Source organism: Stenotrophomonas bentonitica (assembly GCF_002887735.1).
In the GTDB taxonomy this organism is placed as follows: domain Bacteria; phylum Pseudomonadota; class Gammaproteobacteria; order Xanthomonadales; family Xanthomonadaceae; genus Stenotrophomonas; species Stenotrophomonas bentonitica_A.
Genome location: NZ_PKQP01000008.1, coordinates 57,672 through 171,417 on the forward strand (window position 1 = coordinate 57,672; position 113,746 = coordinate 171,417).

98 protein-coding genes and 2 pseudogenes (2 of these 100 only partly in view) are annotated in these 113,746 nt (G+C 67.5%); 42 read left to right on the forward strand and 58 right to left on the reverse strand.

Annotated elements, in window-relative coordinates; genetic code table 11:
- Positions 1-334 carry the end of a bifunctional diguanylate cyclase/phosphodiesterase gene (locus tag C0R07_RS14595; protein ID WP_070474055.1) on the forward strand. 1,454 nt of this gene lie to the left of the window's left edge, so the window shows 334 of its 1,788 coding nt (coding positions 1,455-1,788); its start codon lies beyond the left edge, outside the window; it ends in the stop codon at positions 332-334.
- On the opposite strand, the gene C0R07_RS14600 is transcribed toward C0R07_RS14595, so the two are convergent.
- A complete protein-coding gene (locus tag C0R07_RS14600; protein ID WP_070474053.1) occupies positions 324-998 on the reverse strand; it encodes a ChrR family anti-sigma-E factor in 675 nt (224 codons plus the stop codon). The two genes, C0R07_RS14595 and C0R07_RS14600, sit on opposite strands and share 11 nt — an antisense overlap.
- Positions 995-1,594, reverse strand: coding sequence for a sigma-70 family RNA polymerase sigma factor (locus C0R07_RS14605; RefSeq protein WP_019183684.1), 600 nt, complete (start codon positions 1,592-1,594; stop codon positions 995-997). Before C0R07_RS14605 ends, C0R07_RS14600 begins: the two co-directional genes overlap by 4 nt.
- A 176-nt stretch (positions 1,595-1,770) precedes the next feature.
- On the opposite strand from C0R07_RS14605, the gene C0R07_RS14610 reads away from it, so the two are divergent.
- From C0R07_RS14610 to C0R07_RS14630, 5 genes are all read left to right on the forward strand, one after another.
- Positions 1,771-2,910: an SPFH domain-containing protein gene (locus C0R07_RS14610; RefSeq protein WP_102789265.1), complete on the forward strand. Its 1,140-nt coding sequence runs from the start codon at positions 1,771-1,773 to the stop codon at positions 2,908-2,910.
- A gap of 21 nt (positions 2,911-2,931) precedes the next feature.
- Positions 2,932-4,278, forward strand: a complete 1,347-nt coding sequence (locus C0R07_RS14615) for a hypothetical protein (protein ID WP_102789266.1) — start codon at positions 2,932-2,934, stop codon at positions 4,276-4,278.
- The gene (locus C0R07_RS14620) at positions 4,275-4,541 is read left to right on the forward strand and encodes a hypothetical protein (RefSeq protein WP_070474049.1); all 267 of its coding nucleotides are present in this window, start codon (positions 4,275-4,277) and stop codon (positions 4,539-4,541) included. Before C0R07_RS14615 ends, C0R07_RS14620 begins: the two co-directional genes overlap by 4 nt.
- Before the next feature lie 69 nt (positions 4,542-4,610).
- A complete protein-coding gene (gene pip / locus C0R07_RS14625; protein ID WP_102789267.1) occupies positions 4,611-5,558 on the forward strand; it encodes a prolyl aminopeptidase in 948 nt (315 codons plus the stop codon).
- Between the two features lie 9 nt (positions 5,559-5,567).
- The gene (locus tag C0R07_RS14630) at positions 5,568-6,320 is read left to right on the forward strand and encodes a sulfite exporter TauE/SafE family protein (RefSeq protein ID WP_070474045.1); all 753 of its coding nucleotides are present in this window, start codon (positions 5,568-5,570) and stop codon (positions 6,318-6,320) included.
- Between the two features lie 10 nt (positions 6,321-6,330).
- Here the strand turns inward: C0R07_RS14630 and C0R07_RS14635 are convergent, their stop codons facing one another.
- Positions 6,331-7,725, reverse strand: coding sequence for a serine hydrolase domain-containing protein (locus C0R07_RS14635; RefSeq protein ID WP_254427864.1), 1,395 nt, complete (start codon positions 7,723-7,725; stop codon positions 6,331-6,333).
- Positions 7,726-7,962: 237 nt separating this feature from the next.
- On the opposite strand from C0R07_RS14635, the gene C0R07_RS14640 reads away from it, so the two are divergent.
- On the forward strand, positions 7,963-9,186 hold the full coding sequence (locus tag C0R07_RS14640) for an MFS transporter (protein ID WP_217350027.1): 1,224 nt from the start codon (positions 7,963-7,965) through the stop codon (positions 9,184-9,186).
- 10 nt (positions 9,187-9,196) lie between these two features.
- Here C0R07_RS14640 and C0R07_RS14645 read toward each other — a convergent pair whose 3' ends face one another.
- Positions 9,197-9,994: an AraC family transcriptional regulator gene (locus tag C0R07_RS14645; protein WP_102789269.1), complete on the reverse strand. Its 798-nt coding sequence runs from the start codon at positions 9,992-9,994 to the stop codon at positions 9,197-9,199.
- A 77-nt stretch (positions 9,995-10,071) separates the two neighbouring features.
- Positions 10,072-10,872: pseudogene (xth, locus tag C0R07_RS14650) on the reverse strand (exodeoxyribonuclease III); the annotation flags it as partial.
- Positions 10,873-11,053: 181 nt separating this feature from the next.
- Between xth and C0R07_RS14655 the strand changes: the two are divergent.
- From C0R07_RS14655 to C0R07_RS14670, 4 genes are all read left to right on the forward strand, one after another.
- Positions 11,054-11,674, forward strand: coding sequence for a DNA-3-methyladenine glycosylase (locus C0R07_RS14655; RefSeq protein ID WP_102789271.1), 621 nt, complete (start codon positions 11,054-11,056; stop codon positions 11,672-11,674).
- Positions 11,671-12,249: a M23 family metallopeptidase gene (locus C0R07_RS14660; RefSeq protein WP_102789272.1), complete on the forward strand. Its 579-nt coding sequence runs from the start codon at positions 11,671-11,673 to the stop codon at positions 12,247-12,249. Before C0R07_RS14655 ends, C0R07_RS14660 begins: the two co-directional genes overlap by 4 nt.
- Positions 12,250-12,340: 91 nt before the next feature.
- Positions 12,341-12,838, forward strand: coding sequence for a ferritin-like domain-containing protein (locus C0R07_RS14665; protein WP_070427396.1), 498 nt, complete (start codon positions 12,341-12,343; stop codon positions 12,836-12,838).
- A 110-nt stretch (positions 12,839-12,948) separates the two neighbouring features.
- A complete protein-coding gene (locus C0R07_RS14670) occupies positions 12,949-14,028 on the forward strand; it encodes a catalase family protein (protein WP_070474031.1) in 1,080 nt (359 codons plus the stop codon).
- 41 nt (positions 14,029-14,069) lie between these two features.
- Here the strand turns inward: C0R07_RS14670 and C0R07_RS14675 are convergent, their stop codons facing one another.
- From C0R07_RS14675 to C0R07_RS14705, 7 genes are all read right to left on the reverse strand, one after another.
- The gene (locus C0R07_RS14675; protein ID WP_046274099.1) at positions 14,070-14,693 is read right to left on the reverse strand and encodes a hypothetical protein; all 624 of its coding nucleotides are present in this window, start codon (positions 14,691-14,693) and stop codon (positions 14,070-14,072) included.
- Positions 14,694-14,696: 3 nt separating this feature from the next.
- Positions 14,697-15,038, reverse strand: a complete 342-nt coding sequence (locus C0R07_RS14680; protein WP_102789273.1) for a type II toxin-antitoxin system prevent-host-death family antitoxin — start codon at positions 15,036-15,038, stop codon at positions 14,697-14,699.
- A gap of 93 nt (positions 15,039-15,131) precedes the next feature.
- Positions 15,132-17,474, reverse strand: a complete 2,343-nt coding sequence (locus C0R07_RS14685) for a GH92 family glycosyl hydrolase (protein WP_102789274.1) — start codon at positions 17,472-17,474, stop codon at positions 15,132-15,134.
- Positions 17,475-17,616: 142 nt separating this feature from the next.
- A complete protein-coding gene (proP, locus tag C0R07_RS14690; protein ID WP_070474024.1) occupies positions 17,617-19,104 on the reverse strand; it encodes a glycine betaine/L-proline transporter ProP in 1,488 nt (495 codons plus the stop codon).
- Positions 19,105-19,496: 392 nt separating this feature from the next.
- Complete coding sequence (locus C0R07_RS14695; protein WP_019184574.1) at positions 19,497-19,826, reverse strand: thioredoxin family protein; 330 nt, start codon at positions 19,824-19,826, stop codon at positions 19,497-19,499.
- Positions 19,827-19,836: 10 nt separating this feature from the next.
- A complete protein-coding gene (locus C0R07_RS14700; RefSeq protein ID WP_019184575.1) occupies positions 19,837-20,250 on the reverse strand; it encodes a host attachment family protein in 414 nt (137 codons plus the stop codon).
- A gap of 116 nt (positions 20,251-20,366) precedes the next feature.
- Positions 20,367-21,476, reverse strand: a complete 1,110-nt coding sequence (locus tag C0R07_RS14705; protein ID WP_070474022.1) for an alpha/beta hydrolase fold domain-containing protein — start codon at positions 21,474-21,476, stop codon at positions 20,367-20,369.
- 174 nt (positions 21,477-21,650) lie between these two features.
- Here C0R07_RS14705 and C0R07_RS14710 point away from each other — a divergent pair, with 174 nt between their 5' ends.
- The 14 genes from C0R07_RS14710 (at position 21,651) to C0R07_RS14775 (ending at position 35,624) form a co-directional block, all read left to right on the forward strand.
- Positions 21,651-22,649, forward strand: coding sequence for an aldo/keto reductase (locus C0R07_RS14710; RefSeq protein ID WP_070474020.1), 999 nt, complete (start codon positions 21,651-21,653; stop codon positions 22,647-22,649).
- Positions 22,650-22,793: 144 nt separating this feature from the next.
- The gene (locus C0R07_RS14715) at positions 22,794-23,471 is read left to right on the forward strand and encodes a DUF3348 domain-containing protein (RefSeq protein ID WP_102789275.1); all 678 of its coding nucleotides are present in this window, start codon (positions 22,794-22,796) and stop codon (positions 23,469-23,471) included.
- Between the two features lie 10 nt (positions 23,472-23,481).
- On the forward strand, positions 23,482-25,887 hold the full coding sequence (locus tag C0R07_RS14720) for a DUF802 domain-containing protein (protein WP_102789276.1): 2,406 nt from the start codon (positions 23,482-23,484) through the stop codon (positions 25,885-25,887).
- Positions 25,884-26,531: an OmpA family protein gene (locus C0R07_RS14725; RefSeq protein ID WP_070474014.1), complete on the forward strand. Its 648-nt coding sequence runs from the start codon at positions 25,884-25,886 to the stop codon at positions 26,529-26,531. Before C0R07_RS14720 ends, C0R07_RS14725 begins: the two co-directional genes overlap by 4 nt.
- Positions 26,521-27,126: a DUF2894 domain-containing protein gene (locus tag C0R07_RS14730; protein WP_102789277.1), complete on the forward strand. Its 606-nt coding sequence runs from the start codon at positions 26,521-26,523 to the stop codon at positions 27,124-27,126. The genes C0R07_RS14725 and C0R07_RS14730 overlap by 11 nt, the downstream gene beginning before the upstream one ends.
- A 293-nt stretch (positions 27,127-27,419) precedes the next feature.
- Entirely contained in the window at positions 27,420-29,063 is a 1,644-nt protein-coding gene (gene mdcA / locus C0R07_RS14735; protein WP_070474010.1) for a malonate decarboxylase subunit alpha, read from the forward strand.
- A gap of 10 nt (positions 29,064-29,073) precedes the next feature.
- A complete protein-coding gene (gene mdcC, locus C0R07_RS14740; RefSeq protein WP_019184583.1) occupies positions 29,074-29,394 on the forward strand; it encodes a malonate decarboxylase acyl carrier protein in 321 nt (106 codons plus the stop codon).
- Positions 29,391-30,287 carry a biotin-independent malonate decarboxylase subunit beta gene (locus C0R07_RS14745; protein ID WP_102789278.1) on the forward strand — a complete coding sequence of 299 codons (897 nt, stop codon included), beginning with the start codon at positions 29,391-29,393 and terminating at the stop codon, positions 30,285-30,287. The genes mdcC and C0R07_RS14745 overlap by 4 nt, the downstream gene beginning before the upstream one ends.
- Positions 30,278-30,982: a biotin-independent malonate decarboxylase subunit gamma gene (gene mdcE, locus C0R07_RS14750; protein WP_102789279.1), complete on the forward strand. Its 705-nt coding sequence runs from the start codon at positions 30,278-30,280 to the stop codon at positions 30,980-30,982. Before C0R07_RS14745 ends, mdcE begins: the two co-directional genes overlap by 10 nt.
- 3 nt (positions 30,983-30,985) lie before the next feature.
- A complete protein-coding gene (gene mdcG / locus C0R07_RS14755) occupies positions 30,986-31,624 on the forward strand; it encodes a malonate decarboxylase holo-[acyl-carrier-protein] synthase (RefSeq protein ID WP_070474004.1) in 639 nt (212 codons plus the stop codon).
- The gene (gene mdcB, locus C0R07_RS14760) at positions 31,621-32,484 is read left to right on the forward strand and encodes a triphosphoribosyl-dephospho-CoA synthase MdcB (protein ID WP_070474002.1); all 864 of its coding nucleotides are present in this window, start codon (positions 31,621-31,623) and stop codon (positions 32,482-32,484) included. The genes mdcG and mdcB overlap by 4 nt, the downstream gene beginning before the upstream one ends.
- Positions 32,481-33,398 carry a malonate decarboxylase subunit epsilon gene (gene mdcH / locus C0R07_RS14765; RefSeq protein ID WP_102789281.1) on the forward strand — a complete coding sequence of 306 codons (918 nt, stop codon included), beginning with the start codon at positions 32,481-32,483 and terminating at the stop codon, positions 33,396-33,398. The genes mdcB and mdcH overlap by 4 nt, the downstream gene beginning before the upstream one ends.
- A gap of 87 nt (positions 33,399-33,485) precedes the next feature.
- A complete protein-coding gene (locus C0R07_RS14770) occupies positions 33,486-34,829 on the forward strand; it encodes an SLC13 family permease (protein WP_019184589.1) in 1,344 nt (447 codons plus the stop codon).
- Between the two features lie 75 nt (positions 34,830-34,904).
- A complete protein-coding gene (locus C0R07_RS14775) occupies positions 34,905-35,624 on the forward strand; it encodes a GntR family transcriptional regulator (RefSeq protein WP_070473998.1) in 720 nt (239 codons plus the stop codon).
- A gap of 4 nt (positions 35,625-35,628) precedes the next feature.
- Here C0R07_RS14775 and C0R07_RS14780 read toward each other — a convergent pair whose 3' ends face one another.
- Complete coding sequence (locus C0R07_RS14780; RefSeq protein ID WP_019184591.1) at positions 35,629-35,874, reverse strand: hypothetical protein; 246 nt, start codon at positions 35,872-35,874, stop codon at positions 35,629-35,631.
- Positions 35,875-36,263: 389 nt separating this feature from the next.
- On the opposite strand from C0R07_RS14780, the gene C0R07_RS14785 reads away from it, so the two are divergent.
- Entirely contained in the window at positions 36,264-38,603 is a 2,340-nt protein-coding gene (locus C0R07_RS14785; protein WP_167390379.1) for an ATP-binding protein, read from the forward strand.
- Positions 38,604-38,723: 120 nt separating this feature from the next.
- Here C0R07_RS14785 and C0R07_RS14790 read toward each other — a convergent pair whose 3' ends face one another.
- From C0R07_RS14790 to C0R07_RS14850, 13 genes are all read right to left on the reverse strand, one after another.
- Entirely contained in the window at positions 38,724-44,234 is a 5,511-nt protein-coding gene (locus C0R07_RS14790; protein WP_102789282.1) for an ESPR-type extended signal peptide-containing protein, read from the reverse strand.
- A gap of 63 nt (positions 44,235-44,297) precedes the next feature.
- Positions 44,298-45,005 (reverse strand): pilus assembly protein, encoded by a 708-nt coding sequence (locus C0R07_RS14795; protein ID WP_102789283.1) that lies wholly within the window; start codon positions 45,003-45,005, stop codon positions 44,298-44,300.
- 17 nt (positions 45,006-45,022) lie between these two features.
- Complete coding sequence (locus C0R07_RS14800) at positions 45,023-46,123, reverse strand: CfaE/CblD family pilus tip adhesin (RefSeq protein WP_102789284.1); 1,101 nt, start codon at positions 46,121-46,123, stop codon at positions 45,023-45,025.
- A gap of 20 nt (positions 46,124-46,143) precedes the next feature.
- Positions 46,144-48,867, reverse strand: coding sequence for a TcfC E-set like domain-containing protein (locus tag C0R07_RS14805; RefSeq protein WP_102789285.1), 2,724 nt, complete (start codon positions 48,865-48,867; stop codon positions 46,144-46,146).
- Positions 48,868-48,918: 51 nt separating this feature from the next.
- Positions 48,919-49,422: a CS1 type fimbrial major subunit gene (locus C0R07_RS14810; RefSeq protein ID WP_102789286.1), complete on the reverse strand. Its 504-nt coding sequence runs from the start codon at positions 49,420-49,422 to the stop codon at positions 48,919-48,921.
- A 156-nt stretch (positions 49,423-49,578) separates the two neighbouring features.
- Positions 49,579-50,286 carry a response regulator transcription factor gene (locus C0R07_RS14815; RefSeq protein ID WP_167390380.1) on the reverse strand — a complete coding sequence of 236 codons (708 nt, stop codon included), beginning with the start codon at positions 50,284-50,286 and terminating at the stop codon, positions 49,579-49,581.
- A 286-nt stretch (positions 50,287-50,572) separates the two neighbouring features.
- Positions 50,573-51,343 carry a 2,3-dihydro-2,3-dihydroxybenzoate dehydrogenase gene (locus C0R07_RS14820; protein ID WP_070473984.1) on the reverse strand — a complete coding sequence of 257 codons (771 nt, stop codon included), beginning with the start codon at positions 51,341-51,343 and terminating at the stop codon, positions 50,573-50,575.
- The gene (locus C0R07_RS14825; RefSeq protein ID WP_070473982.1) at positions 51,340-55,254 is read right to left on the reverse strand and encodes a non-ribosomal peptide synthetase; all 3,915 of its coding nucleotides are present in this window, start codon (positions 55,252-55,254) and stop codon (positions 51,340-51,342) included. Before C0R07_RS14825 ends, C0R07_RS14820 begins: the two co-directional genes overlap by 4 nt.
- Positions 55,251-55,502 carry a phosphopantetheine-binding protein gene (locus C0R07_RS14830; RefSeq protein ID WP_070473980.1) on the reverse strand — a complete coding sequence of 84 codons (252 nt, stop codon included), beginning with the start codon at positions 55,500-55,502 and terminating at the stop codon, positions 55,251-55,253. Before C0R07_RS14830 ends, C0R07_RS14825 begins: the two co-directional genes overlap by 4 nt.
- Positions 55,499-56,134: an isochorismatase family protein gene (locus C0R07_RS14835; RefSeq protein ID WP_070473978.1), complete on the reverse strand. Its 636-nt coding sequence runs from the start codon at positions 56,132-56,134 to the stop codon at positions 55,499-55,501. The genes C0R07_RS14830 and C0R07_RS14835 overlap by 4 nt, the downstream gene beginning before the upstream one ends.
- A complete protein-coding gene (locus C0R07_RS14840) occupies positions 56,134-57,786 on the reverse strand; it encodes a (2,3-dihydroxybenzoyl)adenylate synthase (protein WP_102789287.1) in 1,653 nt (550 codons plus the stop codon). The genes C0R07_RS14835 and C0R07_RS14840 overlap by 1 nt, the downstream gene beginning before the upstream one ends.
- A gap of 16 nt (positions 57,787-57,802) precedes the next feature.
- Positions 57,803-58,981: an isochorismate synthase gene (locus tag C0R07_RS14845; protein ID WP_102789288.1), complete on the reverse strand. Its 1,179-nt coding sequence runs from the start codon at positions 58,979-58,981 to the stop codon at positions 57,803-57,805.
- A complete protein-coding gene (locus C0R07_RS14850; protein ID WP_102789289.1) occupies positions 58,978-60,177 on the reverse strand; it encodes an MFS transporter in 1,200 nt (399 codons plus the stop codon). The genes C0R07_RS14845 and C0R07_RS14850 overlap by 4 nt, the downstream gene beginning before the upstream one ends.
- Positions 60,178-60,649: 472 nt before the next feature.
- Here C0R07_RS14850 and C0R07_RS14855 point away from each other — a divergent pair, with 472 nt between their 5' ends.
- The 4 genes from C0R07_RS14855 (at position 60,650) to C0R07_RS14870 (ending at position 64,996) form a co-directional block, all read left to right on the forward strand.
- Positions 60,650-63,028 carry a ribonucleoside-diphosphate reductase subunit alpha gene (locus C0R07_RS14855; RefSeq protein WP_102789290.1) on the forward strand — a complete coding sequence of 793 codons (2,379 nt, stop codon included), beginning with the start codon at positions 60,650-60,652 and terminating at the stop codon, positions 63,026-63,028.
- A 133-nt stretch (positions 63,029-63,161) separates the two neighbouring features.
- A complete protein-coding gene (locus C0R07_RS14860; protein WP_070425230.1) occupies positions 63,162-64,202 on the forward strand; it encodes a ribonucleotide-diphosphate reductase subunit beta in 1,041 nt (346 codons plus the stop codon).
- A 12-nt stretch (positions 64,203-64,214) separates the two neighbouring features.
- A complete protein-coding gene (locus C0R07_RS14865) occupies positions 64,215-64,679 on the forward strand; it encodes a flavodoxin (protein WP_102789291.1) in 465 nt (154 codons plus the stop codon).
- A complete protein-coding gene (locus C0R07_RS14870) occupies positions 64,673-64,996 on the forward strand; it encodes a thioredoxin family protein (protein ID WP_070473966.1) in 324 nt (107 codons plus the stop codon). Before C0R07_RS14865 ends, C0R07_RS14870 begins: the two co-directional genes overlap by 7 nt.
- 47 nt (positions 64,997-65,043) lie before the next feature.
- Here C0R07_RS14870 and C0R07_RS14875 read toward each other — a convergent pair whose 3' ends face one another.
- A complete protein-coding gene (locus C0R07_RS14875; protein ID WP_019184612.1) occupies positions 65,044-65,373 on the reverse strand; it encodes a DUF3817 domain-containing protein in 330 nt (109 codons plus the stop codon).
- A 178-nt stretch (positions 65,374-65,551) separates the two neighbouring features.
- The gene (locus C0R07_RS14880) at positions 65,552-66,313 is read right to left on the reverse strand and encodes an SDR family NAD(P)-dependent oxidoreductase (RefSeq protein WP_070425232.1); all 762 of its coding nucleotides are present in this window, start codon (positions 66,311-66,313) and stop codon (positions 65,552-65,554) included.
- A gap of 104 nt (positions 66,314-66,417) precedes the next feature.
- On the opposite strand from C0R07_RS14880, the gene C0R07_RS14885 reads away from it, so the two are divergent.
- Complete coding sequence (locus tag C0R07_RS14885) at positions 66,418-67,326, forward strand: LysR family transcriptional regulator (protein ID WP_102789292.1); 909 nt, start codon at positions 66,418-66,420, stop codon at positions 67,324-67,326.
- 127 nt (positions 67,327-67,453) lie between these two features.
- Here the strand turns inward: C0R07_RS14885 and glgX are convergent.
- The 8 genes and pseudogenes from glgX to C0R07_RS19925 form a co-directional block, all read right to left on the reverse strand.
- Positions 67,454-69,508, reverse strand: a pseudogene (glgX, locus tag C0R07_RS14890) (glycogen debranching protein GlgX); the annotation flags it as partial.
- A complete protein-coding gene (locus C0R07_RS14895) occupies positions 69,505-69,669 on the reverse strand; it encodes a DUF2934 domain-containing protein (protein WP_019184616.1) in 165 nt (54 codons plus the stop codon). The pseudogene glgX and the gene C0R07_RS14895, both read right to left, overlap by 4 nt.
- Positions 69,670-69,679: 10 nt before the next feature.
- Positions 69,680-72,226: a malto-oligosyltrehalose synthase gene (treY, locus tag C0R07_RS14900; RefSeq protein ID WP_102789294.1), complete on the reverse strand. Its 2,547-nt coding sequence runs from the start codon at positions 72,224-72,226 to the stop codon at positions 69,680-69,682.
- Position 72,227: 1 nt separating this feature from the next.
- Entirely contained in the window at positions 72,228-74,120 is a 1,893-nt protein-coding gene (locus C0R07_RS14905) for a 4-alpha-glucanotransferase (RefSeq protein ID WP_102789295.1), read from the reverse strand.
- On the reverse strand, positions 74,117-75,853 hold the full coding sequence (gene treZ / locus C0R07_RS14910) for a malto-oligosyltrehalose trehalohydrolase (RefSeq protein ID WP_102789296.1): 1,737 nt from the start codon (positions 75,851-75,853) through the stop codon (positions 74,117-74,119). Before treZ ends, C0R07_RS14905 begins: the two co-directional genes overlap by 4 nt.
- On the reverse strand, positions 75,850-78,090 hold the full coding sequence (glgB, locus tag C0R07_RS14915) for a 1,4-alpha-glucan branching protein GlgB (RefSeq protein ID WP_102789297.1): 2,241 nt from the start codon (positions 78,088-78,090) through the stop codon (positions 75,850-75,852). Before glgB ends, treZ begins: the two co-directional genes overlap by 4 nt.
- Positions 78,087-79,646, reverse strand: coding sequence for a glycogen synthase GlgA (gene glgA, locus C0R07_RS14920; protein WP_102789298.1), 1,560 nt, complete (start codon positions 79,644-79,646; stop codon positions 78,087-78,089). The genes glgB and glgA overlap by 4 nt, the downstream gene beginning before the upstream one ends.
- Positions 79,647-79,984: 338 nt before the next feature.
- Positions 79,985-80,149 (reverse strand): hypothetical protein, encoded by a 165-nt coding sequence (locus C0R07_RS19925; RefSeq protein ID WP_167390381.1) that lies wholly within the window; start codon positions 80,147-80,149, stop codon positions 79,985-79,987.
- 125 nt (positions 80,150-80,274) lie between these two features.
- Between C0R07_RS19925 and C0R07_RS14930 the strand changes: the two genes are divergently transcribed.
- On the forward strand, positions 80,275-81,057 hold the full coding sequence (locus tag C0R07_RS14930; protein ID WP_102789300.1) for a DeoR/GlpR family DNA-binding transcription regulator: 783 nt from the start codon (positions 80,275-80,277) through the stop codon (positions 81,055-81,057).
- 25 nt (positions 81,058-81,082) lie between these two features.
- The gene (locus C0R07_RS14935; RefSeq protein ID WP_102789301.1) at positions 81,083-82,222 is read left to right on the forward strand and encodes an MFS transporter; all 1,140 of its coding nucleotides are present in this window, start codon (positions 81,083-81,085) and stop codon (positions 82,220-82,222) included.
- Between the two features lie 21 nt (positions 82,223-82,243).
- Here the strand turns inward: C0R07_RS14935 and C0R07_RS14940 are convergent, their stop codons facing one another.
- Complete coding sequence (locus C0R07_RS14940; protein WP_019184625.1) at positions 82,244-82,444, reverse strand: hypothetical protein; 201 nt, start codon at positions 82,442-82,444, stop codon at positions 82,244-82,246.
- Between the two features lie 132 nt (positions 82,445-82,576).
- On the opposite strand from C0R07_RS14940, the gene C0R07_RS14945 reads away from it, so the two are divergent.
- The gene (locus C0R07_RS14945; protein WP_167390382.1) at positions 82,577-83,401 is read left to right on the forward strand and encodes an isocitrate lyase/PEP mutase family protein; all 825 of its coding nucleotides are present in this window, start codon (positions 82,577-82,579) and stop codon (positions 83,399-83,401) included.
- A gap of 6 nt (positions 83,402-83,407) precedes the next feature.
- On the opposite strand, the gene C0R07_RS14950 is transcribed toward C0R07_RS14945, so the two are convergent.
- Complete coding sequence (locus C0R07_RS14950; RefSeq protein WP_019184628.1) at positions 83,408-83,728, reverse strand: SMR family transporter; 321 nt, start codon at positions 83,726-83,728, stop codon at positions 83,408-83,410.
- Positions 83,725-84,096, reverse strand: a complete 372-nt coding sequence (locus tag C0R07_RS14955; RefSeq protein WP_102789303.1) for a DMT family transporter — start codon at positions 84,094-84,096, stop codon at positions 83,725-83,727. The genes C0R07_RS14950 and C0R07_RS14955 overlap by 4 nt, the downstream gene beginning before the upstream one ends.
- A 276-nt stretch (positions 84,097-84,372) precedes the next feature.
- On the opposite strand from C0R07_RS14955, the gene C0R07_RS14960 reads away from it, so the two are divergent.
- Positions 84,373-85,239 carry a LysR family transcriptional regulator gene (locus tag C0R07_RS14960; protein ID WP_102789344.1) on the forward strand — a complete coding sequence of 289 codons (867 nt, stop codon included), beginning with the start codon at positions 84,373-84,375 and terminating at the stop codon, positions 85,237-85,239.
- Here C0R07_RS14960 and C0R07_RS14965 read toward each other — a convergent pair.
- The 3 genes from C0R07_RS14965 to C0R07_RS14975 all read right to left on the reverse strand — a co-directional run bounded on the left by C0R07_RS14965 (position 85,212) and on the right by C0R07_RS14975 (position 87,403).
- Entirely contained in the window at positions 85,212-86,138 is a 927-nt protein-coding gene (locus tag C0R07_RS14965) for a M14 family metallopeptidase (RefSeq protein WP_102789304.1), read from the reverse strand. The two genes, C0R07_RS14960 and C0R07_RS14965, sit on opposite strands and share 28 nt — an antisense overlap.
- Before the next feature lie 65 nt (positions 86,139-86,203).
- The gene (locus C0R07_RS14970) at positions 86,204-86,860 is read right to left on the reverse strand and encodes an SDR family oxidoreductase (protein WP_102789305.1); all 657 of its coding nucleotides are present in this window, start codon (positions 86,858-86,860) and stop codon (positions 86,204-86,206) included.
- Positions 86,861-86,938: 78 nt separating this feature from the next.
- Positions 86,939-87,403 carry a (R)-mandelonitrile lyase gene (locus C0R07_RS14975; RefSeq protein ID WP_102789306.1) on the reverse strand — a complete coding sequence of 155 codons (465 nt, stop codon included), beginning with the start codon at positions 87,401-87,403 and terminating at the stop codon, positions 86,939-86,941.
- A gap of 203 nt (positions 87,404-87,606) precedes the next feature.
- On the opposite strand from C0R07_RS14975, the gene C0R07_RS14980 reads away from it, so the two are divergent.
- A complete protein-coding gene (locus C0R07_RS14980; RefSeq protein ID WP_070473938.1) occupies positions 87,607-88,500 on the forward strand; it encodes a LysR family transcriptional regulator in 894 nt (297 codons plus the stop codon).
- Positions 88,501-88,660: 160 nt separating this feature from the next.
- Here C0R07_RS14980 and C0R07_RS14985 read toward each other — a convergent pair whose 3' ends face one another.
- A complete protein-coding gene (locus C0R07_RS14985; RefSeq protein WP_070473936.1) occupies positions 88,661-89,638 on the reverse strand; it encodes a zinc-binding dehydrogenase in 978 nt (325 codons plus the stop codon).
- 51 nt (positions 89,639-89,689) lie between these two features.
- Positions 89,690-90,460 carry a hypothetical protein gene (locus C0R07_RS14990; RefSeq protein ID WP_070473934.1) on the reverse strand — a complete coding sequence of 257 codons (771 nt, stop codon included), beginning with the start codon at positions 90,458-90,460 and terminating at the stop codon, positions 89,690-89,692.
- Between the two features lie 116 nt (positions 90,461-90,576).
- On the opposite strand from C0R07_RS14990, the gene C0R07_RS14995 reads away from it, so the two are divergent.
- Positions 90,577-91,917, forward strand: coding sequence for an Nramp family divalent metal transporter (locus tag C0R07_RS14995; RefSeq protein ID WP_102789345.1), 1,341 nt, complete (start codon positions 90,577-90,579; stop codon positions 91,915-91,917).
- An 85-nt stretch (positions 91,918-92,002) separates the two neighbouring features.
- On the forward strand, positions 92,003-92,833 hold the full coding sequence (locus C0R07_RS15000) for a class I SAM-dependent methyltransferase (RefSeq protein ID WP_102789307.1): 831 nt from the start codon (positions 92,003-92,005) through the stop codon (positions 92,831-92,833).
- An 85-nt stretch (positions 92,834-92,918) separates the two neighbouring features.
- On the opposite strand, the gene C0R07_RS15005 is transcribed toward C0R07_RS15000, so the two are convergent.
- From C0R07_RS15005 to cyoA, 6 genes are read right to left on the reverse strand one after another with little or no spacing between them, the layout of a single operon-like run.
- Positions 92,919-93,488, reverse strand: coding sequence for an SCO family protein (locus C0R07_RS15005; protein WP_102789308.1), 570 nt, complete (start codon positions 93,486-93,488; stop codon positions 92,919-92,921).
- Complete coding sequence (locus C0R07_RS15010) at positions 93,485-93,967, reverse strand: copper chaperone PCu(A)C (RefSeq protein WP_070473930.1); 483 nt, start codon at positions 93,965-93,967, stop codon at positions 93,485-93,487. Before C0R07_RS15010 ends, C0R07_RS15005 begins: the two co-directional genes overlap by 4 nt.
- Positions 93,964-94,317, reverse strand: coding sequence for a cytochrome o ubiquinol oxidase subunit IV (cyoD, locus tag C0R07_RS15015; protein ID WP_070473928.1), 354 nt, complete (start codon positions 94,315-94,317; stop codon positions 93,964-93,966). The genes C0R07_RS15010 and cyoD overlap by 4 nt, the downstream gene beginning before the upstream one ends.
- Complete coding sequence (cyoC, locus tag C0R07_RS15020; RefSeq protein WP_102789309.1) at positions 94,314-94,952, reverse strand: cytochrome o ubiquinol oxidase subunit III; 639 nt, start codon at positions 94,950-94,952, stop codon at positions 94,314-94,316. The genes cyoD and cyoC overlap by 4 nt, the downstream gene beginning before the upstream one ends.
- Positions 94,949-96,928, reverse strand: coding sequence for a cytochrome o ubiquinol oxidase subunit I (gene cyoB, locus C0R07_RS15025; protein ID WP_102789310.1), 1,980 nt, complete (start codon positions 96,926-96,928; stop codon positions 94,949-94,951). Before cyoB ends, cyoC begins: the two co-directional genes overlap by 4 nt.
- Before the next feature lie 2 nt (positions 96,929-96,930).
- Positions 96,931-97,905, reverse strand: coding sequence for a ubiquinol oxidase subunit II (gene cyoA / locus C0R07_RS15030; protein WP_102789311.1), 975 nt, complete (start codon positions 97,903-97,905; stop codon positions 96,931-96,933).
- 190 nt (positions 97,906-98,095) lie between these two features.
- On the opposite strand from cyoA, the gene C0R07_RS15035 reads away from it, so the two are divergent.
- The gene (locus C0R07_RS15035; RefSeq protein WP_102789312.1) at positions 98,096-99,463 is read left to right on the forward strand and encodes a PLP-dependent aminotransferase family protein; all 1,368 of its coding nucleotides are present in this window, start codon (positions 98,096-98,098) and stop codon (positions 99,461-99,463) included.
- A 19-nt stretch (positions 99,464-99,482) separates the two neighbouring features.
- On the opposite strand, the gene C0R07_RS15040 is transcribed toward C0R07_RS15035, so the two are convergent.
- A complete protein-coding gene (locus C0R07_RS15040) occupies positions 99,483-99,752 on the reverse strand; it encodes a hypothetical protein (protein WP_083298829.1) in 270 nt (89 codons plus the stop codon).
- A 173-nt stretch (positions 99,753-99,925) separates the two neighbouring features.
- Here C0R07_RS15040 and C0R07_RS15045 point away from each other — a divergent pair, with 173 nt between their 5' ends.
- Both C0R07_RS15045 and C0R07_RS15050 read left to right on the forward strand, forming a co-directional pair.
- Complete coding sequence (locus tag C0R07_RS15045; RefSeq protein WP_070473920.1) at positions 99,926-100,525, forward strand: TetR/AcrR family transcriptional regulator; 600 nt, start codon at positions 99,926-99,928, stop codon at positions 100,523-100,525.
- Positions 100,526-100,620: 95 nt separating this feature from the next.
- Positions 100,621-101,313 (forward strand): type 1 glutamine amidotransferase domain-containing protein, encoded by a 693-nt coding sequence (locus C0R07_RS15050; protein ID WP_102789313.1) that lies wholly within the window; start codon positions 100,621-100,623, stop codon positions 101,311-101,313.
- A gap of 114 nt (positions 101,314-101,427) precedes the next feature.
- On the opposite strand, the gene C0R07_RS15055 is transcribed toward C0R07_RS15050, so the two are convergent.
- The 7 genes from C0R07_RS15055 to C0R07_RS15085 form a co-directional block, all read right to left on the reverse strand.
- On the reverse strand, positions 101,428-101,622 hold the full coding sequence (locus C0R07_RS15055) for a heavy-metal-associated domain-containing protein (RefSeq protein ID WP_102789314.1): 195 nt from the start codon (positions 101,620-101,622) through the stop codon (positions 101,428-101,430).
- Positions 101,623-101,736: 114 nt separating this feature from the next.
- Positions 101,737-102,237 carry a Cu(I)-responsive transcriptional regulator gene (gene cueR, locus C0R07_RS15060; RefSeq protein ID WP_102789315.1) on the reverse strand — a complete coding sequence of 167 codons (501 nt, stop codon included), beginning with the start codon at positions 102,235-102,237 and terminating at the stop codon, positions 101,737-101,739.
- Positions 102,234-104,774, reverse strand: a complete 2,541-nt coding sequence (locus tag C0R07_RS15065; RefSeq protein ID WP_102789316.1) for a heavy metal translocating P-type ATPase — start codon at positions 104,772-104,774, stop codon at positions 102,234-102,236. Before C0R07_RS15065 ends, cueR begins: the two co-directional genes overlap by 4 nt.
- Positions 104,775-104,894: 120 nt before the next feature.
- Positions 104,895-106,211: a PQQ-dependent sugar dehydrogenase gene (locus C0R07_RS15070; protein ID WP_102789317.1), complete on the reverse strand. Its 1,317-nt coding sequence runs from the start codon at positions 106,209-106,211 to the stop codon at positions 104,895-104,897.
- A complete protein-coding gene (locus C0R07_RS15075; RefSeq protein WP_070473908.1) occupies positions 106,208-106,624 on the reverse strand; it encodes a DUF2231 domain-containing protein in 417 nt (138 codons plus the stop codon). The genes C0R07_RS15070 and C0R07_RS15075 overlap by 4 nt, the downstream gene beginning before the upstream one ends.
- Before the next feature lie 144 nt (positions 106,625-106,768).
- Entirely contained in the window at positions 106,769-108,340 is a 1,572-nt protein-coding gene (locus C0R07_RS15080) for an arylsulfatase (protein ID WP_102789318.1), read from the reverse strand.
- 102 nt (positions 108,341-108,442) lie between these two features.
- On the reverse strand, positions 108,443-113,236 hold the full coding sequence (locus tag C0R07_RS15085; protein WP_102789319.1) for an ATP-dependent helicase: 4,794 nt from the start codon (positions 113,234-113,236) through the stop codon (positions 108,443-108,445).
- 249 nt (positions 113,237-113,485) lie between these two features.
- Between C0R07_RS15085 and C0R07_RS15090 the strand changes: the two genes are divergently transcribed.
- Positions 113,486-113,746 carry the 5' portion of an FAD-dependent oxidoreductase gene (locus C0R07_RS15090; protein ID WP_102789320.1) on the forward strand. 1,527 nt of this gene lie beyond the right edge of the window, so 261 of the gene's 1,788 nt are visible here — the first part of the coding sequence; its start codon is at positions 113,486-113,488; its stop codon lies beyond the right edge, outside the window.

Sequence of the window (113,746 nt, forward strand, 5' to 3'; positions counted from 1 at the left end):
AGTGGCGATCGACGACTTCGGCAGCGGCTACAGCAATTTCAGCTATCTGTCCGACCTTCCCATCCACACCGTGAAGCTGGACAAATCGTTGATCGATGGCATCGCCATCAATCCCCGGGCGCGCGCCAAGGTCTCGGCCATCCATCATCTGGCGCATGAGCTGGGCTACCTCACCGTGGCCGAGGGAGTCGAGCAACAGGCGCAGGTGGAGGTGCTGGCTGCGATGGGGGTCGACGAAGTCCAGGGCTACCTGCTTGCCCGGCCGATGTCCCCGGCCTTGGTGATGCAGGTGTTCGAAGCGGCCGCGATCACGGCCTGCCCGGTCAGAGTTTGAACACCTGCTGCAGCTTCCGCGCGAACCATCCGCTGAAGACCAGTGGCGCATCCAGCGCTGAAACGCAGATGCACGCCACCCCGGGGGTGGTCACCGGCTGATGCTCGACCTGGCTGTCGAGATCGGCCACATCGCCGGGGGCGAAATGCCCCAGTGAATCATCGTAGGCACCGCGAAGGATCTGGGTCAGCTCGCTGCTGCCATGGCTGTGCATGGGCAGGCATTTGCCCGGGGCTATTTTCAGCATGATCAACGACGGGTGCGCCGCTGCGCGGATGCAGTGGACACCCGGCGCCATCCACCGCCATTTCAGCGAGCGGTAGGAGGTTCCGAAATGCGGCGCCAGCGCCGCGGGCAGTTGATCCGGGTCGTGCCCAGGCGCGCCGCGTACCGCTGCCTGGGCACGCATGCCATCCTCCGCTGGCGCGGCATCCAGGCGCGCCAGCATGGTCTGCCGAAGCGCGGCCTGGCGATCCTCCGCGCAGGGCGGCGGCAACTGCTGCTCCAGCAGCAGTCCCCCGACCCGTTCGGCCGCGCGCAGTTGTTCCCGGCAGTAGGCGCAGGCTTCCAGGTGCGCCGCGGCGACCACCGACATTTCCGGCGCCAGGGTTCCGGTGGCAAAGCCCAGGACGGTGGTCGGGTCCAGGTGATGACGAGGATTCATCGCGACTCTCCCATCAGCGACTGCAACTGCAGAAACGCGCGTCGGATATGGGATTTCACGGTGCCCAGTGGCATATGCAGCTCGGTGGCGATCTCGGCGTGGGTCTTGGCTTCGAAGTAGGACATCCGGATCAAACGGGCCTGCGTTGCGGAGAGTTCGTCCAGCCGCTGCTTGAGCCTGACGTGCTCGGTATGGCGCTCGGCCAGCGAGCCGCCTCCGTCGGCCTCTTCGGCGGCCTGCTCGACCACCTCGTGGGCATGCACCCAGATATGTTCCCGGCGCACGCGGTCGATATGCATGTTGCGCGCCACCCGGTACAGCCACGTGCCCAGGCTGCTGCGCGCCGGATCGTACAGGTCGGCACGGTTCCACAGTTTGAGCAGCACTTCCTGGGCAAGATCCTCGGCCACGCCATCGGCCGCCCCCAACCCACCCAGGTAGCGGCACAGACGCGGCATGAAGTGGTCGTAGATGCGCAGGAAGCACTCGCGGTCGCGCGAGCCGGCCACCGCCGCCATCTCCGCCGCCCAGGTCTTGATCTCCGTCGTGGATTGAGCGGGGGCGGCAATCATCCGGGCGGCCTCGAAGGGCGTCATCCTGGCAACAGGCGGGTCAGCCTCCATGGTAGGCCACTTCCGGGGGATCGGCGACTTGGGGTTCATGGCGCTTGTACGAGCAGAGCGGCGTTCTGGATGCAGGTGCGTTGGCTGCTGATATAGTCGGCCGAGCATGGCGGGCACGGTGCCCGGCCACGAATCACAGGGAGTTGGTCATGGGTCTTCGTCAGGCGGTGGCAGGTGCAGTGGGTGGTGTTCTGGCCGACCAGTGGAAGGACTTCTACACCGTGCCGACGGGCCTGCCCTCCACGGCAGCGCTGTTCGCGGCGGTCCCGCGCGGCACCAATGCCGGGCGCGGCTCCAACACCAGCGCCTCCTCCAACATCATCACCAACGGCTCCAGGATCGTCGTGCCCGAAGGCTACGGCCTGCTGCTGTTCCAGGACGGCGCGATCACCGGCTTCGTCGCCGAGCCGGGTGGCTATGAATGGCGCTCGGACGATACCAACTCGCAGTCGATCTTCGCCGGCGACGGCTTCGTCAGTCCGCTGATCAAGCAGAGCTGGGAACGTTTCAAGTTCGGCGGCCAGCCCGGGTCGCAGCAGGCGGCCTTCTTCGTCTCGCTGAAAGAGCTGCCGGACAACCGCTTCGGCACGCAGTCCGAAATCTACTGGGACGATGGCTTCCTCGGCACGCAGGTCGGCGCGGTCACGCGCGGCTCGTACACGCTGAAAATCGTCGATCCGATCCTGTTCGTGAAGAACTTCGTGCCGGCCAGCTACCTGCAGCCGGGCCAGGTGTTCGATTTCACCGATCTGGACAACGCCGCCGCCAGCCAGCTGTTCAATGAAGTGGTGGGCTCGCTGGCCCCGGCCTTCAGCCTGTATACGAACGACCCGGGCAAGGGCAACCGGATCACCAAGCTGCAGCAGGACTCGCTGGGCTTCGCGCAGAGCTTGTCCGCTGCCGTCGAGCAGGGCTACCAGTGGAATTCCGATCGCGGCCTGGCCATCGTCAAGACCGCCATCGTCTCGATCGAGTACGACGCCAACACGCGTGAACTACTCAAGACCGTGCAGCGCGCCGATGCGCTGGCCGGCTCGCGCGGCAACTCCAACCTGCAGGCCAGCGTGGCCCAGGGCATCCAGTCGGCGGGCGAGAACGGCGGTGCCGCCGGCCTGGTCGGCGTCGGCATGGCCTCGGGCATGCTCGGGGTCGGCGGGATGCAGCAGCCGGTCGCCCCGGCCGCAGACGACCCGGTCGCCAAGCTGAAGAAGGCCAAGGAGATGCTGGACCTCGGCCTGATCACCCAGGACGACTACGACAAGCTCAAGGCCAAGGCGCTGGGGCTGTAAGACACCGAGCGCACCGACACCATGTCCGACCCCAAGATGCCACCGCCGATCCCGGCGGGTCCGCCGCCGTTGCCGCCTTCCCCGGCAGCGCCGGTCACCGGCCCGGGTTCGCCCCGGGACGTGCCCCCGCTGCCGGGCAGTTTCCCGATCGACCCGGCCACCCTGCCCCAGCCCATCCGCGACGAAGTGCTGGCGCCTGATCCGGCCGCGCTGGACACCTCTGCGGCCGAGCTCAAGGACGGCGTCAACCGCTGCCCGAACTGCGGCTCCAGCGATGCGCGGCTCAAACTCGGCACCGATGTACTGGTCTGCCAGTTCTGCCGTCACGAATGGCACGGCGACCGGGTCGAGGAAGCGTTCGGGTTCGGCGAAGGGATCGGCGAGCTTCGCGGTACGGTGATCGCGTCCGGTGCGCGCGACATCGACGCTGGCGCCGCCAGCCTGATGAGCTTCAAGTGCACTGGCTGCGGGGCGGAAGTCACCATCAACACCGAAAGCACCATGACCGCACGCTGCCACTGGTGCCGCCACGTGTTCGGGGTCAACGAACAGATCGCCAACGGCGCGGTGCCCGATGCGGTGCTTCCGTTCCGCATCAGCAAGGACGACGCGGTCGCGCGGATCCGGCAGTTCGTGGACAAGCGGCGCCTGTTCGCGCTGAAAGCCTTCAAGGACCAGTTCACACCGGAGAACGTCACTGGCGTCTACCTGCCCTATATGATCGTGGACAGCAACGTCAGTGCCAGCGTCTCGGGCAAGGGTGAAATCCAGACGCGCCAGTACACTCGCGGCACCGAAAAGAACAAGCAGACCTACTACGACGCCGACGTGTACCAGGTCGACCGCCAGGTCGATTTCACCGTGGACGACCTGACCCTGGAGTCCTCCGCCGAACGCGGCAATCTGGACATCCAGAGCAATACCAACAACATCATCAACGCGATCCTGCCGTTCGATACCAAGAATGCGCTGAAGTGGAACGCCTCCTACCTGGCCGGTTTCACTTCGGAGAAGCGCAACCTCGATGTCGAGACGCTGCGCCCACGGCTGGAGGACCAGCTGCTGTCGATCGCCCGCGCGCAGGTGGAAGGCTCGGTGCGCCGCTACGATCGGGGCGTACGCTGGGAACGTGAACGCGTGGACGTGCATGGCACCCGCTGGGTGTCGATGTACCTGCCGGTGTGGCTCTACTCCTACCACCAACCCGGCCGCAATGGCGGCATGCTGCACTACATCGCGGTGAACGGCCGCACCGGTGAAACCATGGGCAGCGTGCCGGTGCAGCAGTGGAAGCTGCTGCTGGCCGCGCTCACCACCGGCACCATCATCGAAGCCCTCGTGCTTTTCTTCCTGGTAGCTGCCTCATGAGCGATGACAGTGGTCTCTGGCTGCTTGCCGCCGGCCCCGCCGGTGCGACGGCGTTGTATTGGGCGTTGTACCGTTACTACCGCAACACCGATAAGTCGCATGCGTTCGAGCATGAAACGACCATCGACGCCAAGCCGGTGACCGGCGCGGATCGCAAGGTCGACACCATCACCGGCACGCAGGAACGGCGCATCCGTGGCGACAACGTGCGCGCGTACCGGACACGCGTTCAGCGCGACAGGGACAGTCCGCCGCCATTGTGACGCGTCACGGACGCGGCTCGACGAACCCGGGCGGTATCATGTGGGGTCAGTTTTCCGCAGGACCCCACCATGCGCACGCTCTATCCGGCGATCACACCCTTCCGCACCCATCAGGTGGCGGTCGATGACCTGCACACCCTGTTCGTTGAGGAATGCGGCAATCCAGATGGCATCCCGGTGGTGTTCCTGCATGGTGGTCCGGGCGCCGGGGTATCGCCGACGCACCGGCGCTTCTTTGATCCCTTGCGCTATCGCATCGTATTGATCGACCAGCGTGGCAGCGGCCGCTCCACGCCATTCGGCGAGCTGCGCGACAACACGACGCAGCACCTGGTCGCGGACGTGGAGATCATCCGCGAGCTGCTGGGTATCGACCGCTGGCTGGTGTTCGGGGGATCGTGGGGTTCCACGCTGGCACTCGCCTACGCCCAGGCACACCCGGAACGCGCAACCGGTGTCATCGTGCGCGGCGTGTACCTCGGCCGCGCCGAGGAGAACCGCTGGTTCGCCGAAGCCGACGGCGGTGCGCGCTGGATCTTCCCGGAGCGCTGGGCGCGCTACGAGGCATACATCCCTGAAGAAGAGCGCGGCGACATGATCGCCGCCTACTGGCGGCGCCTGGACAGCCCGGACGAAGCGACCCGCATCGCGGCGGCGCAGGCCTGGCTGGGGTGGGAGGATCACGCCGCCACGCTTGAGCACGATGTGGATGCGGTGTCCGCTGATGATCCGCTGCATACGCTGGCCAAGGCGCGCATCGAGGCGCACTACTTCCGCAACCACGCCTTCCTCGAACCTGGGCAGCTGCTGCGGGATATCGACCGCATCCGGCACCTGCCGGGCGTGATCGTGCAGGGCCGCTACGACATCATCTGTCCGGCGCGCAGCGCGTGGGATCTGGCCTGCGCCTGGCCTGAAGCATCGCTGCAGATGGTCGTGTCGGGCCACAGTGCAACGGAACCTGCGACGGCAGATGCGCTGGTGCGCGCCACCGATGCCTTCGCCGGCAGGCAGTAAGGAGCGGCAGTGGATTCGATCTACCTGGTTGTCGCGCTGGGCGCCATCGTCGCCGGCTTTGTGCAGGGACTTTCCGGCTTCGCCTTCGGGCTGGTGGCGCTGTCCTTCTGGGCCTGGGTGCTGGACCCCAGGCTCGCGGCGACGCTCTCGGTGTTCGGTGCCCTCACCGGCCAGCTGCTGGCGGCCTTCACCGTGCGCCGCGGCTTCAACCTGAAGACCCTGCTGCCTTTCGTTCTGGGTGGGTTGGCCGGCATCCCGCTGGGCGTCTACCTGCTGCCCCTGCTCGACATGAACTGGCTCAAGGCGATCCTGGGCACCCTGCTGGTGCTGTGGTGTCCGGCCATGCTGCTGTCACGCCAGCTGCCGCGGGTCACCGCCGGCGGGCGCGCGGCGGACGGCGTGGTGGGGTTCGCTGGCGGCATCATGGGTGGGCTGGGTGGCTTCACCGGCACGCTGCCGACGCTGTGGTGCACGCTGCGCGGCTATGAGCGAGATGTGCAGCGCTCCGTCGTGCAGAACTTCAATCTGTCGATGTTGCTGGTCACCATGGGCACCTACGTGGGGACGGGCATCGTCACCCGTGACATGCTGCCGATGTTCGCCATCGTCGCGCCGGCCATGTTGATCCCGACCCTGCTCGGCACCCGCGTGTACATCGGTATCAGTGATCTGCGCTTCCGCCAGATCGTGCTGAGCCTGCTCACCGTTTCCGGGATCGCGTTGCTGGCGTCCTCGCTGCCGGCACTGCTGGGCTGGCGCTGAGGCGAGCCGGTTACAGCGGCAGGCGATTGCCGACGAAGTTGACCACGTTCTCCATCGCATCGGGATCGACATTGCTCAGCCCGATCACCACATAGCCCTGGCTGGGCAGCACGATGAGCGCGGCATTCGCGCCGGGCGCCCCGCCCTCGTGGCCATACTGGCGCCGCTCTTCCTCGCCACTCACCATGAAGCCGTAGCCGTACCAGCCTTTGGTGTTCTGCGGCGAGGTGGCTGCCTGCACCGCCGCGGCCGGGATCAGCCTGCCAGCGCGCAGCGCTTCGGCGAAGCGGAGCAGATCCCGGGCGGTGCTGTAGCCGCCGCCCGCCGACGTGCCTCGCAGCGGCAGTGTCCGGGTCTCGCGCACCCAGCGGCCGTCGCTGAGCGTGTAGGGAATGGCGCGGCCGGGCACGCGCGCAGCCTCCGGCATGGCGCCCGTCGCCGTCATGCCCGCCACGCGAAAGATGTGCTGCTCGATGTAGTCCTCGTAGGGCTGCCCGGAGGCCGCCTCGATGATCGAGCCGAGCAGGATGTAGCCGTAGTTGGAGTACTGGTCCTGGGTGCCCGGCTTGAAAGCAGGCGCTGCATCCCCGTACACAGCCCAATAGTCGTGCAGTGTCTTGAGGGACGCTTTGCGGGTCTCGAACGCGTCGTCGAAGATCTCGCCCAGGCCGCTGGTGTGGTTGAGCAGCTGGCGGATCGTGACCGCCGTGGCTCCCGCCTGGTTGGGGTAGTCCTCCAGGTGGCTGGCAATCGTATCGTCCAGCGAAAGCCTGCCAGCCTCGGCCAGCTGCAGGATGCCCACTGCGGTGAACATCTTGTTCAACGAGGCGAGCCTGAACTTCGTGGCCGCATCGACCGCGACACCCTGCTCGCGGTCAGCCAGCCCACCCTGCCAGGTCATCAGTACCTCGCCGTCCTTCGCCAGCAGGAAGCTGCCGGAGAGTTTGCCGTCTGCCTGCAGCCCGTCCAATCGCGCGCGGCTCTGCGCGATGAGCGCGGGCATCTCAAGCCGCGCGGGTTTGAATGCGTCGGGTATCTCGGTGCCCTCCAGCTGCAGCGTCTTGAGCCGGGGTCTGTTGTCAGGATCGATGGCCACGGTGATCAGCACCCCGCGATCGCTCGATGTGCCCCGCACGATGGCGGCGATGGTATCGGGCGTATCGACGGTCCTGGTCAGCACGTCGAACGGGCCGAAGGTCTCGCGGATGTCCAGATACTGCTGCGCGGTGTGATCGATCCCGTAGGTCGACAGCACCGCCTGCAGTTCCTGGCGGTCGCCGGCGTTGTAGGCCGCCAGCCAGCGAGTGAAGATCTGCTCGGCCTGCGCAGGGTCGGTGGGCACCCTCGCCCAGCTCGAGGTGCTGAAGAGCAGCAGCACCACCATGAGTGTTCTGATCGGCAACATCCTGTCCTCCTTTCCGCTGGGCTGCCGTCCGGCAGTCGGAGGGAGTATGCCGCGTCGCGGGACCACCTGGGCTGTACCGCCTGCTTTTCAGAGGGCCTGCCCTGATTGCGACGACCACCGCCCATATCGCGAGAGACGGGGCCCGAGCCGCGGTCTACGCTTGTCGCCTGTCCGCTTCCGGGTGCCAACGCCGCTGATACTCAGGCATCGGCACCCTCCCGCTCCTGATCCCGGCCCATGACCACTGAAACCGCTGCCCCGCCCGTCATCCCCACCGAACCGATCACCCCGGCCCCCAACCAGGGTTTCGCGATCCGCATCGTCGGCGCTGCTGCCTTCGCGCACCTGCTCAACGACATGATCCAGGCCGTGCTGCCGGCGGTGTATCCGATGTTCAAGATCGAGTTTTCGCTCACCTTCGGCCAGATCGGCATCATCGCCCTGGTGTACCAGGTCACCGCCTCGCTGCTGCAGCCGTGGGTGGGCATGTACACCGACAAACGGCCGTTGCCGTACCTGCTGCCGTCGGGCATGATCGCCACCTTCGTCGGCATCGCCCTGATGGCGGTGGCGACCAGCTACGAAATGCTGCTGGTTGCTGCGGCGATCGTCGGCATCGGTTCGGCCACCTTCCATCCCGAAGCCTCGCGCGTGGCGCGCATGGCCTCGGGCGGCCGCTTCGGCACCGCGCAGTCCACCTTCCAGGTCGGTGGCAATACCGGCTCGGCGATCGGGCCGCTGCTGGCAGCCTTGATCGTGATCCCGCACGGGCAGCGTGCCATTGCCTGGTTCATGCTGGCGGCTGCGTTGGCCATCACCGTGCTGTTCCGTCTCACCGGCTGGACCGTGCAGCACGGCCAGGCAAAGATGAAGAGCCTGGCCAAGAGCCACGGCGTCGGGTTGAGCCGCGGCAAGGTGATCCAGGCCATCGCAGTGATCGCGGTGTTGATGTTCGCCAAGTTCGTCTACATCGCCTCGTTCACCAACTACTTCACCTTCTACCTGATCGAGCGCTTTGGCCTGAGCGTGCAGCAGAGCCAGATGTACCTCTTCATCTTCCTGGCCTCGGTCGCGCTGGGTACCTTCATCGGTGGTCCGGTCGGGGACCGGATCGGGCGCAAGGCGGTGATCTGGATCTCCTTCCTCGGTGTTGCGCCGTTCGCGCTCGCCCTGCCCTACGCCAACCTGATGGGCACCGCAGTGTTGGCGGTGGCGGTCGGGCTGGTGATGTCCTCGGCCTTCGCGGCGTTGGTGGTGTACGCGCAGGAAGCGGTACCGGGCCGTGTCGGCATGGTGTCGGGCCTGATGTTCGGTTTGATGTTCGGCATCGGTGGCATCGGCGCGGCCGGGCTCGGGAAGCTGGCCGACGTGCACGGCATCGTGTGGGTCTACCACTTCACCTCGTATCTGCCGCTGCTGGGGCTGGCGACAGCGTTCCTGCCGAAGACCACGATGCGCTGAGGCGCGCGCATCAATGGAAGAACTGGCTCGGCAGCTGGCCGAAGCGTTTCTTGAACATGGCAGTGAAGGCGCTCGGACTGGCGTAGCCCAGCGAGAGCGCCACGTCGATCACCTTCTCGCCGTGCGCCAGCTGCTCCAGCGCACGCAGCAGACGCGCCTGCTGGCGCCATTGCCCGAAGGTCATGCCCAGCTCGCGTGCGCACAGGCGCTGGATGGTCTTGACGTCCACGCCCAGCCGGCGCGCCCAGTCCTGCAGGGTGGAGGGATCGTCCGGCGTGGATTCCAGCTGCTGCCCAATAGCGCGCAGCCGCGGGTCGGTCGGCTGCGGCAGATGCAGCGGCAGCACCGGCAACAGCTGCAGCTCATCCAGGATCAACTGCATCAGCCGCCCGTCGCGGGAATCGGCTTGATACGGCGGCGCGACGTCCATCGCCGCATGAATCAGGGCGGCCAGCAAAGGCGTGACCGAGACCGTCGAGGCGCTGGCTGGTGGCTGGGCGATCGCCTGCGGCAGGATGTACAGGCTGCGCATGCCGACCGCGCCGATGCAGCTGACCTTGTGGCCCATGCCGGCAGGAATCCAGATCGCGCGTGTGCTGGGCACCACCCAGCGCCCTGCCCCGGCCTGCACCACCAGCACGCCGGATTCGGCGTAGACCAGTTGGTGCCGGTCCGGATGGTGATGCAACGCGATGATCGTGCCGGCGGGATACTCACGCGCCCGACAGAACACCGGGGTCTCCGGGCCGGCCGGCAGCCGCTTGCCCTCGCCGACGCCCGGGGCGATGTCCTTTCTCCGATATGGCATGGCAATATCCTCGCAAAGGGCCTGCCCGAGGACTCTACCGCGTCGGCGGTGTTTTCGACATCGCGCTGCGGCTATCGGGGCTTGGGCGGTGCCACGACCTCGACCCAGGTGGGCGCATGGTCGCTGGGTTTTTCCAGCGCCCGCACCCAGCGGTCCACCCCGGCATCTTTCAGGCGGGGCGCGAGCACCGGATTGAGCAGAAGATGGTCGATGCGCAGCCCGCGGTCGCGGGCGAAGTGCTCACGGAAGTAGTCCCAGAACGTGAAGATCTGTGCATCGCCATGCACCGCGCGCAGGCTGTCGGTCCAGCCCTGGTCGAGCAGCGCCTGATAGGCCTGGCGGACCTCGGGCTGCAGCAGCGCGTCCTTGCGCCACGATTTGGGATCGTAGATATCCGCATCCGTGGGCACGACGTTGAAGTCGCCGATCAGCGCGACCGGATGCGGCAATGCGACCAGCGTTTTGGCGTGCTTGTGGAGCCGCTGCATCCACTTGAGCTTGTAATCGAACTTCGGGCCCGGCTGCGGATTGCCATTGGGCAGATACAGACCCGCCACGATCACGCCATGCGCGGCCGCTTCCAGATAGCGGCTCTGGTGGTCTTTCGGGTCGCCGGGCAACCCGCGGCGGCTTTCGATCGGGTCCTGGCCGCGCGCAAGCAGCGCGACCCCGTTCCAGGATCGTTGTCCCTGCCAGATGCAGCCGTACCCCGCCTCGCGGATCGCCGCCTCCGGAAACGCCCCCTGGGTGGCCTTGAGTTCCTGCAGTGCCACGATATCGGGCTGTTCGCGCGCCAGCCACGTCAGCAGATGGGGCAGCCGTGTCAGCACACCGTTGACGTTGAAGGTGGCGATTTTCAGGCGCTTTCTGGCGGGCATGGCGCGTGGCTGGCGGTGGCGGTGTCTGCCATCGAGGATTGCCCTGTTTCGATCAACCTGCCGCGAATGCGGGGCGAGCGTGGCGTGACGATGGCGGGGCGTTGATCGCGCATTGACCCGCGGCGCGTCACAGTAAGCGCTGGTTCCACACTAGCAAGGTGCATCCATTGCGCGGAAGGTCATGAAGACGTGGAAGGTTCTGCCGCGGCGTTTCTATCAGCGGCACCCGGCCGAGGTAGCGCCGGAACTGTTGAACAAACTGCTGGTGCGCGATGACGGTCGCGCCGGGCGGATCGTGGAGGTGGAGGCGTACGCGGGTGACCAGGATCCGGCAGCGCACTCCTATCGCGGGATGACCGCGCGCACCGCCACGATGTTCGGCCAAGCCGGCCATCTCTACGTCTATTTCAGCTACGGCATGCACTGGGGCTCGAACGCGGTGTGTGGGGACGTCGGCCAAGGCTGGGGCGTGCTGCTGCGCGCACTGGAACCGGTTGCGGGGCTGCAGCTGATCCGCGAGGCGCGTCCGGCGATCAAGCGCGAGCGCGACCTGGCCAGTGGCCCGGGCCGCCTGTCGCAGGCGATGGGCATCACCAAGGCCTTGGATGGCGCGGATCTGGTCCGTAACGACCGCGGCATCCGCATCGTGTCCGATGGGATGGCGCCCCCCGTCGCACCGGTGGTCGGGCCGCGGATCGGGATCAGCAAGGCGATCGAGTTTCCATGGCGCTGGCATGTGCCCGAGCACCTGCATGTCTCCGGGCGCACGGGTACACGGAAGACCGGGAGAACGGTGTCATGAGCGCATCGCCGCCCGCCGCCTCCCCTGCACGCCGCCTGCGGCGCGGGTTGCTGCGGCTGTTCGTCCTTGTCGTCTGCATCGTGGTGGCCGGCGTGCTCTGGAACAGCCCGATCGCGGAATCACCGCGGGCACTTTGGCGCCTGTCACAGATGCCTGCACCGACCGCGCTGCCCGTCCCCGTGGCGGGCGTGGCCGCACGCCAGGTCGCCGACACGTTCGGCGCACCGCGTGGACGCGACCGCACGCATGCCGGCGTGGACATTTTCGCCAAGCGCGGCACCGAGGTGCGCAGCGCCACCCCGGGGATCGTCGCCGATATCCGTGAAAGCGGCCTGGGCGGGCGCCAGGTCTGGGTGATGGGCCCTGCGCGCGAGCGCTATTACTACGCGCATCTGGATGATTGGCGCGAGGGCCTGGCACGTGGCGATGTCATCGAACAGGGCACGGTCCTGGGCTACGTCGGCGATACCGGCAATGCCAAAGGCACCCCGCCGCATCTGCACTGGGGCATCTACGGAGCCGACGGTGCCTACGATCCGCTGCCGCTGCTCAAGGCCTGGCCGGACGCGCCCTGAAGGTGCGTGCAGAGCGCCTTCACAACAAAGCGCGCTGGACTAACACCCACGCGCCTAGCGTCGGATGCTCAAACCCAACGGCAGTACCTCCATGGCGATCAAGACCGCAGAAGACCTGTTCATCCACGAGCTCTCGGATATCTACAGTGCAGAGAAGCAGCTGACCAAGGCGCTGCCCCGACTGGCGCGCGCCGCCTCCAATCCCGACCTGGCGGCCGCATTCACGACGCACCTGGAAGAGACGCAGGGCCAGATCGAGCGCATCGACCAGGTGGTGGAACTGCTGGGGATCCGGCTCAAGCGCATCAAATGCGCCGCGATGGAGGGGCTGGTCGAGGAAGGCAAAGAGGCAATCGACAGTATCGAGGAGGGCCCGGTCCGCGATGCCGCACTGATTGGTGGCGCGCAGAAGGTGGAGCATTACGAAATCGCCTCCTACGGCACGATTGCCGCGCTGGCCAAACAGCTGGGCTACAAGGCAGCCGTGCCGCTGCTGCTGGAAACGCTCAAGGAAGAAAAAGACACGGACGAGAAGCTGACCCTGCTGGCCCTGGCCGGCGGCGGCAATGCCAAGGCCGCTGCGGCCTGACCGTTCCGTTTCTCCTCCGGCATTGCGTTGTGCGGGGAGATGACCTCCCCGCGCAGCGCGTTTCGCTTTCCGCGCTTGATCGCCGCCCTTGATCACAAACAGGAGCCTGCATGTCACTGCCCCCACCCGTTCTTTACCACGCCTCGCTCGAGCATGCCGACGAAGATGAGGCCACGCATATCCGCGAACTGACCGAGGTATTCGCGCGCATGGCGCTGACCGTCGCCGAGCAGGAAGGCCACGCCCACCGTGCGGTGCACGCCAAGGGCCAAGGGTTGTTGAAGGGCCGGCTACGTGTATTGGACGGGTTGCCGGCCGAGTTGCGACACGGCCTGTTTGCGCGGCCGGGCAGCTACGACGCACTGGTCCGGCTGTCTTCGCCACCGGCCGAGCAGCTGCCAGACTCGGTCTCCACCCCGCGCGCGATGGCGCTCAAGGTGATCGGCGTGGAAGGCCCGCGCGCCGAGGGTGCGGAGGAACAGCACACCCAGGATTTCCTGATGGTCAACGGTCCGGCGTTCAACACGCCCGGCGTCGCCGGCTTCCTGCGTTCGGCCAAGCTGCTGGCCGCCACTACCGAGCGGATGCCGCGTACCAAACGCATGATCTCAGCCACGCTGCGCGGCGCGGAGGCGGCGCTGGAAGCCGTCGGCGGGGAAAGTGCCACGCTGAAAGGCATGGGCGGCGAGCCGCAACACCATCCGCTGGGCGAAACCTTCTTCAGTCAGGTGCCCTTCCTCTATGGTCCCTACATGGCCAAGTTTTCACTGGCCCCGATCTCACCGGCGCTGCTTGCGCTGACCGGCGACAAGATCGGCTCGGACGAAGATGCGCAGCGAGAGGCAGTGGTGTCCTTCTTCACCGACCTGCCCAATCCGGTCGAATGGGAGCTGCGGGTGCAGCTGTGCCGCGACGTCGAACGCATGCCGATCGAGGATGCGTCGGTCGAGTGGCCGGAAGCGGACAGTCCGTTCCTGCCGGTTGCACGCCTGAGCGTTGCGCAGCAGGAAGCGTGGCAGCCTGCCAGCTCACCGGGCATCGAGGACGCACTGGCGTTCGCCCCGTGGCACGCGCTGGCCGAGCATCGCCCGCTGGGGGGCTTGAACCGTGCGCGCCGCGTGGTAATGGCCGCTTCGCGACAGTTCCGTTCGCGGTTCAATGGGTGTCCGATCCACGAACCGGTGGGATGACACTGAGCCTGTTGCTGCTGCTCAGGCCATTGCAGTAACCCTCACGCCGGGGTGTGCAGCTCCATGGCGCGCATCACGATCGGCTTGGCCCAGTCAGGCGTCTGCAGCAGCTCGATCGCCGAGGCCGGGTAGTGCAGCCCGTTGCGATCCAACTGCAGCACCGGCAGCGGTTCGGCGCCGTCGGCATCGGCCGGGGCGCTGTTGTCGTAGACATGCAGCTCGGCCAGGTGCGGCAGCAGGGCCAGCAGATTCTCGCGCGAGGAATCGTAACGGGCGCGGATCTTGTCGGCGGGGATGTCATGCCCGCCACGGCTGACCCGGGCCGCGACGCGTGCCATGTGCAGCTCCACGCTCTGCAGGCCACAAAACCAGATGGCCACGTGGTGACGGTCGCAGGCCTCGCGCAGCAGGCGCGGGATGGTGTTGCCGCCCAGGGTGGTTTCGAAGGCGAAGTCGCTGCCCTCGTCGATGGCCTGCCGCAAGCGGCGCGCGCCCTCGTTCCACGCGGCGGCATTGGCATCCCCCAGCGCCCAGCCGGCCTCCACCAGGCGGCGGGTGAACGTATCCGGGTTGAACCAGGTCAGGCCTTCTTCTTCCAGCCACATGCCCAGCAGCGAACTTTTGCCGGCGCCATTGACGCCGGCCAAGACCAGAATCCGCCCCATCGGTCAGAGCGGACTGCCGAGGGCGACCTTGCGGCCGCGGCGGATCGGCTGGCCCAGCACCTTGCCCAGCCCGCCATCGCGGCCGAGGCCGGCCAGGGTGGTATCGAACGCGGCGCGCAGGCGTTCCAGCTCGCCCATGCGCTCATCGAGGTCGCCGCCGACCGCCTTGGCCAGCAGTTCCTGGTAGGTCTTGATGTCCACGATCACCGCTTCGGGATGATTGTGGTTGGTGATCACCAGTGCCTGCTTCTCGCGGACGGTCCGCATCAGGCTGGGCCAGCCGCGGGTTTTGACCGAGGAGGCAGTGGCCTTCTCAAGGCCGGGCAGATCCAATGGCAGGGTCATGGCACGCTCCAGGACGGGATGTGCCCACTATACCCCTTCTGGCCAAATTGGACATAAATCCCATTTTGGCCAGAAGGGGGCCGCGGTCACCCGTCAGCGGGACATCGAGTACGGCTGCTCGGCGCCCTGCCCCGGCCAGGCCTTGTTCGGCTCGGCCTGCAGCGTGAAGCGCAGTTCGCCGCCGGCCAGGATCTCGCCGTGGCGCAGGAAGGTGCGCTGCAGCGGTTGGCCGTTGAGGGTGACCGAGCCGACGTAGTCGTGGCCCTTGCCCAGCCCTTCGGTGACGATGGTGAAGGTCTTGCCGTTGGGCAGGTGCAGCGCCGCCCTGGGCAGGAACGGACGGCCGATGATGTACTCGCCGCTGCCCGGGGCCACCGGGTAGAAGCCCAGTGCAGTGAACACATACCAGGCCGACATCTGGCCGAGATCGTCATTGCCCGCCAGGCCATCGGGGCGGTCGGCGTACTGGGTGTCCATGATCTGCTTCAGCCGCGCCTGGGTGCGCCATGGCTGGCCGGCATGGGCATACAGGTACGCCACGTGGTGGCTGGGCTCATTGCCGTGCGCATACCAGCCGATCAGGCCGGTGATGTCTTCCATGTGCTCGAAGATCGACGGGTCGACCTTGGCCTCGAACACCTCATCCAGCCTGGCCAGCAGTTTATCGCTGCCCCCGTGCGCGGCGGCCAGACCGGCCACGTCGTGTGGCACGTACCAGGAGTACTGCCAGGCATTGCCTTCGGTGTAATCGGTGCCGTAGCCGCTGGCGCTCGGGTCGAACGGCGTGCGGAAGCTGCCATCGCGCTTGCGCGCGCGCATGAAGCCGGTGTCCTTGTCGAACGCATTGCGCCAGTTCGTGGCGCGCTTCTCGAACTCGCCGGCGACCTTCGTGTTGCCCATGGCCTTGGCCATGCGCGCGATGGTCCAATCGTCGAAGGCGTACTCCAGCGTCTTGCTGGCGGCCTCGCCTTCTTCATCGATCGGCACCCAGCCCAGTTCGCGATACTGCGCGATGCCGTCGTACGGACCGTAGTTGGCGGTCGCCACCATGGCGGCCAGTGCCTTGTTCTCATCGAAACCACGGATGCCCTTGAGGTAGGCATCGGCGATCACCGGCACCGCGTGGTAGCCGATCATGCACCACGTTTCCTGACCGTGGAATGCCCACACCGGCAGCATCCCGTAGGCGCTGTTGTGCTGGTGTGCGAGCAGCGAATTGATGAAATCGCTGTTGCGCTTTTCCGGCTGCACCAGGGTCAGCAGCGGATGCAGGGCGCGGTAGGTATCCCACAGCGAGAAGGTCGAATAGTTGGTGTAGCCCTCGGCGCGATGCACGGCGTTGTCCGAGCCGCGGTACTGGCCATCGCTGTCCATGAACACGGTCGGCCCGAGCAGGCTGTGGTACAGCGCGGTATAGGCACTGCGGCGGTCATGCTCGGGGCCGTCGATATCCAGCACCGACAGCGCCTGCGACCACTGCGCTTTTGCCTCGGCGCGGACGCGGTCGAAATCGAAGCCGGGCACTTCGCTTTCCAGGTTGGCGATCGCACCGGCCTCGCTGACCGAGGAAATCGCCACCGTCACCACCAGCGGTGTATCCAGCTTGCCGAAATCGAAGGTGCCGACCAGCTGGCGCCCTTCAATCTGCGCACGCTGCGCGGGGCTCTGGTGCCCCGGCGGCGGGAAGCCCTTGTAGGCGATGTCGGTCTCGGTGTTGTGGAACTCGTGACCGGTCAGCGGCCGGGAGAAACGCATCGCGAAATACAGCTCCCGGCCCGGCGCCCAGCCGCGGGTCTCGCGGAAGCCGGTGATGGTGCCGTCCTCGCGGGCGCGCAGCCGCGACCACAGGATCTTGCCGGGGTAATCGTAGAGGCTGGTGCGCAGGTCCAGGAGCACGCGCGCCGGCTGGTTGGCCGGGTAGGTATAGCGGTGCACGCCGACGCGGGTGCTGGTGGTCAGCTCCGCGCGCACCTTCGGATCATCCAGCGTGACCGCGTAGTAGCCTGGCTCGGCGCGCTCGTCGTCGTGGCGGAAGCGCGAGGTGTAGCCGCTGCCGGGCTTGTCGGGGTCGCCCCGCTCCAGGCTGGCATCGGTGCGCACCGGCATCAGCAGCACATCGCCAAGATCGGAATGGCCGCTGCCGGAGAAGTGCGTATGCGAGAAGCCGACGATGCTGCTGTCGTCATGCCGATACCCTGCGGCCCAGCCATAGGCCTTCTCGCGCGGCTGGATGCGGGTATCCGGGCTCAGCTGGACCATGCCGAACGGCACCGTGGCGCCGGGATAGGTATGGCCCTCGCCCGCCGTGCCGATGAACGGATCCACCGCCGCGTACGCGCGCTCGCCGACCTTCGCCGGTGCCGCCGTGGCGGTGCCGGCCACCAACATCGCCCCTACCGCGAGCCCCAACCACCGTACCGTCCCCGTTTTTGTCATGGCGTTGAATTTAGATCGATTCAGGTGGGGTTGATCCTAGCACTGGCCGATCGGGCTGACATGTTGCGGTGCGGGTGTTACCGGCGCCGGCCCTCCTGGCCGGCGCCATGGCGGCGCAGTGGGTGACCGGACCGGACCGGCGTTACGCCGGGCGCGCATCTTCCGGCACCGCTGCCACCGGCAGCGTCGGCTGGGTCACATCCACCGTGACCGGCTCATCGCTGCGCATCAGGGCACGGGCTTCGGCTTCGCTGGCCACCGCCGGCGGCGACCCCCGCAGCGGCATGCCGGCGGTCTCGCGCACGAACAGCATGGTGATCACACCGATCACCGCCGCCCCCATCAGGTAATACGCCGGCACCAGCGGATCACCGGTACGCTCCACCAGCCACGCAGTGACCAGCGGCGTGGTGCCACCAAACAGCGAGACCGACACATTGAAGGCGATCGACAGCGCGCTGTAGCGCACCGGGGTATAGAACAGTGCCGGTAGCGTGGACGGCATCGAGCTGGTGAAGCACACCAGCGCCACGCCCAGCAGCATCAGGCCCAGGAAGATCAACCAGTCATTGCCGCTGCCGACCAGCTTCAGGCAGGGGATCGCCAGCAGGAACAAGGCGATGCAGGCACCGATGATCATCGGGCGGCGGCCCAGGCGATCACTGAACAACCCGCCCAGCACATTGAGCGGCATCATCACCAGCATCACGATGATGATCAGCAGCAGCCCCTTGCTCTCGGCATAGCCCATCGTCACGCTGAGGTAGCTGGGCATGTAGGTCAGCAGCATGTAATCGGTGACGTTGAACACCAGCACCAGGCCAACGCAGATCAGCAGCTGCGCCCAATGCACGCGGAAGAGCGCACCCAGGCCGGGGCGTTCGTGATCGCGCTTCTCGGCCTCTTCGGCGTACGCACGGAACGCCGGCGTCTCTTCCAGCTTCATGCGCATGTACAGGCCGAGCAGGCCCAGCGGACCGGCCACCAGGAACGGAATGCGCCAGCCCCAGTCCAGCATCTGCGTGCTGCTCAGCGCCATGTGCAGCGCGGTGACCGTGCCCGCGCCGGCGATGTAGCCGCCCAGCGTGCCGAACTCGAGCCAGCTGCCCATCAGGCCGCGGTTGCGGTCGGTCGAGTACTCGGCGATGAAGGTCGCCGCACCCCCGTACTCGCCACCGGTGGAGAAGCCCTGCACGATCCGGGCGAGCAGCAGCAGTGCCGGGGCCCAGATGCCGATGCGGTCATAGGAGGGAATCAAGCCGATGCTGAAGGTGCCCAGCGCCATCAGGATCATGGTGAAGGCCAGCACTTTCTGGCGGCCGTACTTGTCGCCGAGTGGCCCGAACACCAGCCCGCCCAGTGGACGCACCAGGAAGGCCACGGTGAAGGTGGCGAAGGTAGCGATCAGCTGCGCGGTCGGGCTGCTGTCGGGGAAGAACACGTGACCCAGCGTGACGGCGAGATAGCCATAGACACCGAAATCAAACCACTCCATCGCGTTGCCGAGTGCGGCCGCACCCACGGCCTTCTTGAGCATCGGGCGATCAACGACGGTGACTTCGTCGACGTGCATCTGGCGGCGGCGTTTGAACCAGCCGAAATGGGCATGTGCGGCATGCAGGTCCTGCATCTGCTTTCTCCTGGAAGCAGGCCATCGCGGCGCCCGAGGTCCCGCGCACGGCACAGGAAACACCGCCTCTGATGACACAGCGCGACGCGCGAAGAGGGGTTGCAACAGACGATCCCGGACGGCCGCGTGGACTCAGCGACGCTGCGGGATGGATGACCCGGAAGCGGGCAATGGCCCGGGGGTGATCAAGCGGGCCATGATACTACAAACGACGCCGGCGTTCCCCTCGCTGCTCGTCCGGAGCGCGTGGAACAGCCTGTTTCAGGCGTTTTCAGCGGTCTTTCATGTGATGAACGCACGCAGGCGCAGCAGGTCCAAACCGCGGCGTACTGCGCGCCAATGCACGTATCGGAGGACGCATCCTGCTGGCCTGCGCGACCCGCATCCTTCCGTTACGGACCGCGTTCCAGCGCATCAATCAGCGGCGCCAGATCCTCGCGCTCATGCGGCCGTACCGCGCGGGCGATCTCCTGGCCATCGCGCAGCAGGATCACGGTCGGCCAGAGTTTCACGGCAAAGGAGCGGCCCAGTGGCCGCCCCTTCCCGTCCTCGACCTTCAGGTGCGTCGCGTCATAGCCACCGAGAAACTTCTGCAGCAGTGGCTGGGCGGCGCTGCAATGGCCGCACCAACCGGTGCCGAATTCCAGCAGCATCCATCCGCTGCCCGCGTCGATGTCGGCACGAGTGATGTCGGACGGGCTGTATTCGCGGGCGAAGGCCATGGGCGGTGTCTCAGGACAGGGCGCGCTGGATATCCTCCAGCGGCGCATTGGTGAAGTCCTTGGCGAGATCCTTGAGCAGGCGCTCCTGCGTTTCCTTGTGCAGCAGCGGACGGATACGGCCCAGGGTCTGCGGATCGGCGATCAGGATCAGGTGCGCGTAGCGGTTCTTCAACGCGTCTTCATTCAACTGTGCCGCCACCTGCTTGGCAAACGTGGCCTCGTTGAGCTGGGAGATGGTCATCTCCTGCGGCACCGAGCCGGACGGGCCCTGCCCGGACGCGCCGGTATCGCTCACGGCCTGCAGCTGCAGTTCCCCTTCCTGCTTGAGCTGCAGCTTGTGCGCGGTGCCGACGTTGGTGAACACGCGGGCCGAGCCGCCATCGGCTACAACGACCAGGGTACCTTCGGGAATCTGCTGACTCATCATCTACTCCTTATGGGGAAAACCGAGCGCGGGTGCACTCGGGTTCCACCGTAGGCAACCGAATGTATGCGCAGTGCATACGGATGTATGCATCGTGTATGCAGCCCCGTCGCACCCTACTCCGCGGGCGGTCCGGGCAGGGCCATGTCCAGGTGCCGGGCGAAGAAGCGCGCCATCACCCGGTACGCCTGCTGGCTTTCCGGCAGCCGGGCGTCGAGGTGGAAGGCGTGGCCCAGCCCGTCCCAGACGTGCAGGTCCGACTGGCGCCCCAGGTCCACCAGCCGCGAATGGGTATAGGAAACGTTGCTCAGCTCGGCTGCCCGCGTTGCAGTGATGAACAGCGTCGGCGGAAACTGCGCAAGCACCGCATCGGAGAAGACCGGCGACACCAGCGGGTCACGGAAGTCCACCGGGCCGTAATAGAGGTCTTCCATGATCGGCAGGCTGCCATCGGCGTGCGGCAGCAGTGCATCGGTGACGGCAGCGGCCACGTAGCGCGAATCGCCGCCGTAACGCGCATCGCCACCGGCGCAGAACAGCCCGGCCGCTGCTGGCATCGGCAGCTTTTCCTTGGCGAACCACGCCAGCGATTCGCCGGTCAGCACGCCGCCAGCCGAGCAGCCGAACACGCCGATATGCGCTGCGGGCCGCGTTTCCAGTGCCGCGCGGTAGACCGCCGCCACGTCCTCACTGGCGGCGGGGAACCGATGCTCCGGTCCCTGCCGATACTCTACGGCGACAACCGTGGCACCGGTCATCGCGGCGACCGGGATCGCCTCAAGAAGACCGATGCTGTCGGCGCGGCCGAACACGAATGCACCACCGTGCAGCTCGATCAGCAGGCGACGCTGCGCCGGATCGGCCGGCGCGCTGCGCGGCTCGACCCGTACCACCGGCACCCCGTTCCAGGTTTCGTGGTGCAGTTCGACCGGATAGCGCTCGCGCAGCGCCTTGATCTCGCCGTAGGCCCAGTCATCGGCGCCCTTGCGGATCGTCGCCAGCTCTTTGAGCACGGTGGCGTTATCCATCTTCGCGACCGGATCACCGTTGACGACGGCGCTGCGCATGGCTGCCTGTGCTTCCGGGCTCAGATACGGCGAGAGCGGCAGCGCAAACCCAGGCACGTTCCGGACCCCTTCGGCGGTCGCCGGCACGGGCGCGGCGGCGGTCGTACCGCTGGCCGCCACCAACAGCGCCAGCGGCGCGAGCTTTACTGTCCAACCCATCTGCTGCACTCCGCTGAGAAATCGGGCGACAGAATAGCTGCTGCGTCGTTGCCACGCCGCGCAGATCCGGCTCGATCCTTGCCCGCCGCGCAACACTCTTTCGCTTATCGACGGCTGTTTGAGCCAGAGTGCCCCGCGCAGACTGGGCGGCCTTCCGCTTTGTACCCACCTCACATGAGCATTCACCTTCCCGGCCGTGTCGGCTTCGGCACCGCGCCCCTCGGCAACATGTACCGCGCCATTCCCGAACAGGAGGCACTGGCAACCGTCCACGCCGCGTGGGACCAGGGCATCCGCTACTTCGACGTCGCCCCGCTGTATGGCGCCGGCCTGGCCGAACGGCGGCTCGGCGAAGCGCTGCAGCACTACCCGCGCGATGCCTATGTGCTGAGTACCAAGGTCGGCCGCCGTCTGCTGGATGAAACCGAAGACGCCGCCAGCCGCGACCTGGGCGAGAAAGGCGGCCTGTTCGAGCATGGCCTGCCCAACAAGATCGTCTATGACTACAGCGCCGACGGTACGTTGCGCGCCATCGAAGAAAGCTTGAAACGCCTGAAGACGGACCGCCTGGACATCGTCTGGATCCACGACCCGGCCAAGGATTTCCATGGCGAGAACTGGCGCGCCGTGTTCCACCAGGCCATGTCCGGCGCCGCGACCGCGCTGACCCGGCTGCGCGAGGAGGGGGTCATCAAGGGTTGGGGCTTGGGCGTCAACCGGGTCGAGCCCTGCGTGATGGCGCTGCAGCAAGCCGACCCGGATGGCTTCGTGCTCGCCGGGCGCTACACCCTGCTGGATCATGATGAGGCACTGGCCAGCCTGATGGCGGCCGCCGAAGCGCGTGGCGCCCGCATCGTGGTCGGTGGTCCATACAACTCCGGCATTCTCGCTGGCGGCGCGCATTACGAGTATCAGAAGGCCGGTACCGACGTGCTGCATCGGGTCGGGCGCCTGCAGCAGGTAGGCGCGCAGTTCGGCGTGGACATCCGTGCGGCGGCGCTGCAGTTCCCGCTGGCGCACCCGGCCGTGGCGGGCGTGATTCCCGGTGCCAGCCAGCCCGGCCGCATTGCAGAGAATCTTGCGTTGGCCAAGGTCGCGATTCCGCCGGCGTTCTGGAGCGCGTTGCGCGAACACGGCCTGGTCTCGCCGCACGCGCCGTTGCCGACCGACTGAGTTGGCGCACAGGCGCCGCTGACAAAGATCATGCCAGCGCTGGCAGCGCTGGCAGCGCCGGGAGCGCTCGGCGCCGTGGCTGAACCCTGCGCGCCGGCGGCCCGCGGCCATTACGGTGTAAAATTCGCCGTTTTAACCGGAACAATGGCCAAAACCGCGCAACGGACGCCTGTCCCGGGCCCGGCCTTCATCCGGCTGCTGGCCCGTCTGGCTGAAAGCAACCTGTCCTCGACGGGCCCGGCCCTGTCGGACCGGCTAAGCGAATGGGTGGACTGGACGCGGGCGGTGACCTTGTCCAAGGCGCTCGATGGGCGGCTGCCGCCTGCGGTGGAGGGGCCGGATTTCGATGCCGACGAGGATGCGGGATGCCAACGGATCCGCGCGGTGTTGGAAGCCACCATTGTTCAGGAACCTGAGCCTTCCAGGCCGGTTCGGCGCGCGGTCGAGGCCGAAGCGACCGAAACGCCCATCGAATTCGCCGTGTACCGCGAGCGCTACGTTACCGTGCAGCGTTCCATGCTCGGCGCCACCAGCCGCCTGCGCGGGCGGCTGCGCGACATGCTGACCCGCCGCTCACCCGAGCTGGCGCGGCTGGCCGAGGTGGATGCGCTGATGGAGCAGACCCTCAGCGCCCGCGAACACAGCCTGTTGGCCAAGGTGCCGGTGCTGCTCGGGGTGCATTTCGAGCGCCTGCGCGATGCCGCCAGCGACGCGGCCTGGCTGGAGGTGTTCCGCCGCGACATGCAGAGCCTGCTGCTGGCCGAGCTGGATATTCGTTTTCAACCGATCGAAGGCCTGCTTGCAGCGCTTCGCACCCACTAACCGGGACGTCATGTTCAGAACCAGTCTTCACTACGTTGTTTTCCTGCTTGGCCTTGTCGCGGTGTGCTGGATCGGGGCCGGTTATGCCAGCACCAATCCGGTCGGTTTCGCTGTCGCCGCGCTGATCGCCGTGTGCTACCTCGCCGGTGGCCTCGAGCTGTACCGCTACCGGCAGGCGACCGCCTCGCTCGCCGCGGCCAGTGCCAGTGCCGGCGCGGCCGGCTCCGGCCTGACCACCTGGCTGAGCCAGCTGCACCCCAGCCTGCGCAATGCGGTACGCCTGCGCGTGGAAGGCGAACGCGTCGCCCTGCCCGGCCCGGTCCTGACCCCCTATCTGGTCGGGCTGCTGGTGCTGCTGGGCATGCTCGGCACCCTGCTCGGCATGATGGCCACCCTGCGTGGCACCGGCCTGGCCCTGGAAAGCGCGACCGACCTGCAGGCCATCCGCGGCTCGCTGGGCGCGCCGGTGGAAGGCCTGGCGGTCGCCTTCGGCACCTCGATCGCCGGTGTCGCCACCTCCGCGATGCTCGGCCTGCTCTCGGCGCTGTGCCGGCGTGAGCGCCTGGAAGCGGTACAGCAGCTGGACGTGGAGATCGCTACCACCCTGCACACGCACTCGCAGTCCTGGCAGCGCAATGAAGCCTTCCGGCTGCTGCAGCAGCAGGCCGAACTGATGCCGGCGCTGGTGGATCGGCTGCAGGCCATGACCACGGCGATCGAACAGCAGAGCAGCGCCTTGGGCGAGCAACTGCTGGCCAACCAGCAGCGTTTCCATGCCAAGGCCGACGAGGAATACGCCCGCCTGACCTCCGCGATCAAGGAGTCACTCAAGGACAGTGTCGCCGAGAGCGCACGTGCCGTCGGTGCCGCCCTGCAGCCGGTGATGGACACCACCCTGGCCGGCATCGCCCGCGCCAACGCCGCCATGCACGAAACGGTGACCGATGCGGTGCAGCGCCAGCTGACCGGCCTGACCGACGGCTTCGACGCCAGCCGTGTCGCCACCGCCGCGTCCTGGCAGGCCGCGCTGGACAGCCAGCAGCAGACCAATGCTGCATTGACCGCCGACCTGCGCGCCGCGCTGGACGGATTCGCCGCACAGCACGACCAACGCGCGCTCGGCCTGCTCGAGGCCGTCTCCACGAAGCTGGTCAGCACGGCTGACGGTTGGCAGGCTGCCCAGTCCGAGCAGCAGCAGATCAATACCGCCATGGCGACCGAGCTGCGCAGTGCGCTGGCCCGCTTCGCCGAGCAGCATGGCGAGCGCTCCAGCGCCCTGCTTGAGGCGGTCTCGGCCGAACTCAACGCGACGGCCACCCGTTGGCAGGATGCACAGGCCGCGCAGCAGCAGACCCATGCCGCCCTTGCGGATGACCTGCGCAGCGCGCTTGGCAGCTTCACCGAAACGCACCAGGCCCGGGCCACCGGCCTGATCGATTCGGTCGGCAGCCGCATGGAGGCCACCACCGCGCAGATCGCCGAGGCCTGGCAGCAGGCGCTGGCCCGCCAGGATGCCGCCGCGACCGCGCTGAGCGAGCGGCATCAACAGGCCCTGGATGCCGCTTCCGCCACACTGCAGGCGCAGGCGGTTTCGCTTGGCGAGGCGATGCAGCACTCGCATGCCCAGCTGCAGGACGCCCTGGAAGCACGCGATCAGCAGCGCCTGCGCGCCTGGACCGATGCCTTCACCGGCATGAGCGCCAACCTCGGCGAGCGCTGGGAACAGACCGGCGCCAGCGTGGCCAGCCGCCAGCAGGAGATCTGCGACACCCTGGCACGCACCGCCAATGACATCACCCAGCAGGCCCAGGCGCACGCCAGCGAGACGATCAGCGAAATCTCGCGGCTGGTGCAGGCCGCCTCGGAAGCGCCCAAGGCCGCGGCCGATGTCGTCGCCGAACTGCGCGGCAAACTCTCCGACAGCCTGGTCCGCGACACCGCCACGCTGGAAGAACGCAGCCGCCTGCTGGCCACCGTGGAGACCCTGCTGGATGCGGTCAACCACGCGGCCAACGAACAACGCGTCGCCGTTGATGCACTGGTCTCCACCTCGGCCGAACTGCTCGAGCGCGTTGGCACCCGTTTCACCGACCACATCGAAGCGGAGACCGGCAAGCTCGGCAACGTGGCTGCGCAGGTCACCGGCAGCGCCGTGGAAGTGGCGAGCCTGGCCGACGCGCTCGGCAGCGCCGTGCAGTCCTTCGGCACCGCCAGCGACGGCCTCAACGAGCGCCTGGCCCAGATCGGCGCTTCGCTGGATGGTTCGCTGGCCCGCAGTGACGAGCAGCTGGCCTACTACGTCGCCCAGGCGCGTGAGGTGATCGACCTCAGCGTGCTGTCCCAGAAGCAGATCATCGATGAGCTGCAGCAGCTGGCCGGCCGCCGCGGCAGCAAGGCCGGGGCTGCCTCGGCATGAGCGACGAGATCGAAGTCGAGGCCGACGGAGGCGCCCCGATCTGGGCCGCCTTCGGTGACCTGATGTCGGTGCTGCTCGGTGCGTTCGTGCTGATCCTGGTCGGCGTGGTCGCGCTGCAGCTGGAGCTGACCAACCGCTTGGATGAAGAGGTCAAGCAGCGCCAGGCCGAAGTGCAGCGCCGCCAGACGCTGGAGCAGGCGCTGGCCGGCCCGCTCGCCGCCGGGCGCGTCACGCTGGTGGACGGCCGCATCGGCATCCGCGGCAACGTACTGTTCGCGTTGAACTCCGACCAGCTGCAGCCGGAGGGCCTGGAAGTGCTCAAGAGCCTGGCCGGTCCGCTGAAAGGCTACCTGGCCGCGCGCGAGGAGATCCTGATGGTCAGCGGCTTCACCGACGACCAGCAGGTGCGCGATGGCAACTGGCGCTTCGCCGACAACTGGGAGCTCTCCGCCGAGCGTGCGTTGACCGTGACCCGCACCCTGATCGCCGAGGGCGTGCCGTCGGACGCGGTGTTTGCCGCGGCGTTCGGTTCCGAGCAGCCGGTGAGCTCCAACGCCAACGAAGACGGCCGTGCCAAGAACCGTCGCGTGGAAATTGCCCCGATCCCGAAACCCAGGGCGAGCAAGGCCGCGGATGCCCCGTAACGCCGTCGCAACCGCTGAGATTCTCCAGCGTTGGCGAGCGGACAAGCTCGACCAGCTCGACCGCACGCGCTTTGCCGTGATCGAGGCCCTGCATGCCCGCACGCAGGCGCACGACGGTGAGGTGCGGGCACTGCTGCAGGCGAAGCTGGATGCGATGGTGACCAGCTACGCCGAGCGGATTACCGAGGCGCCCGCCGCGGCGCAGCCTGGGCAGGGCCCGTCACCCGGGCGCATCGGTCTGCAGGCGCTGGTCACGGAATTGACCGGCCAGCACAACCCGGCCTACCCCGAGCTGCCGGTGCTGGCCGACGTTCGTGCGGGCTGGGCCACGCTTCGAAACGCCAGCCAGTTGAAAGAATCGCTGGCCCAGGTGCCGACCAACGGCGGCCCGCTGAATTCCGGCGTCCTCGTCCATCGGGCCCTGACGCTGATGAAAGAAACCTCGCCCGGGTACCTGACGCATTTCATGGCGTACCTGGATGCGCTGTCCGGGATGGAGCATCTGCATCAGTGGGGCGTGTTGGTGGCGACGCCGAAAGTGGCGCCGAGGGGGGCGAAGCCGCGGCGGCCGCGTGCGGGAAAGGCCGCGGGCTGATCAAGCGTTCCATCTGCGTGCCTTGAAGGCGGCACGACATTGCCCCGAGCAACGCTGAGCCGAGGTCGCTCCAGCAAGGTATTGCCCGCTTTGAACAAACCTGCCTGCGCGTTCGCCAGCCATCACGCTCGGCACCGACAACGCGATGCTCGGCGCATTGGATGCTGAAGATGCCAGGAGAGCCGGCTCTAACTGAATACGACAGGCCCGGAACTGGCCTCCTCAGGCCTCTTGCCCCGGCCAAAGTCGGGTGATAGCTTTGTAATTACAGCGTAATTATGAAGAGGCGGCAGATGGCTCGAGACTGGAACACGCTAGCGGATCGCCGCCAGGCAAGGCTGCAGCGGGCCGCCGATGCCGGGCTCGGGCGCTTGCTGCCCCATGCCGAGGTTCCCCGCCTGCTGCACACCGTGCTCGAACCGGGCGACCGGGTCTGCCTGGAAGGCAACAACCAGAAACAGGCCGATTTCCTGGCCGAGTGCCTGGCCCAGCTCGATCCGGCGCAGGTGCACGGCCTGCACTTGGTACAGTCCGTGCTGTCCCTGCCCTCGCATCTGGATGTGTTCGAGCGGGGCATCGCCCAGCGCCTGGACTTCTCCTTCTCCGGCCCGCAGAGCGGCCGGCTGGCCAATCTGGTTGCCGAGGGACGGATCGAGATCGGGGCGATCCACACCTATCTGGAACTGTTCGGCCGCTACTTCATCGATCTCACCCCACAGGTCGCCCTGGTCGCCGCGCAGGCCGCCGACCGCCACGGCAATCTCTATACCGGCCCCAACACGGAAGACACCCCCGTGATCGTGGAGGCCACCGCGTTCCGTGGCGGCATCGTCATCGCCCAGGTGAACGAAATCGTCGATACCCTCCCCCGCGTCGACATCCCGGCCGATTGGGTCAACTTCGTTACCGAGGCGCCGCGCCCGAACTACATCGAGCCGCTGTTCACCCGTGATCCGGCGCAGATCTCCGAGATCCAGGTGCTGATGGCGATGATGGCCATCAAGGGCATCTATGCCGAGTACGGCGTGCAGCGACTCAACCACGGCATCGGCTTTGACACCGCTGCGATCGAGCTGCTGCTGCCCACCTACGCCGAGTCACTGGGCCTGAAGGGCAGGATCGGCACGCACTGGGCGCTCAATCCGCATCCGGCACTGATCCCGGCGATCGAGTCCGGCTTCGTGCAGTCCGTGCATTCGTTCGGCTCCGAGCTGGGCATGGAACGCTATATCCAGGCGCGCTCGGATGTGTTCTTCACCGGCAGTGACGGCAGCATGCGCTCGAACCGCGCGTTCTCGCAGACCGCCGGCCTGTATGCCTGCGACATGTTCATCGGCTCAACGCTGCAGATCGACCTGCAGGGCAACAGTTCCACCGCCACCCGCGACCGCATCGCCGGTTTCGGCGGCGCGCCCAACATGGGCTCGGATGCACGCGGTCGCCGCCATGCCAGCCCGGCCTGGCTCAAGGCCGGCCAGGAAGCGGCGCTGCCGGGGCAGATGCCGCGCGGGCGCAAGCTAGTCGTGCAGATGGTGGAAACCTTCCGCGAGCACATGGCGCCGGCCTTCGTCGAACGCCTGGACGCCTGGGAGCTGGCCGAGCGCGCGAAGATGCCGCTGCCGCCGGTGATGATCTACGGCGACGACGTCACCCACGTACTGACCGAAGAAGGCATCGCGAATCTGCTGCTGTGCCGCAGCCCGGAGGAACGCGAGCAGGCGATCCGCGGCGTGGCCGGCTACACGGCAGTCGGCCTGGGCCGTGACCGCGTGATGGTCGAGAACCTGCGCGACCGCGGCATCATCCGCCGGCCTGAAGACCTGGGCATCCGCACCCGCGATGCCAGCCGCGACCTGCTCGCCGCGCGCTCGGTCAAGGATCTCGTGCGCTGGTCCGGCGGGTTGTACAACCCGCCCAAACGCTTCCGCAACTGGTAAGGGGCACGCCATGGAAACCCTGCGTTATCGCTTCCCCGGGCAGCACGATCTCACCGAGCGCGACCATCACGCGCTGGTCGGCGTGGTCGCCTCGGGCAACCTTGAAGTGCTGATCGAACCTACCCCGCTGGATGGCGCGATGGAGATCGAGGTGATCACCTCGGCCACCGGCTTCGACACGATCTGGCAGGCGGTGCTGGCCGATTTCGCCGCGCGGCATCCGCTGCGCAACGTGCGCCTGTCGATCAACGATGCCGGTGCCACGCCGGCGGTGGTCAGCCTGCGACTGCAGCAGGCACTGGAAACCCTGCAGGAAGGAGACGCTTCGTGAGCAGTCACAGTTTCTACGAAGCAGACGCCCGCGAGCGGGTCGCCGGCCTGCTCGATGCAGGCAGCTTCAGCGAATTCGTCGGCCCGGCCCGCCGCATCATCAGCCCGCACCTGGCGCAGCTGGATCAGCCGGGTGCATTCGATGACGGCATCGTGGTCGGCGCCGGCAGCCTGAGCGGTCGTCCTGTCCTGATCGCGGCGCAGCAAGGCCAGTTCATGGGCGGTGGCGTCGGCGAAGTACACGGCGCCAAGCTCACCGGGCTGCTGGAGCGTGCCGTCGCGGTACGTCCGGATGCGGTGCTGCTGTTGCTCGACAGTGGCGGCGTCCGCCTGCATGAGGCCAACGCCGGCCTGGTGGCCATCTCCGAGATCATGCGTGCGGTGCTGGCCACGCGTGCCGCCGGGATCCCCGTGTTTGCACTGATCGGCAGCGGCAACGGCGCCTTCGGTGGGATGGGCATCGTCGCCCGCTGCTGCACGGCGGTGGTGATGTCCGAAGAAGGCCGGCTCTCGCTGTCCGGCCCGGAAGTGATCGAGACCGTGCGTGGCGTGGAGGAGTTCGACTCGCGCGACCGCGCCCTGGTCTGGCGCGTCACCGGCGGCAAGCACCGCTACCTGATCGGTGATGCCGTGCAGCTGGTGCCGGACCGCATCGACGCCTTTGGTCAGGCGGCACTGTCACTGATCGACACCCACACCGAGGCCGACGACCCGTTGCAGGCCCTTGAGCAGGCGCAGACGCGGCTAGATGCACGTATCAACGCCTACGGGGGCTGCCGCGATGGCCTGGAGGTCTGGCGCCTGCAGGGCATCGCCGATGCCGACCAACTGCCGCTGCTGGAAACCGCTGACTTCCTGGAAGCGGCCAGGAACCGGAGCCTGTCATGGAACTGACCCCCCTGCTCGACGCACTGTTCCCGCGGGGTCACGCGGTCACCCGCAACGACGATGTGCTGGGCGGCACCGCCACCACTGCAGTGGGCGAGGTCACCGTGATCGGTACCGCGAACAAGCTGGAGGTCGGCGTCGACCACGCACTGGCGTTGGCTGCCACCGTGCTCGCCAGTACCCGCGCGCATCCGCAGCGGCCGATCGTGATGCTGGTTGATACCGCCGGCCAGCGCCTGGCACGCCGCGATGAAATGCTCGGCATCAACAGCTACTTCGCACACCTGGCCGGCACTCTGGATCTGGCCCGCCGCCGTGGCGCGCCGCTGGTGAGTCTGGTCTATGGCGAATCGGTCAGCGGCGGCTTCCTCTCGTTCGGGCTCATGGCCGACCGCATCTACGCCCTGCCCGAAGCGCAGGTGCGCGTGATGGATCTGCGCGCGATGGCGCGCGTCACCAAACAGCCGCTTGAGAAACTGCAGGCACTGAGCCAAAGCTCGCCGGTATTCGCGCCGGGCGTTGAAAATTACGTGCGCATGGGTGCGGTGGAGGCCGTCTGGGAGGGCGATCTTGCACAGGCGCTGGTCGAAGCGCTGCAGGCGCCGGTCACCGGCGATCAGCGCAGGGAACGCGGAACGGCGCGTGGCGGTCGCCTGCTCGCCCGCGACGTCGCTGCCGCCGTGGCCGCAGGCGAGGTCTGAGCCATGCGCCGTCACGACCTGGTCTGGCTCGATCCGCAGGCACCGTGGCAGGTTCTCAGTGCGGGCGCCGAGACGCGGCTGCGGGCATGGGCACAGGCGCGACTGCCCTTCGTGGTGGCGCGGCGCGACCCCACCAGCGACGAACACCAGCTGCGGTTGGGCGTTCCCCTGCCATTGGCCGAGCACCGCCAGCGGTTGTCGCTGCGGGTTGATCCGTCCGCCGTCCTGCGCAGCGCGCCACCGCCGCTGCTGACCGAGGTCGCGACGGATATCGGCGCGGGATGGCGCGACCGGCTGCACGGCCTTGCCACCGAAACGGCCACCTTACCGGTAGCACCGCGCGTGTTCGGCAGCGCGGCGTGGCAGCACCTGACCGGCCTGGGCTACCTGCATGACGGCTCGGATCTTGACCTGCTCTGGGACGTCACCGGCACCGGGCAGGCCGAGACGATCGTCGCCGTGCTGCAGCACTGCGAGCGGCGATCGCCCACGCGGCTGGACGGCGAACTGCGCTTCCCGGGTGACCGTGCGGTCAACTGGCGCGAGTACGCCAGCGGCGCCGCGCGACTGATGGTCAAAGGCAACGATGCATGCTCGCTGGTGCCGCGCGAGGCGCTCACCGCTTGGCAGGTCGCCGCATGAACGCCGTTCGGCTGCCCTTGCCGGCCACCGCTGCGCCCCGCTCTGCCGATGCGCGTCGTCTCGGCCGCCTGGCCATCGCCAGTCTGCACGCCGAGCTTGCCTGCGCGCCCAAACCCGGCCTGGTCACGCCGTTCAGTCGCGGCAGTCACACCGACATGGATGCGGGCACCTTCCTGCGCAGCCTGTTCGCGCTGCGCGGTTACTTCGTCGCAATCGCGCACGCGGGCCGCAGCGAAGTGCCGTTCGCCTCGTTGCGTACGCTCGGCATCGCCGCCGAAGCCGCGATGCTGCGCGCCACCGGCGGTATCAATACGCATCGCGGGGCGATCTTCAGCCTGGGCCTGCTGGTCGCACAGTCCGCCCGCCTTCGCGCCAGCGGCGAAGGCGCACCGTCGGGCGAGGCGGTATGTCGCGGTGTCGCCCAGTGGCGGTCGGCGCTGCTGGAGGCCCCGTTGAATCCGCACAGCCCCGGCCAACGCGCCCGCCGGCGGCACGCCGTGCCGGGTGTCCGCGAACAGGCGGCCGCAGGGTACCCGCTGCTGCACGCGCTGGCCCTGCCGACCCTGCAACGCGTGCTGGATGCCACCCAGGATGCCGAAGCGGCGCAGGTGGAAACCCTGATGACGCTGATCGCCCACACGGTCGATCTCAATCTCCTGCACCGCGGGGGTGAGGCCGGGCTGGCGTTCGCCCAGCACCAGGCGCGCGGCTTCCTCGCGGCAGGCGGTGTCCAGCAGGCCGATTGGCCCGAACGTGTCGCCGCCATCGGTGACGCATTCGAGCAGCGACGGCTCAGCCCCGGCGGCAGCGCCGATCTGCTGGCCTGCACGTGGTTCCTGCACCTGCAGGCGCACGCATGAGCCTGGTCCTGCTCTGCCCGGGCCAGGGTGGCCAACACCCGGGGATGTTCGCGCGCGTTGGCGAGGACGCCCGTGCCCAGCCCATCCTCGCGCAGGCCAGTGCGATGCTGGGCACGCCGGTGGAGGCACTTGCCGCAGACGAACACCGCTTCCACAACGCGCTCGCCCAGCCGCTCGTCTGCGCCGCGGCGCTGGCGCGCTGGGCCGCGTTACGCGACCGATTGCCCACCATAACGGCGGTGGCCGGTTACAGCGCCGGTGAGTTGGCCGCGCATGCCATCGCCGGTAGTTTCGACAGCACTGCATGCCTGCACCTGGCTGCCCGCCGCGCCGCGCTGATGGACGCCGCCTCGCCGGCCGACGCCGGCCTGATCGCGGTGATCGGCCTGGCGGCCGACGAGATCGCCCTGCTGTGCGCCGAGCACGCGGTCCATCTCGCCATCGTCAACGGCCCGGACCACGTGGTGCTGGGCGGCCTGCGCAGCGCGCTGGAGGCCGCCGCCGCCGCGGCCGTCCGGCACGGTGCACGCACGGTGTCATTGCCGGTGGATGTTCCCGCACATACCCCGCTGCTCGCGCCCGCAGCGCAGGCGTTCGAAGCGGTCCTGGGTAAGACCGCACTGCAGCCGCCCCGGCTGCGCCTGCTCGCCGGCATCGACGGGAGCAGCGTCGTCGATGTCGCACGTGTGGTGCACACGCTGGCCGCGCAGATCGCCCGGACGGTGCAGTGGCAGCAGGTGCTGGCGCAGGCGGTGGAGCGCGGCGGAAAAGTATTTCTGGAGCTGGGCCCCGGCTCGGCGCTGAGCCGGCGGGTACGCGAGCTGCATCCGCAGCTGCAGGCCCGCTCGGTAGAGGATTTCCGCACGCTGGAGGGCGTGCGCGAATGGGTGGACGCCGCATGCGCACGCGCATGAGGGGCCACGCAAAGGTGTAACACCAGCAGTCCCCGGGTGGCGGGTCGCCATCATGCTGCACGCGTATCAAGTGTCTCGGGAGGGCGCATGAGTCCGCAAATCGCAACGATCATCGGCTTGGTGATCATGTTCATCGTGGCCACGGCCCTGCCCATCAACATGGGTGCCGTGGCATTCGCGCTGGCCTTCATCATCGGCGGCCTGTTCGTCGGGATGGAGGGCAAGGAAGTGTTGGCCGGCTTCCCGGGCGACCTGTTCCTGACCCTGGTCGGCATCACCTACCTGTTCGCCATCGCGCAGAAGAACGGCACCATCGATCTGCTCGTGCACTGGGCGGTCAAGGCGGTGCGTGGGCACATCGTCGCCATACCGTGGGTGATGTTCGTGGTCACCGCCGTGCTGACCGCCTTCGGCGCGCTCGGCCCGGCCGCGGTGGCCATCATCGGCCCGGTCGCGCTGCGCTTTGCCAAGCAGTACAAGATAAACCCGCTGATGATGGGCCTGCTGGTGATCCACGGCGCGCAGGCCGGTGGCTTCTCGCCGATCAGCGTGTATGGCGGCATCACCAACCAAGTGGTGCAGAAGGCCGGCCTGGAAGTCACGGAAATGGCGGTGTTCCTGACCAGCTTGGGCTTCAACCTGCTGATGGGCATCATCTGCTTCTTCGCCTTTGGCGGGTTGGCCCTGATGCGTCGCGCACCAACGGCGACCGAACCGCTGGTCGCCGGCAGCCAGGCCTCTTCGCGCCAGTTTGCGATCGAAGGTCACGGCGCCCTGGTCTCGGCCGGCGGTGGCACGCTCTCCAATGATCCCGATGCGCTGGATGACGTGCGCATCAACCGCGAGCGCGTGTTCACCCTGATCGGCCTGCTCGGGCTCGGCATCGCGGCCCTGGTCTACAACCTCAACGTCGGCCTGGTCTCGATCACCGTCGCGGTGGTGCTTGCCCTGCTCTCGCCGAACTCGCAGAAGGGCGCGGTGGATGGCATCAGCTGGTCGACCGTGCTGCTGATCAGCGGCGTGGTGACCTACGTGGCCGTGCTGCAGCAGGCCGGCGCGGTGGACTACATCGGCCATGGCGTGGGTGCGATCGGCATTCCGCTGCTGGGCGCGCTGCTGGTCTGCTATGTCGGTGGCATCGTCTCGGCGTTCGCCTCTTCTGCGGCGGTGCTGGGTGCGACGATCCCGCTGGCGGTGCCGTTCCTGATGCAGGGGCATCTGAGCGCGGCCGGTGTGATCTGCGCGCTGGCGATCTCCTCCACCGTGGTGGACGTCAGCCCGTTCTCGACCAATGGCGCGCTGGTGGTTGCCTCGGCGGCGAAGGAAGAGCGCGAAGCCCTGTTCCGCCGCTTCCTGGTCTACAGCGGCCTGGTGGTGGCGTTCGGTCCGCTGCTGGCATGGCTGCTGTTCGTCGTGCCGGGCTGGATGTAAGCACACGGCGGGCCTGCACCGGCAGGCCCGCCGTGACCCGGTAGAATGCTGCACACCTGTCCATGAAGCCCTGCCATGCCCCTGGCCCCTGGTCCCCGCCTGTCGAAGAAACGCGTGCCGCTTTATGAAGAAGTGGCCGAGCGGCTGCGCCAGAAGATCTACGACTACGAACTGCCACCGGGCGAATGGATCGACGAGCCGCTGCTCGCCGAAGAACTGGGCATCAGCCGCACCCCGCTGCGCGAGAGCCTGAAACTGCTGGCCGCTGAGGGCCTGGTGCAGCTCGATGCGGGCCGCGGCAGCCGGGTCACCCGGCTGACCCTGGAAGACCTCAACCAGCTGTTCCCGGTGATGGCCATGCTGGAAGGCCGCTGCGTGCATGAAGCGGTCAAGCGCATCGATGAAGCGGGCGTGGTCCAGCTGCAGGCGCTGCACGATGCCATGGAAGTCGCTGCAGCCGCGGGCGATCTGGCCGAGTACTACCGCAACAATTATCTGATCCACGAAAGTCTGCAGACCCATGCCGGCAACCCGTGGCTGATCCGCGTCACCCACGACCTGCACCGCATCCTGAAGATGCATCGCGGCCGCCAGTTGCTCACGCCGGGCCGCATGGCCCAGTCACTGGCCGAGCATCGCGCCCTGATGGCCTGCATCCGCAACCGCGATGCCGAAGCCGCCGAGCAGATGATGAACCGCCATCTGCTCAGTCAAGGCGAAGCACTGGCGGCCTATGTGGCCGCCGGTGGCCAGCTGAACGTGCCTGCGCCGCTGCCTCGCCATGGCGGGATCTGAGCGCTCAGGCCAGCTCCACCGTCAGCCGCGTCAATGATTGCCCCAGCAGGTGAAGCCGGATCTGGTCCAGGCTGGTGAAGTAGCACGCCGTATCGGCGCCGGCCAAGCGGTAGATGCCGCGCTTGCCGCCCAACAGAACGAATTTTTCCTGGTCCACCAGGTACTGGGCGACCGGCGGCACACCCTGTGCCTTGAGCGCATCGATATCGATGGGTTCAAGGGCGTCCAGATCATGTAGTGCTGTGGTCATGGGAAAAGAAACTTCGCGACGGGAATGCCAGCTTAGGTGGCGCACACGCAGCAACGCGTGGAACGATCGTGAGGACGGTGCGAGTGTCCAAGGTGATGCAGGCAGCTGACCGATCGCATCGTCGCCAGCTGCGCGATGCACGTTGATGAGCTTCGACTGCCATGCCGATCGAGCCAATCGCCGTGAAGGGCGCGTGGAGGCCTGCGAGACGCACTGCGCAGACCCAGCGCCTCGTGCCGGATACGACACCCCATCGTCGGAAACGCACATTGAGCGCCTCCTGGTGTCGTGCAAGGCTGGATTCGTGGCTGCGCGCACCAGCTTCCACAGCACCGTCGGCGCCTTGCCGGTGCCGTTCTTGTGCGTGGATCGGGTGCGAGCGTACTTACATGAAAAACATCGCGGGTAAACGTCGGGTCGCGTTGCAGGCCAGCCTGCTGGCGACCATCCTCCTCGCTGCCGGGGCGCTGCTGCTCACGCTGTTCCCCGCTCATTCGGATCGGCAGCCGCCCTTCGTGCTGGCCGCCGGTCCGCAGTTGGGCGGCCCGTACGGGCTGGGCGGGCCTTCCTCGCTGGGCGGTGCACGTGCCTACGTGGAGGCGGTGGAGGCGCTCTCGGGCATCAAGATCCAGGTGGCCGGGGCCACCACCTTCAGCGACGCACTCGGCCTGCTTGCGCAGCAGGAGGTGGACGGGCTGGCGTTCGCGCTGCCGGGCACCGCGGCACTGTTGCCCACGGCCACGGTGATTTCACCGGTCTTCTATGCCGGCGACTCGGTCCTGCTCACCCGCAGCAGCTCCCCCGTGCGGGCCCTGTCCGCCCTGGAGGGCAAGCGTGTCACGGTGATCGGCAACGGGGAGTACCACGGCTATCTGGCCGCTCACCACCCCGCGATCGAGGTGTTTCCACTGCCTGCCGCGGCAGACATGGTGGCCGCGGTGGACAGCGGCACCGTGGACGCGGCGCTGGGCATGGACGCCATCCTGATTCCACTCGCACGCCGGGGCAACAGCACCACGCTGGCGGTGCATCCGGCCAGCGATGGCCCCTCCGTGCGAATCCGGGTCGCCTCCCATCCTGCGCGCGCCGCCGAGATGGACCGGGCCCATCAGGCGTTCCGCTCGTTGCCGCTGGACACCCAGCAGGATCTGGTCGGCCGGTGGATGGATGCCCTGTATCGCTCGCCTCCCACTCTCCGTGCCGTCCTCTCTTTCTATCGCACACCGATCATCGTGCTGGTGCTGTCCATCCTTGGTGCGGCCTTCGTGATCATCCAGGCCTACCGCAATGCGCGGGCGACCGCGGCGCTGCAGGCCAGCACGGCGCGCATGTTGACCCTGGTCAATCACGAAGTGCGCAATGGCGTGGCCTCGGTCATTTCCGCCATCGACCTGATTGAATCCACCGTCCCCACCCCGGCCGCCGCGCCCGTGATCGCATCCGCCCGCGCGGCCACCTCTTCGCTGCACCACACCCTGGCCAATGCGCTGGAATTCATGTTCCTGGATCGCCACAGCCATGCACCCGTGGAGTGGCAGCCCGGCGCGGCCACCGTACTGGCCGGCTGCCTGAGCGCATCCCGGCCGGTGGCCGCGGCCAAGGGCACCGCCCTGCTGTTCGATCTCGACCAGCCGGTGCTGGAGCACGCGAGCTGCGACACCCGCGCCCTGCGCCACATCGCCAGCAATCTGATTTCCAACGCCGTGAAGTTCTGCGATGCCGGAACCGTATCGGTGCGCCTGAGATTCGAGGCGGGCGTGGGCGAGCGCGGCCGGATGGTGCTGCGTGTGAGTGATACCGGCGAAGGCATCAGCGCCGAAGATCTGAACGACATCTTCGGCGCCTTCAGTACCACCCGCGACGGCCGGCAGCGCGGCGGGACCGGGCTGGGGCTGTCCCTGTGCCGCCGCATCGCCACGGCGCAGGGCGGGCAGATCACCGTGCGCAGCCAACCAGGCGTGGGGTCCACCTTCACTGCCACCCTGCCCGCGCAGCGGCGCACGGAGCCGGCGCCGGCCCTGCCCGGCCACCTGTCCGACCACAACGACCGGCCCGCGCGCGCCCTGGTCATCGAAGACCAGCCCCTGATCGCCGACGTCATCAGCCACCGGCTGCGCGAGCGCGGGTTCGAGGTGCGCGGCGCCACCAGTCGCCATGAGGCACTGCAGCAACTGGCGCAGGCCGGCCCCTTCGACCTGATCACCCTGGACGATGCACTGCCGGATGCCAGCGGCCTGGAAACAATCGAGGCGATCCGCGCCCTGGAGCGGACGCGCGCGTGGCTGGGCGCCCGAGTGGTCTCGATCTCGGCATCACCCGACGTCACCCGTCCACCCCGCTACCGGGCCGCCGGCATCGCGGCGACCCTGTGCAAGCCCATCGACTGGCCTGCGTTCGATGTGGCCACGCACTGCACGGCCATGAACCCGGCCAGGGCCCTGCGGCCGGCGGCGGCGACGCCGTTGGATGTGCTGGCGGTGTATCGCACGCAGATCCCCCGGGATATTGCCGCACTGCGCGAGGCCATCGTGGCCCACGAATGGCGGCGGGCGCTGGCGATGAGCCACCGCATCCGCGGGGCGGCCTCGATGGTCGGGGATGCGGCCACGCTGGTCACGCTGGACCAGATCGACGGCTGCCTGAAGCACCATGCCATCAACGGCGACCCGGGCGCCGCGGACCTGGACGAGATGGACCGCCTGCTGGCGCAGATGGACCCAGGCGCCTGAGCCCACGGCGGCGTGGCATCTGCCCGCCCGGGCCCGCACGCCACGACACAAAAAGAAACTCCCCGGTCCGCAATGACGGACCGGGGAGCGCCGGTGTTTCCCTGCAATGGGAGGGGACGATTACCAGCCGATGCCTACACCCAGGCCCACGCTCTGCTCACCGCTGTTGGTGAACGCACCATTGAGGCTGAAGGTGGCTGAGCCCTTGTCGTTGAGCACGCGCTGGTAGCCCACCGCCATGGCGGACTCACCCTCGGCATAGCCCACGCCCGCGCCGAGGCGGTTGTAGGTGGCCAAGCCAGCGGTGTTCATGGCCATGGCCGTCTGCGCACTGCTCATCGCGGCCATGCGGTTGAAGCGCTTGTCCATCTTGTCCAGGCGGCGTTCGAAGTTGCTGATGGCGCCATCGGTGTACTCGTTGGCGCGGGCCAGCATCTTCTCCAGTTCAGCGGTATCGACCTGTGGCGTGGGCGACGGCGTGTCGTCCTTCTTCGACTTCGGCTGCGGCGTGGGCGACGCGCCCTCGCCTGCCGAGGCCACCTGCGGCGAATCGCTGGCCTCCGGCGTTGGCGTGACCTGTTCGGTCGGTGCGGCCGAAGCGGTAGCCACCGCACGCGACTGCGGCTGGCCATCCACGCGCTGCTCCAGCCCATCCATGCGGCCATTGAGCTGCTGCTGCACGGCGTGCAGCTGGCCACCGTTGACCGCCTCGCGGCTGCCGGCGGCGATCAGGCCGTTGGCCACGTTGGAGATGACCATGCCGTTGGCGCCGGCCAGGGTGAGCTGGGCAGTGCCGTCGCTGCGGGTGGAGGGGGCTTCCTGGAAGACCGAGCGGAGCTGGGTTTCGACGCGATCCATGCGGGAGCCGGTGGTGACTACGGCGGAGTCCAGCGTGGTGAGAGCGTCGTTGACGGTGCTCTGGTGATGACCCTGGATGTTGAAGCCGGGGGTGGTGACGTTGCCGTTGGCGTCGATGTTGCCGCCGAGGGCGGACAGGGCGCCGCGGAGCTGGCCGATGGTGGCTGCGTCGTTGGTGTTGCGGCCGTTGGCTACGTTGACGAGGCGACGCTGGAGAGCCCCTTCTCCGAACGAAACAGTAAGAGCATCTCTGGCGATAGAACCACTACCAATGGCAACACTATAGGTGGCACCCGCCTGGACTGAGCTCGCAGCGCCTATTGCAATGCCCTTCTCCGCGTCAACCACCGACCTTACACCCACGGCGAAGCCATCCTCCGCAGATTCCATGACATGCGCGGCACGACCAAGAGCGACAGAGTTCTTGCCTCCTGCGCGGGAGAAACTGCCCAACGCAGTCGCGCCCTCGCCAACTCCCACTGCCGAATCACCTAGCGCAACACCCACCAAACCAGCTCGTGCGGAAACTGCCGGACCGGCTGAGCCTACCGACAGGAACCGTTGTGAATCCTCCAGATCAGTAAGTCTGCTGTTTGTCGTATACAACTGCCCGCCGTTGACGGCATCACTGCTCGATGCCGAACTGATATCACCATCGGCCAGACCGGTAATCCGAGCGCCAGCAAAGTCAATCGGACCTTGGCGAGTAAAGCCAGCCAGGCCCTTTCGCTGCTCCTTCATCTGATCGATCTCGCTTCTGTTGTCGGCGATATCTTGCTTGGCTGCATACAGCTGGCTACCAGTCACCGCATCGCGACTACCAGCGGCAATACGGCCATCGGCAAGATTCGACAGAACCATGCCTTGCGGACCGGCCAGATTCAGTTGACCAATCCCATCTGCCCGGGTTGAGGGCGACTGCTGGAACGTCGCGCGCAGCTGACCTTCGAGGCCATCTACGCGACTGCCTGACCTGACCACTGCACCATCGAGTGAGGCCAAAGCATCCCCAACGTTGGTCTGCGTCCCACCTTGGACGTTGTAGATGGGGTTGTTTACACCACCGTAGCTATCCAGCCCGGCGCCGCCGCCCAAGGCAGAGAGAGACTCAGCCAACTGCACGATAGCGGCAGCATCGTATTCGCCAGTGCCACGGGAAATCCCCGTCAATCTGCGTTGGACGTTGTCGTTCCCAAACGACACTGTGTCAGGCTGGGACGCAATCGAACCATAGCCAATTGCAACAGCGTTATCAGCCCCAGCTTGGACTCGGCTTTCTGCACCCAAAGCCATTCCTTGACTCGCGTTGACAGATGTACCGACTCCCAAAGCAAACCCACCTTCCGCGTCCTGAGCGACGAACGCTGCGCGGCCGATCGAGATGGAATTCTTCCCGATAGCACGTGCATATGCACCTAGGGCAACTCCGCCCTCACCATCAGGGGTTGCCTCCGCCGAGTCTCCAATGGCTACTGATCCCATCCCTGCCCTCGACGCCTTCTGATCTCCACCAGCACCGACTGATACGAACTTTCCTGCCACTTCCAGCGCCGCGACCTTCTCATTGGCCGCAAACAACTGCCCACCATTCACCGCATCCGTACTGGTCGCAGAACTGACATCACCCGCCGCCACACCCGATACGCGGGCGCCCTCCATGTCCACCAGCTGGCGGTCAGCACTGAACTTAACCACGCCATCCAGATCCGGATCAAAGTTGTCGAAGTCCGCACGCAGCGCATCCAGCTCGAGCCGGTTATCTGCGATACGCCCATCCTGGCCCGTCAGCTGCTGCGCATGCCCAGCCAAAGCCTGTCGCTGCGTCTCCACCAAGGCGTTGGTTGCAAACAGCTGCTGTCCGGTCACAGCATCCGTGCTGCCCGCACCCAGCGTGCCGTTGGCGATGTTGTAGATGCGTCGCTTGCCACCGCTCTTGCTTGCGACATCCACAATCGTGCCGGTGTTCTCTGCACCCAGGCGAACATTGCCGCTGGCAGACACTTGGCCCACTAGTCCAGACAGCGCATCAGCCTTCAGCACAGCGCCATCGGCTACGCCACGGGCAGCGTCGGCCGCCGTCTTCGCCGCGATTGCGGCCGTGCGCACACTGGTCACTTCGCTGTTGGTGGCATTGAGCTGCTGCCCAGTCACTGCATCCGTGCTGGACGTACTGAGCGCGCCATTGGCCAGATTCTGCAGCTTGCGCTTGACGCCAGTCTTGTTGGCCACGTCGATAACGGTGCCGGTATTGTCTGCGCCCAGACGCACGTTGCCGCTCGCCGACACCTGCCCCACCAGACCATCCAGTACCGCCACCCGCGCCTGCGCACCTTCTGCGGTCGCCTTCACCGCAGCCACGCTGGTGTTGGTGGCATGCAGCTGCTTGCCGGTCACCGCTTCACTGCTGGACGTACTCAAGGCGGCATCGGCCACGTTGACCACTTTGCGCTTCAACGAGCCATTGCCCACCGACACCTGATTGGTGGAAGTCGTGGCTGAGCCATTGCCGAGCGCAACCGCGCCCGCATGTGTCGCACTGGCGCGATCACCGAGGGCCAACGCGCTCTGCGCCGTAGCACTCGCCTGATTACCCAGTGCCGAGGCATACAGGCTGCTGGCAACCGCTCCGCGCCCGACCGCCGTCGCCTGGCTGGCAGAGGCGTTGCTCTGGAAGCCAAGTGCCGTTGCGTGCGTGCCTTTGCCGGACGCCTCATGACCGACAGCAACGCCCCTATCACCCGTTGCAACAGCATCCAGTCCGAGCGCTACCGCACCGTTGCCACTGCGGGTGCCAGCACCGATGGACACACCTCCGTTGCCACTGATCTTGTTACCCGCGTCATCCACCGTCGCGCGAGCGTCTGCGCCCATGGCGACGCTCTTGCCGTTGTAGGCTTTGGCGTTGTTACCCAGCGCAGTACTGATGCCATAGCTGGCCTGCTCCGCGACAGCTCCCGCGCCCAGTGCCACCGCACTGGCATTCAGCCGCGCAGCCGTTGCATCGGCTGCAGCCTGCGCCTTGCTGACATTGGTATTGGTGGCGTTGAGCTGCTTGCCCGTGACCGCCTCGGTGCTGGTCGTACTCAGCGCCCCATCCTTCAAACCAGAGATACTGCGAACTGCGTTGGACTTGTTGCGCACATCCAGCACGGTGCCGGTGTTCTCGCCGCCAATACGCACGTTGCCGCTGGCCGAGACCTGGCTGACCAGGCCACTGACCGCATTGGCCTTGGCCAACGCTGTGTTGGCATTGGTATTGGCCGTATTGGCCGTGGACTGTGCTGCCGCGGCTGTTGCCTTCGCTGCATCGGCAGCGGTCTGGGCCCTGGTCACGTTGGTGTTGGTGGAATTGAGCTGCTTGCCGGTAACCGCATCGGTACTGGTACTGGACAGCCTCGCATCGGCCAGATTGACGATCCGGCGCTTGGTGGCCCCGCTACCTACCGAAACCGTATTTGCCTCGGTCGCAACAGAACCCCGACCCAGTGCAATGGCGCCGGCAGCACTCGTGGATGCGCCGTAGCCAATGGCAATGCTGTCGTGGCTGGCAGTGCTGTTACCGCCGAGGGCAATGGCGCCGTTGTATCCATCCGCCCCCGCGCGCGAATCGGCGCCGATCGCTATCGCGCCTTCTGAACTGCCGTTGTCGACACGAGAGCCATTACCTACTGCCAGACCATTGCGCCCATTCACATAGGCTGAATTTCCATAAGCTGTAGCGCCAATTCCAGTTGCACTCGAACGAGTACCGACTGCGGTTGCGTGAGTGCTACCCGTCAGCGCTTCGTAGCCAACCGCAATACCATACTCATTTTTGGCCAAGGCAGATTTCCCGAAGGCAGTCGCCCCCTTCCCTGATGCCTGAGCCCCGCGCCCCATGCTCAGCGCCCCCTCGCCCAAGGCCCGCGCTCCATAGCCCAAGGCAATAGCATCGTTCTCGGCCCTCGACAGACCGCCCAGTGCGATTGCTCCCGTCCATCCATCCGAGCCCGCAAACGAGCCTCCGCCGATGGCGATACGAGACACGCCAGCGGAACTGTCCACGGTCCTTGCGCTTCGTCCAATTGCGATGGCGTCATCGCCAATGGCCGTCGCGTGGTTGCCCACCGCGATTGAGTATGCACCGAATGCCTTGGAGACGGCCCCCACCGCGGTCGCGTACTGTGAGGTTGCCTGGCTGAGGTAGCCAAGCGCGTGTGCGGTCTCGGCTGAGGCAACAGCAGAACTCCCAAGTGCGACCGATGACCGTCCACTGGCGGCAGCCTGACCACCAATAGCAACTGCACTCATGGCGGATGCCTTTGAATCCCTGCCCATCGCTATGGCGAAGGACTCGGTTGCCTGGGCGTTGGCACCCGCGGCAATACTCCAGGACGCACCGGCCAGCGCCCTCCAGCCGAACGCAGCAGAGTAGAAGTCCTCGGACCTTGCCTCCGGACCCACGGCCGAACTGCCATAGCCATTGGCCTTGGCCTGATGGCCAAGTTCCAACGCAAGTCCGCCTGCACGTGGCGTAGCTGCGAACAACGAGTATGCAGAAGAAGATCCCGCGCGCACCTCCGCGTTCAGGCACAGCGCCTGCCAGATGGATTCATCGCACTCATCAGCCGCGATGATGCCGCCAGCTTCTGCTGAGGGAACCGCAAGAACAAGCCCAAGCAACACTGCGCCCGCAACCGTTGACCGCGGTTTTCCTGCCGTCGATGCCAGTTCGCTGGCGACAACCCAGCATTGACGGGTTCGATTCCACACACGTCTGTAGATACGGTTCATTGCTTACTCCTTAACAGCCAGTTCAAGTGAAAGCCCGCCAGCCCTGCTGGCGGGGCTGGGGAATCAACCGGCGCTGGGCGCCAGGGTCTGTACGTGCTCGCGATAGCCATCGCGGGTCAGGCGGTAACGCATCTGCAGCGTGTGTCCCGGCTGCACGGGGAAAGGCAGCTCCAGATCACTGCCGGGATACAGGCTTCGCGATACGTCGTGCGCGGTGCAGCGCGCGCCATCGCAATCGGCAATGCTGGTGATGCCCACGCGCACCGTGCCGGTGTTGCGCAGGCGATTGCCTTCCACCTGCACCGCCATGGCGGGCTGCGCAGGCAGCACATTGACCAACGCCCCCCAGACCAGGCTGACGCCGATGTTGGCCTGCGCACGCTCGCCCTCGACTGCGTGCTCAATCCCTTCAGGGCCACGCACGCCCTCGAAGTACACCCGGTAGGCAGTTTCCTTCTCGACTGGCTGCAGCGGAATCACCCGGATCAGGCGATTGCCACCACCGGCCAGCGCGAACTTGCCTGGCGTTACCGCAATGGCGGCATCGCCCGGCTCCACCTCCACTTCCTGCTCGTTTTCCCCGGCGGGATCGACGATGCGCTTGATCGATACCTGCACGTACTGTGGCTGGGTGGATTGGGAGTAGATGCGGATCTGCGCACCCTTCTTCGCATCCACCGAGGTGCGCATGGGGTGCACGGTGAGATTGGCGTAGGCAGGCATCGCCATCAGCAGCGACAAGGGAAGCAGGCAGCGAATGAGAGGCTTCATCGGGGGCTCCATGGGAATCAGGGCGTGACAGTGGGAACGCGCAGTTCCACCTTGAGATCGCCGTCGTAATAGCCGGGGCGTTTGCTGCTGACCGGCACGCGGGGGGTGTCCAGCGTCAAAGGCGTGGGCACGCAGAACACCGGCTGCGTCATGCCGGGCAGCAGCACCAGGCGCAGCTTTGCGGTGTCGATGCCGTGCAGCAGCTGCTCCACGCCGTTGCGCAGCGGTATGGCGCTGCCGTTGTGATCGAGGGTGACGGTGTAGTCCACGCGCTGCGTGGCGTCGCTGCCGCCGTCGGTATGCCAGACCGAGTAGCCGGAAGGCCCCGGAGGACGCGGCCCGCTGTCGCGCACGGTGACGCCCAGGTACTGGCTCTGCGAGCCCAGTCCGTCGTACAGGCACATGTCGAGCTGGGTTCGGCCGCCGACGGTCTGTGCGATCGGGTCGTACTGCAGGTTCAGGCCGACGTGCGGGGTGACCTGGTCGAAGAGCGGGAAGTAGATGGAGACCGCGTTGTAGTCGGTGATGGTGAAGTCGAAAGTGAATGAGTAATCAGCGAGATGCTGGTGCGGTGGCTTTCTCAAAGCCAAATCAAGTTTTGCTGACCAGTGCCCAGCTACAAGCTGCTCCAACTGGCCGGAGCTCAACTTCATCTCTACCGCAGTTCCAACTCGATCTACACCTCCGCATGAGCCCGTAACTGACGACCAGATTGGCCTGAAAGGGCCAGACCAGTAGTCGAAGCTGCATGCACCTGTGGCATCAATGCGCCGAATTGCTGCAGTGACGTCGATATCAACTTCCATGCCACTCCGGCTTTCTGTAAACCGCAATGGAATGCTGCTATTGCTGCCGACGCCATTCTCGAGAGTGTCACTGGTGGGGCACTTTCCGCGCCTTGAGCTGGAGTTTGAGCTGCAAGTCATGAACATACGGCCGTACTCCAACGTTCCCTGCTGCTCGTAGCCGAATACAGTCCTCGGCGCCCACAGCTCGATATCCCCCGGCATCGCAGAGCGATCCCAGCTCATCACGATGTCGCGATGCTCACTCGTCGGATGCGTCTCCGGCGGCCGCTGCGCCATCGCCCGCGGCGCCAGCACACACAGCACCGCCATTACCCACCACACCCGCCGGTTCACTGCGCACCTCCCGCTGCTGCGGTCTGCGGCGTGGCGGCAATCAACGCCTGCTCCTGCAGCAGTCGCGTCACTCGTGCCTGATGGCGGATGTCGGCGGGCAGCTGGGCCACGGCCAGCGGTTCGCACTGCACGGCGCCCACCAGCATCACCACACTGCGGCGCTCGCGCACCTGCAGCGGGCAGTGCAGCAGTCGGTCGTCCTGCAGCAGGTACAGGGTCTTTTCGCGTCGTGGGAAGTCGGCCACGAAGCCTCCGTTGCTGCCGGTGCCGGGCACCGGCGCGTTGAGAATGCGGGCGCCGCGCAGCGGTGCACCGGCGATGTCGTGGGCGTTGCCGATGAAGGTGTAGGTCACTTCAATCGGCACCGGCATGCGCACCAGCCGCCCGGGCGAGAGGAACAGCGGGCGTGCGCCCCCCACGCCGCTCACACGCACGGCCGCGATGCTGTCCAGTGCGCTGGCGTCCTGCACTTCGGCGCGGTGCGATTGGTAGGCCGACACCGGCAGCAGGCGGCGTTCGCCCAGCTTCAGGCGCTGCCGGCGCAATCCACCCACCTGCAGTTCGGCGGCAACGCCGGTCAGGTCCAGGTCGTCGGTGCCATCCACCTGCACCGCCAGCCCGGCATCGGCGCCGATGCCCGTGCCCCAGTACAGGCCGCGTGTGCCGATGGCCAGCCCGGAACTGTGTGTGGCGCTGTACGCCACCTCGTTGCCGCCCTGGTGCTGGTAGCGCGATACCGTGGCACCGGTCTGGCCGATGCGGTTCTGCAGCTGCCCGCTCAGCGTGGCGCTGTACCGTTCGTTGTTGTTGCCGCGCAGTTCGCCGGACACTTCGCGGTACTGGTCTTCGTATTCCTGGCGCAGGGTCTGGCCGGCGCTGTAGTTGACGTCGGGCCGCGCGTGCTGCGGCTGGCGCACATCCAGGCCGTAGCGGCGCTGCGAGCTCCCGCGGTCACCGCGCTGCAGGCGATTGAGGCTGACGTTGAAATAGATGCCGCGGTCGCGGCCATCGCGCAGGCCACCGCCACTGGTCTGCTGCCACACGCCGATGCGACTGGAAACACTGAACTCGCCCCAGCGCTGGCTGCGGCTGTAGCTGGCCTGCCAGGTGCGGCTGAGCTGCGGCACGCGCGTGGGCTGTGGCACCCACGGCGGCAACAGTGGGTCGAGCCCGGCCAGCGGGTCATCCCCCAGCCCTGGTTGCACGGTGCCTGCGCGCCAGGTCTGGCGGCGGGTGTAGGCCACGTAGGCGTTGCCGCCCGCCACTGGCAGCGCCATCGAGGCGCTGAGCGAGTCGGCACAGCCGAGCCGGTCGCGCGCGTCGTCCTCGAACTGGCAGGCGCGGCCGCGCATGCGCTGGTGGTACACATTCCACGAGGCGCGGCGACGATACGAAAGCTGATGCTGCTGGCCGCGGCTGCCGTCGCTGCCGTGCATGCCGCTGAAGGTGCCGCGGATCTCCTGGGTGGCGAACACGTGGCGCAGGTCCAGCCGCAGTTCGCCATAGCTGAAGCCGCCGAGGTCGGCGATGCCGGCCGTCACTGCCACGTTGCGCGAAACCGGCACGCGTAGGCCGGCCATCGCTGCCAGCTCGTCGTTGAAACGGTCGCTGCGGCGCTCGTTGCGGCGGCCGCCCTGCATGAACCACTGCACGCTGCTGTCGGTCCAGTCGCCGCCCTTGTCGAACGGCGCGTCCTCGCTGCGCACCAGCACACCGTCTTCGTAGATGCGCAGGGTGACGGTGTAGTTGCCCAGCGGAAACCGGCGCGTATCGAGCTGGTTGATACCGGCCTGCAGGTAGAAGGTCTGCAGCAGGCGCTCGCCATCGAACGCATCCACCCGTGCATCGCGTGCCAGCAGCACGGTGAGCGGCGTGGCTTGTACGGCGGCCGCCGAATCCACGTAGGCCTGCGTGGTGCCCAGGCGCAGGCCCTGGAAGCGGTCCATCGGCAGCATGCTGAAGCTGAAGGTGCCGCCCTGCGGGCTGCTCAGGTTACGGCGGTCCATGCGCCCGGCCTGCAGGTAATGCTGCTGCCCCAGGTCATGGCGGTAGTAGGCGTTGTCCAGCTGGAAATCACGGTTGGCACGGCCACCGCGATAATGCTGCTGGCTGAAGGTCCAGTCGGCGGCCAGGTGCCCGCGCTGGAATACGCCCAGGGCACCGGTGCCCTGCGCGGCCAGCGACTGGTAACCACGGCCACCGCTGACATTGAGGGTGTGCTGGTGCAGGAAGGCATTTTCGGCATTGGCGCTGACCTGGTGGTAGCGCTCGGCGGCCGGTTCGCCGGGAATCCATTGGCGGGCAACGAACAGGCGCACGGCGCCCTCGCCTTCGTCATACAGCGCGCGCACGGCGGTGGGCTCCTCGGGGGGATCGATGTAACCGCAACCGGCGCTGGCGCCGCCGTAACGGCAGGCCAGATGGCTGTTGCGCGGCAGCGGCTGCGACAGCGCTGGCAACAACGCGGTCTGTGCCTCGGCCGGCAGCTGCAATGCCTGCAGCGCCTCCGCCGGGGCCTCCAGCTGCACGTGTTCCAATGTCACGCGCACCGGCACCAGCCCGGTCGAACGACCGAACAGGCGTACCTCGAGTTGTTCGGTCTGGCCTTCGACCAGATCCTCGAAACCGGCGGGAACGCCGCGCGCCGCGACCAGGGGCGTGGCCAACGACAGGGCGAGCGCGACCGCCAGCCGGGTGACGGCGGGTGCGGGAGATTTCATGGGGGTGTTACCGGAAGCGGCCGGCCCGGGGAGCGGGCCGGCGCGGGCGCCTTACGGGCTGGTGGTCTTCTGCTGCATGGCGATGGTGACGACGCCCTCGTAGGTGCCGCCCTTGGCGATCGGCGCCTGGTTGGTCTGCGCGATACGCAGCGGCATCGGGATCGATGCGCCCGGCAGCGCGCCGTCGAACAGCTCCGAGGCGGCGAAGTCCTGCGCGGCCACGGTCAGCGCCTTGCCGTTGAGGCTGACGGTCAGCGGCACCGGGGCGCCGCTGCCATCGGTGTTGAGCAGCTGCGGCGTGCTGCCGACGCGCACTTCGATGTCCTTGTCTTCATCGTTGGAGTAGACGCGCACCTGCTGCGACCACGGCACCAGACCAGTGACCGGGTTGTGGACCATGTTGACGACCGAATCCAGCGCGGTGCCATCGGCCTTGAGCAGGGCCAGGGTCGGGTCGACATTGGCCCAGACCTTGATGTCGGCGTCGAAAGCATTGGCGGACAGGGAGACAGCGGCCAGCGCAGTGGCCAATGAGAGCTTCTTTAGCAGAGTCATTGCGTTCTATCCTTGCGAAGTGATGGAGGAGACTGACCGCAGCGAGAGATGCCGAAGACCGGCAACCGCGGGCAGGACGCAACACTAAAGATGCAAGCTGCAGCGCACCATGCAACAACTTGATAAAAACAGGATGTGTGCATCGCGTGCTGGTCGTTAAGACTTGCGGGATGGCGTCCGCCGGCCAAGCGGCAGATTTCCGATCGACGCCAACGAACAACGCTCACCGCCGGGACCTCCCCCCGGCGACAACCCGACCGACTGTGCGTAATCAAGCAGCGCATAGTCCGAGTGCAGGCCCAGGCGACGCATAGCGGCGCCCTTCTGCCGGCTGATGGTACTTATCGTCCGCCGATGGATGTCGGCGACATCCTTGACACTCAGGCCGTGTGCGAGAAGCCGGACCACCTCTGACTCACGGGCGGTGAGCCCAGCACCACGCTGCACTTTGCACCTCAGGCGCTGCTCCAGCACCGGCGCGAAGTAGCGCTCACCTGCGAGCGCGGCGTCGACCGCCTCGATCAGCACCGGCAGCGCGCTGGTCTTGTCCAGGATGCCGCTAACGCCGAGCTTGGCTACTGCACGAAGAATCTGCTCGTTGCTGAAGGCGGTGATTACCAAGATGGGCAGCCCGGGATAGTCGCGGCAAATCGCAGCGAGCATGCGCACGCCATCCGGGCGACGGCTCCATGGCATTGACAGGTCGGTGATGAGCAGTTCGCAGGCGCGGGTGGCGAGCAACTCCTCCAGCTGCTCGGGATCGGCCGCTTCGCCGATGACCTCGAAGCGCGGGTCTCGCGAGAGGATCGATTGAAGCCCGGTTCGCACGACCGGGTGGTCGTCCGCAATCACTATGCGTTTCATGACGTTGCCTCGAGAAGGGAATCTGCACAGACGCGTCGATCTGCTCTTCCGCTTCCCCAAGCGACGAGCACGCATCCGTACTGCCTGCTAAAACGCAGGCACGAAGCTGCAGCACCGTATCAGCTTCAGTGTCTACGCGGCTGATCGGCACCTTAAGCGAGGCGACGGCCGATTCTCTATGAACCAACTTGCACAAATTGGTTTCTGCGCGCTCTATCGCAGTTGGCGCGGCGCAGGCTGTTGGCCCTGTTGATCGGTGTGATTGGATCGAATCACCCGGTCTGAATTACCCGCGGAGTGTGGCGCCGCCATCCACGTAAACGTCGCTCATAGCAATGTGCCCCGCCTGGTCGGAGAGAAGAAACATGACGGCGTACACAATGTCATCCGGGCGAGCGAGTTTCTGTAGGGGAATCCCGGCCTTGTATGTCTCCAGACTCCCTTGGATCACACGTTCTGCGCCCTGCTCGTCTGCCCACATGCCCGTCTGCATCGGCGTCAGGGTCGACCCCGGGGCGACGATATTGCAGCGGATGCCAAGCGGTGCGAGCTCCAGGCCAAGGCATCGGGTGAACATGGTCGAGGCAGCCTTGGAGGCCGCATAGGCGGCCATGCCGTGGCGCGGTACCCCAGCCGCGTTGGAGCTGACCGTGACCAGGGCGCCTTTTCGACGCGGCGACATCACCCGTGCCAGCGCACGGGAAACATGGAACACGCCGTCCGTATTCACCGCGAAGACCCTGCGCCATTGCGCATCGTCCGTCTCGGCGACGGTACCCGTCTGCAGTACCCCGGCGACGTTGATGCCGAAGCCGATCGCGCCGATCTCCGCTTCGATCCAGCCAACCAGTGCATCCACGGCAGCCGAGTCGGTCACATCCAGCGCGTTGGCGTAGGCCTTGGGCTGCCCTGCCTCATCCGCGATGACCGGTGCCACCACATCGGTGGCGATCACGGTGCAGCCGCTCTGGCGCAGCTGTTTGACCAGGGCCGCGCCAATGCCACCCCCGGCGCCGGTCACCAACGCGATGGTGTTGTTGAAGCCGGTGAGTTTCATACGGGCATCTTGAGGCGGCGGTCCCATTGCTGGAGCCGGTGATTGAGATGAGGGGCGAGCTGGGCGACCGCGTCGCGCCCGGTCAGTTCGGCATGCAGGAACGGAAGTTCGAGCGCCTCAAGGTGAACGGCGTAAGGCTGCCACAGCCGCGACTGCAGCTGCGGCCGGGCAAGATGGTCGCGCCCGGCGCGGACGTGCAGCAATGGACCGTCGAAGTGGCGGTGATGGTGGGCGCGGATCAACCGGTTGGTGCCAGTGACCGCCCGCACCACGCCATCAAGCACCGTATCCGGCAAATTGCCCAGCGCGCTGTCGCCACGACGCAGGAAGCTGAGGATGCGCTCGCGGGTGTCCAGCTCGGGATGGGCATCGGGATCGTGCCCGGCGATGGCGAGCAGCGCCCGCACTGCCGCGATGGGGTCCGGCTCCGGCTCAGCCCGCCAGCACTCGCTGGGGTAGGCATCCAGCAGCGCAAGCAGGCCGACGTCGCGGCCGCGCGCACGCAGGTGGACCGCCATCGCCTGCGCCAGAATGCCGCCCACCGACCAGCCCAGCAGATGCACCGGGCCCGGCGTGTTCAACGCCAGGATCCGGTCCACATAGCTGGCAGCCAGGGCATCGATGGTCGTGGGCATGGGCTGCTCCAGATCCAGGGCGGGCGATTGCAGCCCATGCACGTCGCGGGCGGGTGCCAGCGCACGCGCGAGGTCGCGATAGTTCCAGGCGATGCCTCCCGCGGGATGGATGACGAACAGCGGTGGTAGCGCGGCATCGCCGGTGGCCAGCTGGATCAGTGGCGCGAGGCCATGATCGGTCGCGGCCGGTGGCGCATCGATGCGCGCCGCCAGACCGGCGACCGTTGGTGCAGCGAACACCGTGCCCAGGCCCAGATCGCAGCGCCAGCGCTGCTGGATCGCCAGCAGGAGGTGAACCGCGCTCAGCGAGTCACCGCCAAGTGTGAAGAAGTCGGCCTCGATGCCGATGGGGCCCTGGATGCCGAGCGCCTGCGCGAACAAGGCAGCAACTTCGCGCTCGGTGCTGGTCCGGGGTGCGACACCTTCCGTGCATGCCTGTGCGGGGGCCGGCAAGGCATTTTGGTCCAGTTTGCCGTTGGCTGTCACCGGCCAGTGATCGATGGCGACGAAGGCGGACGGCACCATGTAGTCCGGCAGCGTTTTGACCAGGTGCTCGCGCAGCGCCGCTGCATCGGGCGCGCCGATGGGCACATAGGCCACCAGCCGGCGCTCGCCTGGGCGGTCCTCGCGCAGGAGCACCTCGGCCCGGGTGATGCCGGGCGCGGTACGCAGCGCGGCATCGATGTCCCCAAGTTCGATGCGCAGGCCACGCAGCTTGACCTGGTGGTCGCTTCGGCCCAGATACTCCACTGCGCCATCGTCGCGCCAGCGCGCCACATCGCCGGTGCGATAGAGGCGACCGCCGTTGACAAACGGATCGGGCAGGAATCGTTCGGCGGTGAGGTCGTCGCGCCCCAGGTATCCACGGGCCAACTGCACGCCGCCGAGGTAGAGGTCGCCCGCCACGCCCGGGGGCAATGGCTGCATGCCCGCATCGAGGATGTACAAGCGGGTGTTCCATACCGGATGGCCGATCGGCACCGGGCGCGACGCGTCGTCCGCGCTGGCCGGCCAGAAGCTGACATCCACCGCGGCCTCGGTCGGGCCGTAGAGATTGTGCAGCTCGGCGTGCACGCGTGCATGGAAGCGGTCGCGCAGATCGGCATCGAGTGCTTCGCCACTGGTGAACACGCGGCGCAGCTGCAGACCGTGGGATGCCGGTGCCGCGAGGAAGGCCTCCAGCATGGACGGCACGAAATGCAGGGTGGTGATGCCCTGCGCGCGGATCAGCGCGGCCAACAGGAGCGGATCGCGATGCGCCTCGGGTGGCGCGACCACCAGGGTGGCACCGGTGATCAGTGGCAGGAAAAACTCCCACACCGAGACATCGAAGGTGGCCGGTGTCTTCTGCAGGATGCGGTCGTCCGGCGCGATACCGTAGTGGACGCGCATCCATTCCAGGCGATTGACGATGGCGCGGTGCTCGATCAGCACGCCCTTGGGTTCGCCGGTGGAGCCCGAGGTGTAGATGACGTAAGCCGCGTCGCCCGGCGCCGGCTGGGTAGCCAGGCGGGTGTCGGTGGCCTGCGACCACGCCGCGGGGCTGAGGACAGGCGCAGCACCGAACCGGTGGCGATCCTCGGGCAGTGCCAGCACGCACACGGGCGCGGCAGACTGCAGGATGCGCGCGATGCGCGCGTCAGGATGAGCAAGGTCCACCGGCAGGTAGGCACCGCCAGCGCGCTGGATGGCGACCAAGGCGACGATCAGCTCCAGTGACCTGGGCAGCGCGACGACCACGCGCGATTCGCGGCCCACGCCCTGCGACTGCAGCTGCACCGCCAAAGCCCGGCTGCGCTGTTCGAGCTCGCCAAAGGACAGGTTCGCCTCGCCGAAGACGACGGCGATGGCGTCGGGCGTCTGCGCCATGCGCGCGGTGATCAGCTCCACCAGGCTGACATCCGGCGCCGGATGATCGGTGGCGTTGACGTCGTACAGATAGCGCTGCTGTTCCGCTGGCGTGGCCAGTGGCACCGTGCTGAGCGCCTCACCCGCGGCCTGAGCATCCAGCGCGGCCGCGATGAAGTGCAGCAGGCGCGCGGCGTGCCCCTCGATCTGGGCGGGCGTATACAGCGCGGGGTTCGCCTCGATTTCCAGATCCAGCACGGCCGTGCCATCGCCCCGGAAGCCCAGGGTCACATCGTCCACCGGACCGGTGCACAGCACCTCCAGCGACGCCTCCACACCAGACAACTGCAGCGGCCGGTAGAACGGCTGCACATTGACCAGCGGGCCGTGCAGACGCCGCTGGCCGCCGATCAGGCCGAGGTCACGGCGCAGCTGCTCGCCACGGTAGCGGCCATGTCGGCGGCCGCGCATCAGGCGCAGGGCCACCTCGCGGACCAGATCATCGACGCTGCCCTGCGTGGCCGCCAGCCGCAGCGGCAGCACATTCATCACCATCGCCGGCACGCGCGCGGAGACGCTGCCCAGCCGACCCATGAAGGGCACGCCGATGATGGCCTCGGCTTCGCCACTGATGCGGCGGGAGTATTCGGCGGACAGCGCGGTCAAGACATCCGGCCACGGTTGGCCGATCCGCGTGGCTGCCTCCAATACATGCTGGCGCAGTGCTGGTGCCATCGGCGTCACGAAGCGGATCGCATCCGGAGCGGCCGGGGCGATGCCTGCGCCAAGGCCTGCGGCCGCCGGTGCAGCGGCCATGGCGTCCTTCCAGTACGCGGCATCGCGGACGCGGCGCTCGCCGTCACGATACTGTGCATCTTCGTCCAGCACCGGCAGCAGTGGCGCCAGCGTGCCGTCGTCGTGGGCCTGCGCATATCGCGTGCAGACCCGCTCGGAGAACAACGCCATGCCATAGCCATCGGCGGCAAGGTGATGCACGCGCAGGTACCAGACGTACCGGCGGGGACCCAGCACGAACAGCCGCTGCTGGCTGAGTCGGTCGCGCGCGGGATCGACCGGCGTCAGGCGGTCACGCTGCATGGCAGCCTGCGCCGCCTGCTGCGGGTTGGCATGCGAGGACAGATCAACCACTTCCAGCCGCGGACGATGCTGCGCGTCGATCCACTGCACCGGTGTGCCCTGCCCGCCCTCGGCGATGCGCAGCGACAGTGCCTGCGCTTCGAGCGCAGCACCGTCCGCGGCGCGTGTGAAGGCGGGGACATCCAGCGCCCCCTCGATCCACACCGCGTGTGCGGTATTGAAGGCCGGGTTGTCCGGCGCAAGACGCTGTGCATACCACAGGCCTGCCTGGGCCTCGGTCAGGCCGCGCGCCTGTGGCCACGCCGCGTCGGGCACCGCGCTGGCATTCATGCGTCGGCCGTGCCCCGGTTCTGCAGGCGCTGCACCACGCTCCACCAGCCGCCAAGGGTGGCGTGCTCGGCCAGATGGCCAAACTCCAGCGCAATGCCGGTGTTGCCCCAGGCCAGCACCAGCCCGAGCACCCGCATCGAATCCAACCCGAGGTCCATCAGGTTCTCATCGTTGCCGATGTCCTCCGGCGCTTCGCCAAGCATCTCGGCGACATCGGCGCGCATGCGCTCCAGGGTGAGTGCGGTCATGCGAGCGTCTCCAGCAGGTGATCGGTGGTCATCGGGATGCCGCAGGTACGGGCGATCCAATGCAGGGCCAGGTCGTGGTCGGCGCGCGAGAAATCGGCGACGGCATCGGCAGCGATGAAGCTCTCGATGTCGCGCTGGAAGCCTTCGGCCACGGTGGCGGTGCAGCCGATGTGCGCATAGACACCGGTGACCAGCAACTGGTCGCGTCCACGGGCGCGCATCATCGTTTCCAGGTTGCTGCGCTGGAAGGCGCTGTAGCGGTGTTTGACCAGCACATGGTCGCCCGGCTGCGGTGCCACCGCCTCGATGATGGCTTCGTGCTCGTCGGTTGCGGACATGCCCGGGCCCCACAGATCCGCCTGCAGGCCGCGATCGCAGCGGTCCTGGTGGCCGCGCTGGGCGGTATAGAACACCGGCATGCCACGCGCACGGCAATGCGCGAGCAGGCGCGCGATGTTGGCCACGGCGGGGGCCAGCGGTGCGGTGTCCGGCGCGAACGCGGCCAGGAAGTACCGCTGCATGTCATGTACCAGCAGCGCCAGGCGCTCGCTCTGCGGCTGCCAGGCGCCGCGCGCGGTGGGAAGCTCGGCCTGGGTCGGCAGGGGGTACGGTTGGATCGTTGGCAGCGCCATCAGCGCGTTTCTCCTGTCTGTTGCATGAAACGTTCGCGCAGCTGGGCACGCAGCTCGCGGCGGCTGATCTTGCCGACCGCCGTGGTGCCGAAGGCATCGACGAACACGATCTGGTCCGGCACCTTGAACGCGGCCAGGCCGCGGCTGCGCACCCAGGCCTTGAGGCTGGCGGCCTTGGTCGGCTCGCCCTGGGCAATGATGAAGGCGCAGCTGCGCTCGCCAAGGTACGCGTCGGGAATCGAGACCACGGCCGCATCGAACACGCTGGGGTGCGCGAGCAGATGGTCTTCGATTTCTTCGGCGGAAATCTTCTCGCCGGCCCGGTTGATGTGATCGCTGGCCCTGCCCTGCACGACCAGATAACCGCCGGGCAGGCGCTGCACCATGTCGCCGGTACGGTAGAAACCGTCCTCGGTGAAGGCGCGCGCATTGGCCGCCGGGTCGTTGTGGTAGCAGCGGATGGTGTACGGGCCGCGGGTGAGCAGATGCCCGGTCTCACCTTCTGCGACGGGATGACCGTGGTCGTCGACCACCAGCACTTCATCGTCCTCGCTGATCGGGCGGCCCTGCGTGGAGACGATGATCTCTTCGCTGTCGTGCAGACGGGTGTAGTTGACCAGCCCCTCGGCCATGCCGAACACCTGCTGCAGCGTGCAGCCCAGCCCGGCGATCACGCGGCGTGCCGCTTCCGGCACCAGCTTGGCGCCACCGACCTGCACCACCTGCAGGCTGGACAGATCCTGCGTGGTCGTCGCGGCCGCCTGCGCCCACAGCAGGGCCAGTGGCGGCACCAGGCCGATGCAGGTGACCCGTTCGCGTGCGATCAGGGCGAACGCAGTCTCCGGGCCGGCACCCGGGCTGAGCACCACCCGGCCACCGGCATACAGCGTGCCAAAGAAGCCGGGTGAGCTCATCGGGAAATTGTGCGCGGCGGGCAGCGCGACCAGATAGACGCTGTCCTGGGTGATGCCGCAGATCGCATTGCTGGCGCGGAATGAATACAGGTAGTCGTCATGCGTGCGCGGGATCAACTTGGACAGGCCGGTGCTGCCGCCGGAGATCTGCAGGAAGGCCACGGACTGCGGGTCCGGATCGGGTGGCAGCTGCTCAAGATCGCCTGCCAGAGCCTCCAGCGCGGTGAACCCGGCGCCCTCACCCACGATGATCACGTGCTGCACTGCCGGCACCTGCGCCTGGAGATCGCGCGCCAGCGTGCGGTAGTCGAAACCGTCGTAGCTCGCTGCAGCGATATAGGCAGTGGCCTCGGCCTTGCGGGCGAAATGCGCGACCTCGGTGATGCGGTGCGCAGGCAATGCGTAGACCGGAATCAGCCCGGCGCGGAACAACCCGCACACCACGGTGACGAACTCGGGCACGTTGCCGAGCTGGACCACGACCCGGTCGCCCGGGGCCAGGCCCTGCGCGAGCAGGCCGGCGCCGATGCGGCCGGCTTCCTGCCACAGCTGGGCATATGTCAGGCGGGTATCCCCCCCGACCACCGCGATATCCCCGGCCAAGCGTTCGGCACGCTCGCGCAGGAAGCCCGGGAAGGTCTCGCCACGCCAATGGCCGGCGGCACGATAGCGCGCGACGAGGGCTGGCGGCCAGACCTGGCGCAGCGGCACCCGGGAGGAAGAGAAGGATGCGTTCATGGACAACTCCCGCACATCAGAAGGGACGAACGTCATGGACGCCGAGCGCGGTCAGCAGGGCCATGAACTTGGCAGCCGTTTCGGCCACTTCGAGATCGGGTTGCGAGCCCGCGACGATGCCGGCACCGGCATACAGGCGCACCTGCGTGCCCTGCACGCGCGCGCAGCGGATCGCCACGTACCAGTCGCCATCGCCCTGGGCATCGGTCCAGCCGACTGCGCCGGCATAGAAACCGCGCGCGACCGGTTCAGCCTGGCGGATCAGCGCCAGTGCGGGGTGGCGTGGTGTCCCGCACACCGCCGGCGTGGGATGCAGCAGTGCCACCAGCGCGGCCGAGGAGACCGATGCGTCCTTGAGGGTGCCGTGGATGCGCGTGCCCAGGTGCCACATGGTGGCGGTGGCATGCAGCGTAGGCTGGGGCTGCGCCTCGACGCGATGGCACAGCGGCGTCAGTGCTTCAACGATGGCCTCGACCACGTGGCGGTGCTCATCATGGTCCTTGGCCGAGGCCAGCAGCGCCTCGGCGGCGCGGGCATCCTCGGCAGGATCGGCCGAACGACGTGCCGAGCCCGCCAGCGGATGCGACAGCACGCGCTCGCCACGTTTGGAGACCAGCAGCTCGGGAGTGGCGCCGACCAGCCAGGCAGGACCGGGGCCGCCTTCTGAAGGCACCGGCACCACGTAAGTGGCTACGCTCGGATCCCTGCCCAGCCGCGCGGCCAGCACCCGCGGGTGCAGTGGCTGCGCGGTGGTGACCCGCAGGCTGCGGGCCAGCACGACCTTTTCCAGCGCACTATCGGCGCGCTGCAGTTCCGTGACGGCGGTGGCGACCGCGCCTGCATAGGCCTGCGCAGGCGGTTCAGCCAGCACGTCACCGACCAGTGTGGGGGTTTCAACGCGGACCACCGCGGGTTGGCCGGACACGTGATCCGGCTGGTACAGCGCATCGGCCTGCTCGGGATCGAACGGCACCGCGCCGACCAGCAGTCGCGGGCCGGAGCGCGGTGCGGCGAAGAAAGCGTCTACACGTTCGGCCAACGAGGCGGTGGGGCCCGACGGCAAACGCGCACGCACGCCCTGCGCTTCGAGTGCCTGCTGCGGGCTGCGCAACAGGAAGTACGGGGTGTCGGCCATGTCGATGGCGGGCGCCTGGGTCAGCTCGTCGGCTGCCTGGTTGATCAGCATCTCGTTCATGCGGCACCCCGCTGGCGGTGGATCGCGGCAGAGACCGCCAGGACCAGCAGCACCGCGCCGACCAGCAGATACGGCGCGCTGGGCGACCACCGGTACAGCAGTGTGCCGATCATCGGCCCGACCACCATGCCCATGCCCTGCACCGAGGCCACGGTGCCGGCGGCGGCGCCCTGCTCGTGCGCCTCCACCGAATCGGCGGCCAGCGCCTGGAAATTGGGGAACACGAAGCCCATCCCAAACGCTGCGACCGCGTAGCTGGCCAGCAGCTGCCACGGCACGCTGACCAGCGCGACCGACGCAAAGCCGAGACCGGAGATCAGCGCGCCGACCACGATCCAGCGCGTGGGGCGGATGTCCTTGAGCTTCATCACCAGGCCCTGGGCGAAGATCAGGCCGACGCCGACCGCAGTCAGCGCCAGCCCGGCCATGCGTGCGCCATCTGCCGGCTGCAGTTGAAGGCGGTCGATGGCGAAGAAGCCGACCGTGACCTGGGCGATGGTCACCGAGATCATCGCGGCGAACACGGCCAGCAACGGCAGCCGCAGGCGTGCATCGCCCAGCCCCAGCGTTGGCTTGGGGCCGTTGTGCGTCGGGGCGACCGGTGGGGTATTCGGCAGGCGCCACCAGATCATCAACAACGACAGCAGCGGCAACAGCGCGGCCACATACAGCGTGAGGGAGAGGTTCTTGTAGGCGATCCAGCCGGCGGCGGCAGGACCCAGCACCATGCCCAGCGCATTGGCGGTGCCGAGCTTGGCCATCACGCTGCCGCGCTGCCCCGGCGCAGCCTGGTCGGCAACGATGGCTGCGGCGCTCGGTGGCACGGCGGCGTAGAACAGACCGACCAGGGCGCGCGTGCCGACCAGCACCAGCACCGAAACCCAGATGGCCGGCGGTGAAGTCAGCGCCACATCCACGAAGACCGCCAGCCCCAGATAGATCACTGCGTAGGCGGCCAGTGCGATCAACAGCACGCGCTTGCGGCCGATGCGATCGCTGAGCGCCCCCCAACGGCGGGCGGCGAGCATCCACAACACGCCGGCCGCGGTGACCGACAGCCCGGCGTGCCATTCGGCCAGGCCCAACACCCGCACCACCGGGCCGATCACGGACACGAACGCCATCATTGCCATGGTGCCGAGCAGCGCGGCGGAAACGAGGGCGGGCAAACCGGATACGACAGGACGTGCAGACATTGAACACCACAGCCAATAAGAAGTTGAACCACGCGGTGCGCCGGGGCGCGCGCGGGTCTGCCATCCGGTTGCGAATGCATCACCGCCCTGTGATCCATCAAATGATAACGGCTCGCATTTGCGTTTGATAGTGCAGGCTGTACGGGGTGTTCATGTCGCCGGGCCCGCCGCCCCCTGCGACAAAAAAGCACTACATCTACGGTTGACGATCCACCACGACCCCACTATGTTGTGTCCATCGGCTCCCCGCTTCCGCCAGGCCCGGTGCACCGTGACGACGCCGCGTCGCAGTAGAACGCCCCGTCGTATCCCCTGACCGGCGCCTGGAAGCAAGGCCCGTTGCCACCGATGTGAGCCTCTGGCGACGTATTCCTGCACACGCAGGGCCTGCCCACCAATCACGCCTTCTGTCCGGCTGCCGCACGGCTCTGCCGCGCCGCCTGCTGGGCACTGCGCCATGCATGGAGAACGCATGAACACCGACGACACCGTCGCCTCGACCGCCACCCCACCCACCGACACCGCCCTGGATGCCGCCACCGGCGGTGAAACACTGTGGATCACCAAGGAGGGCGGCAACCGACGCATGCCCTTCGACCAGGCGCGACTGGAACGCACGGTGCACAGCGTGCATGCCGAGTTCCCGCAACTGGACGTGGCCGACTATCTGCGCAGCGTGCTCGGGCAGATCGCCCGGCGGCAGCAGCTCAGCGCCGATGAGATGGTGGACCTGCTGATCCGCGAGGCCGAATCACGCATCGACCTGACCGCGCCGGACTGGGAGCACTTCGCCGCCCGCCTCTACCTGCGGCGGCTGTACAAGCGCGCCAGCAAGAACCGCTTCTACGATGCCACGCTGAAGTACGGCTCGTACGTGGGGCTGCAGGAAAGCCTGGCCGACCGCAACGTCTACTCGATCGACATCCTCAAGGCGTATTCCAAGGATGAACTGGAGGAAGCCGGGCAGATGATCGAGCCCGAGCGCGACACGCTGTTCGCCTACAACGGGCTGTACCTGCTGGCGACCCGTTACCTGGCCACCGATCACTCGCGTGCCGTGTACGAGCTGCCGCAGGAACGCTGGCTGACCATCGCGCTGTACCTGATGCAGCACGAACACGAGCATGGCGACCGCTCGCGCCGCCGGCGCATGCTGCTGGTGCGCGAGGCCTACTGGGCGCTGTCCAACCTGTACATGACGGTGGCGACGCCGACCCTGGCCAATGCCGGCAAGGTCGGCGGCCAGCTGTCCTCGTGCTTCATCGACACGGTGGACGACAGCCTGCAGGGCATCTACGACTCCAACACCGACGTGGCGCGCGTCTCCAAGCACGGCGGTGGGGTGGGTGCGTACCTGGGCTATGTGCGCTCGGCGGGCTCGGCGATCCGCGGCGTGGCCAATTCCTCCGGCGGCGTGGTGCCGTGGATCAAGCAGCTCAACAACACTGCGGTGAGCGTGGACCAGCTCGGCCAGCGCAAGGGCGCGATCGCGGTGTACCTGGATGTCTGGCACCGCGATATCGAGGCCTTCCTCGATCTGCGCCTGAACAACGGCGACCAGCGCCTGCGCGCACACGACGTGTTCACCTCGGTGTGCCTGCCCGACCTGTTCATGGAAGCGGTGGAGCGCCGTGGCGACTGGTACCTGTTCGATCCGTACGAGGTGAAGCGGATCAAGGGCTGGTACCTGCAGGATTTCCACGATGAGCAGCGCGGCCAGGGCAGCTTCCGCGGGAAGTACGAGGAGGTCGTGGCCGACGAACGGATCAGCCGGCGCACGATCAAGGCCATCGACCTGTTCAAGCGGATCATGGTGAGCCAGCTGGAGACCGGCAATCCCTTCATGTTCTACCGGGACGAAGTGAACCGGAAGAACCCGAACAAGCATGCCGGCAGCATCTACTCCAGCAACCTGTGCACGGAGATCCTGCAGAACATGAGCCCCACCCGCATGATCCAGGAGATGATCAGCGGCGACCAGATCGTGACGACCAGACAGGCCGGCGATTTCGTGGTGTGCAACCTCTCCTCGATCAACCTGGGCCGTGCGGTCACGGCCGCACCGGACCTGCTGACCAGCGACGTGCTCGAGCGCCTCGTGCCGATCCAGGTGCGGATGCTGGACAACGTGATCGACCTCAACCAGCTGCCGGTGCCGCAGGCGACCATCACCAACCGCAAGTACCGCGCGATCGGGCTGGGTACCTTCGGCTGGCACCACCTGCTGGCCCTGCAGCAGATCGAGTGGAACTCGCCCCAGGCCGAAGACTACGCGGACAGCCTGTACGAGCGCATCAACTACCTCACCATCCAGGCCAGCATGACCCTGGCCAAGGAAAAGGGGCGCTACAGCGCGTTCGTCGGCAGCGAGTGGCAGAACGGCGAGTACTTCCGCGCCCGTGGCTATGACAACCCGGCCTGGCGCGAACTGGCCGCGCAGGTCGGCGTCAACGGCCTGCGCAATGGCTGGCTGATGGCGGTGGCCCCGAACATGAGCACCGCCCAGATCGCCGGCTCCACGGCCTCGATCGACCCGGTGTACGGCGCCTTCTACTACGAGGAGAAGAAGGACTTCCGCCGGCCGGTGGCTGCGCCGGACCTGTCGCTGGAGACCTATCCGTACTACGAGAAAGGCGCCTACCGGGTCGACCAGTTCGCCAGCATCCGCCAGAACGCCCGCCGCCAGCGCCACGTGGACCAGTCGATCAGCTTCAACCTGTACGTGCCCAGCACCATCCGCGCCAGCACCCTGCTCGCGCTGCACATGAGTGCCTGGCGCGAAGGCCTGAAGACGACCTACTACGTGCGCTCCAACGATATCGACATCGCCGAATGCGAATGGTGCGGGTAGGCGCATCGCATTCGCGCTGACGCTCCCATGGTTCGCTGTGCAAACCATGGGCCCCGCATTACAACCACCCAGACCCCCGCCGCTTCGCGCCCGCCCCCTGACTCAGGGGGCTCTGCTCCAGGACACACCCCTCATGGCCATCCCCCTCGAACGCATCAAGATCCTCGAACCGCGCCACCCCAACCGCTCGACCGGCATCATCAACGGCCGCACCAGTGGCATCCTCAACTGGAACGACATCCCCTACCCGTCGTTCTACCGGGCGTACAAGGAGCTATCGACCAACTTCTGGATTCCCGACGAAGTCGACATGAAGGGTGACGCGCGCCAGTACGGCGAGCTCAATGCCCGCGAGAAGAACGCCTACGACTCGATCATCGGCCTGCTGGCCACGCTGGACTCGCCGCAGACGCGGTTCATCTACAACGTCGCCGAGTACATCACCGACCCGGCCGCGCACGCCAACGCGGCGATCATCGGCCAGCAGGAAGTGATCCACAACGAAAGCTACAGCTACGTGCTGGCCTCGATCGCCGGCCTGGCCGACCAGAACCGGGTGTTCGAGATCGCGCGTACCCACCCGACCATCCTGGCCCGCAATGCGCCGATCATGCAGTCCTACGATGACTTCATGCGCGAGAAGACCGCCGAGACGCTGATCCGCGCGTTGATCCAGTCCTCGATCCTGGAAGGCATCAACTTTTACTCGGGCTTCGCGTTCTTCTACAACCTGGTCCGCCAGAACCGCATGACCGGCACGGGCAAGATCATCAGCTTCATCAACCGCGACGAGCTGGCCCACACCAAGTTCATCAGCGAACTGATCCGCGCCATCATCGGTGAGAACCCCGCGCTGCAGGGCGAGCAGCTGACCGCCTACGTACACGAGGCCTTCGAGCACGCCATCCAGCTGGAGACGCGTTGGACCGGGGAAGTGCTCGATGGCATCGACGGCATCGATGTGGACGAGATGATCCGCTACGTGAAGTACCGCGCCAACAAGATGGCCGGCATGCTCGGGATCGAGAAGCTGTACAGCGAGACCAACGTCAACGTGATGCCGTGGATCAAGGCCTACGCCGACAACTTCACCGAAACCAAGACCGACTTCTTCGAGATGCGCAACGCCAGCTACAAGAAGACCAATTCGGACAACGGTTTCGACGATCTGTAAGGACGCATGCCGATGCATATCCTGCTGGCCTTCGCCTCGCTGAGCGGCAACACCCGCGAGGTCGCCATGCTGGTCCGGGCCCACTGCGAAGCGCTGGGCCACCGCGTGGACTGGCTCGACGTCGATGCCGGCGACATCGCCCGGGCCTTGCCCGCCGATCCCCCCGCCCTGTGCCTGCTTGGCTCATGGACCGACAACGCCGGGCGCACCCCGGCGGAAATGAAGGAGGGCGTGGCCGCGCTGCGGGACCGTTTCGGGTTGCCCCTGCCCTTCCCGGCCGCGGTGTTCGGCACCGGCGAGACCCAATGGGGCGAAGAGTACTACTGCGGCGCCGCGCACCGCCTGGCGCGCTTCTTCCACTCCCCGTACCCCGTGCTGGAGATCGAGCAGATGCCGCACGGCGCCGCCGACACCCACACCATCCACCACTGGACCGACGCCGTGTTGGCCACTACCGAGACATTCACGACATGCTGACCCTGCACGCCCGGACCGCTGAGGATTACCACGCCGCCCTGCGCGAACACCCTGCGCTGCTGGTGGACTTCCACAAGGACGATTGCCCCGGGTGCCGGATGCTGGAGATGTCGTTGGCCAGTGTCTCCGGCGCCATCGCAGACGCAGGGATGACGGTGTTGAAGGTGAAGCTGGAAACTGTGGGTGAGGGCTTGTTCCGCGAGCTGGGGTTGCGCCAGACACCGACGCTGCTGGTGGTGCGCGACGGTCACGAAACCGCCCGACTGGCGGGGTTCCAGACGCCGAAGCAGATCCTGGCGGTGTTGGGCGATGGGTGACGCCCTGGAGGGCAGGCCCGCGGTTGCGCGGGCTTACCGTGGAAGCTTCAACGCAGCGGCGCGGACAACAGCCCCCGGCGCTTGAACCACCATTCCAGTGGCAGCGTGACCAATGGCGGCACCGCCGCGGCCAGTGCCAGCAGTGCGGCCCACCACGGCCAACGCAAGCGGATTGCAGCCAGGACCGACACCACGACGTAGACCATGAAGGCGACGCCGTGCACCGGTCCAAACACCTTGACGCCGACCGGCGTTGGATCCGCTGCGTGGTACTTGAAGTACATGCCGATCAACAGGCCGGCCCACGTCAGGGCTTCGACGAAGGCCACCGTGGCGAAGACGCGGCCCATCGGGCTGAGTGGCGAAGCAGTCTTCAAGGCAGGCTCGAGCGTGGCGGAAGGACCCGCATCATAGCCATTGACGGCGCTTGATGCGAACCATTCTCACTCGATCAACCGAGCGCGTCACGACCCACGGTCGTGACCGGCCCTCGATCCGCTGCCAGCAATGAGAACCGCGCGTGCCACACGATGGCCGCTTTGACCGCCCGCGATCTCAGACGAACATGCCGCCCGACGCCTCCACCCGCTGCGCGTTGATCCACGCCGTCTGCGGCGACAGCAGCGCCACCGCCACCGGACCGATGTCGTCCGGTTTGCCCGGGCGGCCCATCGCGGTGACCGAGGACACCATCGCATTGACCTGCGCGTCGTCGCGCACGCGGCCGCCACCGAAGTCGGTTTCGATCGCGCCGGGGGCGAGCGTGTTGGCACTGATGCCGCGGGCGCCCAGTTCCTTGGCCAGGTAACGGGTAAACACTTCGATGCCACCCTTCATCATCGCGTAGGCCGAGCTGCCCGGCAGCGAGAAGCGTGCCAGCCCGCTGGAGACGTTGAGGATGCGGCCGCCATCGGCAAGCAGCGGCAACACCGCCTGGGTCAGGAAGTACGGTCCCTTCAGATGGACCGCGACCAGGGCGTCGAACTGATCGACCGTGGTGTCGGCGATCATCGCGTGCAGGCCTTCGCCGGCATTGTTGAGCAGGCCCTGCAGATGGGTCTCGCCCCAGCCGTCGAGCACGCTGCGGACCTGGCTGGCGAAGGCAGCGAAACCGGCGCTGTCGGCCATGTCCAAGGGAAGCGCGGCCGCGCGACGGCCGAGTGCTTCGATCTGCGCGACCACTTCCTGGGCGGCGCCGGCCTGGCTGCGATAGGTGAGCACGATATCGGCGCCGTCGGCGGCCAGTGCGAGGGCGGCATTGCGGCCCAGGCCACGGCTGCCACCGGTGATCAGGACGACTCGGGTTGCGTTGCGCATGTCAGTACACCTGCGTTGTGGGAATGGTTGTCAGACTATTGGTGTTGCATGCGCGGATAAATCGGCGGATGCTGATTTGACTATCCAATAATCACGAACAATCCATGGATCGCCTCGATCATCTGCGCTGCTTCCTCCGGGTGGCCGAACTCGGCTCCTTCACCGGCGCCGCCGACAGCCTCGGTCTCCCCAAGGCCAGTGTGTCGCTGGCCGTGCAGCGGCTGGAAGCGGATGTGGGTGTGCAACTGCTGCATCGGACCACGCGCCGGGTGCAGCTGACCGCCGACGGTGCCCAGTTCCAGGCGCGGGCACACGATCTGCTGCATGACATGGACGATCTGCAGGGCATGTTCCGGGTCGATACGGCGCAGCTGAAGGGGCGGCTGCGGGTGGATATGTCCAGCGGGCTGGCCCGGCAACTGGTGATACCGCAGCTGCCTGCCTTCCTGGCCCAGCACCCTGGCGTGGAGATGGAAGTGAGCGGTACCGACCGCCGGGTCGATCTGATCCGCGAAGGGTTCGACTGCGTGCTCCGGGTCGGTCCACTGGACGACAACACCCTGGTGGCCCGCCCACTGGGCCAGCTGCCGATCATCAACTGCGCCAGCCCGTCCTATCTCGCCGCCCGGGGCACGCCGACCACGCTGGCCGACCTGGCCGGCCACGCGCTGGTGCATTACGTGAGCACCCTCGGTCAGCGTTCGCCCGGATTCGAGTATCACGACGGGCAGACCTATCAGAGCCTGCCCATGGGCGGTGCGGTGACGGTCAACAGTGGCGAGGGCTATACCGCGGCAGCCCTGGCCGGGCTGGGGATCATCCAGGTCCCGCTGCTCGGCGTGCGCCAGGCATTGGCCTCGGGCACCCTGGTGGAGATCCTGGCGGACGTGAAAGCAGAGCCGATGCCGGTGACCCTGCTCTACGCGCAACGCCGTCATCTGCCGCGACGGGTGGCGGCGTTCATGGATTGGGTGGCCGGCGTGGTCCGGCGCGAGCTGGACCAGGAGCGCTGACCTGGGACCTCCCGGCACGGCATCGTGCCGGGAGGGCAGCGTCAGCTCACCCTTCCGTGTCGGAATGGCGGTTGCGGCGACTGCTGAGCACCACGATCGCGCGGTCCGGCAGAGGCCAGTGGCCTTCCGCATCCGCCTGCAGCGGCGCACCGTCGATGGTGCTGATCAGCACGCGCCAGTGTTCATCGTCGATCAAGGGCGGCACGAACGCCTGCGGCGCGTGCGAGGCATTGAACATCAACAGCAGGTGCGCATGCTCGGGACCGCGCGGCGTGTCTTCCTGACGGGCGGCCCCCAGGTGCAGCGCCAGGCTGCGGGCCTCGCCATCGTGCCAGTCGCCATCTTCCATGGGCTGGCCATCCGGCCGCAGCCAGCGCACGTCATAGCCTTCGCCCTGCTCGTCGCGGGCGTCCAGGAAGCGGCCGCGGCGCAGCTGCGGGTAGCGGCGCCGCAACGACAGCAGCCGGCGTACGAACAGCGACTGCTGGCGGCCTGCCGGGCTGGCGGCCTGCTGCCAGTCGATCCACGTGAGCGGGTTGTCCTGGCAGTAGGCGTTGTTGTTGCCGCCCTGGCTGCGCGCGAACTCGTCGCCGGCCAGCAGCATCGGCGTGCCCTGGGCGAGCAGCAGGCTGGCCAGCATGTTGCGCATCTGCCGCGCCCGGATCGTGTTGATGCCCTCGTCGTCGGTGGGGCCTTCGGCCCCGTGGTTGAAGGAGATGTTGTTGTCGCTGCCGTCGCGCCCGTCTTCGCCGTTGGCCTCGTTGTGCTTGTCGTTGTAGCTGACCAGGTCATTGAGGGTGAAGCCATCGTGGGCGGTGACGAAATTCACCGACGCGGCCGGCCGCCGTCCTTTGTGGTTGAACAGATCGGCCGAGCCCATCAGGCGGGTGGCGAACTCGGCCAGCTGGCCGCCATCGCCGCGCCACAGTGCCCGCACGTTGTCACGGAAACGGTCGTTCCATTCGGCCCAGCCCGGTGCGAACTGCCCCAGCTGGTAGCCACCCGGCCCGATGTCCCACGGCTCGGCGATCAGCTTGACCTGGCTCAGCACCGGGTCCTGGCGCACGGCATCCATGAAGCTGCCCGATGGATCGAAGCCGGCGCGTTCGCGGCCCAGGATGGTGGCCAGGTCGAAGCGGAAGCCATCCACGTGCATGTCCTGCACCCAGTAGCGCAGCGAGTCCATCACCATCCGCAGCGCACCGGCATTGGTCAGGTCGAAGGTGTTGCCGGTGCCGGTATCGTTGATGTAGTAGCGCGGGTCATCGGCAAGCCGGTAGTAGCTGGCATTGTCGATGCCCTTGAACGACAGCGTCGGGCCGAGCTCGTTGCCTTCGGCGGTATGGTTGTAGACCACGTCCAGGATCACTTCCAGCCCGGCGTCATGCACGCAGGCCACCATCTGCTTGAACTCGGCGATGGTGGAGGTGGACATGAAGCGCGGTTCGGGCGCGAAGAAGGCCAGCGTGTTGTAGCCCCAGTAGTTGCGCAGGCCGCGCTCGAGCAGATGCTGGTCGTCCACGTGGGCGTGGATCGGCAGCAGTTCCAGCGCGGTCACGCCGAGCTGGCGGAGGTGATCCAGCAGCGCGTCCTGCTTCAGCGCGGAAAAGGAGCCACGTGCCTGCTCAGGCACCTGTGGGTGCAGCATCGACAGGCCGCGCAGGTGGGCTTCGTAGATGACCGTGTCCTCCCACGGCGTGGCCGGTGCGGTGTCGCGGCCCCAGGTGAAGGCCGGATCGACCACGGCGCAACGCGGCATGTACGGCGCGCTGTCGCGTTTGTCGAAGCTCAGGTCCTTGTCCTTGTGCCCGATCGTGTAGCCGAACAGCGCCGGCGCCCACTTGAGCTGGCCGACGATCTGCTTGGCATACGGATCCAGCAGCAGTTTGTTGGGGTTGAACCGGTGCCCGGCTTCCGGTGCGTAGGGACCATGCACCCGGTAGCCGTAGCGCTGGCCGGGCCGTGCGTCCGGCAGGTAGCCGTGCCAGATTTCATCGGTGTACTCGGGCAGCACGATGCGCTCGACCTCACGGCCACGCTCGTTGAACAGGCACAGCTCGACCTTGGTCGCATGCCGGCTGTACAGCGCGAAGTTGACGCCCAGGCCATCCCAGGTGGCCCCCAACGGGAAGGGGCGTCCGCCCCGCAGGCGCGAGGACTGGGCAAACTGGCGGGCACTCATCGGCGCGTCTCGACGGTGTGGCCCGCGGCCTGCAGCTCGGCATCGAACAGCCGTTCGGCCATCAACCAATGCCGTTGGTCCTGTCCGTCCGGACGGCCTTCGGCTTCCCAGATCTGGCGGGCCAGGGCCCCGATGCGTTCACGTCGTTCGTTTTCGTCCATTGCGCTTGCTTCACTCGTTGATCAGCAGGGTCACGGGGCTGCCATCGGACAGCGCCCGCAGGGAAATATCGGGGTCGGTGATTTCTACCGACGTGCCGGTGAGCAGATTGCGATAGCGCCCCTGCGGAATCGTCACGCGGCCCGTGCCCCAGAACCGGGCAGGCAACGCCGCCGTGACTTCCTGCGCGGGACGCACGGTGGTGGCGATCGCGGCGACCACGATCAGCCGCTGCGCGCCGTGTTCGCGCGCGAAGGCCAGCACGCGTTCGGGCAGCGTGGTCGGCAATGGCACATAGCCGCCCAGCGCGAACAGCTCCGGGGCGCTGCTCCGGGCCTGCAGCAGGGTCTGCACCAGGCGCGCCTTGGCCACGCCGTCGCGCCACCCCTGCAGCAGTACCGGCCACGCACGCCCATCCCGGCGCCAGTGGCCACGCAGCGCATAGTCCACCGGCCGCCGGTTGTCCGGGTCCACCAATGACAGATCCCAGCCTTCGGTGCCCTGGTACAGATCCGGCACGCCCGGCACGCTCAGCCGCAGCGCGGTCTGGCTCAGGCTGAAACGCGCCCCGGCCGGCGCGATGCGCGCCACGACGTCCTGCACGGCCGCGCGGAACGGCTGCCCGGCCTCGCTGTCGATCAATGCTTCCACCACGGCCGCCGCGCACGACTCGTAAGCCTCATCCGGATGGCCCCAACTGCTGCGCTGGCCACCCTCGCGCAGCGCCTTGGCCTGCCACTGCACCACGCGCGCAGCGAGATCAGCGCCTGATCCGCCCTCGGCCGGCCAGACCGAGACCAGTGTCTGCCACAGCATCTCGCGGTCCGCCGCGTGCAGTGCACCGGCACCGAGGGACGCTGCGAGCCGTTCGAAGCGACGCACCTGGCGCAGCCACCATTCGGGCCACGCTGACACCACCGCCAATCGCATCCGGGCGTCTTCGCCGCGTTTATGGTCATGCGTGGCCGTGGCAAGCAGGCTGCGCAGGTGCTGGTCGTGGCGGGCGCGCATGAACCCATGGAAACGCGGTGCCGACACACCCAGTACCGTTGGATGGCTGCCGACCTCGTTGCGGGACAACAGCGGCGCATGCCGATAGAAGCTGCTGTCTTCCACTGCCTTGGCGTTGAGCGGCGCGCTGAGCAGCTGGGCCCGCTGTCGCAGCGCCAGGCAGCGGCGATGCAGCACCGGGTCATCCTCCTGCGATGGCGGCGCCAGCACCCACGCGGCGACCTGCTCGATCGCAGCCACCTGATCCGGCGCGCTGCCGGCGATGGCCGCCTCGATGGCCTGCTGCCACAGCCGCCGATCCTCGCCGCCCGGGGCCGCGTGGGTGAGATAGCTGCGGTACACCGGGAAGTGACTCAACAGGGACAACGCCGCGCGCGCCAGCAGGGGCCTGCCGAAATCGGCGGCGATGCCGCCGGTGAGGCGCGAAAGGCGGACGAGGCGCGCGACGAAGGCATCGAATTCGGCCCGCAGGCCCTGCTCCAGCACGTCGCGCCTGGCCTCCAGTTCCACCTCGCGGAAGCTGCGGGGATCACCGGTGACCTGCTGCCAGTGCCGCGTCAGTGGGTTGCCGCCGGCACCGCTGTGCAGCAATGCACCGACCTGGTCCATGAAGTCGTAGCCGGTGGTGCCATCGCACGGCCAGTCCGCCCGCAAGGCTTCATCCGGCGCCAGGATCTTCTCCACCCACAGGCCCAGCGCGCCAGGCGACAGCCCACGGCGGGCGCCGGCAGCATCCAGCGCTGCGCGCAGCCGGTGCAGGTAACCGGCCGGATCGCGGAGTCCATCCACGTGGTCCACGCGCAGGCCATCCACCCGTCCCTCCGCCACCAGGCGCAGCGGAAGTGCGTGCACGGTCTCGAAGACATCGCGGCGGTGCATCTGCAGCGCGACCAGCGAGGCGATGGTGAAGAAGCGACGGTAGTTGATCCGGTCATCGCCACTGCGCCACCACGCCAGCCGGTACGGCTGCGCCGCCAGAACGCCGGCCAGGGCCGGTGCCGTCAGCTCCGACCCGCCTGCGGCCCAGGTAGAGGGCGCCAGCGGATACACGGTGCCGTGGTGCGCGACGCCCGCCGATCCGTCGGCGGCGCGCTGCACGGTGAGCACGCCGTCGGCGATCGCGCTGGACAGCGGTCGATCCAGCACCGGCAGCCACAGCTTGCCGTCACGCCCCGGTGCGCGCCAGGCGATGTCGAACCAGCCGGCATGCGCGCTGGCCTTGCCGTGGGCCAGCACATCGGCCCAGTACGGATTGAGCGGGTGCGCCGCCATGTGGTTCGGCACGATATCCAGGATCAGGCCCATCCCGCGTGCGCGCACGGCATCGGAAAGACGCTGCAATCCGGCCTCCCCGCCCAGCTCCGGATTGACCGTGGTGGGATCGATGACGTCGTAGCCATGCGTGGAACCGGGCACCGCGCTGGCGATCGGCGACAGGTACAGGTGACTGATGCCCAATGAAGCGTAGTAATCCACCTGCGCGCGGGCCGCATCGAAATCGAAGCCGGCGTGCAGCTGCAGGCGGGCGGTGGCGCGGAATGGAACCATCTCAATGCTCCTGGCGGCGGCGGGCCGCGGCGAACTGCTGCAGCGAACGGTCCAGCGTCCGCAACGGCAACGGGGATGGCAGGCGCTGGCGCCAGTTCGGGTGGACGGCGACCGTGCCCGGAAGATTGACCTGGCCACGCAGGCCCAGCGCGTCTTCCACCGGCAACAACGCCAACGGCGCCGGGCTGGCGGCGACCTGCCGCAGCGCGGCCAGCCGGAGGGCATCCGGCGCAGCGCCATCGGTGCCGACCGCGCGGGCCAGCCGCGCCACGTCCTCGCGCCGCGCGGCCATGGCCTGCGCGGTATCGGCGGCGGGCGCTGCGCTTAGGCGCGCCCGCCAGCGCAGGTCATCGCCGTGTTGCCAGCCTTCCAGCGTCGGCAGATCGTGGGTGCCGGTCAGTGCGACGGCGTCGCGCCGCCACTGCGCCGGCGGCAGGAAGTCGCCGTCCGGCGCGCGGGTGAAGGCGAGCACATCCATGCCGAGCACGCCGCGCGCGGCCAACGTGTCACGAATCCCGGGCGGCACGACCCCGAGATCTTCGCCGATGACAATGCAGCGGTTGCGCCAGGATTCCAGCGCCAGCAGATTGAGCAGATCGGCCAGCGGATAGCGCAGGTACACCCCCTGCCCGGAGCCCGCGCCGTGTGGCACCACCCATAGCCGCTGCAGGCCGAGAATGTGGTCGATACGCACCCCGCCCCGGTCACGCATCACGGCGCGCAGCAGGGTGATGAACGGCGCAAAGCCGCTGCGGCGCAATCCATCCGGCGAGTAGCTGCTGATGCCCCAGACCTGTCCGTCAGGGGCGAAGGCGTCCGGCGGTGCACCCAGTACCAGCCCACGCAGGGCGGTGTCGGCAGCCGCGGCCGCCTCGGCGCCGTCAGCGGTGAAGCCGACCGCCAGGTCGGCGATCAGGCCCAGTGCCATGCCGGCCTCCTGCGCGCGGCGTTGCGCCTGCTGCCAGCTGCGCGCAGCGCGCCATTGCGCATGCACCTGCAACGCTGGATCGCGCTGGCCCATCGCGGCGGCGTTGCATCGTGCGAACGCGGCCAGTGCGGCGCCGCCCTCCTGCTCGAAGCCACGCAGATCACGCTGCAGTGCCTCTGGTGCCTGGGTGAAACGCTGGTACGACTGCTGCAGGCGATGCCACTTGCGTGCCGCCGCGCCGGCCCAGTCGATCAGGCCATCCGCCGGCGTCGGGTCCGGCGCATCGTCCTCGGCAATGTCCCACTCCTCCAGCGTGCCGGCATACACCGGCTCGAGAAAGCGACGGTCACTCGGCGAATAGGGACTGAAGGACGCATCGATCCGGCCCGCGGCGTGCAGCGGGCTCAGCGCCACCGCATCGCCACCGGCGGCGGCAATGCGCTCACACCACTGCTGCGCAGCACTGCTGTCGCCGATGCCGTCATCTCCGGCACGGCGCGCGGCGTATACCTGGAGCACCGCGCCCCAGCTGCGCGGCTCGGCGAGACCGGTGGCATCGGCCACGCTGAAGCAGCGCGTCGGCGCGACTGCCACGGCATGCTCATCCTGCCCGACGCGCAGGCGCCAGTAGCCGGGCTGCTCCGGCACTACCCAGACACCGGGTCGTGCCCGCGTCGCCGGCATGGTGTGTCCGCGTTCATCGCACCACTCACCTGCGCCTTCCACGTCCAGCAGCAGGGGCTCACCGAGCTGCACGGTGCGCAGCGACGGGACGGCGCGCTCGTGCAGGCAATGCTGCAGGCTCTGCTGGCACTGCGCCGGTGTTCCCGCGCGCCAGCCCAATGCGTCCAGCACGCTCTGCAGTGTGTCCTGTTCGACGATGCGCGGCGTGCCGTGCACGTCCTCCCAGCGGATCAGCAGCCCGGCGGCCTCGGCCAGGCTGGCCAGCGCGGGCGTGGCATTCATGCCGCCACGCGCCGCACCAGCAGCGCGGCCGGTGCCAGCAGCTGGCCGTGCCCGACCTCGCCGAGTTGCAGCACGGTTTCGCCGTAAGGCAGATCGGCGAGCACGGCGGTCTGGCCAAGGTTGAAGGCCAGCCACCATTGGGCATCGCCCAGTTGCCAGCCTGCGCGTACCGCGCCGTTGCCGAGCACGCTCGCGCCTAGGCTGCGTGCGTGCCGCAATTGCGGCACCAGATACTGCCAGCGCAGGGTCAGCACGCTGCGGAAGGCCGCCAGCCACGGGTTCTGCTGACGTGCTTCGGCCGACGGCAGCGGCGCCTGCGACGCCTGGAAGGTCGCCAGGGCATTCGGGTCGGGGATCGAGGCCTGCGCCTGCGGATCGGCAAAGGCACTGAAGTGGCTGAACTCGGCACGGCGTCCATCGCGTACCGCCTGGTCAAGCGGCGCATCGAAATCGGTGAAGAACAGGAAAGGCTCGCGCGCGCCCCATGGCTCACCCATGAAGAACAAGGGAATCATCGGTGTCAGGGCGGTCAGCGCCAGCGCCACCTGCAGCCGCTCGGGCGACACCAGTGTCTGCAGGCGGTCGCCGAAGGCGCGATTGCCGATCTGGTCATGGTTCTGCGCGAAGATCACGAAGTGCGCCGGCGACAGCCCCGCACTGGGTTCGCCCCGCCGGTGCCCCAGGCGGTTGACTTCCCCCTGCCAGGCAAACCCCTCGGCCAGCACCCGCGCCAGCTGTGCGGTCGGGTTGGCCGCGAAATCGGCGTAGTAACCCTCGGTTTCGCCGGTCAGCAACACGTGCAGCGCGTTGTGGAAGTCGTCATTCCACTGCGCGGTGTAACCATCGGCCAGCAGCGAGGCGGTGTTGTGCTCGTTCTCCAGGATCAGGTGCACCTGGTGCGACGGCCCGTGCGTCTGGATCGCCTCGCGCAGCTGGGCGAGGAACGACGGCGGCTGGATCGCGTGCACGGCGTCCAGGCGCAGGCCATCGAACCGGTACTCGCGCAGCCACATCAGCGCGTTGTCGATGAAAAAGCGTTGCACGTGCGGTTCCCGGAAGTCGATCGCCGCACCCCACGGGGTGGTGACGTCGTCACGGAAAAATGCGGGCGCATACTGCGGCAGATGATTGCCCTCCGGGCCGAAGTGGTTGTAGACCACGTCCAGCAGCACCATCAGACCCAGCGCATGCGCGTGGTCGATCAGCGCCTTGAGCTCGTCCGGGCTGCCATAGGCGGCGGCCGGCGCGTAAGGCAATGCGCCGTCGTAGCCCCAGTTGCGCGTACCCGGAAAGGTGGCCAGGGGCATCAGTTCAAGAGCGGTGATGCCCATCGCTGCCAGTGCCGGGAGTTGCGCCTGCAGCGCGGCGTAGCCGCCCACAGCACCCACGTGCACTTCATAGAGGACGGCTTCCTCCCACGGCCTGCCCGCCCAATCGGCGTGTTGCCATGCATGGCCATCTTCGTCCAGCACGGCACTGGGGCCGTTGAGCCCTTCGGGTTGCCAGCGCGAGGCCGGATCGGGAACGCTGAGCGTCCCGTCGATGCGGTAGCGGTAGCGCGCCCCCGCTGCACACGCCAGCCGGATCCAGTAGCTGCCGTCATCGGCTGCCTGCATCGGCAGCGCCTCGCCGTCGAGCAGCAGCTCCACGGACTGCGCGGCCGGTGCCCAGAGACGGAAGACATGGTCACCTCCAGGCTGCCGCCAGGCGCCGAATCGCTCTCCCGCCGTCACCCCTCCACCTGCAGGAACACGGTGGACAGTGGCGGCAGGGTCAAGGCCAGTGACTGCGCGTGCCCGTGCATCGCGATCGGCAGGGTATCGACCTGCCCATGGTTACCGATGTCACTGCCACCGTAGAAACGGCTGTCGCTGTTGAACACTTCCTGCCAGCGCCCGGCGTGCGGCACCCCTACGCGATAGCCGTGGCGCGCCATCGGGGTAAAATTGCTGACCGCCAGCAGCGGGCCGGCGCTCCCACGCGGATCGTGGCGGATGAAGGCGAGCACGCTGTTGACGTGATCGTCGCCAACGCTCCACTCGAATCCCTGCTCGGTCCGGTTGCCGTGCTGCAGCGCCGGCAGCTCGCGCAGCAGCCGGTTGAGGTCGCCGACCATCCGCGCCACGCCCGCGTGTGCCGGCTCGGACGCCTGTGCCCAGTCCAGCTGGGCATCGTGGTTCCATTCCGTGCATTGCGCGAATTCGCCGCCCATGAACAGCAGTTTGCTGCCCGGGTGGGCCCACATGAAACCGAGGTAGGCCCTGAGGTTGGCCAGCTGCTGCCAGCGGTCGCCGGGCATCTTGCCCAGCAGCGATCCCTTTCCGTGCACCACTTCATCGTGGGAGAGCGGCAGGACGAACTGCTCGGAGAAGGCGTACATCGCGCTGAAGGTCATCTGGCTGTGATGATGCGAGCGATGGATCGGGTCGCGACCCAGGTAGCTCAGCGTGTCGTGCATCCACCCCATGTTCCACTTGTGGGTGAAGCCCAACCCGCCCTCGCCGCTGGGGGCGGTCACGCCCGGCCACGCAGTGGACTCCTCGGCGATCACCAGCACGCCGCGTGCCTGCCGGGCGATGGCATCGTTGAGGTCGCGCAGGAAGGCGATCGCTTCCAGGTTCTCGCGGCCACCGTGCGCGTTGGGGATCCACTGCCCGTCCTCGCGGCTGTAGTCCCGATACAGCATCGAGGCGACGGCATCCACGCGCAGGCCATCGATATGGAACCGCTCGATCCACTCCAGTGCGCTGCCGATCAGGAAGCCGGTCACTTCGCTGCGGCCGAAGTTGTAGATCAGCGTGTCCCAGTCCGGGTGCAGGCCCTGGCGCGGGTCATCGTGCTCATACAGCGCAGTGCCGTCGAAACGTTGCATGCCATGCGCATCGGATGGGAAATGCGCGCCGACCCAGTCCACGATCACCCCCAGTCCAGCCTGGTGGCAGCGATCGACGAAGCGTGCGAAACGGTCCGGCCCGCCGTGCCGCGCGGTGGGGGCGTACAGGCCGAGCGGCTGATAGCCCCACGAACCGCCGAACGGATGCTCGCTGACCGGCAGCAGTTCGATATGGGTGAAGCCCAGGCCCGTCACGTAGGGAATGAGCTGGTCGCCGAGCTGGTCCCAGTCGAGCACGTCGCCGTTCTCACCGCGCCGCCAGGAACCGGCGTGCACTTCATAGATGGAGATCGCGCGGTCATCCATCGATGCGCGCGCCTGCATCCAGGCGTCGTCCTGCCATGCACGCTGCGCCCCATCGGCCACTACCGAGGCCGTGCCCGGCAGCAGCTCGGACTGGCGGGCCATCGGGTCGGCCTTGTGGGTCAGCCGGGTCCCGTCGGCCGCGGTGATCTCGAACTTGTAGCGCGCGCCGGCCTCCACGCGCGGCAGGAAGATCTCCCACACGCCAGCGCCATGGCGCAGCCGCATCGGGTGACGCCGCCCGTCCCAGCCATTGAAGTCGCCCACCACCGAAACACGGCGCGCGTTCGGGGCCCAGACGGCGAAACGCACGCCATCGATGCCCTGCTGCTGTGCCTGGTGTGCACCCAGCGCCACGCGGATGCTGTTCGGGTCGCCGGCGGCGATGCCGGCCAGTGCGTCCTCGTCCAGCACGGGACCGAAGGCGTAAACGTCTTCGATCTCCTGTTGCACGCCACCCCAATCGACCCGCAACAGGCTCACCACGGGCCCCTCGATGGGCGCCTCGAAGATGCCCTCGCCCATGGCGGCCATCGGCCGCCAGTGGCCGGCCGCGTCGCGGCGCAGGACCGCGAGTGCGGCCGGGAACAGCACGTGCAGGCGCCAGGCACCGGTGGCATCACGGTGGGGGCCCAGCAGCGCGAAGGCATCGCCAGGCGCGCCGACGGCAATCGACGCCCGCGCCGGCAACAACGCCGCCTCGGCCAATGGCGCTGCGGACACGCTCTCACCGCCGGGCTCGATCCCGGCATCCAGTTCCCATTGCGTGCTCATGCGCGTGCTTCCGTGGTGCGTTGATAAAGATCCAGGTAATGCGTGCCGGCGATATCCCAGCCGCTCGGGCGCAGCATCGCCGCGCGGCGCATCGCCGCCATCAGCCCGGACTGACGGAAGGTGCGGAATGCACGCTGCACGCAGCGGCGCAGCGCATCGGCTTCGGCGCCGTTGAACAGGAAGCCGGTGACGCCATCGTCCACGGTATCGATCAGGCCGCCGGTGGCGTGCGCGATCGGCAGGCAGCCGAAGCGTTGGGCGTACATCTGGCTCAGGCCGCACGGCTCGAACCGCGATGGCATCAGCAGGAAGTCGGCGCCGGCGAACATGCGGCGCGCAAGCGTTTCATCGAAACCGATGTAGGCCGAGACGCTACCCGGATAGCGGCGCGCGAGTTCACGCACCTGCGCTTCGATCTGTGGCTCGCCACCGCCGATGATGACCAGCTGGCCACCGGCGGCCACGATCTGCGGGGCGACGTCGCAGGTGAGGTCCAGGCCCTTCTGGTGGACCAGCCGCGAGACCACCGCGAACAGCGGGCCCCGGCTTTCTGGCAGGCCGAACGCACGCCGGACATGGCGCGCGTTGTGGTCGCGCCCTTCGCAGGACTGCACGCTGAAGTGCACCGGCAGGTGATGGTCGGTGCGCGGGTCCCAGCTGCTGTCGATGCCGTTGACGATGCCGCTCAGGTGCCCCAGCGCTGCACGGCGCGAGAGCAGCCGGTCCAGACCACAGCCCTCCGCCGGCGCGGTGATCTGCGCGGCATAGCTGATGCTGACCGTATTGACCTGGTCGGCATGCACGATGCCGCCGCGCAGGAAGGACAGCTGCCCGTGGAAATCCAGCGCTTCACGCTGCGCCTCGGCGATGCCCAGGTCCGCGGCCAGGCTGGCCGGGAACAGGCCCTGGTAGGCCAGGTTGTGGATGGTGAGCAGGCACGAGGCCTTGCTGCCCGACCAGCGCACGTAGGCTGCGGCCAGCGCGCACGGCCAGTCATTCAGATGCAGCAGGCCCGGCGTCCAGTCCATGCCGGCCTCACCTGCGGCGATCACCGCCGCCGCGCGCGACAGCGTGGCAAAGCGCACCGCGTTGTCGGCCCACGGCTCCCCGGCCGCGTCGACGTACGGCGAGCCGTCGCGTTCATAGAGCTCCGGGCAGATCAGCACATAGACCGGCAGTCCGTCGTCCAGCACGGTGTGTGCGATCACGCAGGCTGGCAACGCCGCGTGCGCCGGGGTCTGCCCGATCACCTGGATCGGCCCGGTGCGGTCGAGCACCTCGCGATAGCCGGGAATCAATACACGCATGTCCGCGCGGTCGCGCAGCGCACGCGGCAGCGAGGCGGCGACATCACCCAGGCCGCCGGCCTTGATGTAGTCGGCCATCTCCGAGACGACAAACAGCACGCGATGGTCGCGGCCACTGGCACGTTCGATGTGGTCGCCAGGCACGACGGTCTGCGTGATGCGGCGCCGGCGCGCACGCAGGGCATCGGTTTTGACCAGGGCCTCGGCCTTGGCGGCGGAGACCTCACGGGTGCGATTGCGAGCGGACATTGGGGGAAGACTCAACGGGGGAGGCATGGCGCAGCCACTCGCCGCCCCGCGCGTGATACGCACAGGACGAAGCGTGATCTGCCTGGAAAAAGAATCGGTCGGAGACACAACCTCGACCTGTGGATCGAATCTACACTCCCGCTGAATCAATGGACTGTGAACCCTCGGCGACGATTTGTTGACTACGCGGGACGTCGCTGCCGAAAACGGTCCACAACGCCTTGCACGCCGCGCGCATTGCACTCGATGAATCTTTCAGATTCGATGAAAACCGTGTGCGCACCTACCGTTGGCGAGTGCGGTGCGCAATGCATATCGACATGCCTTCTGGTTCTGGGTCAAACCAATGTCGTGACCCAGAACATCCTCCAGACCTCCGTGCCGTTGATGGCAGTGATGGCAGTGATGGCGGCGATGGCTGCGATGGCGGCGATGGCGGCGACGCCGACGATGGCGGCGACACCAGAGTCGACATAGAGGCCAGCGACGCCAGCGAAGGTCATGTTCGACCGGCGGGCTTACCCGCGAGCAAGGCGGTTGAATGCGGCTGCTCCGGGCATTTGCACGTTCATGCGCACTTCAATAGAATGTGCATCACCACGCAGACTCAGTACAGGCCGCTTTCGCCATGACACCCGCCCCGGACACGCTCCCCAGCGAACGCCAGCAGACCATCCTCGGCCTGCTCCAGCAACACGGCCGGGTTCTTTCGGCCCAGCTGGCAGTGGACCTTCAGGTCTCCGAGGACTCGATCCGCCGCGATTTGCGCGATCTCGCGCAGCAGGGCCTGTGCCGGAAGGTGTATGGCGGCGCACTGCCCGCAACCCCGGACTTTCCCCCGCTGAGTGCCCGCCAAACCGTGCAGAAAACGCAGAAACAGGCACTGGCACGCGAGGCCGCCGCTCAGATCCGGGCCGGCGACACCGTTCTGCTCGATGCCGGTTCCACCAACAGCGCCATCGCCGCCTGCCTGCCAGCGCTGGAAGGCCTGCATATTCTGACCAATGCACCGGATATCGCGCTCACCCTGATGGCGCGCGGCGGCATCGAGGTCACGCTGATCGGCGGCCGCCTTGACCCTCGCATCGGCGCCACCGTGGGCGCGCAGGCACTGGAGGCCATGGGCGGACTACGCGTGGATCTGTTCTTCATCGGCACCTGCGCAGTGGATGCGCAGCAGGGGCTGTGGGCAGTCGATGGCGAAGAAGCCGCCCTCAAGCGGGCGATGCTGGCCGCCAGCAGCCGCTGCGTGGTGGTGGCCACCAACGACAAGCTCGGCGCCCAGGCGAGCCATCGCATCGGCACCGTCGATGACATCGATGTGCTGGTGCTCGAAGCCGATGCGCCTGCGCCGCAGATCGACGCATTCGTCCGTCGCGGCGTGGATATCCAGCTCGCCTCGCGCCGTTGACACTTTCCCAGGAATCTCCAGACCAATGACCCCGCTCTCTTCCGTTGCCGCCCGCGGGCAGCAGCACGCCACCCGCGCTGCCTTTTTCCTGCCCGGCTTCGCCACCGCTGCCTGGGCGCCGCTGGTCCCGTTCGCCAAGCACCGCACCGGGCTGGATGAAGGTTCACTGGGCCTGGTGCTGCTGTGCCTGGGCGCCGGCTCGCTGCTGGCGATGCCGATCGCCGGCATGCTCGCCGCACGCCACGGCTGCCGCGCGGTCATGATCGCCACGCTGGTGATGGTGATCGCCACCCTGCCCCTGCTTGCCGTCGCGCCCTCGCCGCTGACCCTGGGCCTGGTGCTGTTCGTGTTCGGTGCCGGCGTGGGCGCCTGCGATTGCGTGATGAACATGCAGGCGATCATGGTCGAGCGCGACAGCGGCCGGCCGATGATGTCCGGCTTCCACGCCTTCTACAGCATCGGCGGCGCCGTCGGTGCCGGCGCGATGACCGCCCTGCTCGCCTTCCACCTGCCGCCGTGGCTGGTCTGCCTGCTGGCGTCTGCGGTGATGGCCGCGCTGTTGGCCCTTTCGCTGCCGCACTGGCGGACCGACAAGGCCCCCAGTGATGCGCCGATGTTCGCGGTGCCGCAAGGCGTGGTGCTCACGATCGGGGTGCTGTGTTTCGTGGCGTTCCTGGCCGAAGGCTCGGTGCTGGACTGGAGCGCGGTGTTCCTGCATGAAGTGCAGCAGGTCGATCCCTCGCGCGCCGGCCTGGGCTACCTGGCCTTTGCCATCGCGATGACCGTGACCCGTCTCGTCGGCGATGGCGTGGTGGCCAGGCTCGGCCGCCATCGTTCGATCCTGATCGGCAGCCTGGTCGCGGCGTCGGGCTTCGCGCTGGCAACGTTCGCTGCCTGGATGCCGCTGGCCCTGTGCGGTTATGCCCTGGTCGGCCTGGGCTGCGCCAACATCGTGCCGGCCCTGTTCTCGATGGCCGGCAACCAGAAGGTCATGCCGGAAAGCCTGGCCATCCCGGCGATCACCACGCTCGGCTATGCCGGTGTGCTGGCCGGCCCGGCACTGATCGGTTTCGTGGCGCAGGCCAGCAGCCTGGTGTTCGCCTTCAGCGCGGTGGCGGTGACGCTGGTGCTGGTGGGGCTGTGCGCGCGGTGGGTGCGCGCCTGAGACTGCCCTGACTGTTCCTCGCTAACGCCCGTAGCGCGCGAGGATCACCAGCGCCAACAGTGCGATCGCGGCCAGTACGAGCAGCATCAGGAAGATCATGCGATAGCGCCCGGCCTTGCCTTGTTCGCGGTGGATGCGCTGGCGGTAGGCCGGATCGCGCAGATACCGCACCGGGCTGATCCTGAACAGCGGGGCCAACAGCAGATCGATCACCTCGAGCATGCGCGCCTCCTTGGCTGCGCCCGCGGCCCGGCGCAGCCCCAGACTTGCACGCAGAAGGCACCCGGGCAAGCGCAGCATGGGCGTGGCAGCGGCGGGCGTTACCATCAGGCCACTGTTTACCGGATGCGCACGATGACGGACCTGTCCTTCGACCCCCGCCCGCGCCGCGCGGCCTTCCGCGCGTTGCACGATGACGGCTGCTTCGTGCTGCCCAACCCGTGGGACGCCGGTAGCGCACGCTATCTGCACAGCCTCGGTTTCCAGGCACTGGCCTCCACCAGTTCCGGCTATGCGTGGAGCCAGGCCCAGGCTGATGGCACGTTGACGCTGGAGGAAACGCTCGCCCATCTCCACTCCCTCGCCGCCGCGACCCCGCTGCCGTTGAACGCCGATTTCGGCGATGGCTTCGGCACGCTGCAGGAGGTCGGCCGCAACGTCGCCCTTGCCATCGCCACGGGCGTGGCTGGCATCTCCATCGAAGACGCCAGCCCGGACCCGGACCATCCGCTGCGCACGCTGGACGATGCCGTGGCCCGGGTGCGCGCGGCGCGCCGTGCGATCGACGAGGCCGGAGAGGACGTGGTGCTGATCGGCCGTGCCGAAAACTTCTTCGTCGGCCGCCCGGACCTGGAGGATGCGATCACGCGGTTGCGCGCCTATGCCGAGGCGGGTGCGGACTGCCTCTACGCACCGGGCATCAGCACCCGCGAGCAGATCGAGGCGGTGGTGGCCGCAGTGGCACCGCGACCGGTCAACCTGCTGGTGGGCAGCGCGTTGCCGTTCACCCTGCAGGACATTGCCGCCATGGGCGTGCGCCGGGTGAGCGTTGGCGGTGCGATGGCGCGTACTGCCTGGGGCGGGATGATGCGCGCCTCGCAGTTGCTCAAGGACGAAGGCCGCTTCGACGGCTTCGCGGACGCGGCCTCCGGCACGGTGCTGAACCAGTTGTTCCGCTGAGCGGGATCAGTGGCTGGACAGCACCACCACCGCCGCGGTGACCAGCGCAATGCCCACCCAGCCGATCGGGCGCAGACGATTGCCGAACAGCACGCGCCCGCACAGCGCGGTGCCGATCACACCGATCGCACCCCACATCGCGTAAGCGGTGGCCAGGTCCAGGGTCTTGACCGCCTGGCCGAGCATCGCGAACGCGATCCAGACCAGCACGATCGCGGCGACGCCCCACGCTGGCTTACGGAAGCCATCGGACTTGGCGACCATCATGTTGGCGGCGATGTCGATCAGGGCCGAGCAGACCACGAACAGAAAGGCGGTGAGATTCATGGCGTGTGCTCCTCGCCGAGCGTGACGCAGACGATGCCGACCGCCGCCATCACCAGGCCGATCATCTGCTGCACCGACAGGCTGTCCTTGAACACGAAAATACCGACCAGGGTCAGCAGGGTCAGGCCGAGGCCTTCCCATACCGCGTAGGCGACACCGACCGCGATGCCGCGCACCGACAGCGCAAGGAAGTAATACGAAATGGCCAGGGCCACGGCCATCACGGCATAGCCCACATAGCCGCCATGACGGGCGGCATCGGCCATGAACGAGGTACCGACCACTTCGGCGACGATCGCCACGGTCAGGCAGGCCCAGGCGATCAGTCCACCGCGGGCACGGGGTTGCGAATGCACCTGTGTGTGCATGGAAAGCTCCTTGATTGCGGCCGGTACGCGCCGGCGGAATGCCGGGCACCGGGGCATCGGCCGGGATGGCGGATGCGCATGCGTCGCTGCTGGCCGGGTGACATGGCTGCCGACACCGGGTCGGCACGTGGTCCGGTAAATCCGGGCATGCCGTCCGGTAGGTACCGAGCGTTGGTCGGTACGGCAGCCGGTCAATGGCACCCAAGCGACGCGCCCATTATCATCGCCTTTTCCATCAGTCCCAAGATGGAATCCATCGACAAAGGCGATACATCCATGCGTTATGGCCCTGAATCCCTGCACGCGTTCGTCGAGGCCGCGGCCCTCGGCTCGTTCTCCGCCGCCGCACGCCGTTTGAAGAAGACCCAATCCACCATCAGCACCGCGATCGCCACGCTGGAAGCGGATCTGGGCCTCACCCTGTTCGATCGCAGTGGTCGTTACCCGGTGCTGACCGAAGACGGCCGCAAAGTGCTCGGCCATGCGCAGGAAATCCTGGCCGCCGCCGACCGCCTCGAGCAGCTCAGCATCCGCCTGGCCGACGAGGTCGAACCGCGCCTGACCCTGGTGTTCTCGGACATCTACCAGCTCAATCCGGATCAGCATCTGCTGCGTCGGTTCGAGCATCGTTTTCCGGATATCGAACTGGAATGGCTGGATGCCGAAGGCAGTGACGTGCTGGACGTGGTGCAGCGCGGCCGTGCCCATCTCGGGCTGATGCCGCATCAGCCGGCCTACCCGTCCGAACTGGCGGTGCGCGCCCTGCCCCTGCGTGCGGAGATGGCGGTATTCGTGGCCGCCGCTCACCCGCTGGCCGCCGTGGCCGCGCCGGAGGAATTGCACCTGGCCGGTCATCGCCAGATCTGCCTGAGCGGCGACGCCTGCCGTGAGGGCCACGCACGCGGGCGGACGTGGTCCGCCTCGGACTACCTGATGGTGCTGGAGATGGCCGAGGACGGCTTCGGCTGGGCCGAACTGCCGCGCGCGCTGGTCACGCGCTACGGCCGGGGCATGCTGGTGGAGCTGCCCCTGCCGGGCTGGCCACGGCTGGTTTCCACCGATGCGGTGTGGCGCAAGGGCGCGCCGCTGGGGCCGGCCGCGCTGTGGTTGCTGGATCAGTTCCTGGGGGCGGCCAACGCGTAATCGATCGCCGCGCAGATCGCCGCCACCTGGGCATCGTTGCACTGCTGCGGGGTGGCGCGCGGGCTGTCCGGGTACACCTCGGTGGTGGTGGTGAAGGTCGCACCGCTGACACTGGCGCACAGACCCAGCTTTTCCAGCGGATATTCGATCACGCCGGGGGCGACCACCGGCGAGCCGATGATTTCGCCCTTGTCGTCAGCCGGGGCGATGTGGGTCACCCGTTCGACGGCCGCGTTGACGGCGGTCTGGAACGCAGGCTGCGGGTTCTCGCTGTCATCGACCAGATAGAAACCATCCGGGATCAGACCCGGCTCGAACGGCTTGCCGTCGCGCGCGGCCAGGGCCGGGCGGAACTCGGTTTCATCGCTGTCCGTGGTTTCGTGCAGGTCGATATGCATCACGATACTGCCCTTCAGCGGCGCGACGAGAGCAATCAGCGCGGCCGCTTCGGCCGCCGGGCTGTTGACCATGAAGGAGCGGTTCGGATCGATCGCCTCGGCGTTCCAGCGCTGGATGCGCTCATAGCCCCACGGGCTGACGCAGGGCACCACCAGCAGATTGGCGCGCCCGGCGTACTCGGCCGCGCGGGTCTGCAGGTACTGAAGGGCACCCTGCACGCCACTGGTTTCGTAGCCGTGGATGCCGCCGGTGACCAGCATCGTCGGCAGCGCGGGGTTCCAGTCGCGGCTGCGCACGGCGAACAGCGGGTACTGGTCCGGGGCGTAATCCAACGTGCCGTACTGGCTGACATCGAAGCGCCCGCGCAATGCCTCCAGCACCGGCAGCACGTCATCGGCATAGCGCCGCTGCGGCACCTGGCGGGCACGCCACTGCGCCTTCTCTTCAGCGCCCCAGGGCTGGCCAGGGGTACCGATGGGATAGAAGGAGGCGTTGGTCATGGCGTGCTCGTCTGTGTTGCGGTGTGGAAGCGCGATTTTACCATTGCCGCACCAGGCAACCCCGCTTACGCGTGGGCGAGCGCCGCGATCGCTGCATCGACAGGCTGGTCGCCTTCGGTCAGCTCGATGATCGTCCGCCGCAGCTGCGGCTGTTCCACCAGCGCGACCAGGGTGGCGGCCACATCGGCGCGCGGGATATCGCCGTAGGCGATCGCCGGTCCCGCGGTGACGCGGCCGGTGCCTGCTGTATCTTTCAAGGTGCCCGGGCGAAGGATGACCCAGTCCAGATCGGTCGCGGCAAGATACACGTCGGCGCGTTTCTTGACCGTCATGTAATTCTCGAAGCCCTCGCCCATGGCCTTGTTGCGGCCGGCTTCGGGGAATGCCGAGACCAACAGGAAACGACGCACGCCCGCCTGCCGGGCGGCATCCACGGCAAGTTCCAGGCCGCGGCCGTCGATGGCGTTGGTCACGTCCACGCCTGCGCCGCCCGCACCGGCGGTGAAGACCACCACATCGCTGCCCGCCATGCTGCGGGCGAGCGTGTCCACGTCGATGGCGGTGAGGTCGCCGGGGACCGGCGTGGCACCCAGCGCGCTGAGTTCATCGCCCTGCCCGGCACGGCGATGCAGCGCGAGCACGCGATGCTCTCTTTCAGCCAGCTGCTTGACGAGATGACGACCCACCTTGCCGGCCGCGCCGACGATGAAGACAGTGCTCAAGACGGTTCTCCTGTTTCGATCCAGCGGCAAGCCTACGCAGGCGGATGTGACACGACCGTCCCCATCGCGCGCCGACGTTCAGCCGCCGCTGTACTGCGCGTCGCTGACCTGCTCCATCCACGTCACCGGCGAGCCGTCCACCGCTTCGGCGATCGCGATATGCGTCATGGCCGTGGTGGCCTGCGCGCCGTGCCAATGCTTGACGCCCGGTGGAATCCAGACGATGTCCCCGGGGCGGATCTCGCGCGCAGCCTTGCCCCACTCCTGCACGCTGCCCACGCCTGCGGTCACGATCAGGGTCTGGCCCAGCGGATGGGTATGCCATGCGGTGCGGGCACCGGGCTCGAAGGTGACCGTCGCTCCGCCGACCCGTGCCGGCGCATCGGCCTGGAAGGGCGCATCGATGCGCACGCGGCCGGTGAAGTAATCGGCCGGGCCGGCCGCCGAGGCGGTGCTGCCGGCGCGGGTGATGGCGATGGGCGCCGCTTCGGCGGGCGCGGTGGCGGCCATCGAAAGCGACAGCGCGGCGGTGAACAGGTCCATGAAGCGATCTCCTGTGGGGAGCGACGAAGCACGCCGCCGGGACCCTCACTCTAGGCCTGGCCCCGCGCGGGAACTACCCATCGCAACCGGGATGCAGCCATGACTGATCCTCATTAATGGGTAAACAACGCTACTTGAGTTCATCAGTCGGGCCCGCGCATCATGGGCGCGCATGACTGCCATGCGCCCTCGGCCCCCGCTCCATGGCCCGCGAGAATTTCAACGATCTGCAGGTGTTCGTCACTGTCGCGCGCGAGCGCAGCTTCACCCGCGCGGCCGCCCAGCTCGGCGTCTCGCAGTCTGCGCTGAGCCACACCGTCCGCGGCCTGGAAGAGCGCCTGGGCGTGCGCCTGCTGACCCGGACCACGCGCAGCGTCTCGATGACCGAGGCTGGCGAGCGGCTGTACGACACCGTCGCGCCGCGCATGCAGGAGATCGAGGCCGAAGTGGCCGCGATCAGCGAGTACCGCGACCGCCCGGCCGGCACGATCCGCATCACCACCGCCGAACATGCGGCCAACACGATCGTGTGGCCGCGGCTGTCGGCCGTGCTGCCCGCCTACCCCGACCTGCGTGTGGAGCTCACCATCGACTACGGCCTGGCCGACATCGTCGCCCAGCGCTACGACATCGGCATCCGTCTGGGCGGGCGCGTGGCCAAGGACATGATCGCCGTGCCGATCAGCCCGCCGCAGCGCATGGCGATCGTGGCCAGCCCGGCCTACTTCGCCACGCATACCGCGCCGCAGGTGCCGGCCGATCTGGCCGCACACAACTGCATCGGCATGCGCCTGCCCACCCACGGCGGGCTGATGGTGTGGGACCTGGAAAAGGACGGCGAGGAGGTGAACGTGCGCGTGGACGGCCAATGGACCTTCAACGGCAGCAGCGCGATCCGTCGCGCCGCCCTGGCCGGTGCCGGACTGGCCTATCTGCCCGAGGACATGGTGCTTGAGGACATCGCCGCCGGTGCCTTGCGGCGTGTCATGCCGGACTGGTGCGATCCCTTCGACGGCTATTACGCCTACTACCCCAGCCGCCGGCAATCCTCCAGCGCGATGCGCGTGGTGATCGAAGCATTGCGCGCAGAAAGGTAGAGCCGACCGTTGGTCGGCTGACGCAGCGCCACATCCCACGTAGAGCCGACCGTTGGTCGGCTGAGGCGGCGCCACATCCCACGTAGAGCCGACCGTTGGTCGGCTGACGCAGCGCCCGGGTCAAGGGCAGCCGACCAACGGTCGGCTCTACCGGTCCTTCTCAGGGGCGCAGCAGCACCTTGCCGTTACGGCCTGGCTCCAGGCTGGCCTTGGCGGCAGCGGCCACCTCATCCAGCCCGAACACGCCGTCCACCGGCAGGCTCAATCCACCGCGTGCGGCCAGCTGCAGGAGTTCGCCAACGAGGCGCCGCTTGTCTTCCGGCGCCATCGCCTGGCTGACCTTGCTGCCCCAGAAGCCCTTCACCGTGGCCTGTTTGAAGATCACATCGCCCGAGCTGAGCTGCATCGGCTCACCGGTCATCGAGCCGAACGACACCAACGTGCCGCCATCGCCCAGCAGGGTCATCAACTCACTGCTGGCGCGCCCGCCAACCGAGTCCACGGCGGCGGCGATCGATGCCTTGCCGACCGTGGCCTGCACCTGGGCCATCCAGTCGGACTGCGCGGTGGAAATGGTGTGGTCGATGCCGAGTCCGGCCATCTCGGTCACGCCCGCGTCGCGCCGCACCAGGTTGATGCAGTGCACGCCACGTGCCTTGGCCAGCATCGCCAGCGCCTTGCCGACCGCGCCGTTGGCCGCATTCTGGAGAATCCACTGGCCTTGCTTCACCTGCAGGAACTCCAGCAGCATCAAGGCACTGAGCGGCATGGCGATCAGCTGTGCCGCCGCGTTGTCATCAATGCTGTCGGGCATGGGAATGACCATGCGCGCCGGCGCGATGAAGTACTCGGCCCAGGTGCCGTGCACCGACGCGGCGCTGACGCGCTGGCCGACCTTCAGGCCGTCGACGCCTTCGCCCAGCGCGTCGATCACGCCGGTGCCTTCGCTGCCACCGACGGCGGGCAGTTCGGGCTTGTAGCCGTACTGACCGCGAACGGTCCACAGGTCATGATTGTGGATGGGCGCCAGCACGGTGCGGATGCGCACCTCGCCGGCCGCCGGGGCCGGCTGCGGCACGTCGCCGCCGTGCAGGACCTGGGTCGGGTCACCGAAGGTGGTGTGGATGGCAGCGCGCATCAGCCGCGCGCCTTCATTGCGATGTTCATGGGGTATCTCCTGCAGAAGGAATCAACGGCGATGACGATGGGCGGCGACGATGGCGCGCGGCTGGTGCCAGGCGCGCACGCGCAGCCAGATGGTCTGGATCACCACGATGATGATCAGCACCAGCGCCAGGATGGCGATGTTGTGGGCCCCCGGCAGATCCCAGCCGGACTGCTTGACGTACATCCCGGCCAGCGCCCAGATGACGGCGGCCGGATAGGCGAAGTGCCCGCGCAGCAGCTGGTTGACCACCAGCACCAGCAGCGTGGCCAGCACCAGCAGCACCAGGCTCCAGCCGAGCATGTTGTCGGTCGGCAGCCAGCCATGGGCGACGATCACCTGGGCGGTATTGAGGAAGGCCGCCAGCGACAACCAACCGGCATGCAGCGCCAACGGATAGGCAGCCCACGCACGCTGGCCACCCGGCGCGGTGACCGGCGAGGCGCGGTAGGCGGCCACGATCACGCAGAGCAAGGCGGCCCAGATGATCGCCAGCGCCGGGAGGAACCACTGGTTGGAAAACACGGGCATCCAGGCGGCGGTCAACGCGAAACCGGCCGCCGCCCACGGGCGCACCCCGGTGATGTCCGGCTTGCGCAGGCGCAGCTGCCAGAATCCGAACAGCACGTCCCACAGGAAGATCAGACCCCAGATCGCGAAGGCATAACCGGCCGCGACCAGCAGGGTCGGGTACTGGTCGGACACTGCACCGTTGGTCGGGCCGAACGCGCCGGTCTGTGAGAACCACGCCACCACGGGCATGGCCAATGCGGCCAACAACACGATCCAACGCATGCATCCACTCCAGCTGAAAAGAGCGGTGACGATACGCGGTTCAGGGTTAAGGCGTTGGGAGGCCACACATTGCAAAGCCTTACTAACATAGCCTCTGCTATATTGCGGCCGTGGACATCCAACGCCGCCCAGAAAACGCCCCCGCCTGGCCGTCCTCGGCCGGTCATACGCCCAGCCTGGGCGAGATGAACGCCAGCGTCGCGGTCCCGAGTGGCGGTCACTGGTGGTTCCGGCTGCTGGCCTTCCTCGGCCCGGGCTACATGATCTCGGTCGGCTACATGGACCCGGGCAACTGGGCCACCGACATCGCCGGCGGTGCGCAGTTCGGTTACCTGCTGCTCTCGGTGATCCTGCTCTCCAACCTGATGGCGATCGTGCTGCAGGGGCTCTCGGCGCGCCTGGGCATCGCCACCGGGCGCGATCTGGCGCAGGCCTGCCGCGACCACTATTCAAAGCCGGTCAACCTGGGCCTGTGGCTGCTGTGCGAGATCGCGATCATCGCCTGCGATCTGGCGGAAGTCATCGGCACGGCAATCGCGCTGAAGCTGTTGTTCGGGATCCCGCTGCTGGCCGGCGCGATCATCACCGCGGTGGACGTGGTGCTGGTGCTGCTGCTGATGAACCGTGGGTTCCGTGCCCTTGAGGCGTTCGTGATCGCGCTGCTGCTGGTGATCTTCGGTTGCTTTGCGATCCAGATCTTCATCGCCGCCCCGCCGCTGCAGGCGGTGCTGGCCGGGTTCATTCCGCACGCGCAGGTGGTGACCGATCCCAAGGCCCTGTACCTGGCGATCGGCATCATCGGTGCCACCGTGATGCCGCACAATCTCTACCTGCACTCCTCCATCGTGCAGACCCGCGCCTACCCGCGCACGGATGCCGGTCGCCGCAGCGCGCTGCACTGGGCGGTGACCGACAGCACCATCGCGCTGATGCTGGCGTTGTTCATCAACGCCTCGATCCTGATCCTGGCGGCCGCGGTGTTCCATGCGCATGGCCGGACCGATGTGCAGGAGATCGAGCAGGCCTACGAACTGCTCGCGCCTATGCTGGGCGTCGGCCTGGCCTCGACGTTGTTCGCGGTCGCCCTGCTCGCTTCGGGCATCAACTCCACCGTGACCGCGACGCTGGCCGGCCAGATCGTGATGGAAGGTTTCCTGCGGCTGCGGATCGCCCCGTGGGCGCGGCGGCTGATCACCCGCGGCATCGCGATCGTGCCGGTGGTGGTGGTCACGGCCATCTATGGCGAGCAAGGCACCGCACGGTTGCTGGTGTTGAGCCAGGTGCTGCTCTCGATGCAGCTGCCGTTCGCGGTGGTGCCGCTGGTGCGGTTCGTCTCGGACAAGGCCAAGATGGGGGCGCTGGTGGCGCCGAGGTGGCTGATCGCGCTGTCGTGGCTGATCGGCGGCCTGATCATCGTGTTGAATGTGAAGCTGCTGGTGGACGTGTGGCGGGGCTGAGCCCTTGGCGCTTGACCTCAACATTGGTTGAGATGGCACAGTGCATTTCCCTCATCCCACTGGCACGCCCAGATCGAGCCGCTCAATGACCGATACCTCGCAGCACGCGTTATGGAATGGCCCGGCCGGTGAGGCCTGGGTGGACGCGCAGCGCCTTCTCGACCAGATGTTCGCGCCGCTGGCCGACCATCTGCTGGCCGCGATCCCGCCGGGCGACGATCTGCGGGTGCTGGATGTCGGCTGCGGCACCGGCGCAGTGGCGCTGGGCATGGCCGGGCGCCTGGGGCCGGAGGCACACGTCACCGGGGTCGACATCTCCGCCCCGATGATCGCCCTGGCGCGCGTGCGCGCGCAGCGCGCCGGCCTGGCCGTGGAGTTCATCGTCGCCGACGCGCAGCAGCACGCATTCGCGCGCGGTAGCCTGGACCGGATCGTGTCGCGCTTCGGCGTGATGTTCTTCGATGACCCAGCGCAGGCGTTCGGCCAACTGCAGCGCGCCGCCAGACGCGGCGGGGTGCTGCAGGCGCTGGCCTGGCGTGGGGCGGACGAAAATGCCTTCATGAGCACCGCCGAGCGCGCCGCGGCGCCCTGGCTGACGCTGCCACCGCGCCAGCCCGGCGCACCGGGTCAGTTTGCGTTTGCCGATCAGGCCCGGGTCGAGCAGATCCTGGGCGACGGCGGCTGGGAGGATATCGAGCTGCTGCCGCTGGATGTCGTGTGCCGGATCGACCGAGCGGATCTGGCGACGTACGTCTCGCTGCTGGGACCGGTCGGGAGCGCACTGCGCAACAACGACCTGGCTGCGGACGTACGAACGAAGGTGCTCGAGGAGGTGCTGCATGCCTTCGAGCCGTTCGTCGACGGCGATTCGGTGACGTTCACTGCCGCCTGCTGGGACGTGCGCGCCCGGGCGTGATGACCACCGGACGGATCCATCCGCGCGGTGCGCGCCTGCACGCTTCATGGCCGTGCGATGGCTCGGGGAGTGGCCTGCAACGACCTCACGTGCCGGCCTCGGCCAGCCGCACGCGAAGCTTCTCCACGATAGCCTGCTCGCTCATCGCATAGCCGTACACATCCTGCAGCTGCCCGTCAGCGCCGAGCAGGAACCAGGAGGCGGTGTGCTCGAACGTGGCCGCGTCACCCTCGCCGACGCGCCGATAGCTCACGCCCAGGCTCTCGGCGATGGCGCGGGTACCGGCCTCGTCGCCGGCCAGGCCGAGGAAGGTCGTATCGAAGGCCGCCAGGTACTCGCGCAGGTGCCCGGGCGTATCGCGCTGCGGGTCGACGGTGATGAAGGCCACCTGCAGCTGCTCTGCCGCGGGGCCCAGCAGCCGCTTGATCTGCACCGCCTTGACCAGGCTCAGCGGACATACTTCGGGGCAGTGGGTGAAACCGAAGAACAGCAGCGTCGGCGTGCCCTGCAGGTCGCGGATCGCAAGCGTTCGGCCGTCGCTGCTCTCCAGCTTGACCGCGCCGAGTGCCGCCTGGCCCATTACCGGTGCCTGATCATCGGCGCAACCGCCCAGCAGCGCCACCGTCATGATGCCCGCCGCGACCCAGCGCCTCACTTCGCCGCTCCGTGCAGCACCAGGCCATCGCGCACGCTGAACTCCACCACCTGCGGTGCACTGCGGGCGAACTGCAGCCTCACCCGCACCGTCTGCCCGGCCGACAACGGCCGCTTCGGCTTGAGCAGCATCAGATGGTAGCCGCCGGGCTCCAGCGCGACGGTCTGCCCCCCCGGCAAAGCCAGGCCATCGGGCAGCGCCTGCATGCGCATCACTTCACCGTCCATGCGCATGGCATGGATCTGCACCTCGGCGAACATCGAGGACGCGGCCGACAGCAGCCGGTCATCAGCGCCGCCGTTATGCAGCAGCACATAACCGGCGGCGACATTCGCCGCCGGCGGTGGCAGGCGGACCCAGGGACCGCTGACCGACACCGTTGCCGCGGTGTGGGCCTGCGGGGCCGCAGCCACCACCGGCATCACGGGAGAGGAGAGCAGCAGCCCGGCCAGCAGGGTTGCGCAGGATGAGCGGCTCATGGCGTGCCCGACATCTGCATCGGCATCATGTTGAGGTTGGCGTTGTGCATCACCCACAGCGAACCGGCCACCACGATGGCGATCAGGAAGGCGGTGCACAGGAAGATGCCGGTGTTCTCGCGCTGGCTGCGCCCTGCCCCGATATGCAGGAACAGCACCAGCTGGGCGACCAGCTGCACCACGCACAGCACCACGATGGCGGTCAGGCGCAGCGGCTGCGGCACCAGATCGGTCATGACCACGCCGAACGAGGCACCGGTGAGCACCAGGCACAGCAGCAGGCCGAGGAGGTAGCCCGTCAGGGTGGCGTGGCCGCCACCGTGATCGGCATCAGGCGCGTTCGCGCTCATACAAACTCCCTCAGGTAGACGAAGGTGAACACACAGATCCAGATCAGATCCAGGAAGTGCCAGAACAGGCTCAGGCAGGCCAGGCGGCGACGCACGATGCCGTCCAGGCCGAACTTCAGCACCTGGTGGATCATGATCGCCAGCCACAGCAGGCCGAAGGTGACGTGCAGGCCGTGGGTGGCCACCAACGTGAAGTACGCCGACAGATATGCACTCACGTCCGGGGTGGCGCCTTCATGGATCAGCTCGGCGAACTCATACAGCTCCATGCCGATGAAGACCGCACCGAGCACGCCGGTCACGGCCAGCCAGCCCACCACCTGGTTGCGCTTGCCGGCCTGCATGCCGAGCATCGCCAGGCCGAAGGTGAAGCTGCTGAGCAGCAGCACCACCGTTTCGGAGAGCACGAAGCCCAACTTGAACAGTTCCTTGCCACTGGGGCCATCGGCCGTCCCGTTGAGCAGCACGCCAAAGGTGGCGAACAGCACCGCGAAGATCAGGCAGTCGCCCATCAGGTACATCCAGAACCCGACGACGGTCTTGTTGCCGTCGTCGTGGTGCTCATGGGCGTGGTCGTGGTGACCGGCCGCGAGCTGCCCGTGCTGCGTGGCAGCGGTCAGGGTATCCCCGCTCATGCCTTGGCTCCTTCCATCTGCGCGAAGTGCGCGTCTTCGATGCGCTTCACCTCGGCGGCGGGCACGTAGTAATCCACGTCACGGTCATACGAACGCAGCACGAAAGTCGCGATCACCCCGATCAGGCCGATGCCGGCCAGCACCCACATGTGCCAGACCAGGGCGAAGCACAACACCAGGCTGAACACCGAGATCACCACACCCGACGCGGTATTGCGCGGCATGTGAATGTCCTCGTAGGTGTCCTGGCGCTGCCAGGCACGGCCGTGCTGCTTGTCGTCCCAATGCTGCTCCAGCGAGGTGATCGCGGGGAGCTTGGCGAAGTTGTAGAACGGCGGTGGCGAAGACGTCGCCCACTCCAGGCTGCGCGCATTCCACGGGTCGCCGGTGAGGTCCATGTTGGCCTTGCGGTCACGCACGCTGACATAGAACTGGATGAACATCGCGGCGATACCGGCGGCGATCACCAGCGCACCGATGGCGGCCACGATCAGCCACGGCTGGTAGCCCTCCACGCCATAGTGGTTCATGCGGCGGGTCATGCCCTTGAAGCCCAGCACGTACAGCGGCATGAAGGCCAGGTAGAAGCCGACCAGCCAGCACCAGAACGAAATCTTGCCCCAGCGCTCGTTGAGGGTGAAGCCAAAGGCCTTGGGGAACCAGAAACTGATGCCGGCCAGGCAGCCGAACACCACGCCACCGATGATCACGTTATGGAAGTGCGCGATCAGGAACAGGCTGTTGTGCAGCACGAAGTCCGCGCCCGGGATCGCCAGCATCACGCCGGTCATGCCGCCCAGGGCGAAGGTGACCATGAAGCCGATCGTCCACAACGTCGAGGAGTGGTAGCGGATCCGCCCGCGGTACATGGTGAACAGCCAGTTGAACAGCTTCACCCCGGTGGGGATCGAGATGATGGAGGTCATGATGCCGAAGAAGGCATTCACGTTGGCGCCCGAGCCCATGGTGAAGAAGTGGTGCAGCCACACGAAGAACGACAGGATGCCGATCGACGAGGTGGCGTAGACCATCGAGCGGTAGCCGAACAGCGGCTTGCCCGAAAACGTGGCGATGATCTCCGAGAACGCGCCGAAGCACGGCAGGATCAGCACGTAGACTTCCGGGTGGCCCCAGATCCAGATCAGGTTGACGTACATCATGGCGTTGCCGCCGGCGTCATTGGTGAAGAAATGCATCCCGAAATAGCGATCCATGGTCAGCAGCGCCAGGGTCGCGGTCAGCACCGGGAAGATCGCCACGATCAGGATGTTGGTGATCAACGCGGTCCAGGTGAACACCGGCATCTTCATCAGGTCCATGCCCGGCGCACGCATCTTGAGGATGGTGACGATGAAGTTCAGGCCGGTCAGCGTGGTGCCGATGCCCGAGACCTGCAATGACCAGATGTAGTAGTCAACGCCCACCGTGGGGCTGTACTCGATGCCGGACAGCGGCGGATACGCCACCCAGCCGGTCGCGGCGAAATCGCCGACGAACATCGACAGCATCACCAGCACCGCACCCACGGCCGACAGCCAGAAGCTGAGCGAGTTGACGAACGGGAAGGCCACGTCGCGCGCGCCGATCTGCAGCGGCACCACGATGTTCATCAGACCCACGATCAGCGGGGTGGCCACGAAGAAGATCATGATCACGCCATGCGCGGTGAAGATCTGGTCGTAGTGCTCCGGCGGCAGGTAGCCGGCACTGTCATTGGCGGCGATGGCCTGCTGGGCACGCATCATCAGCGCATCGGCGAAGCCGCGCACCAGCATGACCAGGGCCAGGATGATGTACATCACGCCAATCTTCTTGTGGTCCACCGAGGTGATCCACTCGGTCCAGATATAGCCCCACTTTTTGTAATACGTGATGGCCGCGACGATCGCCACGCCCAGCAGCAGCGAGCCCACCAGCGCCGACATGATGATCGGGTCGTGGTAGGGAATCGCTTCGAGGTTCAGCTTTCCAAGCACAATCAGTTCTCCGCGGTACGGCTGGCAGACGCGGCCAGGCTTACGAGTTGGGATTTCGCGCCGGGTTCTTCGCCGGGCAGGCAGATCTCGTCATCGGGCATGCCGCCGTAACGGCGCAGGATGCTGTCGAACAGTCCGGTATCCACGCTGGCGAAGCGCTGCATCGGCGCACCGTGGGTCGGCTTCTCCAGTTCGGCCAGGCGGGCCTGGTCCAGGTGCTGGGCGGTGCCACGCGACTGCGCCAGCCACTGGTCGAAGTCCGCTTCGGTCATCACCCGCGCATCGAACGTCATGTCCGAGAAGCCCGAGCCGCTGTAGGCCGATGACATCCCGGCATAGGTGCCCGGCGTGTGCCCGATCAGGTGCAGGCGGGTCTGCATCGCGGGCATGGTGTAGACCATGCTGCCCAGTTGCGGCACGAAGAAGGCATTCATCATCGACTCGGAGGTCAGCTTGAAGGCGACCGGCGTATCGACCGGCATCACCAGTTCATTGACCGTGGCCACGTTGTGGTCCGGATAGATGAACAACCACTTCCAATTGAGCGAGACCACTTCCACGCGCAGTGCGGGCGTGTCCGACGCGATCGGGCGGTAGGGATCCAGCGCGTGGGTGCTCTTCCAGATCAACACGCCGAGCACCACCACGATCAGGCACGGAATCGTCCACACCACCACTTCGATCGCGGTGGAGTGGGACCACGTGGGGGCGTAGGTCGCCTTCTTGTTCGACTCGCGGTAGTGCCAGGCGAAGTACAGCGTCAGAATGATCACCGGGATCACCACCAGCAGCATCAGGCCGGTGCAGACCAGGATCAGCTGCATTTCCTGCTCGGCGATGCTGCCCATGGGATTGAACAGCTCCAGGTTCTTGCAGCCTGTGAGCAGCGGCAGCAGCGCTGCCAGGCCGAACCAGCGTCCGGCGCGGGCTCGACCGGCCAGCGTGGCGCGGCGAGCGGAGTGTGTAGCGGGGTTCATGCGTGACGGCCCTTCCAACGCAGTGCCGGGCCGGGCGGCCCGGATCATGAAAAGTGGCGAACACCCCCCTGCATGACCGATATGCATGGGGGGTGCCCGCCGCAGCCGCGTACGTTAGGCAACGACATGATCCATACATGATGCGACACACTGTCGCAGCCGCACTCCCGGCCGCGCGTACCATGCGCGCATGGAATGGAGCCCCCTCATCGCCGATGGCCACGGGCCGGTGTACCTGCGCATCGTGCAGGCCCTGGAACGTGCGGTGTGGTCCGGTGCGTTACGTCCCGGCCAGCGCCTGCCCGCGCAGCGCGCGCTGGCCACCGAGCTGAAGGTGGACCTCACCACCATCACCCGTGCCTTCACCGAGGCACGCAAGCGCGGGTTGATCGATGCCCGTGGCCCGCTGGGGTCGTTCGTCGCGCCGCCGCAGGTGGAACTCACCCAGCTGGTGGACCTGAGCATGAACCTGCCGCCCAGCCCCGGCGGCGGCCAGGTCGCCGACGTGTTGCGGCGTGGCCTGTCGTCCGTGCTCACCCGCAGTGATGCGGACAATCTGATGACGTATCACGTGGGCGGTGGCAGCCGCGCCGATCACCGGGCGGCCCAGCACTGGCTCAAACCGATCCTCGGCAAGGTCGATGCCGATACGCTGGTCGTCACGGAAGGCGCGCAGGCGGCGCTGTCTGCCCTGCTGCTGGCGTTGACCGACGCCGGCGACACGATCCTGTGCGAGCCCCTGGTCTACCCGGGACTGCTGCACGCCGCGCGGGTGCTGGAGCGGCGGCTGCACGTGGTCGAGTGCGACGCGCACGGCATGCGTCCAGACGCGCTGGCCCGTATCGCGAAAGAACGCGACGCGCGCGTGGTCTATCTCAACCCGACCGCACAGAACCCCACCGCCCACACGATGCCGCAGGCACGCCGCGAGGCACTGGCCGAGGTGATCCGCGCCCAGCACCTGCTGCTGATCGAAGACGACCCCTACTGGCTGCTGCTGGAGGACGCCCCTGCCCCGCTCGCGCTGCTGGCACCGCAGCAGGCCTGCTACATCTCCACGCTCTCCAAGTGCCTCAGTCCGGGATTGCACACCGGTTTCGTGCGCCTGCCCGACGGCATGGACCGGCAACCGGTGCTCGACGCCCTGCGCGCGGTCAACCTGATGGCGCCACCGCTGATGAACGCCCTGGTGACGCAGCTGATCCTGGATGGCTCCGCGCAGGCCATGCTGAAACTGGTGCAGGACGAAGCGGCCGAACGACGCTATCTGGCGCGGTCGGCGTTGTCGCCGCGGTTCCTGCAGCATTGCGCGGGCGTGCACGCCTGGTGCCGTCTTCCCGCGCACTGGACCGATGCCAGCCTCACCCACGCCGCGCGCCTGCAGGGGCTGGGCATCGCACCGTCATCGGCGTTCACGCCCGACGGGGTGGCGATCAACGATGCGGTGCGGATTTCATTGGGCGCGGCCGCCAACCGGCAGGAACTGCACCGGGCGCTGCGCCAGCTGGATCAGCTGATGCATGTGGCGGCGGCGGAAAGCCCCGGCTGGACGGTGTGACGCCCGCCTTTCGGCACGCTCAGCCGGAAACGGCTTTGGCCTGCTTCCAGACGGCTTCAAACTGACTGGCGGTGATGGCGTCATCCGAATCCAGATCCAGCCAGGACAGCGGCTGATCGGACAGCGGGAAGCGCTCATCGGCCTGCCCGGATTTGTCCGCCCAGACCAGCACGCTGCGGTAGCTTTCCACCTGCCGCACGATCACATCGCCCTGCGCCTCGAGGTAGATCGTGCCGTTGCCGATCTCGGATTCTGCGGGGTGTTTGTAGTGCTTGCGGGGCGTGCTCATGGCGGGGCGATATCTGGCAATGGAAATGGGGCCGGGGAATATACCTTGATCCGCCCCCTTCCCGTCGGCAAGCGCCGCCCGGGGACCGGGTAGTGCCGGCCGCTGACCGGCTTCCCGCGGACCACGCAAGCAGGAACTAGACGACCGGTCTAATCAGGCGTACAGTGGCGTCCATGAACTCGCCCACCACCCCCTCCACCGTCCGCGACACGATCCTTGCCAGCGGCCAGCGGATCATGGGCGCCAAGGGCTTCTCCGCCGTCGGCCTCAATGAAGTGCTCGCGGCGGCGGGAGTCCCCAAAGGCTCGTTCTACCACTACTTCGCCTCGAAGGAAGCCTTCGGCGAGGCATTGCTGGAGGACTACTTCAGCGCCTATCTCGCCGATATGGACCGCATCTTCCGCCAGCCGGGCCAGACCAAGGCCGAGCAACTGGCCGCGTACTTCCGCGCCTGGCAGGACAGCCAGTCCTTCGAGGACTGCCAGGGCAAGTGCCTGGCCGTAAAGCTTGGTGCCGAAGTGGCGGACCTTTCCGAACCCATGCGGGCCGCACTCCAGCGTGGCACCACGGGGATCACCGATCGGCTGGCGCGTGCCATTGCGGCGGGCCTGGCCGACGGATCGGTGGCGACCCGGGAGCCACCCGAGGCGGTCGCCCGAAGCGTGTATCAGCTGTGGCTGGGGACCAGCATCATGGTCAAGATCGGCCGCACCACCGGGCCGTTCGACGACGCCGTGGCGTTGACCGCCCGCCTTCTGCATACCGCCCCCTGACAAAAGCGTGTCTCACGCACGCCGGCATCGGCGTGTTTTTCTCGGCCCCATCACTAGACGACCAGTCTAATCAAGCACCCACAGGAGCATCATCCATGAAAGTCCTCATCGTTCTGACCTCGCACGACGAACTCGGCACCACCGGCAAGAAGACCGGCTTCTGGCTGGAAGAGCTGGCTGCGCCCTACTACACCTTCAAGGATGCGGGCGCCGAGATCGTGCTGGCCTCGCCCAAAGGTGGGCGGCCGCCGCTGGATCCCAAAAGCAACGAGCCGGACTTCAAGACCGACGCCACCCGCCGCTTCGAGGCAGACGTGGATGCCAACGCGCAGCTGGCCAACACCGTGCGCCTGGACAGCATTTCGCAGGACGCGTTCGATACCGTGTTCTATCCCGGCGGCCACGGCCCACTGTGGGACCTCGCCGAAGACACCCACTCCATCGCGCTGATCGAAGCCTTCATCGCCGCCGGCAAGCCGGTCGCGCTGGTCTGCCATGCGCCGGGCGTGCTGCGTCACGTCAAGACGGCCGAGGGCGCCCCACTGGTGCAGGGCAAGAAGGTCACAGGCTTCACCAACACCGAAGAAGAGGGCGTCGGCCTGACCGAGGTGGTGCCCTTCCTGGTCGAGGACATGCTCAAGGCCGCGGGCGGTTCCTACTCCAAGGGGCCGGACTGGGGCTCGTATGTCGTCAGCGATGGCTTGCTGATCACCGGCCAGAATCCGGCCTCGTCGGCCGAAGCGGCTGAGGTGCTGGTGGAGCGACTCGCGTCCGCCACCAAGGCCTGAGCCACCGCGACGGCATCGGATGTCACGGTGCCCCACGCCGCCAGGGACGGCAGCAGCGGCAGAAGATGTTTCATGCACATGCGTTGTCCTCCGGGATGGCGTGGGACCGCCCGCTCATGGCGTGGCAGGGAATCCAGCATCGGCCAGCGCGGCCAGGAAGGCGGCCCGCTCGCGGTCGCTCTCCACACGTACTTCGCGCGCGGGCGGATCGGTCTCGATGCGTGCGTGCGGATCGATGCCCTGCAGTGCCTTGGTGACGGAGCGGGCGCAGCCGCCGCAGGTCATGGTGGGAAGGGTGAAACGATGCATCGGGCGACCTCGCCGTGGTGGGTATGAGCCCACTGTCGGGGCTGACAACGTGGCAAGGTCAAGGCCTTAGCGCGTCCGTGTCCTTTTTGCAGGGCATGGACGCGGCCGGGTCGATCAGGAACGTGGCTTGCGGGCCGCGCGCCCGCGCGAGGACACCGGCGTATCCGCACCGAACAGCGGCGTTTTGCGGGACTTCCCGGCGGATGCAGTCTCCGCCGGCGCGGAAACGGGCTGGGCCAGGTCGGCGATGATCGGGCAATCCGGGCGGTCATTGCCGTGGCAGTGTTCGGCCAGATGCTCCAATGTCTGCACCATCGCCTGCAGCTCGGCAATCTTCGCCTTCAACCCGGCCACATGGGACAGCGCCACCGCCTTGACGTCGGCGCTGGCGCGTTCGCGATCGCGCCACAGCACCAGCAGCTCGCCGATCTGCTCGACCGAAAACCCCAGGTCACGCGCACGGCGGATGAAGCGCAGGCTGTGCGCGTCCTGCGGGCTGTAATGCCGGTAGCCCGCCTCCGAGCGCGCCGCCGGCGGGATCAGGCCGATCTGCTCGTAATAGCGGATCATCTTTGCCGACACGCCCGAAAACGTCGCGGCTTCCCCGATATTCATCGTCCGGTCTCCCTCTCACTTTCCGCCATGCCGGTGCCCAGCGTATCGGCCTGCATCGGTGCATGGAAGCGCTTGAGCCGCAGCGCATTGCCGAGCACGAACACACTGGACAATGCCATCGCCGCCGCGGCGAAGATCGGCGAGAGCAGCGTGCCGTTGAACGGGTACAGCAGGCCAGCGGCCACCGGGATCAGCACCGCGTTGTAGGCGAACGCCCAGAACAGGTTCTGCTTGATGTTGCGGATCGTTGCCTGGCTCAGGGCGATCGCGTTGGGCACGCCGCGCAGGTCGCCGGACATCAGCACCACGTCGGCCGCCTCGATCGCCACATCGGTGCCGGTGCCGATCGCCAAGCCGACATCGGCCTCGGCAAGCGCCGGTGCGTCATTGATCCCGTCCCCGACGAAGGCCACCTTGGCGCCACCAGCACGGAAACGCTTGAGCGCGGCGACCTTGCCATCGGGCAGCACTTCGGCCGCCACCTCATCGATGCCAAGCTGGCGTGCGATCGCCGCGGCGGTGGCCGCGTTGTCGCCGGTGATCATCGCGACCTTCAGGCCCAGGGCGTGCAGCGCCTGGATCGCCGCCGGCGTGCTTTCCTTGATCGGATCGGCCACCGCGATCACGGCCGCCAGGCGGCCATCGATTGCGGCGTACAGCGGGCTCCTGCCCTGCTCACCCAACCGCTGGGCGGTGGGCCGGAACGCCGCCACCTCCAGGCCGAGCCGGGTCATGTAGCGGTCCGCGCCGACGGCCACGGTGCGGCCGGCGACACGCGCGGAAACGCCGAAGCCCGGCACCGCCTCGAAGCGTTCGATGGTGGCCAGTGCGAGACCGCGCGCTCTGGCGGCCGCAACGATCGCCTCGGCGATGGGATGCTCGGAGCGGGTTTCCACCGCGGCAACCAGGGCCAGCACCTCATCCGCCTGGAAACCATCGGCCGGCTCCAGGTCGGTCAGTTCGGGGCGGCCCTTGGTCAACGTACCGGTCTTGTCCAGCGCGATCACACTCACATCGCGCAGTGCCTGCAGCGCCTCGCCCTTGCGGAACAGCACGCCCAGCTCCGCCGCGCGGCCGGTCCCGACCATGATCGAGGTCGGCGTGGCCAGGCCCATCGCGCAGGGACAGGCAATGATCAGCACCGCCACCGCATTGACCAGCGCAAAGGTCAGCGCCGGTGCCGGGCCGAGCACCAGCCACACCAGGAAGGTCAGCGCGGCAGCAGCCATCACCGCCGGCACGAACCACATGGTGACCCTGTCGACCAGCGCCTGGATCGGCAGCTTGGAGCCCTGTGCCTGCTCGACCAGACGGATGATCTGGGCCAGCACGGTGTCCCCGCCCACCTTGGTGACACGGAAACTGAAGGCACCGGTGGTGTTGAGGGTGCCGCCGACCACCTCGGCGCCCACGGCTTTGGCCACCGGTACCGGCTCGCCGGTGATCATGCTCTCATCCACATAGGACGCCCCCTCCACCACCGCGCCGTCCACGGGCACTTTCTCGCCCGGGCGGACCAGCACGACATCGCCGAGCGTGACCTCGTCGAGCGGCACCTCGACCGTCTCATCGCCACGCTGCACGCGTGCAGTCCGCGCCTGCAGCCCGACCAGGCGCTTGATCGCCTGCGACGTGCGGCCCTTGGCCCGCGCCTCCAGCGTGCGCCCCAGCAGGATCAGGGTGACGATCACCACGGCCGCTTCGAAGTAGACGTTGGCGGTGCCCGGCGGCAGCACGCCCGGGGCGAAGGTGGCGACCACCGAGTAGCCATAGGCCGCCGCGGTGCCGAGCGAAACCAGCGAGTTCATGTCCGGGGCGCCGCGCAGCAGTCCCGGCACGCCTTTGCGGAAGAAGCGCAGGCCCGGCCCGAACAGCACCAGCGTGGCCAGCGCGAACTGCAGGTACCAGCTGGTCTGCAGGCCGACGGCATGCATCACCCAGTGGTGCATGGCTGGGACAAGGTGCGAGCCCATTTCCAGAATGAAGACCGGCAGCGTCAGCACCACCGCCAGCAACAGGGAGCGGCGCAGCGCACGGGCTTCAGCCTCGCGGCGTTCCTCCTCCTGGTCACCGGCCGCAGCCGTGCTCACGCCTGCAGCGCGCGCGGTGTAGCCGGCGTTTTCCACGGCAGCGACCAGATCAGCGACGGAGACCGTACCGGCCAGATGGCGCACCTGCGCCCGTTCCGTCGCCAGGTTGACGCTGGCCGCGATCACGCCCGGCAGCTGCGCAAGGCCGCGCTCCACGCGACCAACGCAGGACGCGCAGGTCATTCCCTCGATGCTCAGCTCGGTGGTGGCTTCGTGCACGGTGTAGCCCGCGCGTTCGATGGCACGCACCGCCGCCTGGGGATCGGGCGCCCCGATGAAGCTGAGATCGGCCCGCTCCGTGGCCAGGTTGACCGACGCCGTCTGCACGCCGGGGACGGCCGTCAGCGCGCGCTCCACCCGGCCCACACAGGAGGCGCAGGTCATGCCCTCGATGGGCAGGCTCAGGCGGCTGAGCGGCGCGCCGGACCGGGAAGCAACAGAAGACATGGGGCAGTCCTTGGGGTGAGGTTACCCGCCACCCTAAAGATTCCCATCGTGGGAAGGTCAAGCCCCCGCTTGATGGGGACGGAGGTAATTATTCATCCCCTCCATCCCCGTCAAGGCGCTTTACGGCTGGGCGGGCGTGCCGTCGTGGGTGACCCGCCAGATCGTGTTGGAGAGGTCATCGGCAACGATCAGTGCCCCACGCGGGTCGACCGTGACACCCACCGGGCGGCCGCGGGTCTTGCCGTCTTCGCCGAAGAAGCCGCTCACGAAATCGATCGGCTCGCCGGCCGGACGGCCATTGCTGAAGGGCACGAACACCACCTTGTAACCGACCGGTGGATTGCGGTTCCAGCTGCCGTGCTCGCCCACGAAGACGCCATCGGCAAACTGGGTGCCCATCACCGGCGACGAGAAGGCCACGCCGAGTGCGGCCACATGCGAGCCCAGCGCGTAATCCGGCGCGATGGCCGAGGCGACCTTCTCCGGATTCTGCGGCATCACCCGGCGATCCACATTCTTGCCCCAGTAGCTGTACGGCCAGCCATAGAAGCCGCCCTCCTTCACCGAGGTGAGGTAATCGGGCACGAGGTTCGGGCCGATCTCATCGCGTTCATTCACCACGGCCCACAGCGTGCCGGTGCCCGGCTGGATCGCCAGCGCGGTGGGATTGCGGATACCGGTGGCGTAATCCTTGTGTGCGCCGGTGGCCACATCGATCTGCCAGATCCGCGCACGATCGATCTCCACCGCCATGCCGCGCTCGGTGATGTTGCTGTTGGAGCCGATGCCTACATAGAGATAGCGGCCATCGGCACTGGCGGTCATCGCCTTGGTCCAGTGATGGTTGATCGCCGCGGGCAGATCGGTCAGTTTCGCCGGTGCGCCGCTCGCCTTGGTCTGGCCTTCCTGGTAGTCAAAGCGCACCACCGCATCCTGGTTGGCCACGTAGATCGCGTTGCCGATCATCGCCAGGCCGTACGGCGCATTGAGCTTGTCGGCGAAGACCGTCTTCAGTTCGTAGGTGCCGTCGCCATCGGCGTCGCGCAGCAGGGTCAGGCGGTTGCCGCTCTTGACCGCCGTGTTGCCCTTGGCCTTGATCTTGCCGGCGATCACATCCTTCGGCTTGAGGGCAGGCGCACTGCCGCCGCGACCTTCCGCGACCAGAATGTCACCGTTGGGCAGCACCAGGGTCTGCCGCGGAATGTTCAGATCGGTGGCGATCGCCGAGATGCGGTAGCCCTTGGGCACCGTCGGCAGGGTGTCGCCCCACTGCGCCGGCTTGGCGATGGTCATGTCCGGCATCAGCCCGCGATGCGGCTTGGGCATCTCCGGGTTGCCGCCGTACTGTTCCAGCTCGGGGGCCTTGCCGCTGCAGGCCGCCAGCGCGACCGCAAGCGCGGAAACCGAGAGCATCCGGATCGTCATCTGGCGGCTCATCGCACACCTCCCACGCGCAGGCTGGACAGCCCCACCCAGGTGGCGAGCAGCGCCAGCACCGTCAGGATCACCGAGAGCACCAGGCCGGCCGGCATCACCGCCCATGCATCACGCGCATGGTGGAGACAGTTGATGAAGCCCACGCCCCAGGTCACCGCCAGAATCACGACGTAGGCCAGGTTGCGGCTGCGACGGACCAGGCCGACGATCCCGCACAGCAGGGCCAGCGTGGTCATCACCATCGCACCGATCAGCAGCCAGGAGGCGAAGTTGGCCCACTGGATCTCGTACGAACTCCAGTAGGCGTAGTCCGCCAGCAGTGCGCCGAGGAACAGCGGCAGCACCCCGCCCAGTACAGCGGCGTGGAACGGATGGATGACCCATGATCGGGTCAGGACAACGGTCGAAGCCATGGTGGTCTCCTGGTGAGGGGGCGAATCTCTCCCGATCCTGCCACCCCTGGTGTGATGGGGGTGCTGAGATGCCGCCCACACGAAACCGGGGGACAGCCTGCCCCCCGGTTCGTCGCCATGCCAGCGCTGCGATGGACCTCGCCGCTATTTGCCCGTCACCGCTTCCTGCAGCTTCTCCACCGCCTGGTCGGCCGTGAACGTGTTCGGCTTCTGGATCTTGGGGAACTCAACGAAGGTCTCGTTGAATTTGGTGAGCAGCGCGATCGCCCCGTACACGATGTAGACGTGGTTGATGTACCAGTCCCAATAGGTATTGGAGGTCACATCCGCGAATTCGTACGGATCGGTGCGCAGGTTGTAGATCTTGGGAATGCGCATGACCGTGAACGGTTCGCCCCACAGCTGCATGGTGCCCTTGCAGCGCTGCTCGATGAACGTCACCTTCCAGTTGTCGTAGCGGATGCCGAGCATGTCGCCATCATCGGAGATGTAGACGAACAGCTTGCGCGGCGACTTTTCCTCCTTGCCGGTGAGATACGGCAGCAGGCTGACCCCGTCGATGTGGTTCTTGTAGGTGCGCCCGATCGCCTTGACCCCTTTCTTGAGGTCGTTGACCACGCCCTTGTTGCCCGCCAGTTCCAGGAAGGTCGGCAGCCAGTCATGGTGCTGGACGATCTCGTTGGACACCGAACCCGGCTTGATCTTGCCCGGGTAACGCACCACCAGCGGAATCCGGAACGCGCCTTCCCAGTTGGTGTCCTTCTCACTGCGGAACGGCGTCATGCCGCCATCCGGCCACGAATTGCGGTGCGGCCCGTTGTCGGTGGAGTACACCACCAGGGTGTCTTCGGCGATGCCCAGTTCGTCGAGGTAATCGAGCAACGCGCCCACGTTCTTGTCGTGGTCGATCATCGTGTCGTGATACGGCGACTGCCAGCGCCCGGCCTGCCCCAGGCTTTCCTTCTTGGTATGCGTGATCAGGTGCATGTGGGTGAAGTTGACCCAGACGAAGAACGGCGTGTCGTCGTCGTTCGCCTTCTTGATGAAGCCCTTGGCGCGGTCGGCGAAGTCGTCATCGCAGGTCAGCATGCGCTTGCGGTCCAGCGGCCCGGTATCCTCGATCTTCTGCTTGCCTACCTTGCCCCAGCGCTTCTGGTCGGTGCTGTCATCCTTCTCGGTGGCGAAACTGTGGATCACCCCGCGCGGCTTGATGGTCTCGATGAAATCCCCGAACTCGTCCTTCGGGAAGTAGTCGTACATCTCCGGCTCTTCTTCGGCATTGAGGTGGTACAGATTGCCGTAGAACTCATCGAACCCATGGTTGGTGGGCAGCATGTGGTTGAGGTCGCCGAGGTGGTTCTTGCCGAACTGCCCGGTGGTATAGCCCTCGTTCTTCAGCAGGGCGGCGATGGTGACGATCTTCTCGTTCATGCCGACCGGCGCGCCCGGAATGCCGACCTTCGACAGGCCGGTCCGCAGGACGCTCTGGCCGGTGATGAAGGACGAACGCCCTGCCGTACAGGACTGTTCGCCGTAGGAATCGGTGAACAGCATGCCCTCGTTGGCCAGGCGGTCGATGTTCGGCGTCTGGTATCCCATCAAGCCGCGCGAGTAGCAGCTCAGGTTGGAGATGCCGATGTCGTCTCCCCAGATGACAAGGATGTTGGGCTTCTTTGCGGATGAACCGGGCTTCTTCTTTGCGGATGAGCTGGCCATGCACATCTCCGACGACGGTGGTGCTCAATAGTCCGTGTCGGTCATCGTCGCGGCCAGCGTGTTTCTACTTAGACGGCGTCAGTAAGTCTTCGCCTCCCCCGCTCATCCCTCCCAGCTGATGCCTTTTGGCGCACTGGAGAAACCGGCGCCCCGCAGCGCGTCCATCAGGCCGTCGCGTCGGGCCGGCGCAGCGTCGATCAGCTCCACGGTGAACGAGCTGCGCCGGCCCCGCCGCAGTGCGCTGGCCAGCGCCTGCGCCGCGGCAGCCGTCGTGCCTGCCAGGGACGGATCGTCCGCATCGAAGAACGTCAGCAGCTGGCGGCCCCCCTGGGCCAGGTACATCAGCAGCCGTCCACCGCCGATCACCACCACGGCACCGGCGCGGCGCACCGGCCGGACCGCCGAGCCGTGCACCGGCCAGGGCACCACGGTACCGAACGGGTTGGCCGGGTCCACCGCGGACAGCCCGATCGCCACCTCGCCAGCACCGGGCCGCAGGGCATCGGCGACGCCACGCAGTCGATCCACGATCAGGCGATCGGCGAACTGGGCCCCGCCCAGCCCTTCGACGAAGCGGCCGCGCAGCACCCGGCCTGCATCCTCCATGCCGCGATACACCTGTTGCAGCGCCGGGAAGCCGCCGGCGATCCCTTCGGCCATCGCGGCCCCGCGGGTCACGATGCCGTGCCGGTCCAGCAGCCCCTCGGCCAGCGCCACCGCGCGCGCCGTGTCGCTGATCGCCTCACGCTGCAACAGCGACCAGCGCCCGGCCAGCGCGGCTGCCGCAAAGCTGGCGATCACGGCCGGCGCTCCGTCGGCCAAGGGCATGTCGTGCATCGGGACGCCACGGACGCGTCGACCGCGCCGCGAGGCGCGCGCGACCCGCGGCCGCAGCGCGCGGCCCCCGACCATGCCGCGCAGCGGCGCCCACAGATCCGTGGTCAGGTACCCCGACCATGCCAGGCCCCACAAGGCGTCGTGCAGCTGCGCGGCGGTGATCTCCATGGGCGGGCTGCCGGCCCGCCCCCCGTGCGTGCCCACCGCGGTGACCAGCTGACGCGCGAAGTACGCGCCACCGTCGGCCAGCACCTGCAGCAGCGCATCCTGCAGCGGCGACAGCGCGGTTGCCACTGCAGGCGCGGGCAGCGTTTCTGCCGCGAATTCCTGCAGGTGCAGCGAGACCAGGCCGTCCTCCTCGCCGAGCCGCCCGTGCCCGGCCCACACCACGGTACCCGTGGCGAGCAGCGAATCGAGCATCGCCGGCGCGTAATCGACCACGCGCGCGGGCAGGATCTGCTGTTCCCACACCGACGCCGGCAGCGCCACGCCCGCCAGCAGTTCCACCACGCGCAGCACGCCGTCGATGCCTTCCAGCGCACCCGGCCCGCGGTGAGCGATGCCACGTGCAGCCTGTTCGGCATCGCTCAGCAGCCCATGCCTCTCCAGCAACAACAGGGCATAGGCGTCGCGCGCGACCGGCCGGGTCGCCTCGCGCGCGGCCTGCAGCGAGCGCACCCGCAACCGACGGAACACCGCCTCACCCACCCATTCGTGACGGGCCAGCGGCGCCGGCTCGGCGGCCGCGCCGACGGCCTCGGCATCGCGACGCGCCACACCGAAACGACCCTTGAGCAGCTTGCCCTGCGCTTCCAGCTGCGTGAGTGCCGCATCGGCCACGGCCACGCCCAATCCAAACGCGGCCGCCACCTCGGCCGTGGTGAACGGCGCATGGGTGCGCGCATATCGGCCCAGCAGCTCGCCCAGCGGGTCCGATGAGGCCTGCAGGAAGGGCTCGGGGATGCCGCGCCGGAGGGTGACCCCCAGCGCATCGCGCAGCCGCGCGGCATCTTCGATGGCCGCCCAGTGCAGGCGGCCGGCGATCTGGACCTGGATCGCACGCCGCTCAGCGGCGAGATCGTGCAGATGCCCGGCAGGTTCGTCATCGACCCGCCGCAGCGCCATCGCTTCATCGGTGAGCGGGCCCAGTTCCCGCAGCAGATCGGCCGCCCCTTCCTTGCCGCGCGCACGGCGGTCGGGCGCCAGGCGCTGCAACTCGTTGCCCACCTGCTCCACCACGGCCGCATCCAGCAGTTCGCCCAGATCGACCTGGCCGAGCAGATCGCCCAACAGGCCGCTGTCCAGTGACAGCACCGACGCACGGCGCTCGGCCAGCGGCACATCGGTGCCGTACATGAACTCGGCGACATAGCCGAACAGCAGGTTCGCCGCGAATGGCGACGGTACCTCGGTGGTGACATCGGCGATCGCCACGCGGCCGTCGGTGAGCCGCTGCATCAGCACGCCCAGCGCATCGAGATCGTAGACGTCCTGCAGGCACTCACGCGCGGTCTCGATCAGGATCGGGAACTCGGGATGGCCCTGCGCGATGGCCAGCAGTTCACCGGCGCGCAGGCGCTGCTGCCACAGCGGCGAGCGACGACCCGGCGTGCGCCGCGGCAGCAACAGCGCGCGTGCGGCACATTCGCGGAAGCGCGCAGCGAACAGGGCCGAGCCGACCACGGCGCGCGTGACGTCGCTGCGCAGACGCTCGGGCTCGAACAGGAACAGCTCCGCGCCCGGCAGGCGCCCCTGTGCGTCGGGCAGCCGCGCGATGATGCCGTCGTCGCTGGCGACCACTGCTGGATCCACGCCCCAGCGTTCGCGGATGCGCGCGGCCACCGCCAGCGCCCACGGATCGTGTACGCGCCGCCCATACGGCGAATGCAGCATCAGCCGCCAGTCACCGGCCTCATCGCGGCAGCGCTCCAGTACGAGCGTGCGATCGGTGGGCAGCACGCCGGTGGCCTCACGCTGTTCGGCCAGCAGGCCGGCGATGTTGGTGATCGCGTTGTCGGCCAATCCGCAGGCCTGCAGCCGCTCGCGCAGCCCGGCCGGCAGGCCCGCTTCCGCGGCACCGGCATCCAGCGCACCGATGAAGGCACCCACCGCCTCGCCCAGTTCGGCCGGGCGGCCCACGCCCTCACCGCGCCAGAACGGCAAGCGCGCCGAACGCCCCGGCGCGGGGGTCACCACGACCTGGTCATGGGTGATCTGCTCGATCCGCCACGAGGTGGCGCCCAAGGTGATCACATCGTTGACCCGTGATTCGTGGACCATCTCCTCATCGAGCTCACCGACCCGGCGCGACCCGGCACGCTCTTCGCCTTCCGGAAGCACGACACCGAACATGCCGCGGTCGGGGATGGTGCCCCCGCTGGTGACCGCCAGCTGTTTCGCGCCCGGCCGCGCGCTCAGTGCACCGGTGTCGCGGTTCCAGACCAGCCGCGGGCGGAAGCCGGCAAAATCATCGGAGGGATAACGTCCGGCCAGCATGTCCAGGGTGGCATCGAACGCGCTGCGCGGCAGCGAACGGTACGGCGCAGCGCGGCGTACGCGCGCATACCAGGCCTCCACGTCCAGTGTTTCCATCGCCGCGGCGGCCACTGTCTGCTGGGCCAGTACGTCCAGCGGGTTGCGCGGCGGATCGATCGCTTCGATCTCACCGGCCAGCATCCGCTCCACTGCCACGGACGCATCGATCAGGTCGCGCCGCGTGCGCGGGTAGACCAGGCCGGTGGAGATGCCCCCGACCTGATGGCTGGCCCGCCCCACCCGCTGCAGCGCGCTGGCGACCGAAGGCGGCGCGGCGACCTGGATCACCAGGTCGACCAGCCCCATGTCGATGCCCAGCTCCAGGCTGGAGGTCGCCACGACACAGCGCAGCTCGCCGGACTTGAGCGCCTGTTCGATCTCGCGGCGCTGTTCCTTGGAGACCGAACCATGGTGCGACCGGGCGATCAGCGCCTCCGCTCCGGCGGCCCGCCCGGCGGTGCCGCCGTTGAACGACCCGTAGTGCTCGGGGGCAGCCGCCGCCATCGAGGCACGCGCCGGGAGCTGGCCACGGGCGACACGGTCGGCATGCAGTTCATTCAACCGGGCAGTCAGCTTTTCGGCCACGCCCCGTGAGTTGGCGAACACAATCGTCGAACGTCGCGCCAGCACCTGGTCCAGGATGCTGGCCTCCACATGCGGCCAGATCGAGCCGGCCCGGCCGGCGGACGCGGGTGCATCGGCGACAGCGGGATGCGGCGGAATGTCGCCCATATCCTCGACCGGCACCACGATCCGGACCTCCAGCGCCCGCTGCGACGGCGGATGGACCACGGTGACCGGACGGTCGCCGCCGAGGAACCGCGCGACCTCCTCCACCGGGCGCACCGTGGCCGAGAGCCCGATGCGCTGCGCGGGCACCTGCAGCAGGGCATCCAGCCGCTCCAGGCTCAACGCCAGGTGGGTGCCGCGCTTGCTGCCGGCCACCGCGTGGATCTCATCGATGATCACGGTATGCACGTCGCGCAACGTCTCGCGCGCCTGTGAGGTGAGCATCAGGAACAGCGATTCGGGCGTGGTGATCAGGATGTCGGGCGGACGCCGCAGCAGTCGCGCCCGCTCTGCCGGGGTGGTGTCGCCGGTCCGGATCGCGACGGACAGGGTGACCGCCGGATCGCCACGCCGCGCACGTTCGGCGCTGACGCCCTGCAGGGGTATCTGCAGGTTGCGCTGGACATCGGCGCCGAGGGCCTTGATCGGCGAGAGATACAGCACACGGGTGCCGCGCTTCTTCGGCACCGACGCCTCCGGCTGCGCATCGCCCGGCTGCTCATCGCTGGGAGGCTCACCGCTGCGGAACAGCTGGTCGATCGCCTGCAGGAACGCGGCGAGGGTCTTGCCCGAGCCGGTCGGCGCGATGACCAGCGTGTGCTGGCCGGCGCTGATAGCCGCCCAGGCATGGTCCTGCACGGGCGTGGGCGCAGCGAAGGCTGCCGTGAACCAATCGCGCGTGGCCGGAGTGAAGGTGGCCAGTGCGCCGGGGGCGGGGTCGTTCGAGGTGGGCATGGATCCGGATGTCGTGGGACGCTCGCCCAGCGACGGCCGCGAGCGCAATGGAACCAGACTAGGGTATGCCGCGTCGGGCATCCGTCAATCGGCGCGGGACCGACGCGTCTCCGCCTGGCTCCACCCGCCCCTGAGCCCCCGCCACTCGTCCCTTCATCACCCACATCCGGCCCCAGGCCAAGGCCCGCGGGCCTCTGCGGGAACACACTCGCTGGCATCGACCACGCTGCCGCCGCAGGAACGACCCTCATGAAACGACGCGATTGCCTCAAAGCCGGGCTGACCCTCCCGCTGCTGCCGATGCTGCTCAAGGCCGGCCCTGCCTTCGCAGCGATGCGTTCGAGGGTCCGGCCGGGCGCTGCGGGGTGGCCCGCTGCCGCCGAGTGGGACCGATTGTCGCGTGCGGTCGGCGGTCGGCTGTCGGTGCCGCAGTCCCCCTTCCTCGCTGACGCCGCCACCCGGGCCGCCGCGCTGGAACAGCTGCAGAATCCATTCTTCCTCGGCGATGCG

What these genes read in the sequence shown, in the direction of transcription:
- C0R07_RS14665 (WP_070427396.1), top strand. Translation starts at nt 12,341, where the DNA reads ATGGCGATCAAGACCGCAGAAGACCTGTTCATCCACGAGCTCTCGGAT.
- C0R07_RS14640 (WP_217350027.1), top strand. Translation starts at nt 7,963, where the DNA reads ATGACCACTGAAACCGCTGCCCCGCCCGTCATCCCCACCGAACCGATC.
- C0R07_RS15080 (WP_102789318.1), bottom strand. Translation starts at nt 108,340, where the DNA reads ATGGCCAGCTCATCCGCAAAGAAGAAGCCCGGTTCATCCGCAAAGAAG.
- cyoA (WP_102789311.1), bottom strand. Translation starts at nt 97,905, where the DNA reads ATGAACCCCGCTACACACTCCGCTCGCCGCGCCACGCTGGCCGGTCGA.
- C0R07_RS14680 (WP_102789273.1), bottom strand. Translation starts at nt 15,038, where the DNA reads ATGACCCTGCCATTGGATCTGCCCGGCCTTGAGAAGGCCACTGCCTCC.
- C0R07_RS14830 (WP_070473980.1), bottom strand. Translation starts at nt 55,502, where the DNA reads ATGACCGCACTCACCCTGGAGCGCATGCGCGCCGATGTCGCCGAGATG.
- C0R07_RS14860 (WP_070425230.1), top strand. Translation starts at nt 63,162, where the DNA reads ATGGCCATCCCCCTCGAACGCATCAAGATCCTCGAACCGCGCCACCCC.
- C0R07_RS14880 (WP_070425232.1), bottom strand. Translation starts at nt 66,313, where the DNA reads ATGCGCAACGCAACCCGAGTCGTCCTGATCACCGGTGGCAGCCGTGGC.
- C0R07_RS14780 (WP_019184591.1), bottom strand. Translation starts at nt 35,874, where the DNA reads ATGACCACAGCACTACATGATCTGGACGCCCTTGAACCCATCGATATC.
- mdcA (WP_070474010.1), top strand. Translation starts at nt 27,420, where the DNA reads ATGGCTCGAGACTGGAACACGCTAGCGGATCGCCGCCAGGCAAGGCTG.
- C0R07_RS14795 (WP_102789283.1), bottom strand. Translation starts at nt 45,005, where the DNA reads ATGAAGCCTCTCATTCGCTGCCTGCTTCCCTTGTCGCTGCTGATGGCG.
- cyoD (WP_070473928.1), bottom strand. Translation starts at nt 94,317, where the DNA reads ATGAGCGCGAACGCGCCTGATGCCGATCACGGTGGCGGCCACGCCACC.
- C0R07_RS14945 (WP_167390382.1), top strand. Translation starts at nt 82,577, where the DNA reads ATGACGGACCTGTCCTTCGACCCCCGCCCGCGCCGCGCGGCCTTCCGC.
- C0R07_RS14730 (WP_102789277.1), top strand. Translation starts at nt 26,521, where the DNA reads ATGCCCCGTAACGCCGTCGCAACCGCTGAGATTCTCCAGCGTTGGCGA.
- glgA (WP_102789298.1), bottom strand. Translation starts at nt 79,646, where the DNA reads ATGTCCGCTCGCAATCGCACCCGTGAGGTCTCCGCCGCCAAGGCCGAG.
- C0R07_RS15050 (WP_102789313.1), top strand. Translation starts at nt 100,621, where the DNA reads ATGAAAGTCCTCATCGTTCTGACCTCGCACGACGAACTCGGCACCACC.
- C0R07_RS14840 (WP_102789287.1), bottom strand. Translation starts at nt 57,786, where the DNA reads ATGAACGCATCCTTCTCTTCCTCCCGGGTGCCGCTGCGCCAGGTCTGG.
- proP (WP_070474024.1), bottom strand. Translation starts at nt 19,104, where the DNA reads ATGCAGGACCTGCATGCCGCACATGCCCATTTCGGCTGGTTCAAACGC.
- C0R07_RS14605 (WP_019183684.1), bottom strand. Translation starts at nt 1,594, where the DNA reads ATGACGCCCTTCGAGGCCGCCCGGATGATTGCCGCCCCCGCTCAATCC.
- C0R07_RS14940 (WP_019184625.1), bottom strand. Translation starts at nt 82,444, where the DNA reads ATGCTCGAGGTGATCGATCTGCTGTTGGCCCCGCTGTTCAGGATCAGC.
- pip (WP_102789267.1), top strand. Translation starts at nt 4,611, where the DNA reads ATGCGCACGCTCTATCCGGCGATCACACCCTTCCGCACCCATCAGGTG.
- C0R07_RS14775 (WP_070473998.1), top strand. Translation starts at nt 34,905, where the DNA reads ATGCCCCTGGCCCCTGGTCCCCGCCTGTCGAAGAAACGCGTGCCGCTT.
- C0R07_RS14820 (WP_070473984.1), bottom strand. Translation starts at nt 51,343, where the DNA reads ATGAAACTCACCGGCTTCAACAACACCATCGCGTTGGTGACCGGCGCC.
- mdcC (WP_019184583.1), top strand. Translation starts at nt 29,074, where the DNA reads ATGGAAACCCTGCGTTATCGCTTCCCCGGGCAGCACGATCTCACCGAG.
- C0R07_RS14990 (WP_070473934.1), bottom strand. Translation starts at nt 90,460, where the DNA reads ATGCGTTGGATCGTGTTGTTGGCCGCATTGGCCATGCCCGTGGTGGCG.
- C0R07_RS14965 (WP_102789304.1), bottom strand. Translation starts at nt 86,138, where the DNA reads ATGACCAACGCCTCCTTCTATCCCATCGGTACCCCTGGCCAGCCCTGG.
- C0R07_RS14835 (WP_070473978.1), bottom strand. Translation starts at nt 56,134, where the DNA reads ATGGCGCTGCCAACGATCCAACCGTACCCCCTGCCGACCCAGGCCGAG.
- C0R07_RS14865 (WP_102789291.1), top strand. Translation starts at nt 64,215, where the DNA reads ATGCATATCCTGCTGGCCTTCGCCTCGCTGAGCGGCAACACCCGCGAG.
- C0R07_RS14725 (WP_070474014.1), top strand. Translation starts at nt 25,884, where the DNA reads ATGAGCGACGAGATCGAAGTCGAGGCCGACGGAGGCGCCCCGATCTGG.
- C0R07_RS14705 (WP_070474022.1), bottom strand. Translation starts at nt 21,476, where the DNA reads ATGGGTTGGACAGTAAAGCTCGCGCCGCTGGCGCTGTTGGTGGCGGCC.
- C0R07_RS14870 (WP_070473966.1), top strand. Translation starts at nt 64,673, where the DNA reads ATGCTGACCCTGCACGCCCGGACCGCTGAGGATTACCACGCCGCCCTG.
- C0R07_RS14610 (WP_102789265.1), top strand. Translation starts at nt 1,771, where the DNA reads ATGGGTCTTCGTCAGGCGGTGGCAGGTGCAGTGGGTGGTGTTCTGGCC.
- glgB (WP_102789297.1), bottom strand. Translation starts at nt 78,090, where the DNA reads ATGAGCACGCAATGGGAACTGGATGCCGGGATCGAGCCCGGCGGTGAG.
- C0R07_RS19925 (WP_167390381.1), bottom strand. Translation starts at nt 80,149, where the DNA reads ATGACCTTCGCTGGCGTCGCTGGCCTCTATGTCGACTCTGGTGTCGCC.
- mdcE (WP_102789279.1), top strand. Translation starts at nt 30,278, where the DNA reads ATGGAACTGACCCCCCTGCTCGACGCACTGTTCCCGCGGGGTCACGCG.
- C0R07_RS15070 (WP_102789317.1), bottom strand. Translation starts at nt 106,211, where the DNA reads ATGAGCCGCCAGATGACGATCCGGATGCTCTCGGTTTCCGCGCTTGCG.
- C0R07_RS14615 (WP_102789266.1), top strand. Translation starts at nt 2,932, where the DNA reads ATGTCCGACCCCAAGATGCCACCGCCGATCCCGGCGGGTCCGCCGCCG.
- C0R07_RS14645 (WP_102789269.1), bottom strand. Translation starts at nt 9,994, where the DNA reads ATGCCATATCGGAGAAAGGACATCGCCCCGGGCGTCGGCGAGGGCAAG.
- mdcH (WP_102789281.1), top strand. Translation starts at nt 32,481, where the DNA reads ATGAGCCTGGTCCTGCTCTGCCCGGGCCAGGGTGGCCAACACCCGGGG.
- C0R07_RS14955 (WP_102789303.1), bottom strand. Translation starts at nt 84,096, where the DNA reads ATGCACACACAGGTGCATTCGCAACCCCGTGCCCGCGGTGGACTGATC.
- C0R07_RS14670 (WP_070474031.1), top strand. Translation starts at nt 12,949, where the DNA reads ATGTCACTGCCCCCACCCGTTCTTTACCACGCCTCGCTCGAGCATGCC.
- C0R07_RS14985 (WP_070473936.1), bottom strand. Translation starts at nt 89,638, where the DNA reads ATGCGCGCTGCCATCCACACCACCTTCGGTGACCCGACCCAGGTCCTG.
- C0R07_RS14905 (WP_102789295.1), bottom strand. Translation starts at nt 74,120, where the DNA reads ATGAATGCCACGCCCGCGCTGGCCAGCCTGGCCGAGGCCGCCGGGCTG.
- C0R07_RS14895 (WP_019184616.1), bottom strand. Translation starts at nt 69,669, where the DNA reads ATGGACGAAAACGAACGACGTGAACGCATCGGGGCCCTGGCCCGCCAG.
- C0R07_RS14935 (WP_102789301.1), top strand. Translation starts at nt 81,083, where the DNA reads ATGACCCCGCTCTCTTCCGTTGCCGCCCGCGGGCAGCAGCACGCCACC.
- C0R07_RS14800 (WP_102789284.1), bottom strand. Translation starts at nt 46,123, where the DNA reads ATGGCGGTGCTGTGTGTGCTGGCGCCGCGGGCGATGGCGCAGCGGCCG.
- C0R07_RS15065 (WP_102789316.1), bottom strand. Translation starts at nt 104,774, where the DNA reads ATGTCTTCTGTTGCTTCCCGGTCCGGCGCGCCGCTCAGCCGCCTGAGC.
- C0R07_RS14850 (WP_102789289.1), bottom strand. Translation starts at nt 60,177, where the DNA reads ATGTCTGCACGTCCTGTCGTATCCGGTTTGCCCGCCCTCGTTTCCGCC.
- C0R07_RS14930 (WP_102789300.1), top strand. Translation starts at nt 80,275, where the DNA reads ATGACACCCGCCCCGGACACGCTCCCCAGCGAACGCCAGCAGACCATC.
- C0R07_RS14825 (WP_070473982.1), bottom strand. Translation starts at nt 55,254, where the DNA reads ATGAATGCCAGCGCGGTGCCCGACGCGGCGTGGCCACAGGCGCGCGGC.
- treY (WP_102789294.1), bottom strand. Translation starts at nt 72,226, where the DNA reads ATGGTTCCATTCCGCGCCACCGCCCGCCTGCAGCTGCACGCCGGCTTC.
- cyoC (WP_102789309.1), bottom strand. Translation starts at nt 94,952, where the DNA reads ATGAGCGGGGATACCCTGACCGCTGCCACGCAGCACGGGCAGCTCGCG.
- mdcG (WP_070474004.1), top strand. Translation starts at nt 30,986, where the DNA reads ATGCGCCGTCACGACCTGGTCTGGCTCGATCCGCAGGCACCGTGGCAG.
- C0R07_RS15035 (WP_102789312.1), top strand. Translation starts at nt 98,096, where the DNA reads ATGGAATGGAGCCCCCTCATCGCCGATGGCCACGGGCCGGTGTACCTG.
- C0R07_RS15075 (WP_070473908.1), bottom strand. Translation starts at nt 106,624, where the DNA reads ATGGCTTCGACCGTTGTCCTGACCCGATCATGGGTCATCCATCCGTTC.
- C0R07_RS14790 (WP_102789282.1), bottom strand. Translation starts at nt 44,234, where the DNA reads ATGAACCGTATCTACAGACGTGTGTGGAATCGAACCCGTCAATGCTGG.
- C0R07_RS14975 (WP_102789306.1), bottom strand. Translation starts at nt 87,403, where the DNA reads ATGGACCTGTTCACCGCCGCGCTGTCGCTTTCGATGGCCGCCACCGCG.
- mdcB (WP_070474002.1), top strand. Translation starts at nt 31,621, where the DNA reads ATGAACGCCGTTCGGCTGCCCTTGCCGGCCACCGCTGCGCCCCGCTCT.
- C0R07_RS14695 (WP_019184574.1), bottom strand. Translation starts at nt 19,826, where the DNA reads ATGGCCTTCGCCCGCGAATACAGCCCGTCCGACATCACTCGTGCCGAC.
- C0R07_RS15085 (WP_102789319.1), bottom strand. Translation starts at nt 113,236, where the DNA reads ATGCCCACCTCGAACGACCCCGCCCCCGGCGCACTGGCCACCTTCACT.
- C0R07_RS15045 (WP_070473920.1), top strand. Translation starts at nt 99,926, where the DNA reads ATGAACTCGCCCACCACCCCCTCCACCGTCCGCGACACGATCCTTGCC.
- C0R07_RS14600 (WP_070474053.1), bottom strand. Translation starts at nt 998, where the DNA reads ATGAATCCTCGTCATCACCTGGACCCGACCACCGTCCTGGGCTTTGCC.
- C0R07_RS14715 (WP_102789275.1), top strand. Translation starts at nt 22,794, where the DNA reads ATGGCCAAAACCGCGCAACGGACGCCTGTCCCGGGCCCGGCCTTCATC.
- C0R07_RS14660 (WP_102789272.1), top strand. Translation starts at nt 11,671, where the DNA reads ATGAGCGCATCGCCGCCCGCCGCCTCCCCTGCACGCCGCCTGCGGCGC.
- C0R07_RS14655 (WP_102789271.1), top strand. Translation starts at nt 11,054, where the DNA reads ATGAAGACGTGGAAGGTTCTGCCGCGGCGTTTCTATCAGCGGCACCCG.
- C0R07_RS15055 (WP_102789314.1), bottom strand. Translation starts at nt 101,622, where the DNA reads ATGCATCGTTTCACCCTTCCCACCATGACCTGCGGCGGCTGCGCCCGC.
- C0R07_RS14685 (WP_102789274.1), bottom strand. Translation starts at nt 17,474, where the DNA reads ATGACAAAAACGGGGACGGTACGGTGGTTGGGGCTCGCGGTAGGGGCG.
- C0R07_RS14710 (WP_070474020.1), top strand. Translation starts at nt 21,651, where the DNA reads ATGAGCATTCACCTTCCCGGCCGTGTCGGCTTCGGCACCGCGCCCCTC.
- cueR (WP_102789315.1), bottom strand. Translation starts at nt 102,237, where the DNA reads ATGAATATCGGGGAAGCCGCGACGTTTTCGGGCGTGTCGGCAAAGATG.
- C0R07_RS14810 (WP_102789286.1), bottom strand. Translation starts at nt 49,422, where the DNA reads ATGACTCTGCTAAAGAAGCTCTCATTGGCCACTGCGCTGGCCGCTGTC.
- C0R07_RS14785 (WP_167390379.1), top strand. Translation starts at nt 36,264, where the DNA reads ATGAAAAACATCGCGGGTAAACGTCGGGTCGCGTTGCAGGCCAGCCTG.
- C0R07_RS14960 (WP_102789344.1), top strand. Translation starts at nt 84,373, where the DNA reads ATGCGTTATGGCCCTGAATCCCTGCACGCGTTCGTCGAGGCCGCGGCC.
- C0R07_RS15040 (WP_083298829.1), bottom strand. Translation starts at nt 99,752, where the DNA reads ATGAGCACGCCCCGCAAGCACTACAAACACCCCGCAGAATCCGAGATC.
- C0R07_RS14635 (WP_254427864.1), bottom strand. Translation starts at nt 7,725, where the DNA reads ATGTTGCCGATCAGAACACTCATGGTGGTGCTGCTGCTCTTCAGCACC.
- C0R07_RS14720 (WP_102789276.1), top strand. Translation starts at nt 23,482, where the DNA reads ATGTTCAGAACCAGTCTTCACTACGTTGTTTTCCTGCTTGGCCTTGTC.
- C0R07_RS14805 (WP_102789285.1), bottom strand. Translation starts at nt 48,867, where the DNA reads ATGAAATCTCCCGCACCCGCCGTCACCCGGCTGGCGGTCGCGCTCGCC.
- C0R07_RS14815 (WP_167390380.1), bottom strand. Translation starts at nt 50,286, where the DNA reads ATGAAACGCATAGTGATTGCGGACGACCACCCGGTCGTGCGAACCGGG.
- C0R07_RS14855 (WP_102789290.1), top strand. Translation starts at nt 60,650, where the DNA reads ATGAACACCGACGACACCGTCGCCTCGACCGCCACCCCACCCACCGAC.
- C0R07_RS15000 (WP_102789307.1), top strand. Translation starts at nt 92,003, where the DNA reads ATGACCGATACCTCGCAGCACGCGTTATGGAATGGCCCGGCCGGTGAG.
- C0R07_RS14885 (WP_102789292.1), top strand. Translation starts at nt 66,418, where the DNA reads ATGGATCGCCTCGATCATCTGCGCTGCTTCCTCCGGGTGGCCGAACTC.
- C0R07_RS14950 (WP_019184628.1), bottom strand. Translation starts at nt 83,728, where the DNA reads ATGAATCTCACCGCCTTTCTGTTCGTGGTCTGCTCGGCCCTGATCGAC.
- C0R07_RS15010 (WP_070473930.1), bottom strand. Translation starts at nt 93,967, where the DNA reads ATGAGCCGCTCATCCTGCGCAACCCTGCTGGCCGGGCTGCTGCTCTCC.
- C0R07_RS14845 (WP_102789288.1), bottom strand. Translation starts at nt 58,981, where the DNA reads ATGAACGAGATGCTGATCAACCAGGCAGCCGACGAGCTGACCCAGGCG.
- C0R07_RS14770 (WP_019184589.1), top strand. Translation starts at nt 33,486, where the DNA reads ATGAGTCCGCAAATCGCAACGATCATCGGCTTGGTGATCATGTTCATC.
- C0R07_RS14620 (WP_070474049.1), top strand. Translation starts at nt 4,275, where the DNA reads ATGAGCGATGACAGTGGTCTCTGGCTGCTTGCCGCCGGCCCCGCCGGT.
- C0R07_RS14675 (WP_046274099.1), bottom strand. Translation starts at nt 14,693, where the DNA reads ATGGGGCGGATTCTGGTCTTGGCCGGCGTCAATGGCGCCGGCAAAAGT.
- C0R07_RS14700 (WP_019184575.1), bottom strand. Translation starts at nt 20,250, where the DNA reads ATGAGTCAGCAGATTCCCGAAGGTACCCTGGTCGTTGTAGCCGATGGC.
- C0R07_RS14980 (WP_070473938.1), top strand. Translation starts at nt 87,607, where the DNA reads ATGGCCCGCGAGAATTTCAACGATCTGCAGGTGTTCGTCACTGTCGCG.